General features: G+C 50.3%; 79 protein-coding genes (1 of these 79 running past the window's edge). 54 read left to right on the top strand and 25 right to left on the bottom strand.

Translation table 11 applies throughout. The features are described from left to right. Window positions 1-284 precede the first annotated feature (284 nt). From ACFQ2I_RS07835 to ACFQ2I_RS07790, 10 genes are all read left to right on the top strand, one after another. Window positions 285-1,523, top strand: coding sequence for an MFS transporter (locus ACFQ2I_RS07835; RefSeq protein WP_377563380.1), 1,239 nt, complete (start codon window positions 285-287; stop codon window positions 1,521-1,523). 236 nt (window positions 1,524-1,759) lie between these two features. Next, a complete protein-coding gene (locus tag ACFQ2I_RS07830) occupies window positions 1,760-2,671 on the top strand; it encodes a hypothetical protein (RefSeq protein WP_377563378.1) in 912 nt (303 codons plus the stop codon). Between the two features lie 14 nt (window positions 2,672-2,685). Further along, window positions 2,686-4,812 carry an alpha-galactosidase gene (locus ACFQ2I_RS07825; protein ID WP_377563377.1) on the top strand — a complete coding sequence of 709 codons (2,127 nt, stop codon included), beginning with the start codon at window positions 2,686-2,688 and terminating at the stop codon, window positions 4,810-4,812. Window positions 4,813-5,288: 476 nt separating this feature from the next. After that, window positions 5,289-8,846 carry a stalk domain-containing protein gene (locus ACFQ2I_RS07820; protein ID WP_377563376.1) on the top strand — a complete coding sequence of 1,186 codons (3,558 nt, stop codon included), beginning with the start codon at window positions 5,289-5,291 and terminating at the stop codon, window positions 8,844-8,846. Between the two features lie 210 nt (window positions 8,847-9,056). Then, window positions 9,057-10,454 (top strand): copper amine oxidase N-terminal domain-containing protein, encoded by a 1,398-nt coding sequence (locus ACFQ2I_RS07815; protein ID WP_377563374.1) that lies wholly within the window; start codon window positions 9,057-9,059, stop codon window positions 10,452-10,454. 53 nt (window positions 10,455-10,507) lie between these two features. After that, window positions 10,508-12,283, top strand: coding sequence for an AfsR/SARP family transcriptional regulator (locus ACFQ2I_RS07810; RefSeq protein WP_377563373.1), 1,776 nt, complete (start codon window positions 10,508-10,510; stop codon window positions 12,281-12,283). Between the two features lie 26 nt (window positions 12,284-12,309). After that, on the top strand, window positions 12,310-13,773 hold the full coding sequence (locus ACFQ2I_RS07805) for a SpoIIE family protein phosphatase (RefSeq protein ID WP_377563372.1): 1,464 nt from the start codon (window positions 12,310-12,312) through the stop codon (window positions 13,771-13,773). Next, the gene (locus ACFQ2I_RS07800) at window positions 13,770-15,422 is read left to right on the top strand and encodes a PP2C family protein-serine/threonine phosphatase (protein ID WP_377563371.1); all 1,653 of its coding nucleotides are present in this window, start codon (window positions 13,770-13,772) and stop codon (window positions 15,420-15,422) included. The genes ACFQ2I_RS07805 and ACFQ2I_RS07800 overlap by 4 nt, the downstream gene beginning before the upstream one ends. A gap of 58 nt (window positions 15,423-15,480) precedes the next feature. Continuing rightward, window positions 15,481-15,906 (top strand): ATP-binding protein, encoded by a 426-nt coding sequence (locus ACFQ2I_RS07795; RefSeq protein ID WP_377563370.1) that lies wholly within the window; start codon window positions 15,481-15,483, stop codon window positions 15,904-15,906. After that, on the top strand, window positions 15,903-16,268 hold the full coding sequence (locus ACFQ2I_RS07790) for an STAS domain-containing protein (RefSeq protein WP_377563368.1): 366 nt from the start codon (window positions 15,903-15,905) through the stop codon (window positions 16,266-16,268). The genes ACFQ2I_RS07795 and ACFQ2I_RS07790 overlap by 4 nt, the downstream gene beginning before the upstream one ends. 18 nt (window positions 16,269-16,286) lie before the next feature. On the opposite strand, the gene ACFQ2I_RS07785 is transcribed toward ACFQ2I_RS07790, so the two are convergent. Beyond that, window positions 16,287-16,859, bottom strand: a complete 573-nt coding sequence (locus ACFQ2I_RS07785) for a DUF421 domain-containing protein (protein WP_377563367.1) — start codon at window positions 16,857-16,859, stop codon at window positions 16,287-16,289. Between the two features lie 298 nt (window positions 16,860-17,157). Here ACFQ2I_RS07785 and ACFQ2I_RS07780 point away from each other — a divergent pair, with 298 nt between their 5' ends. Beyond that, on the top strand, window positions 17,158-18,666 hold the full coding sequence (locus ACFQ2I_RS07780) for a malate:quinone oxidoreductase (RefSeq protein WP_377563366.1): 1,509 nt from the start codon (window positions 17,158-17,160) through the stop codon (window positions 18,664-18,666). A gap of 101 nt (window positions 18,667-18,767) precedes the next feature. Here ACFQ2I_RS07780 and ACFQ2I_RS07775 read toward each other — a convergent pair whose 3' ends face one another. Beyond that, window positions 18,768-19,529, bottom strand: a complete 762-nt coding sequence (locus ACFQ2I_RS07775; protein ID WP_377563365.1) for a DeoR/GlpR family DNA-binding transcription regulator — start codon at window positions 19,527-19,529, stop codon at window positions 18,768-18,770. Between the two features lie 265 nt (window positions 19,530-19,794). Between ACFQ2I_RS07775 and ACFQ2I_RS07770 the strand changes: the two genes are divergently transcribed. The 6 genes from ACFQ2I_RS07770 to ACFQ2I_RS07745 all read left to right on the top strand — a co-directional run bounded on the left by ACFQ2I_RS07770 (window position 19,795) and on the right by ACFQ2I_RS07745 (window position 27,263). After that, window positions 19,795-20,547 carry an ABC transporter ATP-binding protein gene (locus tag ACFQ2I_RS07770; RefSeq protein ID WP_377563364.1) on the top strand — a complete coding sequence of 251 codons (753 nt, stop codon included), beginning with the start codon at window positions 19,795-19,797 and terminating at the stop codon, window positions 20,545-20,547. Then, a complete protein-coding gene (locus tag ACFQ2I_RS07765; RefSeq protein WP_377563363.1) occupies window positions 20,540-22,162 on the top strand; it encodes an ABC transporter permease in 1,623 nt (540 codons plus the stop codon). Before ACFQ2I_RS07770 ends, ACFQ2I_RS07765 begins: the two co-directional genes overlap by 8 nt. A 15-nt stretch (window positions 22,163-22,177) precedes the next feature. Further along, the gene (locus tag ACFQ2I_RS07760) at window positions 22,178-23,176 is read left to right on the top strand and encodes an extracellular solute-binding protein (RefSeq protein ID WP_377563361.1); all 999 of its coding nucleotides are present in this window, start codon (window positions 22,178-22,180) and stop codon (window positions 23,174-23,176) included. A gap of 12 nt (window positions 23,177-23,188) precedes the next feature. Continuing rightward, entirely contained in the window at window positions 23,189-24,283 is a 1,095-nt protein-coding gene (gene phnW, locus ACFQ2I_RS07755) for a 2-aminoethylphosphonate--pyruvate transaminase (protein WP_377563358.1), read from the top strand. Then, on the top strand, window positions 24,280-25,113 hold the full coding sequence (gene phnX / locus ACFQ2I_RS07750; RefSeq protein WP_377563357.1) for a phosphonoacetaldehyde hydrolase: 834 nt from the start codon (window positions 24,280-24,282) through the stop codon (window positions 25,111-25,113). The genes phnW and phnX overlap by 4 nt, the downstream gene beginning before the upstream one ends. A 512-nt stretch (window positions 25,114-25,625) precedes the next feature. Next, on the top strand, window positions 25,626-27,263 hold the full coding sequence (locus ACFQ2I_RS07745) for a hypothetical protein (protein WP_377563355.1): 1,638 nt from the start codon (window positions 25,626-25,628) through the stop codon (window positions 27,261-27,263). A gap of 34 nt (window positions 27,264-27,297) precedes the next feature. On the opposite strand, the gene ald is transcribed toward ACFQ2I_RS07745, so the two are convergent. Beyond that, window positions 27,298-28,431: an alanine dehydrogenase gene (gene ald / locus ACFQ2I_RS07740; protein ID WP_377563352.1), complete on the bottom strand. Its 1,134-nt coding sequence runs from the start codon at window positions 28,429-28,431 to the stop codon at window positions 27,298-27,300. A gap of 106 nt (window positions 28,432-28,537) precedes the next feature. Next, a complete protein-coding gene (locus tag ACFQ2I_RS07735) occupies window positions 28,538-29,785 on the bottom strand; it encodes a PucR family transcriptional regulator (protein ID WP_377563351.1) in 1,248 nt (415 codons plus the stop codon). A 339-nt stretch (window positions 29,786-30,124) separates the two neighbouring features. Here ACFQ2I_RS07735 and ACFQ2I_RS07730 point away from each other — a divergent pair, with 339 nt between their 5' ends. Beyond that, window positions 30,125-30,883, top strand: a complete 759-nt coding sequence (locus ACFQ2I_RS07730) for an AfsR/SARP family transcriptional regulator (protein WP_377563350.1) — start codon at window positions 30,125-30,127, stop codon at window positions 30,881-30,883. A 90-nt stretch (window positions 30,884-30,973) separates the two neighbouring features. Here the strand turns inward: ACFQ2I_RS07730 and ACFQ2I_RS07725 are convergent, their stop codons facing one another. Beyond that, window positions 30,974-31,894 (bottom strand): aldo/keto reductase, encoded by a 921-nt coding sequence (locus ACFQ2I_RS07725; protein ID WP_377563349.1) that lies wholly within the window; start codon window positions 31,892-31,894, stop codon window positions 30,974-30,976. 493 nt (window positions 31,895-32,387) lie between these two features. Here ACFQ2I_RS07725 and ACFQ2I_RS07720 point away from each other — a divergent pair, with 493 nt between their 5' ends. The 7 genes from ACFQ2I_RS07720 to ACFQ2I_RS07690 all read left to right on the top strand — a co-directional run bounded on the left by ACFQ2I_RS07720 (window position 32,388) and on the right by ACFQ2I_RS07690 (window position 39,064). Then, the gene (locus tag ACFQ2I_RS07720; RefSeq protein WP_377563347.1) at window positions 32,388-33,320 is read left to right on the top strand and encodes a methyl-accepting chemotaxis protein; all 933 of its coding nucleotides are present in this window, start codon (window positions 32,388-32,390) and stop codon (window positions 33,318-33,320) included. 41 nt (window positions 33,321-33,361) lie between these two features. Next, window positions 33,362-34,810: a DASH family cryptochrome gene (locus tag ACFQ2I_RS07715; RefSeq protein WP_377563346.1), complete on the top strand. Its 1,449-nt coding sequence runs from the start codon at window positions 33,362-33,364 to the stop codon at window positions 34,808-34,810. Between the two features lie 67 nt (window positions 34,811-34,877). After that, entirely contained in the window at window positions 34,878-35,225 is a 348-nt protein-coding gene (locus tag ACFQ2I_RS07710; RefSeq protein ID WP_377563345.1) for a zinc ribbon domain-containing protein YjdM, read from the top strand. Window positions 35,226-35,295: 70 nt separating this feature from the next. Continuing rightward, window positions 35,296-35,775, top strand: coding sequence for a transcription elongation factor GreA (greA, locus tag ACFQ2I_RS07705; RefSeq protein WP_377563344.1), 480 nt, complete (start codon window positions 35,296-35,298; stop codon window positions 35,773-35,775). A gap of 188 nt (window positions 35,776-35,963) precedes the next feature. Continuing rightward, on the top strand, window positions 35,964-36,104 hold the full coding sequence (locus tag ACFQ2I_RS07700; RefSeq protein ID WP_377563385.1) for a paeninodin family lasso peptide: 141 nt from the start codon (window positions 35,964-35,966) through the stop codon (window positions 36,102-36,104). Between the two features lie 172 nt (window positions 36,105-36,276). After that, entirely contained in the window at window positions 36,277-37,233 is a 957-nt protein-coding gene (locus tag ACFQ2I_RS07695; RefSeq protein ID WP_377563342.1) for an aldolase, read from the top strand. A 31-nt stretch (window positions 37,234-37,264) separates the two neighbouring features. After that, window positions 37,265-39,064, top strand: a complete 1,800-nt coding sequence (locus tag ACFQ2I_RS07690; protein ID WP_377563341.1) for an ABC transporter ATP-binding protein — start codon at window positions 37,265-37,267, stop codon at window positions 39,062-39,064. Between the two features lie 50 nt (window positions 39,065-39,114). Here the strand turns inward: ACFQ2I_RS07690 and ACFQ2I_RS07685 are convergent, their stop codons facing one another. Next, window positions 39,115-39,771 (bottom strand): pentapeptide repeat-containing protein, encoded by a 657-nt coding sequence (locus ACFQ2I_RS07685; protein WP_377563340.1) that lies wholly within the window; start codon window positions 39,769-39,771, stop codon window positions 39,115-39,117. A gap of 321 nt (window positions 39,772-40,092) precedes the next feature. On the opposite strand from ACFQ2I_RS07685, the gene ACFQ2I_RS07680 reads away from it, so the two are divergent. Continuing rightward, window positions 40,093-40,797: a DUF4386 domain-containing protein gene (locus ACFQ2I_RS07680; RefSeq protein ID WP_377563339.1), complete on the top strand. Its 705-nt coding sequence runs from the start codon at window positions 40,093-40,095 to the stop codon at window positions 40,795-40,797. A gap of 20 nt (window positions 40,798-40,817) precedes the next feature. On the opposite strand, the gene ACFQ2I_RS07675 is transcribed toward ACFQ2I_RS07680, so the two are convergent. Then, on the bottom strand, window positions 40,818-41,390 hold the full coding sequence (locus ACFQ2I_RS07675) for a Crp/Fnr family transcriptional regulator (protein ID WP_377563384.1): 573 nt from the start codon (window positions 41,388-41,390) through the stop codon (window positions 40,818-40,820). A 193-nt stretch (window positions 41,391-41,583) separates the two neighbouring features. On the opposite strand from ACFQ2I_RS07675, the gene ACFQ2I_RS07670 reads away from it, so the two are divergent. After that, the gene (locus ACFQ2I_RS07670; protein WP_377563338.1) at window positions 41,584-41,733 is read left to right on the top strand and encodes a hypothetical protein; all 150 of its coding nucleotides are present in this window, start codon (window positions 41,584-41,586) and stop codon (window positions 41,731-41,733) included. Between the two features lie 24 nt (window positions 41,734-41,757). Here the strand turns inward: ACFQ2I_RS07670 and ACFQ2I_RS07665 are convergent, their stop codons facing one another. Further along, window positions 41,758-42,966 carry an ROK family transcriptional regulator gene (locus tag ACFQ2I_RS07665; RefSeq protein WP_377563337.1) on the bottom strand — a complete coding sequence of 403 codons (1,209 nt, stop codon included), beginning with the start codon at window positions 42,964-42,966 and terminating at the stop codon, window positions 41,758-41,760. Between the two features lie 234 nt (window positions 42,967-43,200). On the opposite strand from ACFQ2I_RS07665, the gene ACFQ2I_RS07660 reads away from it, so the two are divergent. The 6 genes from ACFQ2I_RS07660 (at window position 43,201) to ACFQ2I_RS07635 (ending at window position 48,996) form a co-directional block, all read left to right on the top strand. Beyond that, window positions 43,201-44,277, top strand: a complete 1,077-nt coding sequence (locus tag ACFQ2I_RS07660; RefSeq protein WP_377563335.1) for a TRAP transporter substrate-binding protein — start codon at window positions 43,201-43,203, stop codon at window positions 44,275-44,277. Between the two features lie 63 nt (window positions 44,278-44,340). Beyond that, window positions 44,341-44,820 (top strand): TRAP transporter small permease, encoded by a 480-nt coding sequence (locus ACFQ2I_RS07655; protein ID WP_377563333.1) that lies wholly within the window; start codon window positions 44,341-44,343, stop codon window positions 44,818-44,820. Between the two features lie 6 nt (window positions 44,821-44,826). Beyond that, entirely contained in the window at window positions 44,827-46,110 is a 1,284-nt protein-coding gene (locus ACFQ2I_RS07650) for a TRAP transporter large permease (protein WP_377563331.1), read from the top strand. 83 nt (window positions 46,111-46,193) lie between these two features. Beyond that, entirely contained in the window at window positions 46,194-47,585 is a 1,392-nt protein-coding gene (locus ACFQ2I_RS07645; RefSeq protein ID WP_377563329.1) for a sulfatase family protein, read from the top strand. Between the two features lie 216 nt (window positions 47,586-47,801). After that, window positions 47,802-48,545 carry a Bax inhibitor-1/YccA family protein gene (locus ACFQ2I_RS07640; RefSeq protein WP_377563327.1) on the top strand — a complete coding sequence of 248 codons (744 nt, stop codon included), beginning with the start codon at window positions 47,802-47,804 and terminating at the stop codon, window positions 48,543-48,545. Between the two features lie 94 nt (window positions 48,546-48,639). Further along, complete coding sequence (locus ACFQ2I_RS07635) at window positions 48,640-48,996, top strand: MmcQ/YjbR family DNA-binding protein (protein ID WP_377563325.1); 357 nt, start codon at window positions 48,640-48,642, stop codon at window positions 48,994-48,996. Between the two features lie 949 nt (window positions 48,997-49,945). Here the strand turns inward: ACFQ2I_RS07635 and ACFQ2I_RS07630 are convergent. After that, complete coding sequence (locus ACFQ2I_RS07630; protein WP_377563323.1) at window positions 49,946-50,953, bottom strand: aldo/keto reductase; 1,008 nt, start codon at window positions 50,951-50,953, stop codon at window positions 49,946-49,948. A 508-nt stretch (window positions 50,954-51,461) separates the two neighbouring features. Here ACFQ2I_RS07630 and ACFQ2I_RS07625 point away from each other — a divergent pair. After that, on the top strand, window positions 51,462-51,629 hold the full coding sequence (locus ACFQ2I_RS07625) for a hypothetical protein (protein WP_377563321.1): 168 nt from the start codon (window positions 51,462-51,464) through the stop codon (window positions 51,627-51,629). A 61-nt stretch (window positions 51,630-51,690) separates the two neighbouring features. Here ACFQ2I_RS07625 and ACFQ2I_RS07620 read toward each other — a convergent pair whose 3' ends face one another. The 6 genes from ACFQ2I_RS07620 to ACFQ2I_RS07595 all read right to left on the bottom strand — a co-directional run bounded on the left by ACFQ2I_RS07620 (window position 51,691) and on the right by ACFQ2I_RS07595 (window position 58,361). After that, window positions 51,691-52,491 carry an SDR family NAD(P)-dependent oxidoreductase gene (locus ACFQ2I_RS07620; RefSeq protein WP_377563319.1) on the bottom strand — a complete coding sequence of 267 codons (801 nt, stop codon included), beginning with the start codon at window positions 52,489-52,491 and terminating at the stop codon, window positions 51,691-51,693. A 260-nt stretch (window positions 52,492-52,751) separates the two neighbouring features. Further along, a complete protein-coding gene (locus tag ACFQ2I_RS07615; protein WP_377563317.1) occupies window positions 52,752-53,651 on the bottom strand; it encodes a fumarylacetoacetate hydrolase family protein in 900 nt (299 codons plus the stop codon). A 595-nt stretch (window positions 53,652-54,246) separates the two neighbouring features. After that, the gene (locus tag ACFQ2I_RS07610) at window positions 54,247-55,803 is read right to left on the bottom strand and encodes a M81 family metallopeptidase (protein ID WP_377563315.1); all 1,557 of its coding nucleotides are present in this window, start codon (window positions 55,801-55,803) and stop codon (window positions 54,247-54,249) included. Beyond that, a complete protein-coding gene (locus tag ACFQ2I_RS07605; RefSeq protein ID WP_262680616.1) occupies window positions 55,800-56,195 on the bottom strand; it encodes a RidA family protein in 396 nt (131 codons plus the stop codon). Before ACFQ2I_RS07605 ends, ACFQ2I_RS07610 begins: the two co-directional genes overlap by 4 nt. Window positions 56,196-56,238: 43 nt before the next feature. Next, window positions 56,239-57,021 carry an IclR family transcriptional regulator gene (locus ACFQ2I_RS07600; RefSeq protein WP_377563312.1) on the bottom strand — a complete coding sequence of 261 codons (783 nt, stop codon included), beginning with the start codon at window positions 57,019-57,021 and terminating at the stop codon, window positions 56,239-56,241. A 20-nt stretch (window positions 57,022-57,041) separates the two neighbouring features. Beyond that, entirely contained in the window at window positions 57,042-58,361 is a 1,320-nt protein-coding gene (locus ACFQ2I_RS07595) for an aspartate aminotransferase family protein (protein ID WP_377563310.1), read from the bottom strand. Window positions 58,362-58,685: 324 nt separating this feature from the next. On the opposite strand from ACFQ2I_RS07595, the gene ACFQ2I_RS07590 reads away from it, so the two are divergent. The 10 genes from ACFQ2I_RS07590 (at window position 58,686) to ACFQ2I_RS07545 (ending at window position 69,864) form a co-directional block, all read left to right on the top strand. After that, window positions 58,686-59,174 (top strand): LytTR family DNA-binding domain-containing protein, encoded by a 489-nt coding sequence (locus ACFQ2I_RS07590; protein WP_377563308.1) that lies wholly within the window; start codon window positions 58,686-58,688, stop codon window positions 59,172-59,174. Beyond that, the gene (locus ACFQ2I_RS07585; protein WP_377563306.1) at window positions 59,164-59,574 is read left to right on the top strand and encodes a DUF3021 domain-containing protein; all 411 of its coding nucleotides are present in this window, start codon (window positions 59,164-59,166) and stop codon (window positions 59,572-59,574) included. Before ACFQ2I_RS07590 ends, ACFQ2I_RS07585 begins: the two co-directional genes overlap by 11 nt. A 145-nt stretch (window positions 59,575-59,719) precedes the next feature. Continuing rightward, the gene (locus tag ACFQ2I_RS07580; RefSeq protein WP_377563304.1) at window positions 59,720-60,640 is read left to right on the top strand and encodes an ABC transporter ATP-binding protein; all 921 of its coding nucleotides are present in this window, start codon (window positions 59,720-59,722) and stop codon (window positions 60,638-60,640) included. Between the two features lie 36 nt (window positions 60,641-60,676). Further along, on the top strand, window positions 60,677-61,822 hold the full coding sequence (locus tag ACFQ2I_RS07575) for an ABC transporter permease (protein ID WP_377563302.1): 1,146 nt from the start codon (window positions 60,677-60,679) through the stop codon (window positions 61,820-61,822). A 174-nt stretch (window positions 61,823-61,996) separates the two neighbouring features. Next, window positions 61,997-62,149 (top strand): hypothetical protein, encoded by a 153-nt coding sequence (locus ACFQ2I_RS07570; RefSeq protein ID WP_377563300.1) that lies wholly within the window; start codon window positions 61,997-61,999, stop codon window positions 62,147-62,149. Between the two features lie 27 nt (window positions 62,150-62,176). Then, window positions 62,177-63,313 (top strand): carbohydrate kinase family protein, encoded by a 1,137-nt coding sequence (locus tag ACFQ2I_RS07565; protein WP_377563298.1) that lies wholly within the window; start codon window positions 62,177-62,179, stop codon window positions 63,311-63,313. Between the two features lie 760 nt (window positions 63,314-64,073). Then, on the top strand, window positions 64,074-65,918 hold the full coding sequence (locus ACFQ2I_RS07560; protein WP_377563295.1) for a LytS/YhcK type 5TM receptor domain-containing protein: 1,845 nt from the start codon (window positions 64,074-64,076) through the stop codon (window positions 65,916-65,918). Next, entirely contained in the window at window positions 65,884-66,633 is a 750-nt protein-coding gene (locus ACFQ2I_RS07555) for a LytR/AlgR family response regulator transcription factor (protein ID WP_377563293.1), read from the top strand. The genes ACFQ2I_RS07560 and ACFQ2I_RS07555 overlap by 35 nt, the downstream gene beginning before the upstream one ends. 163 nt (window positions 66,634-66,796) lie before the next feature. Next, window positions 66,797-68,248, top strand: a complete 1,452-nt coding sequence (locus ACFQ2I_RS07550) for a carbon starvation CstA family protein (protein ID WP_377563291.1) — start codon at window positions 66,797-66,799, stop codon at window positions 68,246-68,248. 521 nt (window positions 68,249-68,769) lie between these two features. Beyond that, complete coding sequence (locus ACFQ2I_RS07545; RefSeq protein ID WP_377563289.1) at window positions 68,770-69,864, top strand: TlpA family protein disulfide reductase; 1,095 nt, start codon at window positions 68,770-68,772, stop codon at window positions 69,862-69,864. A gap of 297 nt (window positions 69,865-70,161) precedes the next feature. On the opposite strand, the gene ACFQ2I_RS07540 is transcribed toward ACFQ2I_RS07545, so the two are convergent. From ACFQ2I_RS07540 to ACFQ2I_RS07510, 7 genes are all read right to left on the bottom strand, one after another. Continuing rightward, a complete protein-coding gene (locus tag ACFQ2I_RS07540) occupies window positions 70,162-76,335 on the bottom strand; it encodes a CehA/McbA family metallohydrolase (RefSeq protein WP_377563287.1) in 6,174 nt (2,057 codons plus the stop codon). Between the two features lie 109 nt (window positions 76,336-76,444). After that, on the bottom strand, window positions 76,445-77,551 hold the full coding sequence (locus ACFQ2I_RS07535) for an SGNH/GDSL hydrolase family protein (protein ID WP_377563285.1): 1,107 nt from the start codon (window positions 77,549-77,551) through the stop codon (window positions 76,445-76,447). Window positions 77,552-77,596: 45 nt separating this feature from the next. Beyond that, the gene (locus ACFQ2I_RS07530; protein WP_377563283.1) at window positions 77,597-78,361 is read right to left on the bottom strand and encodes a Cof-type HAD-IIB family hydrolase; all 765 of its coding nucleotides are present in this window, start codon (window positions 78,359-78,361) and stop codon (window positions 77,597-77,599) included. Then, a complete protein-coding gene (locus ACFQ2I_RS07525) occupies window positions 78,358-79,194 on the bottom strand; it encodes a carbohydrate ABC transporter permease (RefSeq protein ID WP_377563281.1) in 837 nt (278 codons plus the stop codon). Before ACFQ2I_RS07525 ends, ACFQ2I_RS07530 begins: the two co-directional genes overlap by 4 nt. A 29-nt stretch (window positions 79,195-79,223) precedes the next feature. After that, on the bottom strand, window positions 79,224-80,171 hold the full coding sequence (locus ACFQ2I_RS07520) for a carbohydrate ABC transporter permease (RefSeq protein WP_377563279.1): 948 nt from the start codon (window positions 80,169-80,171) through the stop codon (window positions 79,224-79,226). 80 nt (window positions 80,172-80,251) lie between these two features. Then, the gene (locus tag ACFQ2I_RS07515) at window positions 80,252-81,727 is read right to left on the bottom strand and encodes an ABC transporter substrate-binding protein (RefSeq protein ID WP_377563277.1); all 1,476 of its coding nucleotides are present in this window, start codon (window positions 81,725-81,727) and stop codon (window positions 80,252-80,254) included. A gap of 195 nt (window positions 81,728-81,922) precedes the next feature. Next, window positions 81,923-82,507, bottom strand: a complete 585-nt coding sequence (locus ACFQ2I_RS07510) for a YdcF family protein (RefSeq protein ID WP_377563275.1) — start codon at window positions 82,505-82,507, stop codon at window positions 81,923-81,925. A 333-nt stretch (window positions 82,508-82,840) separates the two neighbouring features. On the opposite strand from ACFQ2I_RS07510, the gene ACFQ2I_RS07505 reads away from it, so the two are divergent. Further along, window positions 82,841-84,016, top strand: a complete 1,176-nt coding sequence (locus ACFQ2I_RS07505; protein ID WP_377563273.1) for an ROK family transcriptional regulator — start codon at window positions 82,841-82,843, stop codon at window positions 84,014-84,016. Window positions 84,017-84,296: 280 nt separating this feature from the next. Beyond that, window positions 84,297-85,376, top strand: coding sequence for a 23S rRNA (adenine(2503)-C(2))-methyltransferase RlmN (gene rlmN, locus ACFQ2I_RS07500; RefSeq protein ID WP_377563271.1), 1,080 nt, complete (start codon window positions 84,297-84,299; stop codon window positions 85,374-85,376). A gap of 188 nt (window positions 85,377-85,564) precedes the next feature. On the opposite strand, the gene ACFQ2I_RS07495 is transcribed toward rlmN, so the two are convergent. The 3 genes from ACFQ2I_RS07495 to ACFQ2I_RS07485 form a co-directional block, all read right to left on the bottom strand. Further along, window positions 85,565-86,350 (bottom strand): zinc ribbon domain-containing protein, encoded by a 786-nt coding sequence (locus ACFQ2I_RS07495; protein WP_377563269.1) that lies wholly within the window; start codon window positions 86,348-86,350, stop codon window positions 85,565-85,567. 63 nt (window positions 86,351-86,413) lie between these two features. Next, window positions 86,414-87,418: a helix-turn-helix transcriptional regulator gene (locus tag ACFQ2I_RS07490; protein ID WP_377563267.1), complete on the bottom strand. Its 1,005-nt coding sequence runs from the start codon at window positions 87,416-87,418 to the stop codon at window positions 86,414-86,416. Between the two features lie 40 nt (window positions 87,419-87,458). After that, complete coding sequence (locus tag ACFQ2I_RS07485) at window positions 87,459-87,881, bottom strand: VOC family protein (RefSeq protein ID WP_377563265.1); 423 nt, start codon at window positions 87,879-87,881, stop codon at window positions 87,459-87,461. 260 nt (window positions 87,882-88,141) lie between these two features. On the opposite strand from ACFQ2I_RS07485, the gene ACFQ2I_RS07480 reads away from it, so the two are divergent. The 8 genes from ACFQ2I_RS07480 to ACFQ2I_RS07445 form a co-directional block, all read left to right on the top strand. After that, window positions 88,142-88,816: an ABC transporter ATP-binding protein gene (locus ACFQ2I_RS07480; protein ID WP_377563263.1), complete on the top strand. Its 675-nt coding sequence runs from the start codon at window positions 88,142-88,144 to the stop codon at window positions 88,814-88,816. 19 nt (window positions 88,817-88,835) lie between these two features. After that, a complete protein-coding gene (locus ACFQ2I_RS07475) occupies window positions 88,836-90,206 on the top strand; it encodes an ABC transporter permease (protein ID WP_377563261.1) in 1,371 nt (456 codons plus the stop codon). Between the two features lie 193 nt (window positions 90,207-90,399). After that, the gene (locus tag ACFQ2I_RS07470; protein WP_377563259.1) at window positions 90,400-91,032 is read left to right on the top strand and encodes a TetR/AcrR family transcriptional regulator; all 633 of its coding nucleotides are present in this window, start codon (window positions 90,400-90,402) and stop codon (window positions 91,030-91,032) included. Window positions 91,033-91,049: 17 nt separating this feature from the next. Continuing rightward, on the top strand, window positions 91,050-91,934 hold the full coding sequence (locus ACFQ2I_RS07465; RefSeq protein WP_377563257.1) for an ABC transporter ATP-binding protein: 885 nt from the start codon (window positions 91,050-91,052) through the stop codon (window positions 91,932-91,934). A gap of 8 nt (window positions 91,935-91,942) precedes the next feature. After that, on the top strand, window positions 91,943-92,740 hold the full coding sequence (locus tag ACFQ2I_RS07460; RefSeq protein WP_377563255.1) for an ABC transporter permease subunit: 798 nt from the start codon (window positions 91,943-91,945) through the stop codon (window positions 92,738-92,740). 61 nt (window positions 92,741-92,801) lie between these two features. Next, window positions 92,802-93,596, top strand: a complete 795-nt coding sequence (locus ACFQ2I_RS07455) for an ABC transporter permease subunit (protein WP_377563253.1) — start codon at window positions 92,802-92,804, stop codon at window positions 93,594-93,596. Between the two features lie 214 nt (window positions 93,597-93,810). After that, the gene (locus tag ACFQ2I_RS07450) at window positions 93,811-95,079 is read left to right on the top strand and encodes a hemolysin family protein (RefSeq protein ID WP_377563383.1); all 1,269 of its coding nucleotides are present in this window, start codon (window positions 93,811-93,813) and stop codon (window positions 95,077-95,079) included. Window positions 95,080-95,446: 367 nt separating this feature from the next. After that, a protein-coding gene (locus tag ACFQ2I_RS07445; protein WP_377563251.1) for a CotS family spore coat protein crosses the window boundary here: on the top strand, window positions 95,447-95,740 show its 5' end (the start). It continues 1,566 nt past the right edge of the window; only the first 294 of its 1,860 coding nucleotides appear in the window; its start codon is at window positions 95,447-95,449; the stop codon falls past the right edge of the window.

The following is a 95,740-nucleotide window of genomic DNA, read 5'->3' as shown; positions in this document are numbered from 1 at the left end:
TTCATAACGTAGTGATGCTCTAACAAAATATTGCTGATGCTCTAACCGCGAATCGGTGATGTCCAAATGGGCAAGTTGATGATGCTTTCAGCGTGAAATATTCAAGCCTATCGGAGGGGATCCGAAGGAGAAGCTCTATCATCATCGGCGATACAATCTAAGTGGAATATTCGGCGGACAACGTGGCCATCAAGCTGAGTCAGAAAGCCATCGACCGATTGACAATCGATGATTATTCATAACCGGCTGACCGGCTGACTCCAAAGGATGGAAGGTTTGAAAAAATGAAAGTCAAGCAGGTAGATCAGGGGGCACGGACAATAACAATTGTGGGGGGCGTTAGCGCCCTCGCCTTATGCGGCGATTCCATGCTGTATGTTGTTCTTCCGATTTATTGGAAGGAAGCGGGATTGGACTCGCTCTGGCAAGTTGGCATTCTGCTGGCTGCTAACCGATTCATTCGGTTGCCGCTCAATCCATTGATCGGCTGGTTGTATCGCCATATGTCTCTGCGTACCGGCTTGCTGGCCGCAGTCATATTGGGTGCGGCGACGACAATTGGATACGGTCTATGGAAGGGCTTCGCCGCCTGGCTGGCACTTAGAGCCGTATGGGGAATCGCCTGGTCTCTGATGAGAATGGGTGGCTACCTGACAGTCATTGAATGTGCAGGGGATGCGAAGCGCGGCCGTTACATGGGCCGGTACAACGGCGTATGGCGGCTGGGCAGTCTGGTAGGCGTCCTGCTCGGAGGAATGCTCGTTCCGATCTACGGCCTTGCACCTGTCTCGATCCTGTTCGGCCTGCTGGCATTAGCGGGCATCCCGCTTGTGCTGGTGGCTGTGAAAGCGGTTAAGACGGCAGAATCGCTTCAGTCTGGCAGGCCCGGTGCGCCTGGGGGCTCTATCTGGACGATCGCGGTAAAGAAAATCGTCATCAGTGGGCTTGTCATCTCGATGCTGCATGCGATTTTCAGCGCAACGCTGACGTATGTCATTGACTTCCATTACGCCGACATCAACCTTATCTTCGGTCTTGTCGCAAGCAGCACTGCATTAGGTGGCCTGTTAAGCGCATTAAGGTGCGCATGGGAGCCGTTCCTGGCGGGACGGTTCGGCCGCATAACTGACGGCGCTCAGGGGAGGCTGCCGCTCTTCTTCTTATCGCTGTCGGGTGCTGCTGCCGGATTCGCGATCATCCCGTGGAAATTGCCCATCGTCGCTTGGATAGCGGTCGTTATTCTCGTGATGATGACGAGCACAGCGCTCGGTACAATTATGGACACCATGGCCGCAGATGCCGCGAAGTCGACATCTGTCGTAGCGGTTATGACTGCATACTCCGTATCGACTGACCTGGGAGCAGCACTGGGCCCCGCACTTATTTACAGCGTTATTGATGCCGAGTACGGCCTGCTTGCGACGTATTTGATCTGCTCGGTTCTGTTCGTCTTGACCGGAGCGTGGTATATCCGGGAATTTCGTCAGCGTAGACGCGGCTCAGGTGTAACGTTGCTACATTAATTGAGGAGCTGAAGGATGCACAGGGGAATCACCTCTGAGAAGATCCCGTATACCGTGCGCTTTCCCTTAAATTGCTGGTGAAAAATGTCAGATAAGCTATGAGATATGGTTCACATCCTGATGACAATTGGATAAAACACGCAGAATAGCTACCTACGAAGTGAAAACGAGATTGGAGGGTTTTGGTGGACGTTATAGTCAAGAAAACCAATTTTCGAAGCAGTGAGGCCATACTCATGGAAAGCGCGGCTGTGAAGCTAATTGTACTGCCTCAAGCGGGAGGTAGCATAGTATCACTGCAATTCAAAGAAACAAGAAAAGAGTGGCTCGTTGAAGCAATTGGAGACGGGATACGACATGCGAATTATGGCGACTCATATTCCGAGGAGATGATGCACGGCTGGGATGAATGCTTCCCGACAATTGATGTATGTCGTTATCCTCTTCCAGGTTCTCATGAGCACATACATCTTCCGGATCATGGAGAGTTATGGTCTGTTCCATGGACATATAGCATGACTGATCATAGCTTAGTAACAAAGACACGCGGAGAGGTGCTTCCGTATTCTTTTACCCGAACAATCAGCTTTATCGATGATCAGACTCTTCGGCTTTCATATTCGGTGATGAATCTTATGGAGGCACCGCTCATTGCAATTTGGTGCCCGCATCCTCTATTTGCTGCAACAGTTCATACCCAAATCCGGATACCTCCAGAGCTCGATGAGGTGTTTTGTGTGGTAGGAGGCAAGCGTTACGAAGAGGGACTCTTGTACAAGTGGACTCAATCGGAGAAAGAGTATAGCAGAATGAATATAGATCGACTTTCTCCGAGTGAAGTACAGGACTCGAGGAAGTTCTACGCTAACACTCCATTTGCAACAGGACAAGCGGGGTTATATGAGCTGAATACAGGCGAGTTTGTACAATTATCTTGGTCAGTCAAGGAGCTGCCTTACTTTGGGCTATGGATTAACGAGGGTCATTACAATGAAAAATTGATGGTAGCACTCGAGCCTTGCAATGGCTATTACGATAATTTGGATAGTGCATATAAGCGAGGAAAAACATTGTTAGTAGAACCCAAAGCATCATCCAACTGGTCACTTGATGTAAAGCTGGGACTATTGTCAAGATTGAATCAATAATTGGGGGGACGATTGTGACTATTCAAGTAAATGATGAGCAGCAGCTATTTTTACTAACAACCGATAATATGTGCTACGGTTTTGGAGTAGATGCGAAAGGTTGCTTATTGCATATTCATTGGGGAAACAAAATTAGAATAGACGATTTAGCTGGATTGCTGCAGCCATATTATCATTCACATTTTGACGCTGAGGTGGAGCGGGAAAAAGAAGAGTATAGCCCTTGGGGCGGACTAAGCTTTATCGAGCCTGCGCTTAAGGTGAAATTTCACGACGGGGTCAGGGACTTGAAGTTGCGGTATACAAGCTATGAGCTTAGTAATTCGGGCGAGTGTGATATACTCGTTATTCACCTTCAGGATGCCTATTATCCATTGGAGGTTAGGTTGACGTATACCGTCATAGCTGGTTATGACCTAATTGAACGCGGGGCAAGCCTGATCAATAACGGAAAAGACTCCATCCAGCTTGAAGTAGCCCAGTCAGCGGTCTGGTCTATTCCAGCGATGAAAGAAAGCAGAATGACCTATATTGCTGGGAAGTGGCAAGAAGAGACCCAGCTTAAGTCGAGCATTATTAATGAAGGGAAAAAAGTAATTGAAAGCCGGCGCGGCATTACAAGTCATCATGCCAATCCTTGGTTTGCGATGGATGATGGGTCGGCTAAGGAAGCGGCTGGAACAGTCTGGTTCGGAGCGCTTGCGTGGAGCGGGAATTGGAAAATAACCGCCGAAAAAACAGCGTTCGGCAACGTAAGAGTAGTAGGCGGTATAAACGATTTCGATTTTGAATGGAGCATGAAAGCGGGCGAGACGTTTGAAACGCCTCTATTTATCGGCGGCTACTCGGGCGAAGGCTTTGGAGGTATGAGCAGAAGGCTGCATGGCTATCAACTGCAATATATTATGCCTTCTAACGAGCGATCGACGTTTAGGAAGGTTCTTTACAATTCATGGGAAGCTACAGAATTTACAATTGATATTCACGAGCAAATTTTGCTGGCTCAAAAAGCAGCGGCTATGGGCGTCGAACTATTCGTCATTGATGACGGTTGGTTCGGGAAACGAAATCATGATAAAGCGGGTCTTGGCGATTGGTATGTCAATCCAGAGAAGTTTCCGAATGGCCTAGGGGAATTAATCGAAAGCATCAATGGGCTTGGCATGGACTTTGGTATATGGGTAGAGCCGGAGATGGTCAATCCGGACAGCGATCTGTATCGCAATCATCCCGATTGGATTTATCATTTTCCGAATCGGGAAAACTCGCTTGCGAGAAATCAACTTGTGCTTAATCTATCCAAGCCGGAAGTAAAGGCGTTTATCCTCGATTTTATTACGAAGCTGTTATCGGAAAATAATATCAAATTCGTGAAATGGGATATGAACCGCGCTATTAGCGAGCCAGGCGGATTGCATGTTCCCGAGGCAGAGCAACGCGAGTTTTGGGTTAGACATGTGCAGCATTTATACGAAATTTGGGATGAGCTTAGAGCGAAATTTCCAGAGGTTACGTTTGAATCATGCTCAAGCGGCGGCGGCAGAGTCGACTTCGGCATGCTGCGCTATGCCGATCAAGCATGGGTTAGCGATAATACGGACGCTTTTGATCGTTTGAAAATACAAGAAGGCTTCTCTTATACCTATGCGGCTCAGTCTATGATGTGCTGGGTAACTGATTCTCCCGGTCATGCGAATAATCGAAGCGTATCGCTGAAATACCGTTTCCATGCTGCAATGATGGGGGCGCTTGGTATCGGCGGTAATTTGAACCACTGGTCAGACGCCGAGCTTTCCCAGGCGAAACAATGGGTAGCTCTATATAAGGAGCTGCGTCCAATGATTCAGCAAGGCCAACAGTATCGGCTGCTCTCACCTCGAACGGGATCGACGACAGCAGTGCAATATGTCAATCATGATGCAAGCGAATCCGCTGTGTTTGCATTTCTGCATTCTCAGCAGTTCGGTAATTTTCTGCCACGTCTTCGTCTACAAGGGCTGCAGCCTGATTCGATATACAAGGTTGAGACGAGCGTGCCGTTCACAATGAGCGGCAGCGGACTGATGAATATAGGGATTCCGCTTGCTTTATGCGGCGATTTCGACAGTACGCTGATACGAATTCGTGAGATAGGTACTTGATTTTGGTGGTGGATGTAGAACAACGATAGTCTAATGAAAGAATCAGGCCATCCATTGCAGGATGGCCCTTTGCTTAATTGTTATTATCAATCTAATCAGCATTCTGTAATAATCTATGCATCATCACCGCTACTCCAGCTCTATTCACAGCGGCCTTCACGACAACATAATAGGTTCTGCCATTCGTGAGATTGTTCATGCGATAAGTCGATTCAGTTACAGTCGCGTTTGTGGTTTACTTTAGCGCATGCACATCCTACCATTATTTGCTATAATAATGTGAAGAATATATAGTTGATGTAGACTGATAAAAGCAGGCTGATCTGCAATTGTTCTACTATTTGCATGAGCTTGCGATTTTTGTCGATGTACTACTTTAGTAGGACTTTTATTTATAGGTTTCTATCTATAATATCTTGAAGAGTCGGAAGCTGTAGGCGCACGGCTTGAATCTAAATTGTATAAAGGAGACTCCTATGAAAGCGTTTATTAGTAAATCGTTAGTTGCCATCATGCTTTTGACGTTATTTGGAGCTACGGCTGCGCAAGCTGAGAAGATGCGAAGTGAGCAGCCCTCTACTAGCAACTATCAAGCTCTTTCAAGTATTTCAACTTTGGCTGGTAGCGGTGACTTTGATGATTGGGATGAAGCAGCCTTGAAAGCATCATTCCGCATGCCGCAAGGAATGGCGATAGTAAAGGATGGATCTGTGCTTGTAGCAGATAGCAAGAATCATCTGATAAGACAAATTAAGAATAATCAGGTGACTACTTATGCGGGATTTATACGGGACATAGATGATAACGGCATTCCAAGTGGAGGCTGGAACGACGGTGCTGGGCGAACGGCTGTCTTCAATGGGCCTTCGGGTATGGACACGGATTCGGAAGGCAACGTATACATTGCGGATACAGCCAATCATCTGATTCGAAAAATATCTAAAGATGGCATGGTAACAACAATCGCTGGAGACGGCATACTCGGGCATAAAGACGGAAAAGGCCAAGCAGCGAGATTCAATCACCCGCAAGATGTTGCTGTTGCTGTGGATGGCACTGTATATGTTGCAGATACACTGAATCATGTGATTCGACAAATTACATCAGATGGGCAGGTGACTACGTTAAACGCTCCATCAGATCGGGTCATTGAGGTCATTAGCGGTTATGCGGTTCTTGCAGGCGATTATGAGAATGGTGAGTTGTCAGCAGCCAAGTTCAATGAGCCTACCAGCCTTGCAATAGACGATAAAGGCAATTTATATGTGAGCGATACAGGCAATCATGTTATACGCTATATCGATGTGGCGGAAGGAACCGTTACAACGGCGGCAGGCTTGTCTGAAGGGGAACGGCCTGTTTATGCGAAGGGCGCTCTGTATGCTGAAGGCGGTTATGCAGACGGGGCCAGCTCAGAAGCTCGCTTTTATTCACCTAGAGGAATTGCTGTCACGGAGAAGCAAGAGTTAATTATTGCCGACAGCCTCAACCATACGATTCGTACTCTTGTTCATGGACAAGTGAATACGATTGCTGGAGTACCTGCACAATTCGGCCGTGTAGACGGCATTAACGGTCACAATCTGCTTCATCATCCCACAGATGTAGCCGTCTTGCCCAATGGCGATTTGCTCATTGCGGACAGCTATAATAATCAAATTCGCAAGCTTGAATGGTACGAGCTTCCGGACAACTTGCCGCAGGATGATCAAGTGAAGGTTGTGTTCGAGAATCAAGTCATTAGCTTTAATGCGCAGCCCGAGATTGTAAAGGGCAACACGATGGTTCCTGTTAGAGCGTTAAGTGAAGCGATGGGCTACATGGTTGAATTCGATGATCATGAGCGTACGATTGAATTAACAAAGGACGATGTGCGAATAAGGCTGCAGGATGGAAGTCCTGTGATTTTTACGAAGAATAAAACTTCTGACGAGGAAGAACAGCATGAGATGGGGGTCGCGCCCTATATTAAAGCTGGCGTAGCTTATGTTCCAATCAGACCGTTTAGCGAGGCGTTCGGAGCAGATGTTGAATGGGATCAGCATACAAGGTCGGTTATTTTGAGGGAGATAGCACAAGCCGTCATAAAGCTGCCTGCAATCAATCGCCATTCGAGAGCGGCCAAGCTGGAGCAGATTGAAGGAACGGTTTGGGTGAAGCAGGCGGGCGGTTCATTGGCGTTCAGAGCTTATGACGGCATGCGACTTCAACATGGCGATCAAATCGCTACTGAATATCATTCAAGCGCGATTTTAAGAACGGTTGATCGCAAGGATGAACTAACGATTAGTGAAAATTCGGAGCTGCACATTTCAAATTTAAGCCAGGCGTTCCGTGTGAAGCATACGAGCTTTGTACTATGGAGCGGGATGGTTGGTGCTAGTGTGACCTCGTTGGTTGACTCAAAAGATACATTCAAAATCATGACTCCGACGGCTCAAACTAATGTTCGCGGAACGAACTTTCTTGTGAGCATCGACCCAGTTACAGGGCAGTCGAGATTCTTTGTAAGCAGCGGTCTTGTTCAAGCAGGCGGCAATGGGGGCGGTCAGAGTCCAAGTGCCATATATCCTGCACAGCAATCGCTCTTTTTTCCAGGAGGGAGTAGTGGAGAAGCAAGTGAGCCTGTCATGGTTGATCTGGCTGAATTCGTTAATCAAGCCTCACCTGCTGTCATTGAAGCATTGTTGAGAAATTGGGAGAAGATAAAGCAAGAACAAGCGTCGATGCTGGAAGAAATGATGAGGAATAGCCCCTCTGGGTCTAACTCTAGTGATCTTCCGTCAGGAATATCGCAAGACAATATAGAACAATACCAACATAATCTGAATAATCTACTGGTGAACTTGTTGAAGCAAGCCGTGGAACAAAATAAAATGGATCCGGACCGAGTAAACGAGATTATTGATGAAATCAACAAGAAAACAACTTATAAAATTGATCTAAATAATGTTCCGCCGCTGCAATTAACGGACCAGCAAAAGCGGCAGCAGGAAATACAAAAGCAATTAGCAGAACAGAGGAAGAGAAAGCAGGAAGAACAAGATAAGCTGCGTGAACAGGCGCGACAACAACAGGATGCACTCTTATCTTCCCTAGAGGATAAACGCTTAGAACAATTAGAGGCCATTGAAAGAACAAAAAAGCAGCAACAACAAGCAGCCGAGAATATGTTAAGAAACAAGCTTTCGGATGAAGAAAGACAAAAATTCGATGTAGAACGCCAAGGGTTGGAGCGGCAAAGACAACGCCAAGCGGCAGCGCAGAGGCAACAGTATCCAACAAGGCCGCCAGCGCCGACACCGACGCCACAGCCGACGCCGGAGCCGACACCGACGCCACAGCCGACGCCACAGCCGACGCCACAGCCGACGCCGGAGCCGACACCGACGCCACAGCCGACGCCACAGCCGACGCCACAGCCGACGCCGGAGCCGACACCGACGCCACAGCCGACGCCGACACCTACGCCGGAACCGACACCTACGCCGGAGCCGACGCCGACTAATACCGCACCTACGGTTATTAACCCGATAGCGGATCGGATGTCCAATACGGAGGAGCCTTTTGAGATAGACTTGAGCGAAGTTTTCAGCGATGAGGATGGCGATACGTTAACGTTCACCGTCAATTCGAGTGATACCTCTATTGCAAGGGTTAACGCAGATGGAGCTATGATCATCATTCAACCATACGGTATGGGTTCAGCTGAAATTACAATTACTGCTAATGATGGTAATGGCGGAGTGGCCGAATTCTCCTTTCAATTCGGACTCTATCCAGTCATAGTAGACCTGAGGGCTGAAGTATCGAGCGATTTTATTGACTTGTATTGGGATAATTACAGCAATGAAAATTTGAACTATCATATCTATTTAGATCATGAGCTATTGGAAACGACCGTAAGCAATAATCAGATGATTTCTGGGCTTCTTCCTGCTACGGAATATAACATTCGTGTAATCGCTGTTAATTATGAGGAAGAAATTGTAGCCTTTGCGGATCGTTTATTCATCACACATCCTATTGATTGATTGGATCAAAAGTTTAGGGAAATCGAGCTGATTTCCCTAGGCTTTTTTTATCTGCATCCATACTACCCTTCGTGGATGTCTCGAAGGCGATTCATAAGGGCTGTAAGGCCCTAGCGGCTTGCGTATGGAAGCTTTCAGTGGAGTTGTAAGGAGTTTGTAAGGTTATCTCGCTACATTATGAATAGATCATGATGTAGGAGGATGGAAAATATGAAGAAGAGCATGCTTTACATGACCGCATTGCTGGCTTTTATCCTGTTGTGTCTTTCAAATGTGCTGCAAGCACAAGCAAGCAATAAGGGCTACATCTATTGGGGCGAAGTACAGACTGGCGAATATCGGCCGCTGCATCCCTATACACTGAATTGGTCGGGGGATGTGCTGGATAAAGGCGGCCTTCAATTGTCCAGCCTGGAGCTGACAACCGATAGCGGCGCAGCAGACTTTGTCATCAATTCGTATGGCGCCTTGGGCGCTCGAAGTATCGTTAAGCAGGGGCTTGGTGAATTGGAAGATCGTACGCCTGTTAGCCAGCAGGGAGCCGTAAGCTCCATTACGATGCAACAAGGAGAAATTTACTTAATTGCTTTAAGTTCGGGCAAGCATGCGAAAATTCGAATAGATGTTATAGAACAGGACCATGTATCGTTCAGCTACGTTATGGAGGCAGCGCAGCCTGCTGCAACACCTGCTGCAACGCCGTCGCCTTCCCCTACACCGGTTCCTACGCCCATGCCAACCGGATCGCCTATGCCTGCCACAACACCATCACAGGTTCCTCCGTCTATATTAGAAGAAGGTGCGGCTGGTCAAGCGATTATTCTAACGATCGGGCAAGCCGATGCATCGATTGCAGGTCAGCTTGCGCAACTTCAGACAGCGCCTATTGTTAACAACGGGACGACACTTGTTCCGCTTCGATTTATAGCAGAAGCGGTGGGTGCGGAGGTAGATTGGGACGGCGATGAACGGAAAGTAACGCTCCAGCTTAACGGTCAGACCATTGTGCTGTACATTGATTCCAAAACCGCCATCATAAACGGACGATCCATTACTTTGCTTACTGAACCTATTATTCAAAATGGAACGACGCTTGTACCCGTCCGTTTTATTAGCGAAAATTTTGACATGACCGTAGAATACGATCCTGAATTGAGACAAATTACAATAACGGGGAATCGTTCAATCGTTGCGCCAGATGCAAACCAAACGAGAATGGAAGAGGCGGAATATGATTACACGAAGTATCAGGGAAGCTGGAACTTATGGATTGAAGGCGGTGCGTTAAGCATCTACAATCCACTTACCGGCGAGTATGTCGGCCATACGTTCACTCCAGGAGCCAGCGGAGGAACATTAACCGTTCAGTCAGATGGAACGTATACGCTGAAAACGTATGCAGTGACTCAAACCGGAACTTGGCGGCCGGCTGATTATAATGAAGTGTACGGCTATGAAGGCGGCATTATATTAGAATCCCCCGAGGGCGCGGATACATGGGCGATGTACGTGACGCCAAGTGGAAAAACCGCTCTGGCATATGATTCTGACGGAACGTATACGGACGGTAGCGTCATATGGATTATTCAATTCATTCTCGATAAATAAGGTACATCCAAACATGCTATAATCGCTTTAAAGCTATAAAGCGGGTGAAGCTAATGACTGGTAATGCTGAGGATCGTAAGGAGCTATTGGATGAGTTGCTCTGCCTGGAGCGGTATGAGCAAGCAGTGCTGTATATTGAGAGGAGAATAACGGATGGCGATCGTATAGCTACGGATGTCTTGGAACGAATACCGACTAGTTATCGGCGGCGTTCCCCGATTCTCATGCAATGCATTGGGATGCAGCAATGGCATGCCGGAAAGCTGACGGAGGCGCGGGAGAGCATGGAGCTGGCGGCAAGAGGGTGGGCAGAGATGTATGTTCCGAGAGCATTTCTGCCCTGTCTGGCGATGCTGGGGCATATCCAGCTTAGGCTCGGCGATTTCGAGTCGGCAGAAGTGATCTCAGAACAATTGCAACGGGAAGAGCAACAGCTGGAAGCCGAAGCGGCCATCGCCCATTTTCAGGCTGTCGGCTGTACGTGGCTCCCATCTGCTTTACGTGGAGGAGATAAGGATAGGCTGAATCCTCACGCTGTGAAGCTGTTCCGCTTCTCCATTCTTGCCTACGCGCAGCAAGGTCGCTGGGAGGAGGCTTGCATGGCAACAGTTGACTTGGCGCTACGCTGCGCTCCCGCTATGTCTGTTCACGCCTGGAACGAGCTTTATTATGAATGCCGTGTCCGAGGCGCATCTGACCCTCAGCTTGCCCCTCTGATCCGCTTGCTTCAGCTTCTGAAGGCGTATGGCAATCGGCAATGGTCTACTGCAATGACTACAGTCCATGAGCTCTCGACGTGCAATGTCCCTCTTCCTTACACGATGGTTGCCGCAATGGCGATAACTAGTCTGCATTGTTCAGTGCAGCTGGGTCAGGAAGCGCAGACGCATATCGATGGGATACGCGCCTGTATGGGCGTGTATCCGTCGGATTTGACGCTGCAGTATGAGCTACTCTCGTGCATAGCTTGCTCGCATCAATCTGCTGAGGATTCCGACCATGATCTGGAACTGCAGCAGCTGGCCGGAATATTGCGAGAGGATCAGCGTTCACTGCCTCATCCGCATTCGTTGTACCCCAAGCAAGAGAGTAGTCATGTACCTTGGCAGCTTCATCTTTTCGGCGGAATGCGCTTTCTAAGAGGTCAGGAAGAGCGCCTCCATATGAAGTGGAAGCGGAATAAGGCGAAGGAGCTGCTTCTTTTTCTTGCGCTGCAGCCTAATTATTCGGGTATCCGAGAGCAGATTATCGAGGCGCTTCAGCTTGGCGATGAGGCGGATAAAGCGCTGCAGCAGTTGTATGTCATTATTCATCAATTAAAGCGAACGCTGCATGCGGAGTTGGGAATGGAGCAGGCAGTAATTGTCAGGAACGGACTGATCAAGCTTAGAGAGGAAGCTATCGAATACGTGGACGTTGAGCAGTACTTAACGCTTATTCGCGTTGCAGACCAGCTGTGGTCGACCGATCGGAGCTTGTCATATGAGATGTATGAGCAGGCCTACATGCTTTATGATGAATTACTGCCTGAGCTGCCCTATCTGGAGTGGCTGGAGCAGGTAAGAGAGCACTTGGCGCATAAGCAAGTATCCCTGCTGCAAAAATGTCTGACGCACGCCGAGCAGCGGCAGGACTGGATGCATGCGGAAATTTATTTGCTCAGTTGGCTAGCCATTAAGCCATACCAGGAGGAAGCGCACTCTAAGCTAATCCGATTATATATTCGGTTAGGCCGACATCTTGAAGCAAAGGATGCGTATGCAAGCTGGGAAGAGTGCTGTAAAACAGAATTAGGCGCTGTCCCCTCTTTTCGTCCACATTATTCATAACTCGTTGTATACGGGGGGAGAAGGCTGTGAAGCCGCTACATAAAATCGTCAATCTTCATACAACAGCAATAAAATGTTATGTCGTCTATGTGATGGTAGCGCTTGTCGCTGTATGCGGCATGCTGCTATCCAACAAATATGTCAGCCATGCTTCGGCTCAACAGTTCAAGCAGACGGTGATGGGGATCGTCGCAGGCTATTTATTATTACTGCTTGTGCTGATTTTGTATACCTATTTTCGTCTACACTCCGCCACAAAGCGATCTTCGGACAAGGGACACCATCTGGAAAGGCATGAGCTGTGGCGGCGCTTCTCCTCTTTTCCGAACGAATTGTTTTGGCTTTACGTGATTACGGGATGGCTCATCGCACAGACATATCGCCTGTTTGTATCCGATTGGCCTTCATGGCCGCATGAAACCGCCATTCAAGCTTGGAGAGGAATTTTATTCGACAGCTCTACTTTTTTGGCATTGGGGATAATTCAATACAGCTTGGCGAGATGGATATGTAGCTCCGAGCTAAAACGATTAAACATCGTTCATTTGCCGAATCCACGTTTTATTCCACTGTCAAATGAAATGATGGCGATCGTCATTTGTGGCCTATTGTATATGCAGTTGCGTTTATTTTGGTACGTGTATCAAGGTGTAGAGTACGGCTCCTCTGTGCAGTGGGGAGTATATATAGCCATAGCCTTCGTCGTAGGCCTGGTTACGTTAATGGTTGTGAAGACAGCCTTGTCTTACTTGATAGGCGATATTGGACACATCAAGCGCAATATACTTCAGCTCGAAGTCAACCAGGCCAATCGGTTGACTCCAATTCCTATCGTATCGCCTTACGAAGCAGGGGAGCTGGCCTTGGCCTTCAATCGGCTGCAGAATACATTCAATCGGGAATATTCTCGCATGAAAGAAGAAATCGATCTCGCCCGCAACGTACAAAAGCAGCTTTTCTCTCCCGTAAACCTATCGATTGGACAATGGAAGATTAAGGCGGGAGAGAATGATGTGGCATGTGCGTCGGGAACGTTCTTTCATCTTATCCGGCTAAATGATCAGCGTGCGGTCATGCTGGGAGGCGCAATAGCAGGAAGCGAGCTGTCTGCGGCGCTTGTTATGTCGGCATTGTTGATGATGTTTCGAGCGCAAGTGAATGAGCATGTCTCGGCTGAGCAGTTAACCCACTATCTGAAGCAGCATTTAATTACGATACTAGCGAAGGACATGCAGGCCCATATCGCAGTCATGACGCTTGATACGGTGAAGTCTGAGCTGGAGTGGACGTTATCGGGACAGATACGGCTGCAGCTAGTATATGAGGACGGGCTGATGACAGAGACAGATGGCAAGTATCCCATCAATCCAACGATTGCTGCTCCTTTCACATGCGGTTCATACTCCCTTGGCAAGATTGCGGAGCTACAGCTGCAACAAGGGGAGCATACCCTTCTTTCATCCCGGCGCTTGCAGGAGGGGGCAGCATGACCAGTTGGATGCCTGGAAGACCTTTTCAGCTGCTGTTTCGCCTCTTTTTTGCCTATATGGCAGCATTACTAGGCGGTACGATATTTATCATTATCAACAATCTTGTATTTCATCAGCTTCCGATGAATAGCATGCTCTTGTTCCATATTCCGTTTCTGCTCGCAAGCGACATTATTTTTGCTCTGGTTCTGTTAGTTTTTACCTGGTTTCGACTGAATCCGTTATTCCGTAACGCGCATGCAACCAAGTTAGCCGTATTGAAGTCGAATCTAACGGATCCGTCTGGCAAGGAACAATTGTTCAGGAGACTGCTTCGTTTTCCTTATGAGCTTTTTGTTAGCGTAGTTGTGCTGGCAGCGGTTTTTATTGTTTTATTTCACACCTCTGATATTGTGAGGCATCGTGCAGCCCTTTCCATCCCATACGGCTGGAACAAGCTGGCGATTAGTATTAGCTCGGAATTAGGCTTGACGTTCGTTGTGGGCATATTGCTGTTCAGTCTCTCAAGAGCGACATTACGCCCCTATTTGCTGCAATTGCATCTGACAGCGGTCAGCGGCTTCAAGCCGTCGTCGATGCAACGATCATTATATCTGATCTGTTGCGTATGCTTCGCCATTACCTTCATGGCTTCCGGAAGATTCGCTCTATTAGCGATGACGGAGAAGGTTATCGACCTTCCTGTATATGGACTGGTTGCAGGCATGTATACCTTATTCTCGATCAGCGTTGTGGTCTTGTTCGTGAGAAATTGGCAGAGAGATCTGCATATTATTACGACAAAGTTGTACCAGCTCGGTGGCGATGACCAAACTATGCCGTTTCAAGCTGTTCCCTTGTTCTCTGATGACGAAGTGGCAAGCCTGACCATCGCTTTCAACCAAGTACAGGAGCGGCTCTCGGCCATGTACGATGAAGTAGCGGAGCAACTGGCGCTGGCGAGGGATATTCAGCAGCGTCTGTTGCCGGCAGCCCTTCCGGTCACTGACCCACTGCAGCTTGCCGTATACTGCGAGCCTTGCTATGAAGTTGGCGGAGACTTCTATGATGTCATTCCCATTGACGATACGAAGATGATTATGGCTATAGGGGATGTTGCGGGCAAAGGCATGTCGGCGGCCATAGTAATGACCGCAATACTTGCAGGGCTACGAGAGGAAGCGGCCAAGGGCGGCTCGTCTGGACAAATGATGAGCCGACTGAACGAACAACTGTATTCTATTGCAAAGGGCAGACTATTCGTGACGGTTGGCTTGGCGGTCATTCGTTGCAAGGAAGAAGTTGTGGAGGTTGATTATACAAGCGCTGGGCACTTGTCGCCTTATGTTGTGGCTGACGGAATCGTCAGGGAGCTTGCGGGATCATCGCTGCCGCTTGGTGTTGCGGATGACTGCTCCTACACGGAAGCAGAACGAACCTTCTTGCTGGCCAAAGGACAAACGCTTGTGATGCAAACGGATGGCATTGTGGATGCGCTCGATGCCCATAATGAGCTGTTCGGCTTTGAACGGTGGGAGAACGAGCTTCGCCAGATCGATTGGCGTAATGAACCGACCTTCGTGCTTAAGCAACTATTGGAGCGCTTGCCCAACTCGAATAATCGTAGCCAATCAGACGATCGAACAATTATGCTGATCCGTCATCATTGAAGTCATACCAAGGCGCAGATGGCGATTAATCTGCCGCATATTCGAATGGAGGTGCGCGATGGGACAACGATTGTTCAGGAAGGAGTGGAGCTTTCATCCCGACCATGGGGTTGAGAAATTAGCCATGCGGTTAGTAACCGAATCGCTTCAGCATACTTTGCCGCAAGAGACACGAATCGACGATGTGCACACCGTCATTGCCGAAGCCTGTATTAATGCGATAGAGCATGGGCATACCGGAACGCCTATTACAATTCGTCTGCATGTATATACCGATAAATTTGTCATCGATGTCATTAACCTCACTAACCGAATGGTGAAGCTGCCTTCCACTGAATCCGCAGCGCATATATGGGAGAAAGAACAGCCCAGAGGCTGGGGACTTCTGTTTATGCGAGAGCTTACAGATGAATTCGCTTATGGCGGTAATGATGAAGGCTTTTTTGTTAAAATGACCTATTATGTCGAAGGAGGAGCATCATGAATAAACCCTTGCGCGTGGCGATGAGACAGGAGGGGAATATATGGGTAATCGACCTGCAAGGAGATCTTGCAAAATCGGCGGAGACAGATTTGTTTTTACTGCAAAACTGGGAAAATGGACTGGAACAAGGCGGCTCATTCCTCATTTTCAATTTCACTGAAGTAAGGTATATTAACAGCTTGGGCATCGCTGTGCTCATTCGAATTGTTCGCGCACTCCATAAGGCGGGTTGCCCGGCGTTCGCATACGGTCTGTCCTCCCATTATGCCAAGTTGTTCCGAATGGTCGGCCTAACACAGTTTATGACGCTTTATGACGATAAATATACCATCCTGCAGCGAATCGAGCGACTTGAAGGTTAATTCATCGGCTTTGGTTGCCTATTCCAGTTCAGTGTCGATCGGGGTAGGATGGGGCTCGCTAACTTCCCGGAACAGCATGTTCTGATTCGTTGCCGTTCCGGCTTTCAGTCCTAGCATGCGCTCCAGATCCCTTACAGTTACCGGTTTGGCATGCGGCATTAATTCGTAGCCGATCTGGCCATTCGGTTCCGCTGTCGCGGTCCTCACATCGCCAATATTGGCGATGCCTTTTTGTCGTAACCGCATTTCCAACTGATCGACAGTCATCCGAATGCTTCGTAGATTTCTACTTATGATTTGTCCATTCTCTATGATTGTCTTAGCACGTCCGCTCAACAGCCTCTCGAACCAATCATACTGCAAGGCCAGCATTTCAATGACCAGTAACGAAATAATGAAAACAGCAGCTGAACCAATCGCTGTCCAGAGCTGGTTATTGGCAATCGGCTGGACGATGGTCGTACCTATGGAGATCATAATGACAGTTGTGGCTACACTCATTTGAGAAATCGATTTTCTGCCCGAAATACGCAAGAGCACCATTCCTGCTACAACAATAAAGGCTGACTTCCAGATCCATGACCATTCCATTGATTGCTTCCTCCTCCATATTGTCGTTGTATAGGATGAGTGAACCAAATGGGAATTATTCACGTGCTACAGAAAAAGAACGTGTGGTGGAAATTCTCATCGCTATCGCCCTATCAATTCCCTCCTATACAACTTATAATAGAATTATTTAAATCTATCGCTAATAGTGATAGACTATGATGAGGTATAGAATCGATCCGGAAATGGTGTGTGACTAGTTCGCGCTCTGGCTTTCTGTGACGCCTGTTAAGAGCGCCTGCATCCTTTCTGCAAATTTCAGGGAATAAGGAAGGTAGAAATGAGTAATAAACAATCGAAAACAGACGTGATCTTAATCGGTGCCGGAATTATGAGCGCTACGCTAGGCGCATTGTTGAAAGAATTAGTCCCGGACTGGGAAATCAAGGTGTTCGAGCGGCGCGCGACTGCGGGCGAGGAAAGCTCGAATGAATGGAATAATGCGGGGACGGGTCATGCTTCGCTATGCGAACTGAATTATACCTCCGCCAAACCGGACGGAACCATAGATATTAGCAAGGCGATTAAAGTGAATGAAGAATTCCAGGTATCCAAGCAGTTCTGGTCCTATCTTGTGGACAGCGGTCTGATTCGCAATCCGAAGGACTTTATTATGCAAGTGCCGCATATGAGTTTCGTGCAAGGGGAGAAGGATGTCGCGTTCTTGAAGAAGCGCTTTGAAGCGATGTCCAGTAATCCGTTGTTTGCCGGCATGGAATATTCCGACGATCCCGACAAGCTGAAGCAATGGATCCCGCTTATGATGACAGAACGAGCGGTGGAACAGCCGATGGCTGCGACAAGAATCCAATCCGGCACAGATGTCAATTTCGGCTCTCTGACCAGAATGCTGTTCAAGCATCTGAGCGGGAAAGGTGTTCATATTCAGTACAAGCAAAATGTAGACGATATAAAGCGTGCCGCCGACGGCTCCTGGAACTTGAAGGTGCGGGACATCGACAGCGGCTCTGTGGAACGCCATAACGCCAAGTTCGTCTTTATCGGCGGCGGCGGCGGCAGCTTGCACTTGCTGCAGAAGTCGGGCATTCCGGAAGGGAAGGGCATCGGAGGCTTCCCCGTTAGCGGACTGTTCATGGTCTGTCAAAATCCGGAGGTCGTGGCGCAGCATCATGCAAAGGTATATGGAAAGGCTCCAGTGGGCGCTCCGCCAATGTCTGTTCCCCATCTGGATACCCGATTTATCGAGAATAAGGAATCGCTGCTGTTCGGACCGTTCGCGGGCTTCACCCCGAAGTTCTTGAAGTACGGCTCCAATCTGGACTTGATTACTTCTGTGAAGACGAGCAATCTGACCACGATGATGGCGGCAGGCGTGAAGAATGTTCCATTGACGACTTACTTGATTAAGCAAGTGATGCTGTCCAAGGAGAAGCGCATGGAAGCGCTGCGGGAATTCGTCCCGAACGCCAAGAGCGAAGACTGGGATCTGCTGGTTGCCGGACAGCGTGTGCAGATTATTAAAGATACGGCTGCAGGCAAAGGAACACTTCAATTCGGGACAGAGGTCATTAGCGCAGCTGACGGCTCGATAGCCGCACTGCTTGGCGCTTCTCCAGGCGCTTCTACTGCCGTATCGGTTATGCTGGAAGTGATTCAGAAGTGCTTCCCGCAACAGGTGAAGGCATGGGAGCCGAAGCTGAAAGAGATGATTCCATCATACGGAGTAGCTTTACAGAAAAAACCGGAACTTATTCAAGAAATTCATGCATCGACAGCTCGGACGCTTGGTCTTAGCACTAAGCAGGAGCAAGTCCTTCAGACGGTATAGACGGATAGAGATAAAACGGCCATTAGTCACGTGCGATGACTAATGGCCGTTTTCTTTTGTCTTCAAGCTTCCCTGCGCTCTGTCTCGGGCAAGCAATACACTTATTCCGCAATAACCAGATTGGTACGTAACTTCTTGAACTTATGCACAAGTTCGGCATTGACATGATGATCTGTAATGATGGCATCCACTCGTTCCAGAGGGGCGATGGAGATGGTGACATCCTTGCCGAATTTGCTGCTGTCGGCGGCGACATACACTTGGCCCGCTTGCTCGACAATTTTTTTGCGGGTGACGGCTTCCTCCAGATTATAGTCAGATATGCCTCTGTCGATCGTAATGCCGCTGCAGCAGATGAACGCTTTCTGAATATTCAATCCTTGAAAGTTGAACAAGTAGTCGTACGCGATGACAGACTGCTCATGATGTCTGATCTTGCCGCCAATGATGATCAACTCGACGGAGCTGTCCATCAGTTCCTGAACGATCGGGATGGAGTTGGTGACGACCGTTAGCAGCTTCTTGTGCTTGACATACTTGGCGATATGATAAGTGGTTGAGCCGCTGTCGAGATAAATGCAATCGCCGTCGCTGATCAACTGACTGCATTTTCGTGCGATATTCTCCTTCTCCTCTAGCTGCTTGATCATCCTCTCATCCATGGAGGATTCCCCAAATTTCGCCTGCACGAGCTTGACCCCGCCGTATATCTTTTCTATCTTCCCTTGGCTGGTCAGAGTGTTCAGATCGCGCCTGAGCGTATCGATGGAGATGTCCAGCTCGGCGGTCAACTCGGGCAATTTGAGCACATTTTTGATCATGAGCAGATCTAGAATTTTCTTCTGCCTTTCCAGTGGAAGCATGCTCTCACCCTTCTATTATGTCGTGATACTGTCAATGACGAATCGCTAGCGAACGATTGCATGTGTTCCCTTCTAAGTCTACTGATTGCAATCGGTAGAATCAAGGCTTATTCCTAATTGTTTCGCATGTTGAGGCAATATATGCCATGAATAGATGCAATACTTATATATGAGTTATGCATAATTTACGCACATTTTACACAGTTGCCTATCAACGTTAACAATCTGATTTTATACTGAGCGTGTACCTAAGGAGGTGAGCGATATGCTGAGACTCCAGCATATAGGCAAGCATTATGACAATAAAGTCGTGCTGGATGATATAAACGTGGCGATTGAATCGGGCGAGATTGTGTCCCTGCTGGGACCGAGCGGGAGCGGGAAGACGACCTTGCTGAACATTATATTGGGATTAACAAAGCCGGATCGCGGAACGATCACGTTCAACGGGGTGGATATGACTTCGCTGCCGATGAAGAAGCGCGGCTTCAATATCGTCTTCCAGGACTACGCGCTGTTCCCTAATCTGAATGCTTACGACAACATTGTCTATGGCTTACGCAATAAGAAGGAGAGCGTCAGTGAGCAGGAAATTGGGGAATATATCGAATTCCTGGAATTGCAGCCGCATCTGAAGAAGCGGATAAGCGAGCTGTCGGGTGGACAGAAGCAGCGGGTCGCGCTTGCCCGCACATTGGTGACGAAGCCGCAGCTCCTGCTGCTGGACGAACCGCTAAGCGCGCTTGACGGGGTCATCAAGGAATCGATCAAGAAGCGGATCCAATCCGTTGCGAAGCAGTTCAAGCTGACGACGATTATCGTGACGCATGATCCGGAAGAAGCTCTGACGCTATCGGACAAGATACTCATCATTCAGCAAGGCTCAGTCGCGCAGTTCGGAGCGCCCCAGGATATCATCCATCGTCCGGGCAACGACTTCGTCAAGCAGTTCATCATTCAACAGCTCCATATAAAACGGCAAAATATTTATAATTTATTCGGTGAGACGCATGTATAAAGCAAAGCCGGAAATGCGTATTATGCTTGCAGTTCTGCTTCTGCTGTTCACTGTATTCCTGTTCCTGCCGCTCCTCCTGCTGTTCATCCGCTCACTGGAGACCGGACAGGGCTTCTCGCTCGCCAATTATGTAGCCGTCTGGAGCGAGCGCGATATCGGGGTATCGGCGCTGAACAGCCTGAAAATCTCGGCGGCGACGGCGTGCTTGTCCACCGTATTGGGATTTACACTGGCCTATGCGATTCATTGCACCCGCATCTTCAAGTCCATGAAAGGCATACTGCGAACGATTATTATCATTCCGATGCTGCTGCCCACAATTACTTACGGATTCGCCATTATGTATTCGCTAGGCAATCAAGGCTTCATTACGCGGATAATCGGACGGCAGCTATTCGATATATACGGGTTCAACGGCATGCTGATCGGATATGTCATATACACGCTGCCTCCTGCGTTCCTGCTCATTCACAATGCGTTTAAGTATGTGGACAAAAAGTTTATTATCGTGTCGCATTTAATGGGGGATGGGACGTTTAGGAGCTTTGTTAATACGATACTGCGTCCAATGGCGGGTGCTCTTGGCGGGGCGTTTGTCCTTTCATTCATCTTAAGCTTCACGGACTTCGGCATCCCGGCTTCGGTAGGCGGAACGTATCACGTGCTGGCGACGCAGCTATACGAAGTGATGTTAGGCGCCATTCCCGATATGCATCAGGGAGCGGCAATCTCCGTCATGATGCTCGCGCCCGCCGTGTTCGGCATATGGCTGCTGCATCGGCTGGAGAAGCTCAATTTCCATTACGACAATGCGGTGGATACTGAGCTTCCGCATCATCGCGTTCGCGATACTGGCCTTGCTGCCTTATCGATCGTCATTGTTCTCGGGATGCTCTCTATATTCGCGATAATGTTTATCGCGCCTTGGCTGAACCGCTACCCGTACGACACGACCTTCACATTGAAGCATGTCATGAGCATCGTCCAATCCAGTGATTTAATGAAGGTCTATAGCAATTCTTTATGGGTCGCACTGCTCACTTCTCTGCTGGGAACCGCGATCGCTTATTGGGCGGCTCTGTTGAATGTACGGTCGTCGCTTAAGCTCAGATCGTCCATGGATATCGTCTCCATGATAACCAATACGGTACCCGGCATGGTGCTGGGTATATCGTACCTGCTGTTGTTTAATGGGAGCAGCTTGAAGGGGACGTTCGCGATACTTGTGTTCTGCAACATCGTTCATTTCTTCACGACGCCTTACTTGATGGCGAAGAACGCCCTGTCCAAGATGAATCCGTCTTGGGAGACGACAGGCGAGCTGCTTGGAGACAGCTGGTTCAAGACGGTATATCGGGTTATTGTGCCCAATTCCGCCGCCACGATATTCGACATGCTGGGTTACTTCTTCATGAACGCGATGGTGACGATAAGCGGCGTCATCTTCCTCGTATCGGCCCAGACGTCGGTCGTCGCCAGCAAGATCAAAGAGCTGCAGCATTTCGCCAAATTTAACGAAATATTTGTCCTGTCGATGTTTATCTTCTTCACCAATCTATTGATCAAACTGTTGTGTGATTACGGACAGAGAAGAATGCTGACCAAAAACAAATAAAGTGAGGGAATTTCCATGACTACAAATTCTAAAACGATGAAAGCTGTGCTGCTGTCTATTGTTGTCCTCAGTCTGATGTTCGCACTTGCAGGGTGCGGCAATGACGGTTCCCTGGCTGAGGAGAAGGTGGTCATCTCAACCAATGCCGATGAAGAGGCCGTGGCGGCAATGGAGGCTGCGCTAAAGGAAGCGGGTTATGAGGGCAAGTATGTAATTCAGTCGCTGGGCACGTCGGAGTTAGGCGGCAAGCTGCTGACTGAGGGCGGCGACATTGAGGCCGATCTCGTTACGATGAGCTCCTACTTTATCGAGACCGCGCAAGCCAAGCACGCGATGTTCAAGGAATTGGCGTTCAAGAGCAAGACGCTAGACAGCTATCCTTCCTATTATGCGCCGATTCTGGCGAATACAGGCTCGATCTTCGTCAATACGGAGGTGCTGAAGGAGAAGGGACTGCCGATACCGACGACGATTAAGGATCTGACACGTCCGGAATACAACGGTCTGGTCTCCATACCGAACATTATGCATTCCTCTACAGCGTGGCTGCTTGTTCAAGCCATTATTAGCGAGTATGGCGAAGAGGCGGGTGCGGTGCTGCATGATCTGATCGTCAATGCCGGTCCTCATCTGGAAAGCTCCGGCTCCGGTCCGATCAAGAAGGTAGAGGCGGGAGAAGTGGCTGCCGGCTTCGGACTGCGTCATCAGGCGGTAAGAGCGAATGCGGACGGAGCGCCAATCGACTTCGTAGACCCAGCGGAGGGCAACTTCTCCTTGACGGAATCGATCGCGGTCGTGGACAAGGATAATGCGACGACTGAGCTGGCGTTGAAGATGGCACAGACGATTATTGAGCAAGCGAGAGGCGAACTCATCTCCAACTATCCCGTTGCCTTGTATGAAGGCGAGAAGGTGGACGATGTGAACAAGCCGGCGTATGCCAAAGTATTCGCCGAGCCGCTGACGGTAGAATTGCTGGAAGAGCATCAGAAGGCGTTCAACGACGCGAAATAGGAGGAGTTAGGAATGAATCGATACAAATTGTTGACACCGGGGCCATTGACGACGACGAGCACGGTGAAGGAGGAAATGCTGCAAGACCGATGCACCTGGGACGATTCCTATAAATCGATTACCCAAAAAATACGAACTCAGCTGCTGGAGCTGGCAGGAGTTGATCCGGCGCAGTATACAGTCGTGCTGATGCAGGGAAGCGGCACGTTCGCTGTAGAATCTGTCATGACGTCGGCGATCTCGGGTCGGGACAAAGTGCTCATTATGACGAATGGCGCTTATGGCGAGCGCATTGTCCAGATGGCGGAATATATCGGGCTGCAGTATGTCGAATATCGTGTCGGCTACGATCAATATCCCGATGTGGAGCAGTTGAAGGTAGTGCTGGATGCAGATCCCGGCATTACGCATATGGCCATGGTGCACTGCGAGACGACGACGGGCATATTGAACCCTGTCGCAGACGTTGCCGAGCTGGCCCGGCAATATAACAAGACGTTCATTCTGGACGCGATGAGCAGCTTCGGCGGAATCGACATCGATGTGGCGGGCCTTGGCATCGACTATGTGATCAGCAGCGCCAACAAGTGCATCCAGGGCGTTCCGGGCTTCGGCTTCGTCATCGCCAGACTGGACAGGCTGGAGGCCTGTAAGGGTGTATCTCGCAGCTTGTCGCTGGATCTGTACGACCAGTGGAAAGGGATGGACAAGGATGGCAAGTGGCGCTTCACCTCCCCGACTCACGTGGTAGCAGCTTTCTCCCGAGCGCTGGATGAGCTGGCTCAAGAGGGTGGAGTGAGCGCCAGATACGAGCGTTATCGGCGGAACAACGAGCTGCTTCGGCAGAGACTGGCGTCCAGCGGCGTCAGAGCCTACATCGCAGAGGAGAAGCAATCTCCGATCATTACGACATTCCTTTTCCCTAGCGAGGACTTCAGCTTCAGCCAATTTTACGAGTATGTGAAAGAGCGGGGTTATGTCATCTATCCGGGCAAGCTGACGGAGGTCGATACGTTCCGAATCGGCAATATTGGGGAAATTTACGAGGAAGACATTAATCGTCTATGCGATATTATAACAGCGTATATGGAGGGATTGGATAGATGAGTAGCAACAACCGGATAGAGGGCGTAATACTGGATTGGGCCGGAACGGCAGTAGACTTCGGATGCTTCGCACCTGTCAATGTGTTCGTCGATATATTCAAGCAAGCAGGTATCGAAGTGACGATGGAAGAAGCAAGAGGGCCGATGGGCCTGCTGAAGATCGATCATATTCGCGCTATGTTGTCTATGCCGAGGGTGTCGGCACTATGGCAGGAGCAGCACGGCAGGCCTTTCAACGAACAGGATGTCGAAGTGTTGTATGCGAAGTTCGAGCCTGCGCTGATGACCAATCTATCGCACTATACCGATCCGATTCCCGGCGTCATCGAGACCGTAGATGCGTTGCGGGCCGAGGGCTTGCGAATTGGTTCTACTACGGGCTATACCAGCAAGATGATGGAGGTTGTCGTATCTCATGCGCGGACGAAAGGATACAGCCCGGACTGCGTCGTAACCCCAGACGATACCGGTTCCTATGGCAGGCCTTATCCCTATATGATCTACAGGAACATGGAGCAGCTCAAGCTGTCCGCTACATGGAAGGTAGTGAAGGCGGGAGATACCGTATCCGATATACGGGAGGGCGTGCATGCGGGGGTATGGACAGTCGGTGTGGTTATCGGCAGTTCGGAGCTTGGTTACAGCCAGGAGGACTTCGATCGTTTGTCGGGGGCGGAGCAGGCAGAGGCTGTAGCCCAGACGAGGAAAGTGTTCATGGAAAACGGCGCCGACTTCTGTATCGATCGAATGAACGAGCTGCCGTCTTTAATTGAAGAAATTAACGGGAAGCTGTCGCGTGGGTTGAGACCCGGCTGCGAATGTACACGATAAATAATTAGCGTCATAGCCGTTCCTTCCCTTTGGGAGGGGCGGCTATGTTCTTTTGGGGGAAATATGTGTATCGGAGTGCAGACTCATGATTGCGCCGTCGCTGCCGTCCAGAAGGCGGATATACATATACATGGAATACATCCCCTTGGGAGAAAACGGGATCTGAACGTGGAGAAAGTATGTTATGCCGTGAAAGGAACCAACGGCAGCTTATACTTCGACCTTTATGAAGACCATATTAAGCATCCGATAGACGGCGGTGGAAAACGTCAGTGATAAGGATGGAGCGGCGACTCATGTCGTTGTCGTATGATACGGGGAGTGTTAGTCGAAACGGTTCAGTCGGATTGATCAGTATTGTATGTTGACGGAAAAGAGAAATGAGGTAATAATTAAAATTATACATGATTGGAGCGCTCCCAACACAGGTAATGTGCTGTTAGAGTCTATCTGGAACTGTTGATTGCTCGATTTGGGAGCGCTCTAATATTTGCGGTGAGGGAGTGTGGAGAGTGAAAGAGAAGCGTCTGGGGAACAGGCACCCCGTTATTTCATTTGCCTACGGAGAATGGGAGAGACTGAAGGAAGCTTTCGCTGGCAAGTCCGGAAGCGAGCATACCGGAGAAGTATGGATTGGCACATGGGAAGAGCTGTTAAGCTGCAAGCCTGAGCTGGCAGGGAAGATACACCCCGAGGATTCCCGTTATTCCGATGACTATGTGATGATAGAGTGGGAAGGCAGTCTAATGCTGGCGGGGAAATCCGAGAGAGCGGCATTATATGCCGTCTATCGGTATGCGCAGGAAGAATGGGGCGCGCATTGGATATACCCGGGCGAAGCTACCGTAATCGTCCCTGATCTGAACCGTTGCAACAAGCGTGGAGAGGTCTATTCCCCGAGAATGGAACGCAGAGGCTTCGTGTTCGAGACAGTGAACGATGCGGCATATATGAAGCTGATGATAGACTGGTTGGTGAAAAACGGCATTAACGAGCTCTTCTTCACTTTCTCCTTGTGGGATCAGATTGGCGGAGAGATCGCTTCCTCTATTGTGGAGCGTGGGATATCCATCACATTGGGCGGGCATAGTCTGAAGTTTTTCCTGGACAATGAGAGGGAGATTCCGTATTCAGAGGCAGAGCATCCTTATACGTCGAAGCGGCAAGTGGACTTCCAATCCTCGGATTGGCAGAGACTCCTTATTACGAAGGTGATCTCGTACTGCAAGCATGTGCCTAATCTTCATCGTCTATCGCTATGGCCTGAAGATGTAGCGACGGGTGATGCCGAAGGATTCCTGGGCGCCTATGTGCAATTCACGGAGATGCTTCGTGACGAACTTCTGGCTGCGGATGTCAACGTTGAAGTGGAGCATATCGTCTATAATGCAGGCTTGTCCTGGAGCATGCTGGAACGAGCGGGTTCGGACACATCGCATAGCGTGAACACCTTGCTCGCCTATTGGGGACGTGACTACAGCTACGGTTATGAGGACAGTCCGCATAAGAGCGACGCAAGGGCGCGACGCGCTCTGCTCGACTGGGATGAGGCACTGCATCGTAGCGGTAGGAAGCTGACCATCTTCGAATACTATAGCGACCACTTTATGCTCTCCTCATTATTCCCGTTCATACCTCGGAGAATCGCCGAAGATATGTCTTATTACGAGAGCTTGCGGGTGCATGGCATTGTGAATCTGGTCGTGCCGAACTTGGACAAGGTTGCCGACTATCCTTGGAAGTGGGCGCATCAATTCAATAGCTATGTATTCTGCAGGGCATTATGGGACGACGATATAGAGCGAATTATGGACGATTATTATCAGTATTATGCGCCGGAAGAACGGCGTGCCATAAGGTCGCTCTATGAGGAACTGGAGCGGCTGCTGCCGCAACTCAGCATGTGGAATATCCCCTTATTCCCCGCGAGAGCGGTCGATCCGGAGAAGGCTATCGCTGCGACAGAGGAGTGGCGAGAGAGGATTGTGGAACTGCTGCAGGACATCTCAGGCTCTGTCCGGGAACAACTGCGGCAACCGGAGATAAAGGAAGGCAGCATGCCTTATCGCTTCGGTCAGCATATCGTGGAGCGGGCTGATGATCTGTGCCGAAGATGGATGAAGCCGGGAAATGAACAGCCATTGGGTTAGTCCGAACAAGTCATCCCCGGTAGCTCCATCGCCATTAATTCGCGGCTAGCGCAAGCTCCAGCGCTTGCTCTACCGGCGTATAGGCGTAGCCCAGATCGTTAGCCACAGCTTCATAGGTGACGGCGCCCGCCGCGGTGTTGACGCCAAGCTTAAGTGACGCATTGTCTTGAATCGCTTTGCGCACGCCTTTGCCCGCTAGTTGGAGGGCGTACGGCATCGTTGCATTGGTCAGAGCGATGGTGGCGGTATTGGGAACAGCGCCGGGCATATTGGCGACGGCATAGTGAACGACGCCATGCTTCAGATAGGTCGGATTGTCATGCGTAGTTATGCGATTGACCGTCTCCATAATGCCTCCCTGGTCTACAGCGACATCCATCACGACAGACCCTGGCGACATGGTCTTGATCATATCTTCTGTTACCAATTTAGGCGCTCTGGCTCCGGGAATCAGTACAGCTCCAATGACGAGGTCGGATTCTGCCACAGCTTCAGCAATATTGAGCGGGTTCGACATTAATGTCGTGATTTGGGCGCCGAATATATCGTCCAACTGGCGAAGACGATCGGCGCTGAGATCGATCATCGTTACTTTGGCGCCTAGTCCGACCGCGATTTTGGCCGCATTCGTACCGACAACTCCGCCGCCGATAATCGTCACATTGCCCCGCTTTACGCCCGGCACGCTACCAAGCAGTATGCCTTTGCCGCCATACATCTTCTCCAAATACTGCGCTCCAATCTGAGTAGCCATTCGTCCCGCTACCTCGCTCATGGGCGTCAACAGTGGAAGCGTACGATTCACTTCTACGGTTTCATAGGCGATGGCCGTTACTTCCGCGTCAACCAGCGCGCGCGCCAGCTCCGGCTCCGCAGCTAAGTGAAGATAGGTGAACAAGATTAATCCTTTGCGGAAGAGGCGATATTCTGAGGGGAGAGGCTCCTTCACTTTCATGACCATATCGGACGCCGCCCACACGTCGTCGGCTTCACTCACAATGGATGCTCCGGCCAGTCTGTAATCGTCATTGGTGAAACCGCTGCCAATTCCAGCGTTGCTTTCGATATTGACGCAATGTCCGGACTGGAGGAGTGAGACGACTCCTGCGGGCGTGATCGCCACGCGGTTTTCATTATTCTTACTTTCCTTCGGTACTCCTATAATCATGAGTAGCTCCCCCTTTTAACTTGTGACTCAGTGTCAAGTATAAGGGGGAATCAATTATTTAACATTGTGAGGAAATAACAAATGTTGAAGGTTTTTTCGTTGTGATTCACAAATGCGGGGCTTGCTCCTTCTTCAGCCTGTCCAGCTTCAAATCAAGGAACACGGTAATCTTCTGATTGATATTGCCGAGATCAATGCCGCCGATTTCACCGATTCGCTTTAAGCGATAGCTTAGTGTATTGGTATGGATATGCAAAGTTTCCGCCGCCGCTTTCACATTGCTGTCAGAGGCCAGGAATACTTCTAACGTATGCAGCAGATCGCTGTTATGCTCGTTGTCGTATAAGCGCAGCTTCTTCACGCTGGGATTAGTGACAGGATGAAGACGACTTTCTGTCAACATGGCAGGAAGCAGTCGGTAATAGCCCAGCTGGGAGTAGGTATACGTATCGAGCAACTCCTTCGGGAACAGTCTCTTCATGCGCAGCACAGTCAGCGCTTCCTTGTAGCTGCGCTCCACCATCATGTAATCATCGTAAGGCGAGCCGCTTGCTCCACCTGAAGGGGAGAAGCCGAACCGCTGCTGCATCTGATCGAATATATATTGAAAATCCTCGAAGTCGTCGTCCTCCGCGTGGGAGTTCGGCTTTAAGGCCGACAGGATGATCAGCTGCTTCTGCTTCACGGTATGGAAGAAGGCAGTGATACGCTGCGATGTAGTGAGCATATATTCAATATGCTGCTGCTTGTCTTGCAGGTCGGATGCGAATTCCAACACGACGATCCGATAGCGGCTCGGCAAGGCAATGCCCAGCTCGGCGGCCTTGTGATCAATATCGCTATGATCCTCCAGATAACCGGTAAGCAGCTGCCAGAAGAAGTCCTCGTGTCCCTTCTCTTCCTTGCGCTTCTTCACTTGCAGCTGTAGCAGCTTCGCCGAAGCCGCATGCGCAGCCTTCTTCAGCATGTCAGTGGCATCATCGCCGAGCGGCTTGTCCGATTCCAGCACCCATATATAGCCGAGCACGGTGCGCTGCTTACGTATAGCAATGGCAATTCGCTTGCCTAGTCCGACAGAGGTGATCGAAGGAATGGCCAACGGCTCTTCACTGCCCAATAAATGCTGCATATGGCCTTCTTGCCACAACGCGCGGATAACCTTCTCCGGCACTCTTCTGCCGATAATGGTCGCTACTCGGGCTTCATCGGAATGCGATTCATGGGAGCTGTAGGCAATGAGCCGATGATTATCGTCCTCGATCGTAACGGGATTGCGCAGCACCTCGCTAATTTTATCAGCCAGTGCCTCCAGATTTTCGAAGCTTTGATGGAATGGATTGCGTTCATGCTTCAATGTGGGAACACCTACTTGGACTAGTTTCTCTGAGTGGGTTATTGTCATTTTCAATAGAAAAACGCTTTATTTTCAAAGATTATACCATAAGTCAAGGCGGTTCATAGCTTCAGTTAGGAATTAATCGAATGAGGTTATGGGGGCCGGAGGCAATATCAACTCGGTTGGCCTCACATGAATTTCTCGGCATGCTGTTTCAAATATAAAGGAATTGTTTAGTTACTGTGTATATGTGGATGATAGACTTGCGAGGTCATGCTGCAAGCTGATATAGTCAGTCGTTTTCATAGATCTGTTACAGCATTTGAAATGATGAAGAAAGTATGGAGGGAATTACACATGTATGACGCTTCGACCCCGGTTATATGCTGCTTCAAGGAAATCCGATTCAAGCTGTCCCGCCAGCAGGTGCACAGCATCAAATGGAGAACGAGCAAAGCGCGCGAGTTGTTCGCATACTTGCTGCATCATCGCGGACAGACTGTCTATCGGGATCAATTAGTAAAACTGTTATGGGCTGATATGGAGGAGGAGAAAGCTGCCAAGCAGCTTCACACTTCCATTTATCATATACGTCAGACTCTGAAGAGCTTGGAGCTGAACTTGAGAATCGCTTATTCTTGGGGGAAGGTTCCCGGCTATAGACTGGAGATGCAAGCCATGAAAGTCGACGTGGAGGAATGGGAGCGGGCTGTCAATTGTCTAGACAAGCCCTGCTCGCAATCGGTGGCGGCCTATGAGCATGTGCTGCATGCATATGAAGGAGATTATCTCGGCAGCTATGATTATCAATGGGCTGTGCAGGAACGGCAGCGCTATCGACGACTATGGCTTCTTCATATGCGGGAGTTAAGCCGATACTATGAGCGTGAGGGCAACATTAGAAAGGCGATTGCGGTCAATCAGCACGTTCAACAATTATTGCCTGACGAGTGCGAAAGTTGCTTTTCGCTGATGAAGCTGTTCCATCAGACCGGCGACCGAGAGTTGGTCGAGGAACAATACGAGCAGCTCAGGTCGCAGATGAGCGCTAACCAGAAGGCAGAGCGCTTGAGAGACGTAGCCGCATGGTACGAACAATGGAAGAAATGCGATTAACGGCTTGCGTCAAAAAAAGAAAGAATGGAATACGGAGCGTATTCCATTCTTCCGCAGAGATAGCTTTAGCGCTTCTCCAGTTCAATCTGCTTATGGCAAAATGTTGCCTGCCGAGCGGTAAATCTCGTACCATTCCTCGCGCGTTAAAGTAATGTCGCTTGCCTTGCAACAGTCAATCAGCCGATCGATATTCATCGTGCCCGTCACCGGCTGCATCTTGGCGGGATGGCGCAGCAGCCATGCCATGGCAATCGTCGTATTGCTTACCCCATAGTTGGCCGCGACGGCATTGATCGTCTCATTCAATTCCGGGAATTCCTCATTATCCAGAAATACGCCCTTGAAAAAGCCGTATTGGAATGGCGACCACGGCTGAATGGTAATGTCATGCAGCCTGCAATAGTCCAGCACGCTGCCATCTCTGTTAACGGCGGCGGCATTCTCCATGTTCACATTGAAGCCGCTCGTCATCATAGTGGAGTTCGTAATGCTCAGTTGCAGCTGATTGGCAACTAGCGGCTGCTTGACGTATTTGCGCAGCAGCTCCATTTGCATAGGGTTCTGATTGGATACGCCGAAGTGTCTTACTTTGCCGGAGCTTGCCAGCGTATCGAATGCTTCAGCGACCTCTTCGGGCTCAACGAGTGTATCCGGCCGATGAAGCAGCAGCACGTCCAGATAATCTGTGCGCAGACGCCGCAGTATGCCGTCCACTGACTGCAGAATATGCTCCTTGGAGAAGTCGAACATGCCTTTGCGAATGCCGCATTTCGATTGCAGAATCATGCTTTCACGGACATCGTCATTCATGTTTATGGCATCCGCGAAGATTTCCTCGCATTTCCCTTCTCCACCATAGATGTCCGCATGATCGAAGAAGTTCGCTCCCTGCTCCATAGCGGTCTGAATGAACCGTTCCGCTCCTGCCTTGTCCAGCGAGTTGATGCGCATGCATCCCACTGCAACGACAGGCACCTCCAATGTGCTTGTCCCAAGCTTGATCGTCTTCATGGCCTGTAGCCTCCTTCGCGCCCTATCATGAGGGCAATGATATTCACCTTTGCTAGCCTAATAAGTCCTATATGTATTGTGTCATAGATGCTTAGGAGTTCGCAAGAAGGATATGAGGTTTGTCAAGCTCCAGCCGCAGCTGGATGCAGACCACTCAATGCGATAGTCGCAGTTCGTCGTGAAAGTGTGAAAAATGTCAATATATGAAGTTGATGACTAGGTGAAATAACGCAAAAATACTGTTGGATCGACACGATAGGATATCGTCGGGATCGACGTTTTCTCGTTATCCGACGTTTGAAATCATCCCATTCCTTAAGTTGATAATGTGCAAAATTTGATATTCATTCGTGTTTGATTTATTGCTGTTTAGTTTTCCTGATTCATAGATGATAACTGCATTATGAAAAACTTCTTGCCGATCTTTGTATAACCTTTGTATAATTAAGATAACATTATACAAAGGTTATACAATACGAAAGGGGAGACGACTTTGATTCCTGTTACTAAATCTGAAACTATGATGTCCGTCCAAGGATTACAGCATGAGCAAGTGCTTGCAGCGATTGAGCGTTCGCTGGCTATGATTGCTTTTAATACGAAGGGTGAGGTCATTTGGGCGAATGCGCTTTTTGCAAAAACGATTGGATATCGTACCAGTGAGTTGGTCGGCATGTCTCACCGCACGTTCTGTTTGAAGCAATATGTTAATAGCAGGGAGTATGTCATGCTCTGGGAAGGGCTGCGCAGCGGAAGGGCGTTCCAGGATAAGATTACCAGGGTGACGAAGGATGGCCGGCCCATTAGACTTGAAGCCTCTTATATGCCTATCATGAACGAAGAGGGGCAGGTTTACGCCGTACTGAAGGTCGCGACGGATATTAATGCCCGTGAGCAGGCGAACATGCAAATGACGGAGCGGCTGCTAGACATGTCCGACAGGATGCTTCATCGCGCACGTGAAGGAATGAGTAAAAGTTTTGAGGTGGAGGAAGCTGCGGGGAAAGTGGCGAAAGCGTCGGAACAGAATATGGCTATTCTACAGCATCTGGAGCGTCATACGGCATCCATCCAAAGCATCGTAGAGGTCATTCGTCATGTATCCTCGCAGACTCAGCTGTTGGCGCTGAATGCGGCTATTGAAGCAGCCCATGCGGGGGAGTGGGGGAGGGGCTTCGACATTATTGCCAAAGAAGTCCGCAAGCTTGCCGGCCAAGTTCAGAAGTCCGCATTGGAAGTGAACGGTTATATGGAAGGCATGGTCGGGCAGGTGAAGGAGATTATCGAAGGGACGAACCGGACGCAATCAGCCGTTAGCGATAGCCAGAGCCTGATTCGATTGGCAGTTGAACAATTTGGTGAGATTGAGGAAGCGGCCAAGCGACTGGATGAGCAGGCGAAGCTGATCGGAGCTGTTGCAGAGTAGACATACGTATAGACTGAACCCACATGAAAGGATTTCGTACGATGAGAAAGTGCGCTATTGTCTGGTTTAGAAACGACTTGCGTGTGCATGATCATGAACCGCTGGCACAAGCGGCGGCATCGGGACTTCCCGTAGTCGGACTATATTGCTTCGACCCGCGACAGTATGGCAAGACAGCCTACGGATTTCCCAAAACAGGCCGGCATCGCGCCAGATTTATTCGAGAGAGCGTCGCTGTCTTGCGAACGAATTTGAACAAGCTCGGTATCCCTCTTCTTGTAAGGCAAGGCAGACCGGAAGAGGTCCTGACCGATATCTCGGCCTCGGTAGCCATCTCGGAGCTGCATTATCACCATGAATGGGGGAGCGAGGAACGCGAGGCGGTACGTTTCATTCATGCTTCCCATCCTTTTATTCGCATTCATGTCTATTACGGGCATAACTTAATTCATCCGGAGGATCTTCCGATCCCGGTGAAGGACATGCCTGTTGTCTACAGCATGTTCAGACGACGGGTCGAAGGAGCAATGCCGGTTAGAACGATGATCGGTATCCCTGCTCCTGCGACCAACCATCCCGGCTTCGAGCTGGAAGAGGGCGAGTTGCCATCCGACAATAGTCTAGGCATTACGGCGGAGGCATGCGAGCCCGCGTTTCGCGGAGGATCGCATGAGGGGCGGCAGAGATTGCGCCACTATTTTTTTGACACAGGCAGATTGCGTGTTTATAAGGATACAAGGAACGGCTTATTACATCGCGATGATACTTCGAAGCTGTCTCCATACCTGGCACATGGCTGCTTATCGCCACGTTATGTATATGAGCAGGTCAAGGCGGCTGAGGCTGAATGGAGCGGCAATGATTCCACCAGGCTGTTGGTTGCTGAATTGCTGTGGCGCGATTATTTCTGGCTGCTGCACGGCAAGCTGGGCAACCGGATATTCTCGGAGCGGGGGTTGACCGACTACGGTATTCCATGGTCGCGAGATGAGCGGCTTGTCGACGCATGGTTGAACGGCCGGACGGGCTATCCGCTGGTAGATGCTTGTATGACGGAGCTGCGCCGAACCGGATTCCTGTCGAATAGAGGAAGGCAGAATGTCGCCAGCTTCCTGACGAAGAACTTGGGAGTTGATTGGCGTATCGGAGCGGAATGGTTCGAATCCTGTCTCATCGATTACGACGTATCATTGAATTATGGGAACTGGTGTTATTGCTCCGGGGTAGGCACTGATCATATGCCTTATCGCGTGTTCAATGTCATGAAGCAAGGACGAGAATATGATCCTTACGGACAATATGCGAAGCGTTGGCTGCCGATGCTGCGCGACGTTCCGGCAGAGCAAGTGTATGAGGTGCATGAGCTGACTCTGATCGAGCAAGCAGCCTGCGGCATTGAGCTAGGAACAGATTATCCTTACCCCATCGTAGACTTGTCGGCATCAGCAAGAGATTATAAGGATAGGTTGCACAAGGCCATGAATCAGTAAGCGCAGCCTATAGTGTGGTTATGCTATAATAACTGCTATAGCAATGGAATGGAGGCTTAATGACAAGATGTCTGATCAATTGCCGAATTGCCCGGAGTGCGGATCGGCTTATACGTATGAGGACAGAGGGCAGTATGTATGTCCGGAATGTGCTCATGAATGGTCCCCAGGCGGGGAAGAGGCCGTCGCAGTATCTTCGGGAACGGTCGTCGATGCTAATGGCAAGATGTTGCAGGACGGAGACTCCGTATCCGTCATTAAGGATTTGAAGGTGAAGGGAAGCTCCTCTGTCATCAAGATCGGAACGAAGGTGAAGAACATCCGGCTCGTTGAAGATGGCGACCACAATATTGATTGCAAAATCGATGGATTCGGCGCTATGAAGCTGAAATCGGAGTTCGTAAAGAAAATATAAGGCCTCATCGTCCAAATGTCTTAAAATGGGGAACAATAGAGGTTAGCATGTTAATTGGAGAGTGACGATTATGGCGAAAGAAGAAATGATATTGACGCCTGAAGGGTATGCAAAAATAGAAGCGGAGCTAGAGGAGCTGAAGACAGTCAAGCGCAAGGAGCTGTCGGAACGCCTGAAGGTGGCGATCAGCTTCGGCGATCTGCGTGAGAACAGCGAGTACCATTCGGCGAAGGACGATCAGGCGTTCCTGGAGACGAAGATTCTGCAATTGGAGCGGATGCTGAAGACAGCCAAGGTAGTGGATGTCAGTAGCGCAGGAATCGATAAGGTCGGCGTGGGGGCAGTCGTGACGCTGCATGACGTGGAGTTCAATGAGAGAATTCAGTACCAGCTGGTAAGTCCTGCGGAGGCGGATGTGGAGGCGGATAAAATATCGTATGAAAGTCCGCTCGGCAAAGAGCTGATGGGCAAGAAGGTCGGCGATGCCATTCATGTCAGCGCGCCAATGGGCATGATCGAATACAAGCTGTTGGAGATCAAGACGATATAGCAACGATGATGTCGGCCCTAGTCGGGCGGTACTGGGGGATTATGCTAATTGACTTGTTGATTGAGAATATAGTTTGACAAACAAGTATAGCGGCGTTAAAATATGGTCACAAACGTTCTTTATTGAGAACTTATGTGCAGCAATCCTTACGGTAACAATCATTCTTCATTGGGAGGTGCAACGTATTGATGAAGAAAGAATGGCAGCGGCCCAAGCTGGAAGTGTTAGACATCAACATGACGATGAAAGGCGGCAGGGGAGGCGGACCGGGCTCTGGTTCCGGTTCAGGCTCTGGTTCTGGCTCCGGTAGCGGCGGATTCGGCAGTTAGTTGTTGAAAGAAAGTAAGCCCTTATTCCGATGGAACGGAGAATAAGGGCTTATTTCCGTTTTTATTTAAGATTGACAGGTAGGCAAAGGCGACATATAATGTTCTCTAAAAAGAACAACTGTCATCGGATGTTCACTATATTAAACCTAACAGAGGAGGAGGCATGGCTACTATGAACCAGAAGATCTATCAAGCATTCGGCTTGCTTATAGCCAGCGAGATTGTATTAACGGGTGAAGAGACGCTGCTGGGGGAAGCGAGGGAAGCGGATGCTTCGATTGAATGGGGGGATCTGTCGGAGATGTGGGCGAAGCTGTCACCGTCTGAGGAACGATATGTAATCAGAGATGACTTCGTTCTTCTCCACATGCCTCATACGGCTATCTATCTTATTCAAGACGGTTGCCGGATTATTGTCTCTCCAATTGGAACACCGCCCCCAGAGCGCATTCGGTTATATTTGGATGGTTACTGTATGGGCGCTCTGCTGTTGCAGAGAGGGATATTGCCGTTGCATGGGACGGCAGTTGTAATTAAGGGGAAAGCTTATGGCATTGTAGGTCGTTCAGGGGCGGGCAAGTCAACGCTTGCGAAAGCCTTCCTGGACCACGGGTATGCCTTCCTGACAGACGATGTCATACCGGTGCGTCTTCGTCCCGAAGGCGGTGAAGCGGAAGTTCTCCCTGCGCTGCCGGAGCAGAAGCTATGGCAAGAGAGTCTGCAGCAGCTGGGACTGGGCGGTCGAAGCTTTCCTCCTATCTATGAACGCGAGATTAAGCAGGACGATGTTATGACGAGCAAGAAGACGAAATATAAAATTCCTGTTGAACCGTTCCACAAGGGGGCGCTTCCATTGGGGGGATTGTTCGAGCTGGTGAAGTCCGACCAGATGGACGGCTCCGCCGCGCTGGTTCCGGTGTCGAAAGTAGAGCAGCTTCATATTGTGATGCGCCATACCTTCAATCGGGAGCTGATTCATCCGCTAGGCTTGCTGGAATGGCACTTCCGCACAGCGTCCAGCTTGGCGGGCATGACGAACGTACAGGTGCTTCAGCGTTCCCGCACCGTATTCACCGTTCAAGAGCTGCTGCGTCTAATTATATCCGAAGTCGAGGAGGTTCCGGCATGACGCGATCGGCCGGCAATCAGAGGATAAGGGAATGAGAGGAATACGTTATTTCATAGGGAGAATCTATAGGTACTCCGGCCCGATTCTTCTATATAACTTTATTGCCATGCTGTTTATCGGCGTACTTCAATCTATCGGCTTTGTATTCATTATACCGCTATTGAACATGACGGGAATCGTAGCGCTGGACATGTCGAGCGTACCTGTCGTATCGGATCTGATGGGGAAGCTGGAGGGTATCGCGAACGAGCAGAGCCTGCTTGCCGTGCTCATCGTCTATATCCTGCTTATCGTAGGCCAGAGCCTGTTCAACTGGCATCTATCGATGCAGAATAAGCGTATTCAGCAGGGCTTCATCCGCCAGCTGCGTGAAGATACCTATCGAAGCATTATACGTGCGAACTGGTCGTTCTTCCTCGCTCAGCGGAAGTCCGATCTCGTGAAGCTGATGACGACGGAGATTGGCAATGTGAAGAAGGGGCTGAACTACACGCTGCAATTTCTGTCTTCGCTCATATTGACGAGCGTCAAGGTGGGAGCGGCTGTTATTTTGGCTCCAGGCATTGCGCTTACCATCATCTCCATCGGCGCTGCTCTTCTCCTGTGCTCCCGATACTTCACAAGAAGAGCGAAGCAGTTCGGCTATGATAATTTGATGCTGTCGAAGGTGTATGCCGCAGGCATTACGGATCACTTGAACGGCATGAAGGATATTAAAGGTAATACGCTGGAGACTGCCCATGAGGCATGGATGACCGATTTGTGCGGACAAGTGGAGCGTAATTCCATCGATTTCGCCAAGTTGAAGGCGAGCTCGCAATTCATCTATCAGACAGTGTCAGCGGTGCTGCTTGCGATATTCGTGTATTTCCTGCTGAACATGTTCCAGTCCCAGCCAGCGGAGCTGCTGCTGGTCATTATGCTGTTCGCCAGCATATGGCCGATGATCGTTCGTATTCAGATCAGTGTAGAGAAGCTGGCCGCCATGGCGCCTTCGTTCGAATCGGTCATTCATCTCCAGCAACTATGCTTGAGTGAACGGGAGCTTGGGGAAGAACAGCTGGCTCACGATAGACGTATCAATCTGCGGCAGGGGCTAACTTGTCGCAGCGTCTCGTTCCGCTATAACCGGGAGCGGGAGCATTATGCGCTGAACAACGTATCGCTTCATATCGCGGCTGGCGGACTGACAGCTATTGTAGGGGCGTCAGGAGCGGGGAAAACGACGTTAGTCGATATGCTGATGGGACTTAATGAACCGGAATGCGGCGAGGTGCTCGTCGATGGCGAGCGATTAACCTGCGATAATGCCATTGCCTTGAGGCGGTCGATCAGCTATGTCTCGCAAGACCCGTTCCTGTTCAATGCCAGCATCAGAGACAATCTGAAGCTGCTTCAACCGGAAGCAGCTGACGATCGGCTATGGAAAGCGCTGGAGCTGGCTGCTGCGGCCAAGTTCGTGAAGCGGCTGCCGCATGGACTGGATACGTTCATCGGAGACCGCGGTGTCAGATTGTCCGGCGGCGAGAAGCAACGGTTGGTGTTAGCCAGAGCGCTGCTTCGGGAGCCATCCATCCTTATACTGGACGAAGCCACGAGTGCGCTGGATACGGAGACGGAATGGCGCGTACAAGAGACGCTGGCGCGATTGCAAGGGACGATGACGATGATTGTAATCGCTCATCGCTTGTCTACGATTCGCCATGCGGATCAGGTGGTCGTATTGGACGGGGGCGAGGTGAGACAGGTCGGCACCTATCAAGAGCTGGCGAACGAGCGGGGTGGTCTCTTCAGTAAGCTGTTGGGGAAGCAGGTAGGCGTACCCTCATAGAGGAGGCGGAAGAACTGTATTCCGTGCCGCCTGCTCCTGCTGCCGTGATGTTAGTCGCCCTTCAGCTTCAGTCCGAACAGGCCGGCGAACAGATAAGCTTGCTCACGGGCGATGAGGCAGCCCTTCAAATTGTTCGCTTCGACCCCGATGCCGTCGAATTGACAGTCGCTTAGATCGATGCCGTCCAGCTCTGTGCCAGAGAATTGGGCCCCGTCAATGTTGCATTGGCGGAAGACTGCTTTCTTCTGCAGCTTGCAATGGTAGAAGTCGGATTTGAGCAGGGAGCATTCCTCCAGAATGATGCTCTTCATATCCGAGAAGCGGAAGGTGGCGTAATCCGCCAGACATTGCCTGAACCGTACATTCCGAATCGTTGCACCCGTCAAGTTCGTACCGACCATCTTGCAATCCAGAAATTCGGAACGGTGAATAATGGCGTCGCTAAAGTTCGCATTGGAGAGATCGCACTTGTCGAATACGACGTCGGTCAGCTCCGAGCCGATTAGCGATGATTCGGTGAAGACGACATTGCGAAATACGGTCTTGTCTACGATCACCTTATGGGCTTCCTGATACTCCATAGAAGCATCCTGCAGCAGTCCTTCTTGTATGTATTGACCGCTGTCCAAGCGGTCCAGCTCAAGCAGGGGTAGATGATGAGGAAGACGGGGCTTCTCCAGCTTTATGTAAGATGTCTTTGCGCTCATCTGCACACCTCCTTAGGATCGTATGTTCTCACCAACCTTACCATATGTCTGTACCCATGTGAAGAGGCGGTCGGCCCTAACCCAGCGTATGGAGTATCATCGATGCTCCTATTGCTTCATGAAGAAGGATAATTCAACGTAATCGGGTTGGAAGATTGCCGGAGAAGAGCAGGATTACACTTATTATTGCAATCGCATAGCCAAGCCCCAGTCCGTCCTGATCTGACTACTTTATAGGTTAGCTGTTTTAATCTCTTGACTTAAGTTAATGAAGCCTTCTCCATTCGTTAGTACAATATAAAAAAAGAGGAGGTTTTCATTATGTACGACCAACATCAGACCATTAGAAAGCAATCGGCCATCATTGCAGGCCTTTCATTGTTGATCATGAGCATTGCCGCAGCATTCTCTTACGGGTTTGTACACAGCTCACTAATCATTTCCGGTGACCCGATGACCACATTGGACAATATCCGGGGATCTCGTTTCCTATTTAACATGGAGACCCTTGGATGGCTGGTGATTATCATAACGGATCTATTGGTTTCATGGTCCTTTTATATATTCCTGAAGCCCGTACATCCGGAATACTCATTATTGGCCGGTTGGCTTCGTCTGCTGTACACCGCTGTCCTGGCAATAGCTGTTTCTCATCTGGTGGTTGCCAACAGTATAGCTGATAGCACTACCTTGTTGAAGCTGGACGTAATGGCATCGCAAGTAATGCATTCCGTAACCTCCTTTGAATCTATTTGGTCGTTCGGTTTGATTCTGTTCGGGTTGCATCTCTTGGTCATCGGTCTTGTAGCATGGAAAGCAAAGCAGATCCCCAGGATCATTAGCGTCTTATTGGCTGCAGCAGGCTTCAGTTATACGCTGATTCATCTCATGTACAGCTTTGTACCGCAGTTGGATCATGTTACTTCTTCACTGGAAACCCTTCTAAGCGTCCCGATGTTTGTGGGCGAGCTTGGCTTTGGCCTCTGGCTTTTGATCAAAGGAAGGAAGTTGGCGGCATTGAACTAGTCCACGACTGTAAGGTGCGTTCATCCAAACCGCCTTTTGATGCGACTAAGCGACTCCGGTGTAATCCCCAAATAGCTGGCCAACTGGTGTTGCGGTACTCTATTGATCAACTTCGGTCGTTTTACTAAAAGCGCCTTGAATCGCTCTTCTGGCGTGGAGGCCATGAAGGAGGAGAACTCATCGCGCATGTTTCCCATATCTTCTTCGATCATTTTTCGAGTCATCATTTCCAGCACAGGATTCATATCATATGTGTCTTGTTCAGTAGATAGATCACCGACGACCAAGACACAGTCTTCCAGGCAGCTGAGTGAATAGTTGGATGTCTTATCTTCAGTATGCTGATTGAAAATCGTGACACTTTGTTCTTCTGTATAGAAGTTGAAGGTGATTTCCTTCCCTTGGGCATCAACGGCATATTGGCGAATACAGCCCTGCAATACGAAATAGCATTTGTCGGGAACTTCCCCCTGATGCAGCAGAATTGTCCCTTTTTTGAAACTCCCAGTGGGTACCCTTTCTGCAATGCTGGCAAGTTCATCATCGTTAATGTCCGAGAAACGCTTCATATAGTCGATAAGCACTTGTTTGATCAGAATTACCCCCCCTATAACAGATTAACCTTTATTTTATCATTGTAGCAACCGAGGATCCGGGCATGCGTTCATCTCCAGGACTGAACGTGGAGGGTAGGGAACCGACGAGAAGAAGTACGGTGAAGTGGAGGTGTTATTGAAGACAGGTAACGACAGTGCGGTTATATGAGCGATGCAGGAGGGGCTTGGCGTGAGCATTGGGGATTGCAAGAGGGATCTGGCGAATCGACAGGGAGCTGAAGAATGGTCATTATCTATCTTGAGCGGTACAAGCGCTTGCGTGACCGGCGCTGTCGATTGCCATGCGTGCATGTCCGAGCGATCGCGAATGCACGTCTAACGGACGTGATAATGTCTATATACGTTACTCTTCCACGCACAACGGGAAGGAAAAAAGTTCGTCCATCGCGAAATTGGCAGCACCCAGCGCTCCCCCGAACTCATTGAACTGGGCAACGTTCACTTCCGTCGATTGTGACAACTGACTGACAGAGCGCTGCCTCATCGTCTTCAATGCGACGTCCACGAACAGCTTACTGTTGCGTGGCACGGAACCGCCCAGAATGAACGCTTCCGGATTGATGATGTTCACGAGATTAGCCATCGCAATCCCCAGATATTGGGCGCACTCTTCCACAATCTCTCTGGCCAGCCAATCCCCCTTATCCGCTGCCTGGCACACCTTCTCATAGCGCAGCTGCATCATATCTTCATCTGACGTCAGACTTGTATGCTCATCCAGCGACAGCCGGACTCTCTTCCTCGCCTGCAACTCCAACGCCGAACCGGAGCTGTACGCCTGCAGGCAGCCTTGATTGCCGCAGCTGCACAAGATACCGTTCGGCACCATCGTAATATGACCGATCTCTCCAGCTCCGTTGAAAGCACCCTCAACCAGCTGACGGTTATAAAAAATCCCCCCGGCAATTCCTCGACCTACTCCGATATAGATCATTTGGTGGTAATTTCTTCCCGCACCGTATCGGCATTCCGCGAGGCCTCTCGCTTTATTGTGATTCAAAATGACTGCGGGCCATCCCAGCTCTTTCCGAATTTGACCCGAGAATGCCACCTTGCTCCAGCCAAAATGAGATGCGCTGATAATGATGCCGTTTCTGTTATCGATCAGACCCGGCAGACCAATTCCGATCATAGGTAGCAGTCTTTTGCCGAAATCTTGAATAAAGTTCTTCACCTGTCCCACGAGCAGCCCAATTATAGAAGATATTGATCGATCCTGTATGGGAACTCTACTGATGGCGATCTGATTGAATCGCAAATCGAACACGCCAATGGTCCATGCATCAGGATCCAGATCAGCACCGATGACAAGACGTGTATCCGATTTCAGCTTCAAGGTTACGGCCGGACGTCCGCCGGTATTCAAGCGTTCCTTGGATTCTCTGACCAGTTCCAGTCCAATTAGCTCGGATACCGCTGTGGATATGGTCGCTCGGCTAAGGCCTGTCAATTCTGCCAAGCGAACGCGCGTAATCGCGCCATATTTATGAAGGCATTGCAGAATCGCCGTTTTGCTGCCCTTCTGATCCAGCGGGGTAGGAGTCACAATCATTTCATCACCTGTTTTCCATACTCATTTGGTTTATTATAGACAAAACGGGGGTGAAATACAATCAAAATAGCGCTTTCGTGAGAAAAATCATTGCTAACTTAATTCAAATCTTGACATAAGTTTCGGATGCATGATAAAGTGAGCTATGCAAATAGTAAAGGTAGAGTAAACGTTAGATTATGTAAGCGTTTTGCGAAAGCCTTTGCAACGTTAAATTCAAGGGGGAATAATCCAATGAAAAAGCTTATGGCAGGTATTGTAGCCTGCGCAATGGTATTCACGCTGGCGGCTTGCGGCTCGTCTAACGGCAACAACTCCGGTGGAGGCAGCGAGGCGGGAGCCGGCAACAAAGCTGATGGAGACAAGAAGGTATATACGATTAAATTGGGGCACAGCGACAAATCAGGCGACTCTTCGATCATCGACTGGACAGCGCGCCAATTCGCGGATCTGGCTTCCCAATACAGCGACGGCCAGCTGAAGGTAGAGATCTATCCGTCCAACCAGCTTGGCGATCAGCTGGAGCAGATGAGATCGGTGCAGAACGGCACACAAGAGATGGTGCAAGGCTCCGTGAACAACTTCGGCACATTCGCGCCTTCGGTTAACTACTTGACGCTTCCTTACATCTTCAAAGGCTCGGAGCAAGCGCGCGACGCAATTGACAAGCTGTGGGACAAAAACAATGAGTTCGGCGTTGAGCAAGCCGGCATGCGCTTCCTGCTCTGGACAGACGCAGGCTTCCGCGCCATCACTTCGGATAAGAACCATCCCGTTCGTTCTCTGGCAGATCTGAAAGGGCTTAAAATGAAGGTTCCACCGAACAAGATTTTCGAATCGGCCTTCCAGGCATTCGGCTCAGAGACGGTCGTGCTTCCATTCTCGGAAGCATTCACCGCGATGCAGCAAGGTCTCGTCCATGCGCAGGAGAATGCTTACACGACAGCGCGTACGGAGCACTACTATGAGGTGCATAAGTACATTACAGACATTGAATGGATGTACACGATCAGCGCATTCGCTATTAGCGAGACGTACTTCCAGACTCTGCCGAAGGAACTGCAGGACGCACTTGTCAAAGCGGGCAAGGAAGCTTCGCAGTTGGAGCGCGATCGCTTCGACCAATTGATGGAGGATGACATCAAGTTCCTGGAGGAGAAGGGAATGGAGCGTCTGGGCAAGCCTGAAGACATTGATCAATGGATCGAACTGGGCAGAAGCGTATGGCCGCAAGCGTATGAGTCGATCGGCGGCGGCAGCGCGGCGAAAGGCGAAGAGATTGTTAATGAAGTATTGAGCATCATCGAATAAAAAAGGTAAGCATTCGTTGAGCAGGAGGATAACTCCTGCTCAACTCTGTAAAGGAGGCTGTTTATGAAAAGGATCAAATGGTTTGTCGACCATTTCGAAGAAGTGATCAGCGCATTGCTTCTGTTTGTTATTTTTATTCTGCTCGGCCTCACAATCTTGTTCCGGCTGTTCGGGATACCGACGACCGAAATGCAGGAAATTACGCAATATAGCTTCGTGCTGAGCATCTTCTTCGGCATCAGCTATGCCGCCAAGACGAATGAGCATATTCGGGCGGACATTGTGCTGTCGAATGTAAGCGAGAAAGTGAAAGGTTGGCTGTTGCTGTTTGGGAACGTGATATGGTTCGCGTTCACGCTGGCATTGGCCTGGTACAGCTTGCCGTTTATTGAGAATATGATGAAATTTGTCCAGAAGACACCGTTCCTTGAAATTCCGTTCTGGGTATTGTATAGCTTCGTGCCGCTGACAGCAGTGCTGACAGCTATACGTATCTTCCAGACGAACATATGGGGACTGTGGAAAGAAATGAGAAAGGGGTAACGCGCCATGGAGCTGATGTTTATTGTCTTCTTTGCCTTATTGCTGATTGGCGTTCCAATCTATGCGGCAATCGGTACGGCTACTATATTGCCCCTGATGGTATATGGGGAATTCTCGCCGACGATGCTACCGCAAACCTTCTTCAGCGGCATCGACAACTTTGTGCTAATGGCAGTTGCCCTGTTCATCATATCGGGTGCGATCATGCAAGCGTCGGGCCTCACCGACGATATTCTTGAGGTGGCGGACTCGCTCGTCGGCAATATCCCTGGCGGCGTCGGCATCTCTACGATTCTTGCCAGCACGCTGTTCGCCGCGCTTACAGGCTCAGGTCTGGCCGCCACGGTGGCGATCGGTTCCATTACGATCGGCGGTATGATTCAGAGGGGTTATAAGCCGCCGCTCGCAGGGGCGCTATCGGCAACCGGGGGGGCGCTCGGTGTGCTCATTCCACCCAGCAATCCACTTATTATTTACGGGGTACTGTCCAGTACGTCCATCGGAACGCTGTTTATGGCGGGCATGATTCCCGGCCTGCTCATCGCACTGTCCTTTGCCGTGGTGATGTATTTCATCGGCAAGAGGTACAATCTGCGTACGACAGACAACAACTTCTCCTGGGCTCGCGTCGGGCGGGCGCTCTGGAAGGGGAAGTGGGGGTTGCTTGCTCCTGTTATTATTCTAGGCAGCATCTACAGCGGGATCGCCACTCCGACGGAAGCGGCCGAGTTGGCTGTATTCTATGCATTGTTCTACGGCCTCGTTATTCGCCGCAATGTGAAGGCTTCCCAGCTGGTGGAAGCGTTCCGCGTAGGCGCGGTGACAGCGGCTGTCATGTTGGCGATGACGGGTGTGGCCAGCGGCTTCGGCAGATTGACGACGCTATATCAGGTGCCGCAGTCATTGGGCAACTGGATCGCTTCCATTACGGATAGCCCGGAGCTAGTGCTTCTTATGTTGCTTGGGGTTCTTATTATTACAGGCATGTTTATGGAGACGCTTAGCCAGATTATCATTTTGACGCCGATCTTCGTGCCGATATTGGCGGAACTGGGCATTAATCCTGTTTTCTTCGGCGTATTGCTGGTGCTCGGCATTGAGATGGGCTTCCTGACGCCTCCTGTGGGCGGCAACTTGTTCGTCGCGACGAAGATGTCGAATTCTACGATACTTCAAGTATCCAAGTATGAAGTGCCGTTCATACTCGTTATTTTATTCTGGGCGATATTCTTGATCTTCTTCCCTGAGATTGTTCTCTTCCTGCCGAATCTGATCGGCGGAGCGGGCTGAGCCAGCTAGAAGAGCGGTTGTGGGAGCAAGAGGCAATAGATATGCATCACGATTGAGACAGAGCTTGAAAGGGGAAAGAAACCTTGTCTAACAAAAGGCCAAATATTGTATTCATTATGTCGGACGATCACGCGTCGCAAGCGATGAGCTGCTACGGCAGCCGGATTAATAAGACGCCTAACATAGACCGGATTGCCCGTGAGGGGATGCGCTTCGATCACACGTATTGCACGAATTCCATCTGCACCCCTAGCCGTGCGACCATTTTGACGGGATTGTACAATCATACGAACGGGGTGCGTACGCTGGACGACGAGCTTCCGAACACGATGACGACGTTCCCCAAGCTGATGCACGAGGACGGTTATCAGACTGCGATGATCGGCAAGTGGCATCTGGGTCATAGCGAGAGCAGCAATCCGGCCGGCTTCGACTTCTGGAGCGTTGTTCCCGGGCAGGGCGAGTATATCAATCCCCAATTCATTGAAGCCGACGGTGTGAAGACTTATCCCGGCTATGTGACCGATGTCATTACCGATATGTCGATCGACTTCCTGGAGCAGCGTGATAGAGACAAGCCATTCTTGCTCTTGTGCCATCATAAGGCGCCGCATCGGCCATGGGTGCCGAATCCGAAGGATCAGCATCTCTACGATGACATCGACATTCCGGAGCCGGAGACGTTCTACGATGATTATGCCACCCGATCCCGGGCCGCAAGAGAAGCGAAGATGCGGGTCGACCGCGATCTAACCTTCACCGACCTGAAGGCCCATCCGCCGGAAGGGTTGTCGGAGCTGGAGTTGAAGCGGTGGAGTTACCAGCGCTATATGAAAGATTACTTGCGTTGCATTCACTCTATCGACGAGAATGTGGGCCGCCTGTTGGATTACCTGGATGAACAAGGTGTTGCCGACAATACAATCGTCGTCTACACGTCCGATCAGGGCTTCTTCCTGGGCGAGCACGGCTGGTACGACAAGCGCTTCATGTATGAAGAGTCGCTCAGAATGCCATTCGTCGTTCGTTATCCGAACGGCATCCAGCCGGGTACGGTATGCGATGCGATGGCGCTGAACGTGGACTTCGCACAGACATTCCTGGAGTATGCTGGCATCGACAGCCCGAAGGAAATGCAAGGCGTCAGCCTGAAGCCGTTGTTGGAAGGGCAGCGTCCAGAAGACTGGCGGACCTCGATGTACTACCGCTACTGGATGCATCTGTCGGAGCATAATGTATGTGCGCATTACGGCATTCGGACGGAGAAGTTCAAGCTGATCTATTATTACGGTGAAGCGCTGGGCACGACAGGCTCCACGAACGAGAGCTGGGAACCGGAGTGGGAGCTGTTCGATCTGGAGAAGGACCCCTACGAACTGAACAATGTGTACAGTGACCCTGCGTATGCGGATACCGTGCTTGCGCTGAAGCTGGAGCTTGCCAGGCTGCAGCATGAGACGGGGGACAATCCTTAATATTTCGTGTCAACGCGCAAGGTGTTGGGGGTGGCCCCTCAGCCCTTGCGTGTTTTTTGTGTTTTCATTTCCATGCGTGTGTCCAACAGACCGACAACTGTGCAGTGAGGAGAAGCTTGCGCTTGTATTTCCTTACACTTATTCTAATCTGACATGATGTTTCTCCCGCCATAATATGCTAAAATGAGGACAATCTTAATGAAGAGGTGATATGGCGTGATTGGACGCAGCGGTAATCCGACCTTGAAGGAAAATACGTTCCAGCGAACGGGCGACTCCCATTCCGGGGGCGTCATGACGATTGATGGAACAGTGAACAAAACATTTATCGCTTTGGCTATCCTGCTGGGGGGAGCATTCGCGGCCTGGTCCATGTATGAAGGCGGCAACGCCAGTGTCATGGGACTGGCGATCGGAGGGGCAATCGCGGGCTTCGTATTGGCTCTCATAATCAGCTTCGTGCCGCGCAGCGCGCCGTACCTTGTGCCGATCTATGCGGCGGTGGAAGGGCTGTTCCTGGGAGCGATCTCCGCGCACTTCAATGCGCAGACGAACGGGATTGCGATGCAGGCCGCATTGCTTACGATGGGTGTATTCCTTGCGATGCTGCTCGCTTACAAGACGGGCTTGATCAAGGCGACGCCTACGTTCAAGAAGATCGTCATTGCAGCGACGCTTGGCATTATGGTGATGTATTTGTTCAGCTTCGTGCTTTCGTTCTTTGGCGTTGGGATGTCGTTCCTGCACGACAGCAGCATGCTCAGCATCGGCATCTCGCTGGTCGTTGTCGGCATTGCGGCGCTGAATCTGGTGTTGGACTTCGACTTCATCGAGCAAGGCTCGCAGCAAGGCGCGCCGAAGTATATGGAGTGGTTCGGCGCATTCGGCCTTCTGGTAACGCTTGTCTGGCTATACGTCGAGATGCTGCGCCTGCTGTCCAAGCTGGCTAATCGCGACTAGTAGCAAGTGACATAGAGAAGTTGGACAATCAATTGGAAGAAGAGTGGAAGCTTTAACGGCTTCTGCTCTTTTTCTGTATGGAGGGATACGGTGTATGGATAAGCAGGAGCTTGCTCAATATTGTCTGTTACTTCGCGGCGCTGCCGAAGACTATCCCTTCGGTTCGGAGCCGCTCGTCATCAAGGTGTGCGGGAAGATGTTCGCTCTTCTTGCAGAGAGGAACGGGGTTCCGGCAATCTCGCTCAAGTGCGAGCCGCATATGGCCGAGCTGCTGCGCATGCAGCATGAATGTGTGCAGCCGGGCTATCATTTGAACAAGAAGCACTGGAATACGATCGCGGTAGACGGCACGCTGCCGGACGAAGAGCTGCGTACGATGATCGATCACTCCTACGAGCTGGTCGTCGGCAGCTTGACGCGAGCGCAGCGGGCGCAGCTCCAAGAGGTGTAGCTGCAGGCGGTGAAACCTCTGCTGGAGGCTTTTGCAGTTCTAGATATGCTGGACTCGACACTTACGCTTCAAATGCCTTTTTTCAAAGAGCGTGGAAGTACACTCCAAGAACTTGGCTTCCACCGGCTAATCATCACTAGGTTCAGTTCGTATTTGGATGCAATTGCATTGACGGTCTGCTCCTAGCGCCTCCAGCAAGACTTTGCTTTTAAATTTTGCAGTATATCAGTTTCGCTCCTCCATGGCTTTATTAGTACTTAATCAGGTCTCTGTGTCTCAGCCTATGGGAGCATTATAATCTGTTGGAAATGTGAGGGTGCCATTTTTGATATTCTATCAATATGCTATTGTCTTGGTATTGTCCAAAGAGTTTTACTGATGAAGTTGTGCCAGGCTTCAATCAGTTGATCGTTCTTCAGTTGTTCATAATTTTGATTCTCGTAGTTAGATCTGAATTGCTTTAACCCAATCAATATTTGTTTCAGTTCTCCATTGGATTTCATTAGATCTTCTGAGTTTGCTTGAGGTGTCTGATTTAACCTAGTGAGTTGGTCTGTATGCGTGATTAGAGCATAATAAAACATCTCGATCGATTCATCCTTTGATATGAGGGCGCTTGCTATCGAGTATGCCCCATAGAGATTGTTGGAAAGGTCATATAGGATAATCCTCCAATCAGTATGAGGGCTATGAATGCAGTTGAAATCACGAGGGCTTTATTTTTCATGTTAACCATCCCCCTTTCATGTAAAAAATCGAGTTCTATTCCCTATATTTTTTAATTAAACAAAATAATATGTCCGATGAAAACAAATATAATTAGTTTCATCGGACATACTTTATATATATCCAGAAAATTTATTACTGAACATTGTAATTGAGACTCACAATTGCATCATCAATGTACTCCTGTAAGTCGAGATCAACATTTACAGCTAACTATTGTTCATCATCTTTTAATGTTACCTTCAATCGTCCTACGATTGTTGCGTGCATCCCGGTTCCATAGCGCCGGACTTATTATTCGCTCGGTAATATGATTAAGCTGCGTGCGGATCGCATGCAGGCATCGCTCCGACAGAGCGGGGCCCTGCAGCAGCTGCAGGTTTTCTTCCAGCTGCTCCCGCTTTTCAATCCCGATAATAAGGCTAGCGACGCCGTCCATGTCTCTGACATAGGAGAATGCGAGCTGCGCGATAGATATCCCTTCTTGTTCTGCCAGCATTCGCAAGACATGAAGTGGCGGCGCCGCTTCATGCAGGCTGTCCGGCAGTCGTTCCGGGTTCATGAGCAGCAGTCCTTGCAGGAAGACGCTGCGGGCGACGATCGTTTTGCCGGATGCCCGCATGCGCGTCATCGCTCCGCTTGCTTGCAGCCGATGGTCGAGCACGTTGAGCGGGGCTTGTATGACGGAATAAATATCGTCCTCCAAGCATGCCGCTATCCGGCGATATTGTTCGTCTGTTCTGTCCGTCAGCGATACCCCGCCCGTCGCAATCAGCCCTTCACTTCTCATATTGCGAAGCGTCTGTGTGACGGTCGTCCCGTGCATGATGAGAATATCGGGGTCATGCAGCTTTAGAATGGGCAGCCGCTTCAATTGCAGTCGGCTCAGGCTGGCCTCCAGACTGGCATACATATGCGCAGTCACTTCCTTCTCGGTCATGCCGAGCTGCTTAGGCAGCTTTACCTTGGACATGACTGCCATCTCTTGAATGCGAGCCGACTGCGTGAAGAATTCGCCTATTCGCTTCTCGGATTCGCCGTATTCCGGCGAAGTGTCGAATGAGGTGATGCCTGCGCTAATACTCCCCTCCAACAGGGCATTTGCATCAGCGCCTCCCGTATCGTTGGCGATACCGTAGTCCGGCATGCCGAGCTGGGCGGTGCCTAGCGTGAGCTTGGAGATAGGTAATGAAGGACGATGGGCAGATTCCGATTCAGTGCTGCTATGCATATTTTTTATCCTCCTTTTGAGATTATTGAAAGCTTGCACAAGGAAGTTGGCGGTTGGTAGTTAGCTCCTTGCTAGTTGGCGCTTGGAAGTTTGTGCTTGGTAGTTGACGATTGGTAGTTGATGCGTGGAAGTTTGTGCTTGGTAGTTGACGAGTTGACGATTGGTAGTTGGCGCTTAAAAGCTGATGCCTGAAGATTACTAACTGGATTTTGTGAAGGTATTGTAGTTGGAATTGACCTCTTGCATACGTTTAACTGGAAAAAGTGCAGTTGAATCGGCACATATCGCACATCAAATCATTAAACGGCGGAATTAATATCCTGAAATCCATTTGTTTAAAGTAAGAAGGAGCATTCCGCTACAATTAGTATCACAAAATCCATTTGATTGAGTTTAATAAGAGTGATGGAGCGGACAAACAACCCTAAAGTTAGAAAATGAATATTATGGTCATACCACTAGAGGTGTTGCTGGCCCGCCGCCGACTTATGCCTGGGGAGGACAGTTGATGCTGGATGTGCAGTTCCACTCTGTCATTATCGGCTTCTCGGACAACCGGAAGCTCGTTAATCTGGTAGAAGGATTCCTGAGCTGTCAGGAGAGGAAGCCGATTCCCCATCCTTGGATGAAGCTTCTCGTGCAAGAGAGCATGATACATGCCTGGAAGCTCTGCTGACAGGCATACCATCCGTGCCAAGCAGCTACTGCGCGCTCATGTGCTTGGCGATAGAGCGTAATTACCAGCTGCTCCAGCCACCGTCGACGATCAGATTGTGGCCTGTCACATAGCTGGACGCCTCGGAAGCCAAGTAGACGACAGCTCCTTTAATATCTTCATCGTCCGCCATCCGTCCCAGCGGGGTCCGTTCCGCATATCGATCCAGGAAGGAGCCAGCCGTTATTTCATTGTCGGAACCGACGGGGTTGTAGCCTCCTGGGCTTATGCAGTTCGCTCGAATGTGATCGCGTCCGTAGTAATTGGCCAGCCACTTCGTCATGCCGACCAGCCCCCATTTTGCATACGTGTATTCAATTCCGCTTGTCATGCCGGTTCCTTCGTAGACGGGGAAGTGGGGCCCCTGTACGCCTTGGATGGAGCCGATATTGATCACGCTGCCGCCCTTGCGCGAGCGCATGAGCGGCACGATGGCCTTGGTCAGCAGCATGATGCCCAGACCGTTCACTTGCTGCGCCTTCAACCAGCCCTCCGCAGTTGTATCCTCCAGATCGGCTAGCCCTTCGCGCGACACGGCGTTGTTCACCAGGATGTCGACGCCTCCGAAGCGTTCCTCAGTCCACTCAGCCAATTCGGCAATACTATCCTCTCTGCTCAGATCCAGACTGCTGGAAGATGCGTGCAAGCCTGCGCTGCGCAACTGTCCAGCGAGCTGTTCGCAGCTGTCGCGATGGCGAGAGGCGATGACGACATGGGCTCCGGCCTCCGCCAGTGCAGTCGAGATGTGTGCGCCGTATAATCCTGATCCTCCGGTGACGACAGCTATTTTGCCGTCCAGTCGGAATCGATCCAACACATGCATATGTTTTATCCCTCCATTAACTTGTTGAAGTGGAATGGTGCGGCGCTACCTACACTTTGAGCAGTAAGATGCTGCGGCTAACCTAACGTGATATAACGGTGACGTTTTGCACGAGTGTTGTCAATCTGCTCTTTGTAATCTGTAACATGCCTGGTAATAAGTATAGTATGGTCACACCACTTGTGAGTGAAGTAGAACATGATCATTGGTCCGACCATATTCTACTTAAAGCTATTACAGGAATAAATTTCTTATCAATGTTATTCCGCGATCATCTTATTCGTTAGACGTCCCAGCTTCTCGATCTCGATCGTGACGACGTCGCCCGGCTGAAGATAGACCTGCTTCTCTTCAGGGTAACCGAGTACGACGCCTTCCGGCGTGCCGGTAAGAATGATGTCGCCCGGCTCCAGCGTCATATGGCGGGAGATATAGCTAATGATCTCATCGCAGTGGAAGATCATATCCGATGTGTTCGACGATTGGCGCTGATCTCCGTTCACAGTACAGCCAATCGCCAGGTCGTTAGGATTGCCGACTTCGTCCGCCGTTACCAGATAAGGGCCTAGCGGCGCGAACTTATCGCAAGACTTGCCTAGCAGCCATTGAGGCGTGCGCAGCTGAAGGTCGCGGGCGGACAAGTCGTTTGCGCAGCAGTAGCCCGCCGCATATTGCAAGGCATCTTCCTTGGCGACATGCTTTGCACGCTTGCCGATAACGATCGCCAGCTCCGCTTCATAGTCGACCTTCTCCGATGCGACGGGCAGCGGGACTTCATCGCCATGGGCCGCCAGCGCATTGTTGAACTTGCTGAACAGGATAGGCGTCTGCGGAATAGGAGAGTTGGTCTCTTCCGCATGTCTCCGGTAATTGAGGCCGACACAGATGATTTTGCCTGGATTGGTCACGGCCGGTCCTAGCTGCAGCGCAGATTCATCCAACAGCCATGCTCTGTTATCGCTGCTGCCGAGCGCTTGCTCGACAAGCTGCTGTAGGCGCTGAAGCGCTTCCGTACCGCCATTAATGACGGAGTCAGTTGTTGTTAACGGCTCGGTGCCCGTCGACAGGGCGGCTTGCGCGGACGCGACATCCAGAATCCCTTGGGACGTATGTACGCCCAGACGGTACTTTCCTTCGTGTATGAATGTTAGCAGTTTCATCGTAAAACTCTCCTTTACCATTGCAGTTTGACCTAAGTATGTGACCTGAGTATGCCTAACTCGATTAGACATATAGAATCCATTGTTGCAGCTGATATGATGTCCTTTCATTCAACCATAGAGAGGGCTACGTGGATCGACTCCTAGTGTCGATTGAAACTGTCAATTGCCCTTGTCAGCCGCCGAACGTACGAAAAATCGTACAAAAGCGCTCGAGAAAGCGTGCACCCCCCGGCATTTGTACGAAAAATCGTACAAAAGCGCTCGGGGAAGCGCCCAACCTCCGGTATTTGTACGAAAAATCGTACAAAAGCGCTGTAGTAAGCGCCCAACCTCCGGTATTTGTACGAAAAATCGTACAAAAGCGCTGTAGTAAGCGCCCAGCCCCCGGCATTTGTAAGAAAAATCGTACAAAAGCGCTTGAGTGAGCGCCCGGCCTCCGGCATTTGTACGAAAAATCGTACAAAAGCGCTGTAGTAAGCGCCCAACCTCCGGTATTTGTACGAAAAATCGTACAAAAGCGCTCGAGAAAGCGCCCAGCCTCCGGCATTTGTACGAAAAGTCGTACAAAAGTGCACGGGGAAGCGCCCAGTCCTTATGGATTGGAACGAGAGTACCCGTAGCTGGCGATGCGGATGTGCGGTTCGCCGGTATCCAACGGGTAGACGGGCCTTCGCACTTGCTCGTAGCGGAAGTGCGACAGATTAGCGCTGCAGCAGCCCGGCGAGTCGATATGGATCACATCTCTGGCGATGGGCCCGAAGGCGGCTTGCCAGGCGATGGCGGACTTGACCAGAATGATGTGGAAGTCCTCCGCCCGCAGTCCGATGGAGTCGATGTGGCCGAGATCCCAAGGTGCTACGCGCTTCTCCGTCAAGACCAAGGTGAGGTTGCCGCAGGCAAGCACCGCCGTTAGTCCCATGAACGCTTGCTGGCCGGTCATATACGGGCCGATATGGCGATATTCGCCGTCGAACAACGTTCGCACCTTGCCCTCTACTTCGACAGGCCGTCCGTGCAGTTCATCCATGCGTCCGCCAACCTTGCCGCGGAAGACGCCCCCGATGCCGAGCGTCGCCGCGACGCGAACGGCCTCCGCATCGCAGATGACGGCTAGCGCCGGCTTGGACGCTTCCGTCAGGCAAGCCAGCGTATGCGTGGCGTCCGCCGGCGCGCCGCCTCCAACGTTATCCGATCCCTCGGCGAGGATGACGGGACCTTCCTCCGCCAGCAGCGCGATCCGCACCGCTTCCCGCGGCGGAATCGCTTGCAGCTGGAAGCGGTCCTTCCAGCTTGCTGCCAGGCAGGCCAGCTCTTCCGCGCAGCGAACAGCCAGCGCTTCGTCGCCGTCGGCAGTGACGATGAAGGTCATGCCCGCATCCGGGACATCGCTGTAAGGGAAGCCTCCGGCTACGGTGACATTCAGAACGCCGGGCTCTTCTTCCATCGCGAAGGCCCGATCCATAAGCTCCTTCATCGCTCCCTCTTCCGTCATCATCGCTTGAGGAACGACGATCATCCCGGTGTGGGCAAGCGCGCGAACGGGGCGAATGTCGCCTTCAATATAGCGTATAAGCAGCCCGAAGGCTTCTATAGCCCGCTCATACATATCGATATGAGGATAGGTGTCATAGCCGACAATGAGGTCGGCGAGCTCCGCCATCTCTTCGCTCACATTGCCGTGCAGGTCAATCGTCATCGCAATGGGCAATTGCCGGCCTAGCCGCTTCCGCAATCTGCCCAGCAGATCGCCTTCCATATCGGGAATGCCCTCCGCGACCATGGCTCCGTGCATGATCAGCAGCAGCCCGTCCGCTTCCGAATCGACAGATGCGACTACGGCATTCATCAGCTCCTCAGCCGCTTCCGCCGTTACCATGCCGCTTGGCGTAGCGGCGGCATATAAGCCTGCCGCCAGCGATGCGCCATGCTGAGCGGCTGCGTCAATCGCTCCGCCCATGGACGTTCGCGTTCCGCCATAGCGCGCCTCGAAGGCCGCGTTGCCCACAATCCACTCCTGCCGGAAAGCGTCGATTGCCGTCATGAATGGAGCGAAGGTGTTCGTCTCGTGCAGAATGCCGGCGATGGCGATGCGAGGTGCATCGCAATGGGCAGAGCGAGAGGATGAGCTCTCTATCGCTCTGTCATTCATGCCGTACCGCCTCGCACGGATGGCGCATAGGCGATGGCGTCGATCTCCACCAGATAAGGGCCGAGACCGGCCTGGACAGTCGTTCTTGTCGGATAAGGCGCATTCATGAAGCTCTCGTAAGCCTTGTTATACGCCGGAGAATCTTCGATGTGCGTCAATACGGCATTGATTTTAATAATGTGATCCATGGTTAGCCCGACATCCTTCAGAATCAGCTCAATATTGCGGAGAGCCCGGATCGTCTGGCTTTCGATCGTGTCGCCGTCCATCTCCCGGGTCTCCGGAATGACGCCTACCTGACCCGATACGTAGACGAACTCTCCGGCGCGAATCGCGTGCGAGAAGGGGAGCGGGAATTGAGGCGCTTGCGCCGATTGGATACATTCTGACATGGAGATCCCTCTTTCCATTTGGAATTTAATGTGTCATTCTGCCTCACCGATAGCCAAGCTTGCGGGACACGGCTGCCGCCGCTTGCTTCACTTGCTCTGTAATAGCCGGCAGCTTGTCGTCGGCGAATCGATGCATGGCGCCGGACAAGCTGACGGCTCCTTCGACCTTGCCATACATATTGTAGATGGGAGCGGCGACGCAGCGCGCGCCTTCCACAATCTCCTGATCGTCCAGCGCGTAGCCGTGCTGACGAACCGACTCCAGCTCTTCGCGAAGAAGGGGCCAGCTTGTAATGGTATTGTCCGTACAGGCGGCGAGACCGTATTGGCGGGCCAGCAGCTCAGCTTCGTCATCGGACATTCCGGCGCATATCGCCTTGCCCATAGCCGTCGCGTGGAAGGGGGCGCGTGAGCCGATCGTATCCGTCATGCGAAGCGGGTGGAGGCTCTCGATAATGTCTACATACAGCACTTCCCCGTCTATCAGGACGCCCAGATTAACGGTATCGCCATACTGCTCTGACAATCGCTTCATCTCGGCCATGGCTGCGGCGCGCAGCGTGTTGCGTTCCAGCAGGTCACGTGTCAGCATCAGCTGCTTATAGCCGAGGCAATACTTGCCGTCCTCGTCATCGCGGGCAATGAAGCCGCGATTCTGCAACGTCAGAATAATGCGGTATGTTGACGATTTCGGCTGCTCCAGCAGCTCCGTCAGCTCGATTAGGCTGAGCGAGCCGCGTTCGGCGAGCAGTTCAATTAAGGTCAACGCTTTGTCGATCGATTGAATAATATATCTGTCCGGCTTGTCTGCCGCTTCCTTGTTCATACCTTCCGCTCCAATCTCCGTTATCCCGGGAGACGACCCAGCGCAGCGTCCGCAGCTTGAAGCGTAGCCTCTACATCTTCAGCGCTATGGACAGCCGATACATACCACAGTCCGTTCGGCCTGACCAGCACGCCTTCCGCCAGCATCTCCTCCGCGAAGCGGGAGTAGGCAGCGGAATCGCGCTTGTTGAAGGAGGCGAAGTCTTCGACCGCTTCTTCTTCGGTGAACATGAAGTGGAAGACGGGTCCGCCTGCGTGGTTGATGATGCCGCTCTTGCCATGCTTCTTCAATAGTGCGCGCAAGCCTGTCACCAGCCCCTGCGTCGTATCCTCCATCACATTATAAGCTGCGCCTTCGTTCTTGGACAGCTCGGCGATGGTAGCCAGCACGGCGGCTGTCGCGACACCATTGCCATTCAGCGTGCCCAGATGGCTGACGGTGCCGTCTTCGATCAGCTTCATTAGCTTCGCGCTGCCGGCTACGCCGCTTACGGCGATGCCGCTTCCCATGGCCTTGCCGATCGTTACCAGATCGGGCTGAATGCCGAAGCGGCCATGCGCGCCGCCCAGTCCTAGCCTGAACCCCGTAATAACCTCATCCATGATGAATACGATGCCGCGCCGCTCCGTCTCTGCTCTGACGAGCTCCAGGTACCCTGGACGGGGGGCGATACAGCCGGAATTGCACATGATGGGCTCCGAGATAACGGCGGCGATCTCGTCGCCATGGGATTCGAGCGCTTCCAGCAGTGCGTCGGAATCGTTCCATGGCAGCAGGATGACATCTTGCAGACTCAGCTCGCTCTGGCCGCCCGTGCCTGGCTGAACGCCGGAATCGCCTCCGGCTGCGGCGGCGGATGCCCGCATGTCCGCGCTTGGGAATGCTGTGAAGATGGAGTCCGACCAGCCGTGATAATGCCCGTGGAACCGGACGACCTTCCTTCTTCCTGTATAAGCACGCGCCAGACGCAGCGCCAGCATGACCGCCTCTGTGCCGGAGCCGCTGAGCACAGCCTTTTCGGCGCACGGCAGCAGCTCGGTCAGCCGCTTCGCGGCTTCGATCTCGCCTTCATGCTGCAGGCCGAATGTAATCCCCTTCTGCATCGCTTCATGCAGGGCGTCCGTCAGCGCCGGATTGGCATGGCCCAATATAAGCGGGCCGTATGCAAGCAAGTAGTCAATATAGCTGTTGCCGTCGACATCGACGACTTTCGAGCCTTTGCCGGATTGTGCGAATAGGGGCACTGGCTTCATGGCCGTCCGCAGCGAGCTTGCGACACCGCCTGCCAGATAGCGCTTGGATTCTTCATATTTCGCCTTCGACTTCTCGTAGCGATTCATGCTTCTCTCATCACTCCGTTCTATTGTGTTTCAACAAACAAAACATTGGTTTCATTTTTAATATAGCATAGGAAAAATCGCTTGTATATCCTTTTTTTGTCGACGCTTACAAAGCAGATTCTTAGACATGCAACGGTCGGCGTGTCAATCACAGCGGCATATATGGCGCTTCAGTCATAGGGATTGGCTGAAATAACAGGATTAGCATACTTCTTGTCAGAGTGAAGTGTTATCATTCTTTTAGGCGAGTTCATGTAAGGAAACGTGCAGGTTATACCGATGTACCCGTATAAACGATATAGTCATGTTACAAATAAGAGGATCATGGAGAGTGAGGAAACAGTGAAGCTGCACATCGACATTAGTGAAAAGCATAAAGAGACTGTGATCACCATTCAGGCGGGAGAATGGACGGACGAGCTGGCTGAGCTGGTTAAGCACATCCAGAACCCCCGGCAGTCCGGAGGGAAGCGTCTCGTTGGCGTGCAAGACGACAGATCTATCTTGCTGGAGCCAGCGGAAATTGATTATGTCTTCGCCGAGAAGCGCAAAGTATTCGCCTCCACCAAAGGGCAAAGCATCGAGCTGAGGATGAAGCTGTACGAGGTGGAGGAGGTGCTGGGGCGCTATCCCTTCATGCGCTTCTCCAAGTCCGTCATCGGCAACCTGGACCAGATCAGCCGCTTCGAGCTGTCCTTCAACGGCAATCTGTGCGTCTACTTCCATTCGGGAAGCAAGGAATATGTGTCCCGTGCCTATGTGTCACAGCTGAAGGAACGTTTAATTCTGGGAGGTGGGAAGAGTGATCTATAAAGTGCTTCCGCGTCTGATGGTGAGTATTGCCTATTCTGGGCTGCAGTTGTTCGTGGTGCTGACATGGATTGTCTTCAATGATATAGATGTAACCGTTGAGAAGATATGGTGGAGCGGTCTTGGAGGCCTTCTTATGAGTCTTTATTTCGGACTGGCTTCCTTCTTGTTCGAGATTGAGAGCTGGAGTCTCTTGCGTCAGATGGTGACGCACTATTTGCTGTCCTTCAGCGCATTTTATATCGTGGCGATTTCCGTCGGTTGGCTTCCGCCGCTGCATGGGACGGCCTTCGTCGTGTCGCTGGGTATTTTTACAGTGATTTATTTAATCATAGCATTTATCGTGAGACTGTTCCTTCGCAAGCAGGCGGAGGAGCTGAACAAGTCGCTGCAGAAGCGTTAAGGATGAATCCTGTCATTCGCGCAGCCATTCCTGCAGTTCAAGCGCCGATTCGTGCAGGTCATGCACAAGATGACTTATCGTATGGCAAATTCATGCATAATGAGCTCAAGCAACGAGGGAGCAGTTGAGAGGGGAGCTGGCAGCCATGAGTCAAGTGCTGAAAGTAGATCAGGTGATGAAGGCCTATAACGGGACAGTTGCGCTGGACCGCGTAAGCATGAGCGTGGAGGCGGGGAGCTGCTTCGGCCTCTTGGGACCGAACGGGGCGGGCAAGTCGACGATGATGAAGCTTCTGACGGGTATTCTCCGCCATGATGCTGGAAGCATTGAGGTGCTGGGGATGGACGTTGGCAAGCAGGCTGGAGAAATTCGTGCTACGGTAGGGTATGTTCCTCAGGATATTACCTTGTACGAAAAATTAAGCGCACGGCAAAATTTGAAGTTCTTCGGCGAGATGTACGGCGTACGGGGAGCGGAGCTGAAGCGAAGAATCAGCGAGGCGCTGGAGCGCGTCGGCTTGTCAGAACGCGCGGATGATCGTGTTGCCTCTTATTCCGGCGGGATGAAGCGCCGCATCAATATCGCTGCAGCACTGCTGCATGAGCCGAAGCTGGTCATTCTGGACGAGCCTACGGTCGGTATCGATCCGCAGTCGCGGAATCATATCTTCGAGCTGCTGCGCAGCCTGCAGCAGGAAGGCGTGACGCTGATCTACTCCACACACTATATGGAGGAAGTGGAAGCGCTCTGCGATGCGGTGGCGATTATTGATCATGGCCGCATTATTACGCAAGGGCCGCTAGAGGAGCTGCTGGAGACGCATGCGCTTAAGGCAGTGTACGTGGAGACGGATGCCTGGACGGAAGTGCCGACGCTGACAGGCTTGCAGAGAGCGACCCGGGACGGAAGAGGCTGGGTGCTGGAGTGCGAGCGGCCGCTGGAGTTGATGAGCCGTGTCGCGGATGAGCTATCGCGCAACAGTGCAGCGGTCATGGCGCTGGAGATGATGAAGCCGTCGTTGGATAGCGTGTTCCTCAAGCTGACGGGCGAGAAGCTGAGAGATTAGCTTGGAAGGCAGAATAGAATAGGAGGAGCAGCAGCGATGTTTTGGACGATTGCACGCAAGGAATTATTGCTGATATTGAAGGATAAAGGCGCGTTTTTTTGGCTGATTGGACTGCCCATTCTGTTCATTGTCATGTTCAGCTCGATCTTCGGCAGCACGGAGAATATGACGATTAAAGTGAGCTATTACGATGCCGACCGGAGCGGGCCATCCGCCGAATTCATTGGTATTGTGGAAGGAATTGACGGTGTAGAGCTGAAGCAGGATCAGGATACGTCGTTGGAGGATCAGCTGCAGCAGGTGCGTAACGGGGAGCGGACGCTGCTCGTGGTCATTCCTGATGGCTTCGGCGCCAAGCTGGATGCTCGGGATGATGCGGAGATCGAAGTGTACCGTGATGCGGCGGCGGATGATGCGGCTGCACCGGTAGTGGCGATTCTGGACAGTGTACTGAGCCAGTACCGAGAAGGCAAGCTGCAAGTGGTATTGACGGAGATGGGCCTTGGCGAGGGGGAAGTGAAGGGCATTCTGGAGCGCCCCGTCACGCTGAAGGAAGTGAAGGAGCATGCAGTCAAGGTGGATTCCGTCACTCAGATCGTCCCTGGTTATACGGTCATGTTCGTCTTCTTCGTCATGATTAGCATGGTGACGAGCTTCCTGAAAGACCGCAACGGCGGGATGCTGATGCGTCTGCAAGGGACGCCGATGAAGCCGATGAGCTATCTGATCGGCATGTGGATTCCCCATATTATCGTCGTGCTCATTCAGTCGACGACACTGCTGACGTTCGGTCATTTCGTCTATGGCTTGAATATTGGCGACCCAATCGCGGTCGCGCTGATCGTGTTCGGACTGGCTATCTGTGCTACAGGACTCGGCTTGCTGCTGTCCTTGACAGTGAGCAGCGAGAATATGGGCATCGCGATGGTGCAGATTATTGCGATGGGAGGCGCCATCGTCGGCGGATTATGGGTCCCATATGAGTTCCTGCCGCGGGCGGTACAGATGATCGGCCAATTCACGCCGCAATATTGGGCACAGCAGGCGATGCAGGATGTGATGATACGCGGCGACGGCATCGGGGGCATCATCATTGCGTTGGCCGTGCTGTTCGGCTTCGGCTTGTTGGGACTGGCGATTGCGCTGATGCGCTTCCGGAAGTTCGCGGAGAAGACGGTGTAAGCTTTAGGCCAGACATCGGCCGGAAGAGGGAAAGAGTGAGAGAGACGAGTTTTAAGTGATGTGGCTACGGTTGACGACAGGGGTTCTTGCACCTGCAGAATGGACATGGAGAGAGATGTTCGTTCTTCAGGTTCTTTTCTTTCCATATCAATCCAATAGGAGTCCCGATGTTCCATGCTGATGCCTGCTTCCGCTAGCAGCTTCGGCATATCCCGTGTGAAGTGGCGGCCGTTCATTCGGCAGAGAATCATCGTGCGCAAGGTCTTCCGCAGCATTCTCTTCTCGTTCCCTGACGGTCCCTGTGATAGGATTATCTTATCGATGTAAAGCTGAGGGAAGAAAGGGAGAATCGACATGGACGTAGTCGCATTAGGGGAGCTGTTAATCGATTTTACGCCGCACGGCGTATCGGATCAGGGGCAGCCGCTGTTCGAGCGGAATCCGGGTGGAGCGCCCGCCAATGTGCTGGCCGCTCTGGCGAAGCTGGGAAGGAAGACGGCTTTCATCGGCGCGGTGGGGAATGACGATTTCGGCCGCTACCTGGCGGAGACGCTGGACAAGAGCGGGATCGATACGAGCGGGATGGTCTTCACGAACGAAGCGCGGACGACGCTGGCCTTCGTTCAGCTTGACCGTACAGGGGACCGCTCCTTCACCTTCTATCGGAAGCCGGGCGCCGATCAACTCCTGAAGTCGGAGGATGTCAATACGGTACTGGTGCAGAAGGCGAAAGTGTTCCACTTCGGATCGATTACGCTGACGGATGAGCCCTCCAGGTCGGCCACGCTAGAGACGGCCGCAATCGCCAGACGACACGGGGCGCTGATCTCGTACGATCCCAATCTTCGCTTGTCGTTATGGCGGGACGCCGAGCATGCGCGGACGGCAATCATGGAAGGACTGCAGCTCGCGGATGTCGTCAAGCTGTCGGAGGAAGAGCTTCACTTCCTGACGGGAACGAGCGAACTGGAGAAGGGTTCGAGCCTGTTGATGGAGCAGTACGGCATTGCTTTACTGTTCGTGACGATGGGAGCGGACGGCAGTTACTGCCGAGCTGCGGTAGGTGAGGCAGGTGCGGTTAGCGCGAACAATGCAGAGGAAGCCTCAGGTGCAAGTCATGCTGAGAACGACGTTGAGAATCATGCTGATGAGCGTGTCAGCAATCATGTTAGCGGGAGCCAATGGGACAGCGAAGGTGGAACAGAAAGTGAAATTCGAAGTAAAAGCGGAGTATCGTTCCATTCGGCCAGACATCTCGGATACCAAGTAGAAGTTGCAGATACGACGGGGTCCGGCGACGCTTTTTTCGGCGGGGCGCTGTATCAGCTGTTGCAAGCCGGTTATCCACATGTGGATATGTCCATTGAGCAGCTGACATCCCTGCTGGCCTTTGCCAATGCGATGGGTGCATTGACGGCCACCGGGAAGGGAGCGATTCCTTCCTTGCCGGAGCTTGACCGCGTTCACGAATTGGTGGATAGCGGTAATTGATCATACGGAATGGATAGTGCGGAGTTGACAGTGCGGAATAGATAGTGCGAATAGGTCATGCGGGGGAGGCGGTTGCAGCTGAGCAACCGTCTTTGTTGCAGTACCGAACTTCTAACGGTTGTGGCAAGCGCTATTTTCCATTATGGAAGCTGCACCCGTTACATTTCAATTTTCCTATGGAGTGAATGGGACGAAGTGAGAGGATGGTGAGTAATTTGTTTGGAGTGAGAGGGGGAGGAGTGGAGAGAGGGAAATGCTTAGAGTAGTGAAATTAGTGGTATGCAGGCAGACGAGCTAATCAGTGGACTTGTGGATAAAGTTGTGGACTGTCTGTGGATTGATTGTTGATAATTTGTGGATAAAAAGACGTGAAGACATGTGGGAACCTGTAAAAATCACTTTATTTGCTTGAAATGTGCGAAAATTTTGTGATTAATGTGGATAAACTGTGGATTTTGTGGGTACAAGTGTCGAAATCTGTGTATATATTGTAAATGGAACGTTGCTGAAACAGTATTTTAAGGAGCTTCGTCAAGTGAGCATTTGCCCAGCACTTTCGTTCGGTCCATATCTATGGAACTGATTATTGCTCATGACGAGTCGGGCAGTCGATATGTTGCAATCATTTCCTTTCGTACATAGAGCGGTGGAGCTGTTGCAATGATTTGGCCGACTTCACATTGATTTTCCAGGGCGCTTCAGGCTACACTACGGGTAACTATACAGGTGAAGCGCCGGTTGGAAAAAGGAGGGCACAAAGTTGTTCCAATTGATGATTACAATGCTGGAGAAGTTGGGTATTCTTGTAACGATTGCGCTTGTGCTCACCAGGCTTCCCTTCTTTCGGGACATGATCTACCGGGACAACCTTCGCATGCGGCATCAGATTACCGCCATCGTATTCTTCGGTGCGTTCGGTATTATAGGTACCTATACTGGCGTTGCCTTCAATGTCAACACGATGCAGTTCAATCCATGGGCCGATATGCTGGCCCCGGATGAGGCCATCGCGAACTCCCGCGTTATTGGCGTGGTGCTGGCCGGACTGTTCGGAGGATATCGGATCGGTATCGGCGCAGGATTGATTGCCGGCATCCACCGCTTTACGCTGGGGGGATTCACCGCTGTGCCTTGTAGCTTGGCCGCCGTTATTGCCGGTGTACTGGCGAGCATCTTCTATCGGAGAAGCCGCAATGTCAAGCTGTCTACCGCACTCCTAATTGGCGCAGGCGCGGAAGCGATCCAGATGCTTGTCATACTGCTGCTGGCAAGGCCATTCGACCAGGCCTGGGCGTTGGTGTCCGTCATCGGCTTGCCTATGATTGCCGCCAATGGCATTGGCGCGGCGCTCTTCCTGCTGATCATTCAGAGCGTCGTAAGCGAGCAGCAGAAGGCCGGGGCGGAGCAGACGCAGAAGTCGCTGCGTATCGCCGATGAGACGCTGGGCTACATGCGCCAAGGAATGACGCCGCAATCCGCTTCGGCCGTCTGCGCTATTCTGTATCGCGAGATGAATGCGATTGCGGTCTCCATGACGAACAGTAGCCATATTCTTGCCCATATAGGAGCAGGAGATGATCATCATCGGCCGGGAGCGCCCATTCAGACGGAAGTCACTCGTCAAGTGTTGCGGCAGGGCGAAGTGGTGGTAGCGGGGGAAGACGAGCTCCACTGCCGGCATGCATCGTGTGTCTTGAGTGCGGCGGTAGTCGCTCCGCTGAAGAGAAGGGGCGAGACAATCGGCACGATCAAATTTTACTACGATTCCCCTAAGGAAATTACGGATGTGGTGCTGGAGTTCATCAGGGGCCTCAGCGTACTGCTGGGCAATCAGATAGAGCTGGCGGATGCCGACAAGGCTAATCAACTGAAGAAGGAAGCGGAGATCAAGGTGCTGCAGGCGCAGATCAGCCCGCATTTCCTGTTCAACTCTCTGAATACGGTCGTATCGCTGATCAGGAGCAACCCGGGCGAAGCGCGCAGACTGCTTGTCCATTTGTCTCATTTTTTCCGCCAGAATTTGAAGGGAACGACCGAGGAGCGTACGACGCTGGCGACTGAGCTGAAGCATGTGCAGGCGTACCTGACGATCGAGGAGGCTCGCTTCGCGGACAAGCTTCGGGTGGCTTATCAGGTGGACGAAGCTCTGTTGTCTTACACCCTGCCGCCGCTCACTCTTCAGCCGCTGGTGGAGAATGCAATCAAGCACGGTCTGCGAAAGCACTCCGGCGCAGGCTGTGTGACCATTGTCATCCGGCGCGCTGCGGGTGGCATAGAAGTGGCGGTAGAAGATGACGGCATCGGCATGCCTTCTGCGCTGGTCACCCGGCTGCGCTCCCGCTGGAACGGAGAGGCTGATGAAGCCGATGAAAGAGCAGACAGTGCGCGATCTGAGCGGCAGCCGGAGTCGGAATGGCACGATGCTGAGCGAGGAGCGGGAGTGGGACTCTATAACGTAGACCGCCGGCTCAGTCTGATGTACGGCGAGGGAGCCGGGCTGCATATCATGAGCACCTATGGCGAAGGAACTCGAGTCAGCTTCAAGCTGCCTACCGAAGGAGAGATAAGCAATGGACCAGAAGATCAGAGTGCTGATCGTGGATGACGAACCCCATAGCCGGGCTGAGCTGAAGCATTTGCTGGGCGAACAGCAGGGAATTCAGATTGCGGGAGAAGCCGATAACGGCGAGGCGGCATTAATGAAAGCCATTCAGCTTCAGCCGGATGTGATGTTCCTGGACATTGAGATGCCGGGGATGAACGGACTAGAGGCGGCGAAGTCGCTGCGGGAGCTGAAGAAGCCGCCGCTGCTTGTATTTGCGACCGCGTATCCCGACTTTGCGGTGCAGGCGTTCCGCTATGAGGCGACGGATTACCTGCTGAAGCCTTACGATGAGGAGCAGCTGGCCGATACGATGGAGAGGGTACGTAAGGCGCTTGCGCGCAATGATGAGGGAGAGAAGCGGGTGACTCCGCGCAGGATGGCCGGCTCGGGGAAGCTTGCCATAGAGAGCGGCGGTGAGATTATGTATCTGGATCCAGCCTATATTCGCTATATCGTCTTCGAAGACAAGGGGGCGAAGATCATCTGCTCCAGCAGCGAATATATGACGAAGCTTCCGTTGAAGGAGCTGGAGCGCAGGCTGTCGGCTTATTCCTTTCATCGTGTGCATAAGAGCTATCTGGTCAATCTGAACTGCATCAAGCGGCTTACACCATGGTTCAACGGTGCATATCAGCTGGAATTGGAAGGCGTGAAGGAGCTTGTCTGCGTCAGCCGCAACTATGTGAAGGGATTAAGGGAGAGACTTGAGATATAAATGGACGGCCGCTTCTGCGCGGCTTGCTCTTCGACCCCTTCTCCATGCATCTTAACCCGCGATTGCTGCATGTTATGCCCGAATTCGCTCGGTATGGAGCGCTTTCATTTACAATAGCCTCATAGGTTGAAAGCGTATCCAACCATGAAGGGGGCTAAAGCTCATGTATACATTTATTGCAGGCATCGTACTTCTTATCGTTGGTTATTTCACATACGGCAAGTTCGTGGAGAAGGTGTTCGGTGTGAAAGAGCAACGCCAGACTCCGGCTTACACCCATAGCGACGGCGTCGACTACTTGCCGATGAACGCCAAGAAGAACTCGCTGATCCAGCTGCTCAATATCGCGGGGGTCGGCCCCATCTTCGGTCCCATAATGGGAGCGCTGTACGGACCGGTTGCCTTTATCTGGATCGTGGTCGGCTGTATATTCGCAGGCGCTGTGCACGATTACTTGACGGGCATGATCTCCATCCGCAATCGTGGCGCCCACTTGCCAGAACTGGCGGGCAAATTCCTGGGCAAATCAATGAAGCATGTCGTCAATGTATTCGCAATTCTGCTGCTGCTACTGGTCGGTACTGTATTCGTTACGTCTCCCGCCACGCTGCTGCATAATCTGATGGACGGCGCAGTCGGTCTCGGGGTTATTCTAGGCTGCATCTTCGTCTATTACATTCTGGCAACATTCCTGCCAATTGACAAGGTCATCGGCCGCTTCTATCCCGTATTCGGAGCACTGCTGCTAATTAGTGCGGTAGGCGTCGGCATCATGCTGATCGTGACGGGAGCGCCGATTCCGGAGCTGACGCTAGCGAATCTGCATCCGGCGCAAGCGCCGATCTTCCCGCTGCTGTTCCTGACGATTTCCTGCGGGGCATTGTCGGGCTTCCATGCGACGCAGACGCCGATTATTTCCCGGACGACGCAGAGCGAGCGCCATGGACGCAAAATATTCTACGGTATGATGATTGCCGAAGGCATCATTGCGATGATCTGGGCAGCGGCGGCGATGAGCTTGTTCCGCGGACCTGTCGGCCTTAACGAGCTGCTGGCAAGCGGCGGCCCTGCGGCTGTCGTCAGCGAAGCTTCCACCTTGCTGCTCGGCGCAATCGGGGGTACTCTGGCCGTGCTTGGCGTCATCGTGCTTCCGATCACATCCGGCGATACCGCATTCCGCAGCGCCCGCATGATTCTCGCCGATTACTTCAATGTGGGACAGAAGAAAATCATGAACAGATTGTGGATTGCTCTCCCGCTGTTCGCGCTGTCCTTCGCCTTGACCAAAATCGACTTCACGCTGCTATGGAGATACTTCTCCTGGGCGAATCAGTCGACAGCTGTAATTGCGCTGTGGGTGGGAGCGATGTATCTGTTCATTGCCAAGCGCAACTACTGGATTGCCATGATACCGGGCATATTCATGACAATGGCTACGATGACGTACATTCTGAATGCAGGCATCGGCTTCGGTTTGCCGCTCAACGTATCTTATGTGGTAGCTGCTGTCATCACGGCAGGTATTACCGTAGCTTTCTACTTTGCCGCTTACCGGGCTCGCCACCGTGAGACACCGCTGGAGATCGAAGCGAAGCATTGGGAGCTGGCATCCTGACGGAATAGAGAAGAACGCAGCAAGGCGCTTGCACGGGCGTCCTTGCTGCTTTTTTTTGTACGTCTGTATTCGATCTGATACGGACGCCCATAACTCACCACGAACCTGTAAGCTAATGCCGCTAAAGGGCGACGATAGCCGTTGACGCTTGAATACGATGAAGCAATGTAGCTGGAGAGGTTAATCTACCTGTATTTTATGTCATTGATTTATCGAAATACGCCTACTTATGACAAATGAACTGGATTTTATGCTATTATTCTGTCCGAGAGATGAGTTCTCGTTTGATAATGTCTGATTCAACTGTACATTTTCCACTTGTAGCATATAGGATGGGGCTTTTTCCTGTAAATAACTACTCAAAATCCAGCTAAGTAGCCTCCAACTCCGAATGAAGCGTGCGAGATGGAGGCATATTTCATTCACACCATCCCAAGGTGAAAAATCCTCGATAGAGATTCTCATGCGACCGTAGTGCTATAATAGCAAGAAAAGTACAGGTGTCGAAAAGGGGTGTTAGAATGTCAAATATACAGTTGGGGTCATTCGTGCTGAATACGGAGTTGCTGGTCTATCTGGCCTCGGCTCTGACCGGTGCGCTGGCTTTGCGACTGCTGAGAAGAGGTCATCCCGAGAAGGAAGCTGACTTGTCAGTCGCTTGGGGCAGCATGCTGATGTGGATCGTTATATGGAAAGTCAGCCTGCTACTGATTGATCCGGCAAGCGTCATGCAGAGGCCGCTATCTCTCCTATACTTCAGCGGAGGCACGATCGGGTTCTGGCTCGCTTCGCTTGCAAGCGCCGGAATGGCAGTATTCCGTTATAGCCGCCGCTATACACTGTCAGAATCGCTAACATTAACTGGGATGATAGCGTCCGGATGGGCTGCTATGTATGCGTTAGCGAGTCTCTTCTATTCCCTGGACGTGCGACTCTATCATTGGATTGTGCTGCTTGTCGCATTGGCGACCATCTTCCTTCTGCTGCGGAAGGAGCGAGCAGCGAAGATGCAGGTGGCGGAGGAAGCGCAGCGGGTGGAACACCGGCAGCCTAAGCGAATGGCGATGCAAGGGCTGAGTCTGCTTGTCTTGCTTGTCTTGCTCGCCTATACGCTTCATGGCGCGACAGAATCGTTGTTTGAAGGTACCGCCACCAGCGGAAGCGAGGAAGTAGGCGCCAAGGTCGGTGATATTGCGCCGCCATTCAGCTTGACGAACCTGAAGGGAGAGACGATCGCGCTGGAAGAGCTGCGCGGCAAGACGGTGATGGTGAACTTCTGGACGACCTGGTGCAAGGTATGTCGGACGGAGATGCCGCATGTGGAGAAGCTGTACGAGCATTATCGGGAGCAAGGCGAAGAAGTGGTGATCGTAACCGTTAATGTAACGAGCCAAGAGAGCAGTGCGAAGAAGGTGCAACAGGTCGCTGCAGCGGAAGGCTACAGCTTCCCCGTCGCATTGGATAGCAGTGGGAAGACGACGGACGATTACCGGGTAGCCGCGTATCCTTCTACGTTCGTGATCGACGAGAGCGGAGTCATTCGCGAACGTTACTTGGGTGCGATCAGCTTCGCAGATATGAAGAAGCGAATTGATCATGTTCGGAGCTTGGATTAATTCGCCCAATGCTGCGGGCGATCCAGCGCCGGCGGCAGCTTCGTGCGGGCGTCGCCGATCGCTTCATTGACTCTAATGCTGAAAGTCTATAATTGTGTTCATGTATACTATGCTTTGCTACAAAAGCATTGCAGTTTAGCAACCTATCGCCGATATGGGCTGATCCTGTATAAATAGCTCTACTAGATGTGCTGAAAAACGTGACGAATTCTAGGGGGTACTGTCGTAATAGACAGTACCCCCTAGAAGCGTTATTCTACCAAAATTGGCCGATTTGATTTTCAACGAAGCTCAGTTTTAAAAGGAAATACCACCGGCTGCGTTAATTCTCACCTTATAGGTAGCTGTTTTTCCCTGATAAGAAGCGGTAATCCATACTGCACCTGGATGATGGGCGGTTACAACACCAGATTCAGATACAGATGCTTTCTGCGGCTTATTGCTTGTATACGTTACACCGTCGCTTATCGTTTGCCTTGTTCCATCATCATAGATTGCGGTAAGGAATAAACTCAAGGTAGAATGCACCTGCATACGCGGATTCAATCCACTAAGCTCCAAGCGAATCAGCTTCTTATCAGGCTCAGGCTTGACAACGATTAGCTCATAGGATGAAATCAAGCCCTCATACTCTGCCGTGATAAGCACTGTCCCTTCCGACTTCGCCGTTACTACACCGCTAGCACTAATCTCCGCTACACTTGGATTACTGCTTGTATAGGTGACGTTTGTTTCCACCTTTTCACGGCTTCCATCACTGTACAAAGCGGTAGTCGTCGCTTGAACACTCTCTCCAACGATCAGCGCAGCCGCCCCTTCGAATTCAAGCTCAGTCAGTGTAATCGGCTCTTCAACGTTTTCCGATACAGATTGTAAAACAGGACGATTCGCCATATTGTCCCATCTCCATATACCGTTAAAGTCCCACCCTAACCGGTCCATATAAGTGGATGGGTTTTCCACTTCAGTTTCTGAAAGACCTAATCCTTTAAGGGTTGTTAATGCTCCTTCAGTAACACCTTCTTTATTCACAATCATGCCGTCAAATGCATAATTATTCTCCAGAGTAGCGGTGTGCCCCGCAAGTACTCGCCCCATTACACGGTTAGCCATGGTTGGCGCAGTAACCGAACGGTTCAGGGCAATGACATTTCTAACGACCGTATCATTATACCCGTAGCCAGTCACTCCGCCCGCATTGCTCGTAATCGCCCGAACGGTTCCAGACGCATACACGTTTTCTGTTAAGCTGCCCGAGTTTGTAATTCCGATTAGACCACCGGCCTGACTTCCCTGAGCGGTTACATCCGCTGTAGAATAGCTGTTTCTTACGATACCATTGGAGTAGCCAACTAAACCGCCGACCGTACTGGAGCCTATAATTGAGCCTGTTGAAAGACTATTGTTTAGCTCGCCGTTGTTCGTGTTGACGAGTATGCCGATTCTGCTCCCGCCTGTGACGCTAGCATCTATCATAGCTATATTTTTAATCACTCCGCCATTGAGATGGAATAAGCCGCCGCTCGAAGAATTAAAATGAACTATTTTATTCCCGTCGCCATCCAAAACACCGGTGAAAGGTACAACTTTAAAAAGTGACTCCGCCGTTTGCCCAGCGTAATCCAAATCATGATCTAAAATATATTTTTCTGCTGGGAAAGCTTCCATAACGTTCAAGTCAGCAATGGATTTGATTTTGTAATAACCCGCTTCATTTCTTTCCAATGGTACGCCTGGCTCTTTTGCCTCTTCAGGATTACTGCTTAATACCGGACGTTTTAAAACATCATCCCACATCCAAACCGACTCAAAATCCCATTTCAGCCTTTCGGTATACGCATTAGGGTTTTCAACCTCTTGCTGGGATAGTCCTAAACCTTTTCTGTTGTTAGCAGCGGCAATACTTTCACCTTCTTTATCCACAATCATGCCGTCAAAAGCATAATTATTCTCAAGCGTTGCAGTATGCCCGGCAAGTACCCGTCCCACCACACGGTTCGCCATGGTCGGTGTGAGGACTGAAGGGTTAAGAGCAATGACATTTCTGACAATCGTATCATTGTAGCCATAACCAGTTACTCCGCCTGCATTGCTTCTAAGCGCCTGAACGGCTCCAGATGCATACACGTTTTCTGTTAAACTGCCTGAGTTTGTAATGCCGATTAGGCCGCCAGCTTGGCTCAACTGAGCAGTTACATCTGCGGTAGAATAGCTGTTTCTCACAATGCCATTGGAATAGCCCGCTAAACCGCCCACTGTGCTGGAGCCTGCGATTGAGCCCGTCACAAAACTATGCTCTACCTTTCCATTGTTCGTATTAACGAGTATGCCTATATTACTCCCGCCAGTGACGCTAGCATCTATCATGGCTACGTTTTTAATCGTTCCGCCATTAAGATGGAACAAGCCGCCATTTTCTGATTTAAAATTGTATAAAGATTTATTATTCCCATCAAAAACACCAAGGAAAGGCATCCCTTTAAATAAAGGTTCAAAAAGCTTCCCTTCAAAATCAAGATCATTTTCCAATATATAATTTTCATTTGGAAATTCTGAAATGGTTTTTAATTCATTAATGGAACGGATGATGTAATACCCATCTTCGTTTTGATCAAGCGTCGGCTTTGGATTATCACTTTCGTTAATTTGTTCCAAATTACTTTGTAATAATGGACGCTTGGCATCCTCATTCCAGATCCAGATAGAATCAAAATCCCAGCCGAGAGTTTCTGTGAAAAACGATGCACTCGTGAATGCTTCTGTACTGACCCCCTGTCCTTTTTCATTGTTCGGATCATTCACTGTAACATTCTCACTGCTGACAAACATATTTTCATCCGCGTAGTTATTGACTAAAGTTGCTATATCACCAGCTAAGACTCTGCCGACAATTCTATTAGATGCCGTACCTGTAACAACAGACGGATTTAATGCCATACTATTCTGAATAACTGTACTGTTATATCCGTATCCGCTAATGCCGCCCGCATTTGATTCCTCTGCTACAACGGCTCCCATTGCATAGACTTGTTCTGTGACACTGCCCCGATTTGTAATCCCAATAATACCGCCGGCTTGCTTTCCGCGAGCATTGACACGAGCTGTTGAATAACTGTTTCTTACGATACCGTTCGAGAAGCCCACAAGCCCGCCAACAGTAGAATTGCCTCTAATAGATCCGGTACTGTAGACGTATTCCACTATTCCATCATTCTGATCAACCAGAATTCCAACATTGCTCCGGCGAACGTCTATGTCAGCATTGATCATTCCTACATTTCGAATAATCCCTTCATTAATGGCAAAGAGACCCGCACCGCCTGAGGAAACAATAACGCCTGTAATCGTATGCCCTTGCCCATCAAACGTCCCGGTAAATGGAGTTTCATTAGCGCCAATTGCTTCAAAAAACTTGCCATTGCCATCGATGTCCCGATCTAAAATATAGTGTTTGTCTGGGAACTCATGCATTTTATTAAGTCCGCTGGCACTTTTAATTTGATAAGGGTTATCTTCCGATCCATCACCCAGCATTCCTTCCTTAGCTACTAAAGGATCTGTTAACGGCTCTCTGTCGATTGGATTATTAACCAGTCTTACGACGATTGTATTTTCATCGCCAAATGCAAGTGGGCTGTCAAATAAAATGATTTGTTCACGTCCGAGATGTTCTAGTGTTGCTTCCTGGATAACTGTTTCTAGCAGCTGCTCACCCGTATGATCACGCTTTTCACCGATAACCGTAACTCTTTCAAGCGAATTTGGGTAATTTAATACCCCAACGCCCTTTAAGACGTTATTTTCCACAATCGCGCTCGATAAATTCATATAATTTGCAGGTTGCTTTATCGTAAATGAATCAATTTCAATACCGTCGCTGTTGTAAGTTTTCAATGTGAGAGATTGATCGTTAGATTCTAAAATAACACCTGTCTGCTTATTTTCATCATAGACGATATGATCCCAGTCAAAGGATTTATTATCGTAGAATGTTGGACCTGATGAACCAACTGTCACAAATGTTGTACCTAGGTTCATCGCTTCTTCGGATATATCTTTTACACCGTTTCGTATGGTTGTCCGTTTATACACATGATCATGGCCGCCAATGTACAGACTAACGCCAAGCCGTTCAAATGCTTGAGACAATTTCACTCTCATAATGTTCATACCGGTCTCATCGCCGGATTGACCGCCATAATAAGGATAATGCCCCATAACGATTTTCCACTTTTTATCGGTTGCCCGCATATCTTTTTCCAGCCATGACAGCTGCTTTTCGAAATCTAACACAGAATTCATGACAGCAATGTGCATATCTCCATAATCAAACGAATAATTCGTTTCAAGGTAACTGCCTTCACCGTTTTTCGGCAAATTTAAAAACCCCGAATATGCTCCAAATTTCCGATCCGTCACACGTTCACGGTCCCCGGCAATATGAGCAGTAATTAGACCCATATCGTTGTTATAAATGTTGTTAAACACATCATCCCATGCATACATATTGCCGCCAAGCCAGGCCAAGTCTCCAACTTGAATCACAGTTTGCCCGTTTGAGTTTTTCTCACGCAGAACGTCCAGCATATCTTTAAAGAGCCGGAAATTTTCCGGATTTCGATCTGGAACCTCAAGATCCCCCATTACATACATAACAGCTTCCTCTGAAGCTGGCGCGGTTCTAAAGCGATAACTGCTGCTCCAAGGCCCAGTCGGTGAAATACCATACCGATAGTCATACTTAGTCCCTAAGTCGAGATCTGTTAAACCCACTTCATGAGCTGCAAGCACACGATAATTACTCTTGGCGAACGTGTCGCCGTACGCCACTTGAAAATAAGAAACATTCGCTTGTACTACTTCAGCATTGTCCCACATCGCTTCTGACTCAGGCTTATACTGCACATACGTTGCTTCTAATGCCTTATCGGTTACTACATTTATTCCTACTTCATGTTCATTGGCACCTACATTAACGATGGGTTGAAATTCATTTAAAATTTTTTCGGTATCCAGATTTTGTTGATCAACAAGCAGCCGGATAAGTTCAACACGTGTATTTCCTTGATGGTCGGTTGCCGCATACTTAATAAAATATTCCCCATACATATCGACCTTGAAATGCTGACCTTCAACGGCTACTTCTCCCTTATCATTTAAAACGATTGCTTCCACCGATAGGGATTGACCGCGATAATCCGTCGCTGAAGCGCCCAGCACTTCTACTTGATCCCCAAGCTCAATGGTGTCTGGATATTGTCCATGGACCGTAATGTCAGGCGCATGCACCGTGCCTCTCGTTTCGTCACCAATCCAAATTGGAGCACTTATCGCTTCTTCACCGTCTGCTTGGAAAGCTCTAACGATGAAATAATCCCCGTCTGCGCTTGCAAAGGTGTCTTCCATTTCAAATTGATTGCTGGCAATATTGCGGTACTCCTTGACTATTTCGCCGCTGTTTTTATAAACAACGACTTTATCCAAATAATCGTTTGCATCAGGATCATTTATCCGTACATAAAGTTCAATTTCATTAGTACTAGCTGGAAGGATCGCCCCCATCATCTGACCGTTTGCTGAAACTGCCATTTCTAAATTACGATCAAATGATACATAGGTGCGGTGATTTCGCATCGCCTCGTAAAGGCCTTCTCTAGATAAATGATTTGCCCACATACCGGTTACATGGGGTTGAACCATTCCCCAATTCCCTTTATGCTCATCTCCGCCAAACACAGGAGAAATATGCCAGCCTCGATCTAATGCCTTGGTATAGATTGCAAAATCATTTGCGGATTTGTATTCTATCATATTCAGATTTCTGTCAACATCTCGGTTATAGTGTTTAAATTCAGAGAAACTCCAGTTTCCTGACGAACGTGGATGGTTAAATTGAGCAATAGCATCAGGATCCTGGGCAAGTCTTGCATAAAAGGTTGGCAAATCGTATTTTATGTCGCTCCAGCCCCACGTACCATCCGCATCTAGTCCATATGTTCTTGCAAACCATGCGGCATTAAATAAGTTGATATGACCCGATTCATCGTACCAAGTTACTTCCGTGCCAGGCAGCGTAATAAATTCGTTATTGCTATTGTGAGCATCTGATTGCTCATGCAGCAATTTGTATTCCTTTGAATAAGAGTCTTGAACATGAGTAATAAAATCACTGCCCGTACTAATTTCGTAAGTCACGTCGTGTTCAGTCACTGCATAAAAATCAAAATCTGTATTAGCTTTCACAAAATTGTAGGCATCATCAGGTAACAATATCCCGTCACTGAGAGATGTGTGAGTATGCATGTGTCCTTTAAACAAGGTAGATCCTAAGTACTCCGCCCTCTCTTTTTTAGAAACACCATTTTCTTTCTCTGAAGATGCGAATGCCATAATACCGTAACAAAGACTAATAACTCCAGCAATAAAGCAAGCCATTACGATTAAAGGCAGGTTTCTACTATTGGACGTCATCAATATCCTCTCCTTTTCGGCTCAAAATGTATGAAGCGTATGACAAACAGCCTTTAAACCGAAGAAATGGCAGTCTGAAGGCTGTGTATATCATCTATCTTCTTGTTATTCATAGTCTTAACAATGGTCTAATGATAGGCGCAAGCGACTGTGCCATGCGCAGAAATCCGAGGTCAGTTGGATGTATTCCGTCAACCGTACACTCACTTGCGAAATCATCGCCTAACAGCTTAGAACCGTCAACGAAATGGATATTACTGTCTCCCTCTGCTCGCCTCTGTTTTACATTCTCGATCTGAATCAGCTTGCGGTGATTATTAAGCTCCCTCCTTTCCCCATAGAAACGGTCTCCGGCATTGCTAATCCTGGACACTATCAATATAGGAACTTCAGGATGTCGCTCTCTCAAAATACGGATGAACACAGGCAGTGATCGCGCGATATTTTCGGCCTCGCCCGTATTCCCTTCATAATCAAGAATGTAAAGCGCAGGTTCATCGACTTCTGAAATGATATGTGCGAGCTCTGCCTCACCCTTTGCATTTCCGGAGAAGCCCAGATTCACGAATTCTACCGGAATCATACGGCTTAGAATATTAGAATAAGCCATACCTGGCCGGGAGGCACATCCCCCCTGCGTAACCGAGGTTCCATATATAACGACAGGCTTATTGCTTGCATAGGCAGGCGCATCACATATGAGAGCATCCTTATCTACACCAATCCATACCTCTTCTACCCCTTGGTAGAGTGGGAAGTTCAAGGTGACAGCCACATCTTTTTTTGTCTCCCATTGGTATAACTGTGATTCATATTCGCTAGCCGTTGGCTTGAATATAGCCGTGGAGAGAAAGTACTGATTCTCTGGCTCTCCAAGATAACAATCAAACCCGCACTGCCCTGTAGACGGCATATGATGCATATTAGCAGGTCCGGCAAGGCGCACCCTTATGAACAACCGCGAAGAATTGGTCCGAAAGCGAATTTGACCGCCCGCCGTACAATAAGCAAGTGTATCAACCGCTGGCGGCAAGACAGCCCTGGAAGCCAGGGGCAGGCGTCTATAAACCCCATCCTGTGCAAGCCAGGGGAAGCCAGCGATGTGAAAGGGCGCCTCAAGCGGAGAATACCATTTCAACTGTTCCCTATTTTTTGTCTCTGGGTATATAGTTCCGCCCAGTTGATCTAAGTTTATCTCTTTCGATTGAACGGCCATCTATAACCACTCCCTACCATATTTACTAGCATACGTTTGCTATGTTTACTCCATTTGAAATACATACTTCCGGATTGCCTGAGCAACGCCGTCCTCGTTGTTGGTGGCCGTGATGACGTCCGCTATTGATTGGATCTGCTCTTCACCGTTGGCCATCGCCACACCGAGACCTGCCGCCTTCAGCAGCTTCGCGTCATTATCGCTGTCTCCTATAGCGAATACATCGGACATCGTCAAGCCCAGCATCTGACAAACCTGGCGTACTCCACTTTCCTTTGTAACACCTTTTATTGAAATCTCTATATTAGTAGACGCCGAACGGGTAATCTCCAGCGTTCCCCAACTGAGCAGCTCTTTCTTTATTTCTGCAAGCTTCTGTTGGTCATTACTGCCGATGCCAAATTTCATCCAATCCCTCTTGAGCATCTCAGGCGTCCAATCCTTGTCGCCAGTCAAGCTTTCTACGCTGTAACCCCAATACCACTCACCCAACTCGGCAGCAATGGCATGAATGCGGCGAATCGTATCCCGCGGAAGAAAGATGCGGTTTTTAAGCTTGCCCGGCCCTTCCCAAATCTCTGCGCCATTGAGCAGTACCATTGGAGAATCGAGTCCAAGCTCATCCCAGAAGCCCTTCGTATTTTGACAGCCTCTTCCGGTAGAAAATATGACTTTAACTCCGTTATTGACGGCATGTTGAATCCATTTTTTATTCTCTTCCGAAATTTGCTTCTCATCCGTCAGAAGAGTTCCGTCCAGATCTAATGCAATTAACTTATATTTCGCCTTTAACGGCTGCATAGCATTCATCCCTTTACTGCCCCCATCGTCGCACCTTCCAGAAGAAGTCTTTGGAATAAAATATAAATGATAATTGATGGCACCATGGCAATGGTGACGCCGGCAAACAAAGTTACCCAATCCGCAGTGTATTCCATCTGCTTGTTCGCGGAATACATTTGCACCGCAATCGGATATTTCTTTGGATCGCTTAAATAGATAAAAGGCGCCAAGAAATTGTTATAGAAACCTAGGAACTTGAATACTCCAACGGTTACAATCCCCGGCGTAGACAAAGGAACGATAACACGCCAAAACTTTTGGAATAGAGTAGCGCCATCCATCGTTGCACTTTCCTCAAGCTCCATGGGCAGTGAGCTCATAAATCCTCCGAGCAGCATAAGGTAGAACACGCTTTCCCCTAGGCTGGACAGCAATATGAGTCCGGTTAAGCTATTGGCCAACTCCAGTTCCCGCATAATGACATATTGAGGTACAAGCGCATTGATGCCAGGCAGGAACAAGGACAGCATAATCAAGCCCCAAATCAGTTTTCTTCCTTTGAAATTCATTCGAGTAAGCGCATAGGCGTTAATCGTCGTGAAAAAAAGACCAAGCACTAGACTTCCGCCAACATAATAGAGGGTATTCAAGAGCGATTGTCCAAAACCGTATTGATTCCAAGCCTTCGTATAATTCTGCCATATTAGTTCCGAAGGCAGTGCCCATATATCTTGGTAAAATTCAGGATTACTTTTCAGCGATTCATAAATCACCCAGACGAGCGGAAATAAAATGGTTAGCGACCAAGCATAAAGCAGCACACGCCAGACAACGTCCATCAACGTTCGTTTTTCCTTCAAACTTATCCCTCCGAACCTTCATATGGAAACTAGTACTCATAGCCTTTGTTCGGCACAAATTTATCAATTAACAACTTCGCCGTTACTAATATAACGAACAGAATCATACCGACTGCGGACGCGTAGCCGTAATTCCGATACTCTTCGCCAAAAGCTAAGTTGAACATGTAGAGGCCGATGACGTCAGTTGACCCGAATGGGCCGCCATTCGTCATTATGAGAATGATTTCGAAGCCCTTCATCGTGCCAACTACTAGGAACAAAGCGCTGACGCGGATAATTGGCGTAACAAGCGGCATTGTAATCTTAAACAAGCGCGTCATATGCCCAGCCCCTTCAAGAATGGCAGCCTCGTACAATGACTTCGGGATGGCTAGCATCGCATTGGCGAAAATAATGACATACAAGCCAACGCCGCCCCACACCCATGCCGGAATAATCGACGCAAGCGCTGTACTTTCATTACCCAGCCAATAAAAATTACCGATATTAATACCGACGAATTTTAGAAGTCCATTCAGCAAGCCGTACGATCCATCATAAATAAAAGCCCAGAGGAGAGCGACTACGACAGTAGACAATACATTCGGAAAGAAGAACAATACCTTCAAAAACTTATTTTCTTTATACGTTTTATTTGTAATTAAATAGGCAAGGAGTAAGGAGATGATAATAACAAGGAAAGGAACCGTTATCATAAAAATCAAATTATGGGTAAGTGCGCGCCATACATATTTATCCTCAAATGCGGTCATGAAATTCGACAGTCCGACAAACGTTGCATCCGTAAATCCATCCCAATCGAGCAGCGCATAATACACAGATAATATATTCGGAAATAATGTAAACAGTAAGTAACCGCCAAAGGGAGGTACGATTGCTACAAACAGAAATATCCACTTCTGCGTATTCGCCTTATTAAGACCCAGCTTTTTTATAGGGGTCTGCGGTGTGTTCACAACAGTAGAATCAGACACGAGAGGTCAACTCCTATCTTACATAATCAATGTGATTAAAACGGAAGAGCGGAGATGAATCCTCCCCGCTCTATCACGTCTTATTTTTTCTTCTCAGCCTCTACAGCTTTCTTCAACAGCTCTTCGGCTTGTTCTAGAATTGGCAATGGCTCCTGCTGGCCAAGAGCAAATTTCACAATATTCTCATTCATTAATTTTTCAGCTTGAGCAAGATTTGGATCGGAAATGCTAATAGACCGGCTTGCTTTGTATGTGTGAGCCTTATTATCCGCAATGTACTTCAGAACGGATTTGGCTGAGCTGGAAAGCTTAGCCGTCCTCGCAGGATCTTCCGTCAAATCCTTGCGCATTGGCAGGGCGCCTGCCTTCTCGGCAGCAAACTGTTGGTTTTCGAGCGTAACCATCCATGTGATTAATTCCTTCGCCCACTTTTTGTTCAGATCCGGCTTAGCCGCCCATATATAATTGAAGTTTGAAGTTCCGCTTCGAATCCAAAGCTTTTGATTTGTATTATCTCTAAAGGGAACAGCCATGTAGCCCCAATCGAAATCCGCAGGCGTTGCTTCCTTCATCTCATTCTCGACATGAGTTCCTGTCGATACCATCGCCGCTTGTCCTTGAATAACCTGCATTTGTGATTGCGTATGATTCAATGCCGGAAGTCCTTCTGCAAAATATCCTTGCTGGCCAAGCTCATAGATGCGATTCCAGGTTTCAACCGTCTCTGGATTCGTGTATTGCGGAAGACCATAGGTACTAAAATTTTCGATAAATTCATCAACATGACCATTGATATCAGCCAGCTCAAAGTTTTTTGCTGTTCCGAAAGCCCAGTTATGGTAGCTTGGGTGAATGCCTGGGAACGTAATTGGAGCAATACCATCTGCTTTAATGTCTGCTAGAAGTGCTTTAAATTCATCCCATGTGTTTGGATTTTGGTTCCAACCATGCTCTTCAAACAACTTTTTGTTAAAAAACAACCCGCCAAAACTGCTCGCCGTCGTAAATTCATACCTTTTCCCATTGATTAGCTGCGTTGACTCGTACATGCCAGGCATCATAAGATCCTTAACCTTTTTATCCGGAACATCTGGAAGAGGATATTCCCAAATATCATCCATTGGCTCAAGCTTGCCTGCTTCAGCCAGCGATACAATGCCTCCTGCAGGGGTTGTGTTGAAAAGATCAAACATGTCATTATCATTGGCTGCGGAAATTTTTGTTGAGAGGATCGTCTTCATATCCGCTGAAGCCGTAATGTCAATTTTGACATTTGGATACTTAGCTGTGAACGATTGAACGGCATGATCGAACCATTCGCGGCCGTATCCCCCTACGAAGAAGCCTACCTTCAGCGTTACTTTCTCATTCTTAGACAGCCCATTCTCATAAACCTCTACCTCTGCTGATGCACCTGGCTTATCCGAACCAGTTGGTGATGTACTTGGGCTAGGCTGGTTATTTCCGCTGTTTCCACTGCAAGCAGCCAGCATTGTTAAAGATAGTACTGCGGCAACACCTGTGCTCATTAAACGTTTTATTTTCCCATCAAACATTCTTATCGTTCCCCCTCATAATTAATAAATAAATTGGATTAACTATTTAAGCATAAACACGTTTTGTTAATCTCCAATCAACTCAGGGTGAATAAATTGTAAATACCAGCAAATTGGGCCCCTTAAGCCTCACCTCCTAAAAATATGTAAACGTTTGCAGGTAAAATGACAATCAGTCTACTTTCAACCTTTTTATCAATTGTTTTGATCATCGATTGCTCTTGTGATAATCGGGAGCGTTAATCGAAATGCCCGAATTTCCAAAAAGGTTAATTTCAGCTGGAATGCTATAATACTCCTAACACTTCGATTGGCACAAAAATCGCCTTTTATACCAAGACGATGCAAAATATATTTTGTGCGGCGGATGTGAAATGAATTTGTTATGATAATAAAAGAATTTAGCTGGTACTGCTCCATTAATTGCTTGCTAAAAATTAAGTTCTGAACCGTATTGTATGACTTATCTTCTTCCAGTACTTTCTTTGTCGGAACGCCCTTCTCAACTAGATACTTCTTCATCAATTCCGCTTCCGAGCGGCGTGAACCAACAGCTCCCCCCGATACAATGATGTATTTGTGCCCATACTGCTGAAATAGTTTATAAGCCTCATCGAGTCTCTCCTTAAGTAATGGGTGTATTCGACCATCTTTGGATACATAGCCGAGTACAATAAGTGCATCTGCTTTACCAGGTTTTAATACAACTGCATGCAGCCAGCATATGTAAGTAAGTACCGCCATCGCCGCTATTGCAAAAATCCATCCAATCCATACCATGACTTGCTCCTCTAGACGATGATTTATTATACTTAATCAAATCAGTTTATAAATTAATACTATCTTTTTTTGACACAATGTCAATACAAATCGTGCATTTTTTTGACATTTTTGGATTGAGAGATTTTGCGTTGTTTGAATTACACTGCATAAAACCGCCATTAATCGTCGCTTTTCAGGGAGTTTAAAATGCGTATGAGTTGAATTAATCTAATATACTACTTTTATTTGCCTCGTATTAATGCTACACTTGAAGCGATTATATGTATAATTTATCAAATGTTTTGAATCTAGATTATTATATAAAATGTTGTTGGAAAGAGGATGCATATCGTGAGTGTTTCGGTCAAACAAACTAGCCATATGTTATTAAAATCAATTAATCAGCAGAAGGTTCTCTTTCTTATTTATTCAGAAGGGCCGATCTCTCGCGTAGAGCTTGCAGAAAAGACTGGACTTAGCAGACAGACGGTTACCAATATCGTAAACCGCCTGTTAGAAGAAAAAATAATTGTAGTAGGAGAACTTATCAATTTGGAAGCAGGAAGCGGCAGAAAGAGAGTCGGCCTTCACATTAACAGCAGCCATTTTTATGCTATAGGACTCGAACTCGCCGGCAAATACATTCGTGGAAAAGTGTATAATCTGCGTCAAAAAGCCATTGTATCGGCTGAGCGCACGATTAACAGATACGGCTCCGTAGATGTGCTGCTGAGGCTACTACATGAAGTTATTGATGAGTTGCTCACCCAAGTGCCTGACACCTCCAAAGTAAAGGGGATCGGAATCAGTATACAGGGACTGGTGGATTCCCTGCATGGCATCGTTCTCCGGACGCCAGGCATAGGTTTTCATCGTCTGCCGCTCAGTCAGTTACTGGAAGACAAATATAATATTCCTGTGCATATCGAAAACGATGTTAACCTTCTTTCGGTCAATGAGAATATGAATGGTTGCTTGAAGGAATCCACTAACAATATCACCATTAAGTTTGATTATGGGACAGGCGGAACCATCGTTCACGATAAACAAATTATAACGGGATCCAACTTTGTCGCAGGGGAATTCGGGCACTACAAAGGGTTCTACGGGGAAGATGCTTATCCTTGCCATTGCGGCAGATCCGGATGCTTAACGACGCTTGCTTCCAGCAGCGGACTGGGTGTATCGATTAAATGTACGCTGGAGGAGTTTGCAGAAGGATTAAAAATAGGAGATCCCAAGTTTCTTGCCTTATACGAAAAAATAGTCGATGGCATATCGATCGCTATGGCCAATATTATTACATTCATAAATCCAGACAGCCTGCTTATGACTGGCCGTGTCATTCAAACCATCAGTCCTGAAATGTTCGGCGAGATCAAGTCCAGAGTGATGCACCAGCTGCCAGTAACGGTTAATAACGTACAAATGATCCACCTTTGTAACAAACCGGATGAATCGAAGCTCGCTGCAGGGTTAGTTATTAAACGCGCCTTTGAAATACCGTTGGATACTTTATCTCTTTAATATGACACAATTAAACTATACTGGAACGGTTCGTCTCTGTCTCAGAATGAGTCGTTTTTCACTTATTGCATACCATATAACTTCTTGTATAGGCAGCGGTGACTCGCGTGTTCCATCATTGGCAGCACTAAGGGATGAAGAACAGGGAAGCTGGAAGCCGCCCCTTGTGTTAGTCCCCCTTTTTTGGGACAATAGGTAGCAGACAACAGCTCCGGGAGCGTATCCCCATGCGTATGGATCAGGATAGACCGGGGCTCTTAGCGTAAAGTGAGGACGAAGCATGAGCAAACCATCCCTATATGGACTTACATTAGATGCATTATCCCAATGGCTGATGGAGCGCGGGCATCGGAAATTCCGGGCGGGCCAAGTATGGGACTATCTGTACCGGAAGCGGGTCGTATCGATCGACGAAATGGCGGAGGTGCACGCCGATTGCACAGCACTGCTGAATGAGCACTTCACAGTCGGTACCTTGACGGAGCATACGCGGCAGGAGTCGGCGGACGGCACGATCAAATTTCTGTTCAGGCTTGTGGACGGCAACCTGATTGAGACGGTGCTGATGCGCCATAAGTTCGGCTTGTCTGTCTGCGTGACGACGCAGGTGGGCTGCAATATCGGCTGCAGCTTCTGCGCCAGCGGATTGCTTGCGAAGAGCAGAGATCTCAGCGCGGCTGAGGTCGTGGAGCAGATCATGAAGGTGCAGCTTCATCTTGATCAGTCGGGTGGAGACGAGCGCGTGACTCACATTGTCGTGATGGGCATCGGCGAGCCGTTCGATAATTATGAGAATATGGCCGATTTCATCACCATCGTGAAGGATCACAAGGGATTGGCTATTGGCCCAAGGCATATTACGGTGTCGACCAGCGGTCTGGCGGGCAAGATCAAGGAGTTCGCCGACAACGATCTCAGCGTCAATCTGGCGGTATCGCTGCATGCGCCCAATAACGAGCTGCGTACGCGGATCATGAAGATCAACAAGGCCATTCCGATCGAGAAGCTGATGGAAGCGATCGATTATTACCTGGAGAAGACGAACCGCCGCATCACGATCGAGTATATTTTGCTGAAGGACGTCAACGACCGGGTGGAGCATGCCTTGGAGCTGGCAGAGCTGATGCGCGACCGCAGCAGGCTGGTGAATGTGAATCTCATTCCGTACAATCCGGTAGACGAGCATAGCCAGTATCAGCGGAGCGAGCAGGCGTCCATCACGGCCTTCTACGATACGATGAAGAAGCAGGGAATCAGCTGCAGCGTCAGATTGGAGCACGGTACGGATATCGATGCGGCGTGCGGACAACTGCGGAGCAAGCAGATCAAGCGGGAGGATAGCGCCGGCAATACTGGCTAATAGAGTCGGCTTCGGTCTGCAAAAAATGAAAAGAGCTTACGCCTTTGGCAAATCGGCGTAAGCTCTTTCTCATGCGTGCGATAATAACTTGATGGGCGTAGGGCTTGCGCTTGTCGCAGGGATGCCTGAATATGCAGCGGACGGGCTCTTACCTGTCGCTGGCTTCATATATGTCGTGCAACAGCCTGCTAGCGCACTGCGATATAAATCTCCGCCTGCCCGTCTTCCGGATTGATATCCGGGCCGTAATACTCGAAGTCCCCCGTGAAGGCCCGCTCATTACCGGGTTGCCTTGACCATTGCCAGATACCTGCCCAAGCTCGCTGCACCATCTCGATAATCGGCCCCCGCTCCGTGACGAACACGGCGTATTTCGCAGCAGGAGCGGTGAAGGCCTTCACCGCTTCTGGAAGCGAGTCTTGCTCTGCTTCTCGAACCTGTACGCCGACCATCAATTCATATCGCCCGGCATCGCCTTGCTCGTAGTTGAAGTAGCAGCCGTAATGCCCAAGCTTTTGTTGATGAGGGGCCAGCTGTCCGCCAATATTCTGCGCATAATATTGTTCATACAGCTTGCCAATCTTGCCCTCGCCGCTGAATTCCGCTTCATTCGTCGTGACGACGCTAATTCCTGCAAGCGTGAAGGAAGGCAGCTCCTCGTAGCGGTCTGGCTGAATGGCGGAGCCGGAGCCTGCCTCTTGGGGAGACCAGCGCTTCAAGCGCGGCATGATGCTTTGCAGCAGTGTCCTTGCTTGACTTTCTTCCATGCCATCCTTCACCATGAAAGGGATATCGAATGCAATCATGTCCTGCATAGTAAATTCCGCTTGCGTAAATGCGCCATCTTTATAGCAATAGCGGCAATAATCCGCTGATGTTGTTCCGTCCTTTTCCGTGCCGTATTGCTCGGAAGCCGTCATGGGCATGCTGCAGCTCTGGCAGATGGCATCCATCGTTTGTTCTGTTCGATTCATTGGCAGATCACTCTCCTCTTGAGTATGAGGTCAGTATAAAACAAGCAACCTGACAGCTGTCTGTCAGGTTGCTTGATCACTTCTGTATAATTTCACAATCTGCTCTGCGCGCTGGGCAATAATCTCACGCAGATGGGGGGGCTCCAGTACCTCCGCATGGTGTCCCAAGCCGAGAATGTAGCTGTATAGCCATTCATCTTCAGGGTAGGCTTTCCTTACTCGCCAGCTGCCGTCATCGCAGGGCTGCAGCTCTTCCACTCCGAAGCATTCCTCCGCTAGGTAGCGACTGTCCGCGCGGAAGCGCAAGACGAATTCCGTCATCCCGCTTGGCTCATAGCGGCTATTGTTCATGGCAGGCTCCTGGGCAGGCATCTCTCTTCGCTCGAAGGTCTTCCCCTCTGCCATCTCCAGCTCCTTCATCCGCTTCAGCTTGAATAGCCGGAATTGCTCTTTCTCCAAGCAGTATGCTTGCACATACCACTGCCTTCCCTTCAGAATAAGCGTGTGCGGCTCTGCCCATCGATGCGACACCTCGCCTCGCGCATTGGAATAGGTGAATGCCACGACCATGCAGCGATCTACCGCATCCTTTAACAGCTGCAGCTTTGGCTGCAGCCTTTCATTGCCTTCCCAGGGGGACAGGTCAACCAAGACTCGGCTTGTCATCTGCCGGAATTCCTCCGAGTATGCGGGAGGAACGATGCTGTTGAGTTTCTCCATGAGTTGTTGGTGCTGCTCATTGCCGTAAGACGTGGAGATGCTGCGCAAGGCGGTGACGATGGCGGCCAACTCGTCATTCGTCATGATATTGCGATCCAGCCGGTAACCTTCCGCCAGTCCGATTCCGCCATTCATGCCTTGAAAGGTGACGATCGGAATGCCCGCAGCGTTGATGGCATCGATATCCCGGTAAATCGTCCGGACGGACACTTCGAATCGCTCGGCCAGCTCCTTCGCCTGCATCATTCGACGGTTCAGCAGCAGGATGATGATGGATAAAAGCCGTTCCAATTTCATAACATCTTTCCCTCCGACAAGCAAGAAGCTTACTTCAATATATTGTCTCATTGAAGTAAGCTTCTGTCGAACGCTCTATGTGAACTGTCCTCTAGCAATCTTCCTCATTCAAATTGAACTGCCAGACGATACCGAACTTGTCCGTCAGGCTGCCGTACTTCTTGCTCCAGAAGGTCTCTTGCAGCTCCATCTGCACTTCTCCGCCATTCTTGAGCTGATTGAATGCCGATGACAGCACTTCCGGATCCTTGCTCTGTACTGTCAGACTGACATTGTTGCCCACTGTGAACGGCATGCTCGGGAACACGTCGGAGAACATAACGTTGCTGCCCAAAATGTTCAATCGAGTATGCATGATCAAGTCCTTGGCTTCTTCCGGCAGGGGGTATTCGGGGCTTGGCGGACTCTGCCCGAATGTCATCATCTCCTGCAACTCCACACCGAACACCTCTGCATAAAACTCTGTCGCCTCGCGACAATTGCCGTTGAAATTCAAGTAGACTTCAATACTCATTAACAATTCCTCCTTCGGGAGATTGGATTCCAAGGCTGAGCACCCATCAACAAATACTGTCAATGGTCACACCATATAGGAACATACGTTCCGTTATGATTATACCAAACAGCTGATACTGACACAACCATATTATTTATGATTACCCAACGAGTATCTAAAGATTAATTTAAGGTTTTCTTAAAGGGAAGTTATAGCTTTGTTGGTAGGCTTGTAGGCATAGGAGATGAAGACAGAGATAGAGGAGAGGGTGAACGGATATGATACAGCTGACCCAAGTGTGTCATCAATTTCATATCGGCGGTAAAGGCAAGGGGCGTTCCATTCCGGTCTTGCACGATATCGATCTGCGGGTAGAGAGAGGAGAGATTCTGTCGATCGTCGGGCGAAGCGGGTCCGGCAAGTCTACGCTGCTTAATCTCATATCGGGGTATATCCGGCCGACCTCCGGAGGGATCACGGTAGCCGGCAAGACAGTTACCGGTCTGAGCGAAGGCGAGTGGGCAGATTTTCGTTTGGCGCATTACGGCTTTATTTTTCAAAGCTTCCAGCTCATCCCCGGCATGACGGCATATGAGAATGTGGAGCTGCCGATGGTGCTTAAGGGGATATCCCCGAAGCTGCGCCGTAGAAGGGTGACAAGTCTGCTGAAGGAAGTCGGGCTGGACGCGTATAGCGACCATTATCCCGGCGAGCTGTCCGGAGGGCAGCAGCAGCGGGTATCGGTTGCGCGGGCGCTGGTGCTGGAGCCGCCGATCGTGCTTGCGGACGAGCCGTCGGGGAGCCTGGACAGCGAGAATGAAGGCCAGTTGCTGACGATGATCCAGCATTTGAACAGGGAGCTAGGTACAACATTCGTCATCATTACCCATGATGAGCAGGTAGCCGCCATCGGGCATCGCACGATTAGATTGCAAGACGGCAGACTGGTATAGAGAGAAGGAGAGAAGAGAGATGACAGGGAAGGATCAGCTCCGGTTCGTCCGGCAAAATATGAAGCGCAACAAAACAAGACTGTTCATGACGGTGCTGGCGACGGCGATGGGCTGCGCGTTCCTTATCGTGCTTGCCTCCGTTGGCTTCGGCCTGCAGAAGAGCATCGTAGATGAGGTGGTCGGCGACCGGCTTGTGACCGGGATAACGATTCACGACAAGGATGCCAATAAGCATGACGGCGAGTATGGCATTCGCGATAGAGATATGGCGTACTTTCGGTCTTTGCCGCATGTGAAAAGTGTGACTTATCAGAATCATATACGTCAGTTCCTTGATCCGCATATGGAGGGCGAGCAAGTATACAATACTGGCGGCGTCATTCAGCTTGATATTGAGGAGGAAGCGGCAGCGGGCCTCGAGCTGAGCGCGGGACGGCTGCCGCAGGAGCCTCGAGAAGTGATCGTCGGCTATCATATTCGACAGAGCTTGAATGATGGCGAGATTACGGAATCCGGCGATACAGCGACGGAGACCGCGGATGCGGCGGAATGGATCGGCAAGTCGATGCAGCTCAAGGTTCAGTATTATGTTGAAGGGGAGAAGAAGGAGAAGATAATAGACGCGAGCATTGTAGGCATAGCGGTCAAGCCGACCAGGGAGTGGAATAAGGACGGCGCGATATATATCGGACGAGAGCTGCTGGAAGAGATTGAACAATTGACGGGCACCGCAATGGGAGAGCTGCCCCATATAGAGGAGGAACTGTCAACCGAGCAGACGATGAAGCGGGTGGCCGAGCTACAGGAGCTGAGCGGGGACAGGCAGTATCATAATGTCGAACTCATCGCGACAGATGCATCCAAGGTAAGCGGTCTTTCCCAGGAGCTGAGGGATGAGGGTTACTTCATTTATTCTGTGGCGGATGAAGTCAAGCAGATGAATGTCATCTTCTTCATTATGAAGGCGGGGCTGGTATTCATAGGCACAATCGCTGTCATTATCGCTTCGATCGGCATATTCAATACGATGTCGATGGCGGTGACGGAACGAGCGGGCGATATCGGCATCATGAAAGCGATCGGCGCCAATCCATCGGCGATCAAGCGCATCTTCCTGCTGGAGAGCGGACTGATCGGCATTATGGGAGCGGCTATCGGCACAGCCGTCTCCTATGCGATCTCCTATGCGGTCAATGCGGGGTTACCGCTTCTAGTGAGCGCGGCATTGGAAGAGGAGGTGCCGGCCGGCTTCGTCTTCTCGCTTATTCCTCCGTTCCTGGTGGCGCTGTCCTGCGCCATAGCAATTGGCGTAGCGATGCTGTCCGGCTATCGGCCGGCGAACCGCGCTTGCCGCATCGATGTGCTGCGCGCGCTGCGCAGGGATTTATAGAAGACAAGCCGCAGAAATATAGCATTGACCACTCCGGTCAATGAGGAGTATAATAGCATTGACCATAGTGGTCAATGCTATTTCTGCATGCTATTGGAGCAACTTTCAGCAACTGTCTTCCTTACGGGGCGGGGAAGCTTGAACGACAGAAGCCGCAACACTTAGTTCATAGCGAAAGGAGTCGGCGAAGCAATTGTACCAGAAGTTTCAGGCGATTGAGCCGGATAGGCAAGAACGCATTATTAATGTAGCGCTGAAGGAATTTGCGGATAAAGGCTACGCTGCCGCATCTACGAATGAGATGGCGAAGGAAGCGGGCATATCGAAGGGGCTGCTCTTCCACTACTTCAAGAGCAAGCAGGGGCTCTTTCTTTATATTTATGATCATGCCGTAGCCGTATTGGCAGAGGAACTGTACAGTCAGATCGATTACAGTGTGACGGACTTGTTCGACAGGCTGTGGCATATCAGCAAGCTGAAGCTCGCTATCGCTGAGAAGTATCCGGAGATGTTCCGGTTCGTCAGCATGGCCTATATGGAGAATGCATCCGAGATTAAGGCCGATGTCGACCAGCGTATTCAGGGGCTGCTGGACAGTGGTTACGGCAGGGTATTGACCAATCTGGATACGTCCAAGTTCCGCGACGGCGTACCATTCGAACGAGTCGTGCAAGTGATTCAGTGGACACTGGAAGGCGTGGGCGAGAGGGAGCGCATGAGAGTCAAGATGACGGGCGGCGTGATGGATGTGGAGGCGATTATGAAGGAAGCCGAAGCTTTCTTCGAGATGTTCCGCAGAAGCTTCTACAAGGAGCAGTTCCAATGACATGAGGAGGGATTGGGATGAGGGCAATTGAACTGAACCGCCTGACCAAAATGTATGGCAAATCAAGGGGCATTATCGATGTCAGCTTCTCCGTTGAAGAGGGCGAGATATTCGGCTTCATCGGACCGAACGGCGCAGGCAAATCCACGACGATTCGCACGATGCTGGGTCTGATCTACCCCACCAGCGGCAGCGCCAGCATTTTCGGGAAGGACTGCGTTGCGCACGGCACAGAAATCAAGCGGCATATCGGCTACCTGCCCTCCGAGGTGTTCTATTACGACAACATGCGGGTGAAGGAGCTACTTAAGTATTCCGCCAGCTTCTACGGCAAGGACTGCAGCAAGCGGATGCGAGAGCTGGCAGACGTCATGGAGCTGGACTTGAACAAGCGAATCGACGACTTGTCGCTGGGCAACAAGAAGAAGGTAGGCATCGTGCAAGGACTGCTGCACGAGCCCAAGCTGATCATATTGGATGAGCCGACGAGCGGGCTGGACCCGCTTATGCAGCAGCGCTTCTTCGATCTGCTGCAGGAAGAGAACCGGAAGGGGGCGACGATCCTCTTCTCCTCCCACATTCTTAGCGAGGTGCAGCGGCTATGCGACCGGGTCGCGATTATTAAGGAGGGCCGGCTGATCGCGCTGGAGAAGATCAGCAGCCTGAAGGAGAATACGTACAAGAAGTTCAAGGTGGAGACGAAGGAGAAGGCCAGCCGCGATATGTTCGCCATGGAGGGAGTGACGGAGTGGAAGGAGGAGGACGGCGTCGTCAGCTTCCTGTTCAAGGGCAACGTCAACGAAATGGTGCATAGGCTTGCAAGCGTAGAGCTGAGCAATCTGTGGGTGGAAGAGCCGGACCTGGAGGAAATCTTCATGCACTTCTATGTGAAGGAGGACTGAGAAGGCTTATGAATATCTATTGGTTCGAGCTAAGGGCGAACAGGCGAAGCACGCTTGGCTGGACGTTGGCGCTTGCCATGCTGGCGGTATTTTTTCTTGCGATGTTTCCTACGTTCGCGAATGAAGCGGAGCAATTCAAGCAGGTGCTGGGCACGATGCCGGAAGTGGTGCTGAAGGCGGTCGGAGTGCAGATCGATTCCATAGCCTCCATGCTTGGCTTTTATTCCTATATTTTTCTTTATATCTCCTTGTGCGGAGCTATTCAGGCGATGGGGCTGGGCTTGTCCATTCTGTCCAAGGAGACGCGAGAGAAGACGGCGGACTTCCTGTTGACGAAGCCTGTGCAGAGAGGCGCGGTTGTGACGGCCAAGCTGCTGGCGGCGCTCACTTGCTTGCTGATCACCAATGCCGTGTTCGTCGCGGTTGCGAGCTTGATGGCGTCAGTGGTGAAGACAGACGATTACAGTGTAGAGGCCTTTCTGCTTGTATCCGCGACACTGCCGATGATTCAGCTGATCTTCCTGGCGCTGGGCTTGGCGGCAGCCATGATCGCGCCTCGTATCCGGACCGTGCTGCCGATTACGCTGGGGACGGTGTTCGCCTTCTTCGCTATCGGCATGATTGGCGCCACGGCGGAAGACGGTGCTCTGCGCTACCTGTCGCCTCTGCATTACTTCGATCGGGCCTATATCGTCAGTCAGGAGAGCTATGAGACCGGCTTCCTGCTGCTCTCGGGAGTCATCGTCGCCGTCGCAGTGGCATTCGCATATTGGCGCTACTCGCGCCGGGACGTTCATGTCAATTGATGCTTCGGCGCTCAATCATTGAGCTTGTACATTATAGGATACGGAAGGAGTGAATGGCGTCATGAACTTAATGCTGCGCGAGCTGAAGTCGCTTCGGAAGTCGCTTATTCTCTGGTCGATCGGCATTGTGGCCATGGTCGTGGCCAGTATGAGCAAGTATGCCGGAATGACAGAGTCGGGCGGGGCGATGAATGAGCTGATGGCCAGCATGCCCAAGGCGATGAAAGCGATTATGGGCGTTGGCGAACTGGACATAGCGACAATTGCCGGATACTACGGAATGGTGTTTCTTTATTTGCTGATTATGGCCGCTGTTCATGCCTCTATGATGGGCGCCAATATTGTGGCGAAGGAGGAGCGGGACCGCACATCGGAATTTCTGCTGGTGAAGCCGATCTCCCGAAGCCGGACGCTGACGTATAAGCTGCTGGCTGCAGGCGTTAATCTTGTTCTGTTCAATGCGGTCACGCTGATCTCCTCCCTGTTGTCGGTCGGAGCATTTGAAGGGGGAAGGGAGGCGTACGGCGACATCGTCATCCTGATGGTCGGGCTGTTGTTCGTGCAATTGCTGTTTACCGGTGTGGGGGCTGCGATTGCCGCTTGGGGCAAGTCGCCGAGACGCGCCGTATCGATATCCGCAGGAGTGATGCTTCTGACGTTCATGCTGTCGGTTGCGGTGGATATGAGCGAGGATCTGTCCTTGTTGAAATGGTTCACTCCTTTTCAATACTTTAGTGCAAGCAGCGTATTGAAAGAAGGGCTGCATGGGGGATACGCCGGGCTGTCGCTACTTATCTTTGCTGTATCGGTCGCATTGGCGTACTACTCTTATAACAAACGGGATATTTCCGTGTGAGACGTGTTTTTCAAAGAAAGATCGCATTTCCGCTTCCGATTGGTTAAAATAGGGGGAGTAGAGAAAACACTGGACCTATTTCAGACTCCAATTTGGAGCGATAGCAGCAACTGAAACGTTCGGTGGATTGCTGCGTATAGGGTACGATACGCAAAGTCGTATCACTATGCGAGAGACTCTGCGAAGTATAATAAACAGGAGAGTGACGATCCCTTTGGAAGGCATCCCCTTACCCTTGCTCTTAACGCTAGGAGCACTGATTTTATTGTCGGCGTTTTTCTCTTCGGCGGAGACGGCGTTCTCAAGCGTCAATAAGATCAGATTGAGGAATTATGTTGATGAGAAGAAGCCGGGCAGCAAGAAGGCGCTGGACATTGTCGAGAACTTCGACAACGCTCTGTCCACAATACTGGTAGGCAACAATATCGTGAACATTGCTGCGGCGAGCATTTCAGCCAAGGTGTCGGTGGATCTGTTCGGGCCAAGCGCCGGCCTTATATTCAGCACCTTTGGTATGACGATATTAATTCTCATCTTCGGCGAAATTCTTCCCAAGTCGTTCGCCAAAGAGCATGCGGAAAGCTATTCCCTGAAAATTTCAGGAATTATGTTCGTGCTTATTACGATTCTTACTCCGGTCAACTTTATTTTCAGTAAGCTGAGAAGCCTCGTCTCCCGTGTATTCTCCAAGGGAGAGAAGAATAATCTGTCCGTCACGGAAGAGGAGATTAAAGTGATGGTGGAGATTAGCGAAGAGGAAGGCGTAATCGATAAGGAAGAGAAGGAGCTCGTGCACCGCTCTCTGGAATTCAACGATATTCTCGTTGGTGAAGCGTTGACGCCAAGACCGGATATGGTAGCTGTGGAAGTAAGTCAGCCTATGGAGGACATTAAGCAAGCTTTTCTGGATGAACGCTTCTCGCGCATTCCTGTCTATGAGAACGACATTGACAATATTATCGGTATATTGTCGGAACGGGATTTCTTCGCCGCCTTGCTGCAGGATGGCGAAGCCAATATCCGGGAGCTGATTCGCAAGCCCAAGTTCGTCGTGAAGTCTATGAAGATATCGGCGCTTATGCTGGAGCTGCAGAAGAGCAATGTGCATATGTCCATTGTCATTGACGAGTTCGGCGGCACTTCCGGCCTGATTACGTTAGAGGATATACTGGAGCAGCTAGTGGGTGAAATATGGGATGAGCACGACGTGGTCATTGATATGGTGACGCAGCTTGACGATCACACGTACGAGATGAGCCCGCAATTGACACTTGACGAATTTGCGAAAATTGTGGCTATCCCCCCTATCGATAGTTCCTTCCATAATCTTGGTGGCTGGGTGTTCGGCAATATCGACCGAATTCCGCACAAGGGCGACAGCTTTCAGTACGAGCATCTGTTGCTTACCGTCATCGAAGTGGATAAGAAGCGGATCAAGCGGATCCGCGTGGATGTGAACGAGAGAGAAGAACGCGAAGATTAGTGCCGGTCACGGCACTTTCATATAAGAGATGTACAGCCAACAGGCCGCCTTCGGGCGGCTTTTTTGCATAATAGCATTTATAAAAATTCCGGAGCCCTATATTACAGTGTCTATAGGCGATGTTGCCTTGGTTGGAGCAAAGGAAAGTGTGCGAGTGGTGAGCTGCAGGCGATGTCACCTCGGTTGGAGCGCGGAAAGTGCGATATCGCATGTTACTGCGTGAAATAAGCTCGATGGCATCCGTACCTACTAAATGTGCCTATCTATTGCAACCTCCACTAATATACATACCATCTTGGTACAGAAGTCATATACATAATAGAACTGCACTTAATATAAATAGCTGTACTAGAATGGAGGTAGCTTCATGGAAGAATATCGGATTGTGCCGTGGGATCATCTGATGAATGATGAATCTCCCGGTATAAATCTGGAGCAATATGTGCCCCCGGAATTGGAGAAGCTTGCCTGGCAAGTATGTAAGTCCTACAACATGAGCGTAAGCGAGATGACTCTGATTACCTCCAAACCGGATAAAGGCGGGGCGATCTGGCGCATTGAGACGAATCACGGGTCGCGAAGCCTGAAGGTACTGCACCGTACGCCCCAGCGAAGCTTGTTCAGCGTAGGAGCGCAGGAATATGTAGTGAAGCAGGGAGCA

The organism is Paenibacillus chungangensis, assembly GCF_042675905.1.
Classification (GTDB): domain Bacteria; phylum Bacillota; class Bacilli; order Paenibacillales; family Paenibacillaceae; genus Pristimantibacillus; species Pristimantibacillus chungangensis.
This window is presented reverse-complemented; position numbering and strand designations above follow the sequence as displayed.

Excerpts from the sequence above, each read along its gene's own strand:
- ACFQ2I_RS07540 (WP_377563287.1), bottom strand. The coding sequence starts at position 76,335 with ATGACGTCCAATAGTAGAAACCTGCCTTTAATCGTAATGGCTTGCTTT.
- ACFQ2I_RS07485 (WP_377563265.1), bottom strand. The coding sequence starts at position 87,881 with ATGAGTATTGAAGTCTACTTGAATTTCAACGGCAATTGTCGCGAGGCG.
- ACFQ2I_RS07605 (WP_262680616.1), bottom strand. The coding sequence starts at position 56,195 with ATGTCAGAATGTATCCAATCGGCGCAAGCGCCTCAATTCCCGCTCCCC.
- ACFQ2I_RS07625 (WP_377563321.1), top strand. The coding sequence starts at position 51,462 with ATGCTGGATGTGCAGTTCCACTCTGTCATTATCGGCTTCTCGGACAAC.
- ACFQ2I_RS07575 (WP_377563302.1), top strand. The coding sequence starts at position 60,677 with ATGTTTTGGACGATTGCACGCAAGGAATTATTGCTGATATTGAAGGAT.
- ACFQ2I_RS07835 (WP_377563380.1), top strand. The coding sequence starts at position 285 with ATGAAAGTCAAGCAGGTAGATCAGGGGGCACGGACAATAACAATTGTG.
- ACFQ2I_RS07510 (WP_377563275.1), bottom strand. The coding sequence starts at position 82,507 with ATGGTATGGATTGGATGGATTTTTGCAATAGCGGCGATGGCGGTACTT.
- ACFQ2I_RS07595 (WP_377563310.1), bottom strand. The coding sequence starts at position 58,361 with ATGAATCGCTACGAGAAGTCGAAGGCGAAATATGAAGAATCCAAGCGC.
- greA (WP_377563344.1), top strand. The coding sequence starts at position 35,296 with ATGGCGAAAGAAGAAATGATATTGACGCCTGAAGGGTATGCAAAAATA.
- ACFQ2I_RS07810 (WP_377563373.1), top strand. The coding sequence starts at position 10,508 with ATGACTGGTAATGCTGAGGATCGTAAGGAGCTATTGGATGAGTTGCTC.
- ACFQ2I_RS07460 (WP_377563255.1), top strand. The coding sequence starts at position 91,943 with ATGAATATCTATTGGTTCGAGCTAAGGGCGAACAGGCGAAGCACGCTT.
- ACFQ2I_RS07695 (WP_377563342.1), top strand. The coding sequence starts at position 36,277 with ATGAACCAGAAGATCTATCAAGCATTCGGCTTGCTTATAGCCAGCGAG.
- ACFQ2I_RS07685 (WP_377563340.1), bottom strand. The coding sequence starts at position 39,771 with ATGAGCGCAAAGACATCTTACATAAAGCTGGAGAAGCCCCGTCTTCCT.
- ACFQ2I_RS07700 (WP_377563385.1), top strand. The coding sequence starts at position 35,964 with ATGAAGAAAGAATGGCAGCGGCCCAAGCTGGAAGTGTTAGACATCAAC.
- ACFQ2I_RS07515 (WP_377563277.1), bottom strand. The coding sequence starts at position 81,727 with ATGTTTGATGGGAAAATAAAACGTTTAATGAGCACAGGTGTTGCCGCA.
- rlmN (WP_377563271.1), top strand. The coding sequence starts at position 84,297 with ATGAGCAAACCATCCCTATATGGACTTACATTAGATGCATTATCCCAA.
- ACFQ2I_RS07650 (WP_377563331.1), top strand. The coding sequence starts at position 44,827 with ATGGAGCTGATGTTTATTGTCTTCTTTGCCTTATTGCTGATTGGCGTT.
- ACFQ2I_RS07765 (WP_377563363.1), top strand. The coding sequence starts at position 20,540 with ATGTATAAAGCAAAGCCGGAAATGCGTATTATGCTTGCAGTTCTGCTT.
- ACFQ2I_RS07760 (WP_377563361.1), top strand. The coding sequence starts at position 22,178 with ATGACTACAAATTCTAAAACGATGAAAGCTGTGCTGCTGTCTATTGTT.
- ACFQ2I_RS07655 (WP_377563333.1), top strand. The coding sequence starts at position 44,341 with ATGAAAAGGATCAAATGGTTTGTCGACCATTTCGAAGAAGTGATCAGC.
- ACFQ2I_RS07790 (WP_377563368.1), top strand. The coding sequence starts at position 15,903 with ATGAATAAACCCTTGCGCGTGGCGATGAGACAGGAGGGGAATATATGG.
- ACFQ2I_RS07590 (WP_377563308.1), top strand. The coding sequence starts at position 58,686 with ATGGAGAGTGAGGAAACAGTGAAGCTGCACATCGACATTAGTGAAAAG.
- ald (WP_377563352.1), bottom strand. The coding sequence starts at position 28,431 with ATGATTATAGGAGTACCGAAGGAAAGTAAGAATAATGAAAACCGCGTG.
- ACFQ2I_RS07780 (WP_377563366.1), top strand. The coding sequence starts at position 17,158 with ATGAGTAATAAACAATCGAAAACAGACGTGATCTTAATCGGTGCCGGA.
- ACFQ2I_RS07665 (WP_377563337.1), bottom strand. The coding sequence starts at position 42,966 with ATGATTGTGACTCCTACCCCGCTGGATCAGAAGGGCAGCAAAACGGCG.
- ACFQ2I_RS07570 (WP_377563300.1), top strand. The coding sequence starts at position 61,997 with ATGCTGATGCCTGCTTCCGCTAGCAGCTTCGGCATATCCCGTGTGAAG.
- ACFQ2I_RS07660 (WP_377563335.1), top strand. The coding sequence starts at position 43,201 with ATGAAAAAGCTTATGGCAGGTATTGTAGCCTGCGCAATGGTATTCACG.
- ACFQ2I_RS07820 (WP_377563376.1), top strand. The coding sequence starts at position 5,289 with ATGAAAGCGTTTATTAGTAAATCGTTAGTTGCCATCATGCTTTTGACG.
- ACFQ2I_RS07490 (WP_377563267.1), bottom strand. The coding sequence starts at position 87,418 with ATGAGACAATATATTGAAGTAAGCTTCTTGCTTGTCGGAGGGAAAGAT.
- ACFQ2I_RS07680 (WP_377563339.1), top strand. The coding sequence starts at position 40,093 with ATGTACGACCAACATCAGACCATTAGAAAGCAATCGGCCATCATTGCA.
- ACFQ2I_RS07770 (WP_377563364.1), top strand. The coding sequence starts at position 19,795 with ATGCTGAGACTCCAGCATATAGGCAAGCATTATGACAATAAAGTCGTG.
- phnX (WP_377563357.1), top strand. The coding sequence starts at position 24,280 with ATGAGTAGCAACAACCGGATAGAGGGCGTAATACTGGATTGGGCCGGA.
- ACFQ2I_RS07630 (WP_377563323.1), bottom strand. The coding sequence starts at position 50,953 with ATGCATAGCAGCACTGAATCGGAATCTGCCCATCGTCCTTCATTACCT.
- ACFQ2I_RS07725 (WP_377563349.1), bottom strand. The coding sequence starts at position 31,894 with ATGAAGACGATCAAGCTTGGGACAAGCACATTGGAGGTGCCTGTCGTT.
- ACFQ2I_RS07495 (WP_377563269.1), bottom strand. The coding sequence starts at position 86,350 with ATGAATCGAACAGAACAAACGATGGATGCCATCTGCCAGAGCTGCAGC.
- ACFQ2I_RS07600 (WP_377563312.1), bottom strand. The coding sequence starts at position 57,021 with ATGAACAAGGAAGCGGCAGACAAGCCGGACAGATATATTATTCAATCG.
- ACFQ2I_RS07550 (WP_377563291.1), top strand. The coding sequence starts at position 66,797 with ATGTATACATTTATTGCAGGCATCGTACTTCTTATCGTTGGTTATTTC.
- ACFQ2I_RS07785 (WP_377563367.1), bottom strand. The coding sequence starts at position 16,859 with ATGGAATGGTCATGGATCTGGAAGTCAGCCTTTATTGTTGTAGCAGGA.
- ACFQ2I_RS07690 (WP_377563341.1), top strand. The coding sequence starts at position 37,265 with ATGAGAGGAATACGTTATTTCATAGGGAGAATCTATAGGTACTCCGGC.
- ACFQ2I_RS07480 (WP_377563263.1), top strand. The coding sequence starts at position 88,142 with ATGATACAGCTGACCCAAGTGTGTCATCAATTTCATATCGGCGGTAAA.
- ACFQ2I_RS07535 (WP_377563285.1), bottom strand. The coding sequence starts at position 77,551 with ATGGCCGTTCAATCGAAAGAGATAAACTTAGATCAACTGGGCGGAACT.
- ACFQ2I_RS07635 (WP_377563325.1), top strand. The coding sequence starts at position 48,640 with ATGGATAAGCAGGAGCTTGCTCAATATTGTCTGTTACTTCGCGGCGCT.
- ACFQ2I_RS07565 (WP_377563298.1), top strand. The coding sequence starts at position 62,177 with ATGGACGTAGTCGCATTAGGGGAGCTGTTAATCGATTTTACGCCGCAC.
- ACFQ2I_RS07710 (WP_377563345.1), top strand. The coding sequence starts at position 34,878 with ATGTCTGATCAATTGCCGAATTGCCCGGAGTGCGGATCGGCTTATACG.
- ACFQ2I_RS07715 (WP_377563346.1), top strand. The coding sequence starts at position 33,362 with ATGAGAAAGTGCGCTATTGTCTGGTTTAGAAACGACTTGCGTGTGCAT.
- ACFQ2I_RS07775 (WP_377563365.1), bottom strand. The coding sequence starts at position 19,529 with ATGCTTCCACTGGAAAGGCAGAAGAAAATTCTAGATCTGCTCATGATC.
- ACFQ2I_RS07475 (WP_377563261.1), top strand. The coding sequence starts at position 88,836 with ATGACAGGGAAGGATCAGCTCCGGTTCGTCCGGCAAAATATGAAGCGC.
- ACFQ2I_RS07730 (WP_377563350.1), top strand. The coding sequence starts at position 30,125 with ATGTATGACGCTTCGACCCCGGTTATATGCTGCTTCAAGGAAATCCGA.
- ACFQ2I_RS07800 (WP_377563371.1), top strand. The coding sequence starts at position 13,770 with ATGACCAGTTGGATGCCTGGAAGACCTTTTCAGCTGCTGTTTCGCCTC.
- ACFQ2I_RS07555 (WP_377563293.1), top strand. The coding sequence starts at position 65,884 with ATGGACCAGAAGATCAGAGTGCTGATCGTGGATGACGAACCCCATAGC.
- ACFQ2I_RS07610 (WP_377563315.1), bottom strand. The coding sequence starts at position 55,803 with ATGAATGACAGAGCGATAGAGAGCTCATCCTCTCGCTCTGCCCATTGC.
- ACFQ2I_RS07795 (WP_377563370.1), top strand. The coding sequence starts at position 15,481 with ATGGGACAACGATTGTTCAGGAAGGAGTGGAGCTTTCATCCCGACCAT.
- ACFQ2I_RS07830 (WP_377563378.1), top strand. The coding sequence starts at position 1,760 with ATGGAAAGCGCGGCTGTGAAGCTAATTGTACTGCCTCAAGCGGGAGGT.
- phnW (WP_377563358.1), top strand. The coding sequence starts at position 23,189 with ATGAATCGATACAAATTGTTGACACCGGGGCCATTGACGACGACGAGC.
- ACFQ2I_RS07455 (WP_377563253.1), top strand. The coding sequence starts at position 92,802 with ATGAACTTAATGCTGCGCGAGCTGAAGTCGCTTCGGAAGTCGCTTATT.
- ACFQ2I_RS07815 (WP_377563374.1), top strand. The coding sequence starts at position 9,057 with ATGAAGAAGAGCATGCTTTACATGACCGCATTGCTGGCTTTTATCCTG.
- ACFQ2I_RS07615 (WP_377563317.1), bottom strand. The coding sequence starts at position 53,651 with ATGAAACTGCTAACATTCATACACGAAGGAAAGTACCGTCTGGGCGTA.
- ACFQ2I_RS07620 (WP_377563319.1), bottom strand. The coding sequence starts at position 52,491 with ATGCATGTGTTGGATCGATTCCGACTGGACGGCAAAATAGCTGTCGTC.
- ACFQ2I_RS07530 (WP_377563283.1), bottom strand. The coding sequence starts at position 78,361 with ATGAATGCTATGCAGCCGTTAAAGGCGAAATATAAGTTAATTGCATTA.
- ACFQ2I_RS07465 (WP_377563257.1), top strand. The coding sequence starts at position 91,050 with ATGAGGGCAATTGAACTGAACCGCCTGACCAAAATGTATGGCAAATCA.
- ACFQ2I_RS07580 (WP_377563304.1), top strand. The coding sequence starts at position 59,720 with ATGAGTCAAGTGCTGAAAGTAGATCAGGTGATGAAGGCCTATAACGGG.
- ACFQ2I_RS07545 (WP_377563289.1), top strand. The coding sequence starts at position 68,770 with ATGTCAAATATACAGTTGGGGTCATTCGTGCTGAATACGGAGTTGCTG.